General features: G+C 68.9%; 103 protein-coding genes and 1 tRNA gene (1 of these 104 only partly in view). 44 read left to right on the forward strand and 60 right to left on the reverse strand.

The window, feature by feature from the left end; translation table 11 throughout:
- Positions 1–196 carry the 3' portion of an ATP-binding protein gene (locus DFR50_RS05895; RefSeq protein WP_113888266.1) on the forward strand. It extends 2,603 nt beyond the left edge of the window, so the window shows 196 of its 2,799 coding nt (coding positions 2,604–2,799); the start codon falls outside the window, past its left edge; it ends in the stop codon at positions 194–196.
- 40 nt (positions 197–236) lie between these two features.
- On the opposite strand, the gene betA is transcribed toward DFR50_RS05895, so the two are convergent.
- The 4 genes from betA to DFR50_RS05915 all read right to left on the reverse strand — a co-directional run bounded on the left by betA (position 237) and on the right by DFR50_RS05915 (position 5,351).
- Complete coding sequence (betA, locus tag DFR50_RS05900; RefSeq protein WP_113888267.1) at positions 237–1,976, reverse strand: choline dehydrogenase; 1,740 nt, start codon at positions 1,974–1,976, stop codon at positions 237–239.
- Positions 1,977–2,101: 125 nt separating this feature from the next.
- The gene (choV, locus tag DFR50_RS05905; RefSeq protein WP_113888268.1) at positions 2,102–3,301 is read right to left on the reverse strand and encodes a choline ABC transporter ATP-binding protein; all 1,200 of its coding nucleotides are present in this window, start codon (positions 3,299–3,301) and stop codon (positions 2,102–2,104) included.
- The gene (gene choW / locus DFR50_RS05910; RefSeq protein WP_113888368.1) at positions 3,301–4,146 is read right to left on the reverse strand and encodes a choline ABC transporter permease subunit; all 846 of its coding nucleotides are present in this window, start codon (positions 4,144–4,146) and stop codon (positions 3,301–3,303) included. The genes choV and choW overlap by 1 nt, the downstream gene beginning before the upstream one ends.
- Before the next feature lie 254 nt (positions 4,147–4,400).
- On the reverse strand, positions 4,401–5,351 hold the full coding sequence (locus DFR50_RS05915) for a choline ABC transporter substrate-binding protein (RefSeq protein WP_113888269.1): 951 nt from the start codon (positions 5,349–5,351) through the stop codon (positions 4,401–4,403).
- Between the two features lie 257 nt (positions 5,352–5,608).
- On the opposite strand from DFR50_RS05915, the gene DFR50_RS05920 reads away from it, so the two are divergent.
- Positions 5,609–8,170: a GcvT family protein gene (locus tag DFR50_RS05920; RefSeq protein ID WP_113888369.1), complete on the forward strand. Its 2,562-nt coding sequence runs from the start codon at positions 5,609–5,611 to the stop codon at positions 8,168–8,170.
- Between the two features lie 282 nt (positions 8,171–8,452).
- On the opposite strand, the gene DFR50_RS05925 is transcribed toward DFR50_RS05920, so the two are convergent.
- The 3 genes from DFR50_RS05925 to DFR50_RS05935 form a co-directional block, all read right to left on the reverse strand.
- Positions 8,453–8,758: a HigA family addiction module antitoxin gene (locus tag DFR50_RS05925; protein WP_113888270.1), complete on the reverse strand. Its 306-nt coding sequence runs from the start codon at positions 8,756–8,758 to the stop codon at positions 8,453–8,455.
- Positions 8,759–8,766: 8 nt separating this feature from the next.
- Complete coding sequence (locus DFR50_RS05930) at positions 8,767–9,051, reverse strand: type II toxin-antitoxin system RelE/ParE family toxin (RefSeq protein ID WP_113888370.1); 285 nt, start codon at positions 9,049–9,051, stop codon at positions 8,767–8,769.
- A gap of 127 nt (positions 9,052–9,178) precedes the next feature.
- Positions 9,179–10,756, reverse strand: coding sequence for a trimethylamine methyltransferase family protein (locus tag DFR50_RS05935; RefSeq protein WP_425376066.1), 1,578 nt, complete (start codon positions 10,754–10,756; stop codon positions 9,179–9,181).
- A 240-nt stretch (positions 10,757–10,996) separates the two neighbouring features.
- Here DFR50_RS05935 and gndA point away from each other — a divergent pair, with 240 nt between their 5' ends.
- The 3 genes from gndA (at position 10,997) to DFR50_RS05950 (ending at position 17,240) form a co-directional block, all read left to right on the forward strand.
- Entirely contained in the window at positions 10,997–12,433 is a 1,437-nt protein-coding gene (gene gndA / locus DFR50_RS05940; RefSeq protein ID WP_113888272.1) for an NADP-dependent phosphogluconate dehydrogenase, read from the forward strand.
- 105 nt (positions 12,434–12,538) lie between these two features.
- On the forward strand, positions 12,539–16,930 hold the full coding sequence (locus tag DFR50_RS05945; RefSeq protein ID WP_113888371.1) for a DEAD/DEAH box helicase: 4,392 nt from the start codon (positions 12,539–12,541) through the stop codon (positions 16,928–16,930).
- A 106-nt stretch (positions 16,931–17,036) separates the two neighbouring features.
- Entirely contained in the window at positions 17,037–17,240 is a 204-nt protein-coding gene (locus DFR50_RS05950; protein ID WP_113888273.1) for a YqaE/Pmp3 family membrane protein, read from the forward strand.
- 9 nt (positions 17,241–17,249) lie between these two features.
- Here DFR50_RS05950 and obgE read toward each other — a convergent pair whose 3' ends face one another.
- The 4 genes from obgE to rplU form a co-directional block, all read right to left on the reverse strand.
- Positions 17,250–18,326: a GTPase ObgE gene (obgE, locus tag DFR50_RS05955; RefSeq protein WP_113888274.1), complete on the reverse strand. Its 1,077-nt coding sequence runs from the start codon at positions 18,324–18,326 to the stop codon at positions 17,250–17,252.
- Entirely contained in the window at positions 18,323–18,946 is a 624-nt protein-coding gene (locus tag DFR50_RS05960; RefSeq protein ID WP_170153068.1) for a GNAT family N-acetyltransferase, read from the reverse strand. The genes obgE and DFR50_RS05960 overlap by 4 nt, the downstream gene beginning before the upstream one ends.
- A gap of 207 nt (positions 18,947–19,153) precedes the next feature.
- Entirely contained in the window at positions 19,154–19,423 is a 270-nt protein-coding gene (gene rpmA / locus DFR50_RS05965) for a 50S ribosomal protein L27 (protein ID WP_113888276.1), read from the reverse strand.
- 99 nt (positions 19,424–19,522) lie between these two features.
- Positions 19,523–19,840 (reverse strand): 50S ribosomal protein L21, encoded by a 318-nt coding sequence (gene rplU, locus DFR50_RS05970; RefSeq protein WP_113888277.1) that lies wholly within the window; start codon positions 19,838–19,840, stop codon positions 19,523–19,525.
- A 580-nt stretch (positions 19,841–20,420) separates the two neighbouring features.
- Here rplU and DFR50_RS05975 point away from each other — a divergent pair.
- The gene (locus DFR50_RS05975; RefSeq protein WP_245427361.1) at positions 20,421–23,477 is read left to right on the forward strand and encodes an autotransporter family protein; all 3,057 of its coding nucleotides are present in this window, start codon (positions 20,421–20,423) and stop codon (positions 23,475–23,477) included.
- Between the two features lie 453 nt (positions 23,478–23,930).
- Here the strand turns inward: DFR50_RS05975 and DFR50_RS33535 are convergent, their stop codons facing one another.
- Entirely contained in the window at positions 23,931–24,968 is a 1,038-nt protein-coding gene (locus DFR50_RS33535; RefSeq protein ID WP_425376067.1) for a glycosyltransferase family protein, read from the reverse strand.
- Positions 24,969–25,765: 797 nt separating this feature from the next.
- Here DFR50_RS33535 and DFR50_RS05985 point away from each other — a divergent pair.
- Positions 25,766–26,116: an FkbM family methyltransferase gene (locus DFR50_RS05985; protein WP_281015944.1), complete on the forward strand. Its 351-nt coding sequence runs from the start codon at positions 25,766–25,768 to the stop codon at positions 26,114–26,116.
- Positions 26,117–26,314: 198 nt separating this feature from the next.
- On the opposite strand, the gene DFR50_RS05990 is transcribed toward DFR50_RS05985, so the two are convergent.
- The 3 genes from DFR50_RS05990 to DFR50_RS06000 all read right to left on the reverse strand — a co-directional run bounded on the left by DFR50_RS05990 (position 26,315) and on the right by DFR50_RS06000 (position 29,527).
- Positions 26,315–27,256 carry a DMT family transporter gene (locus tag DFR50_RS05990; RefSeq protein WP_113888281.1) on the reverse strand — a complete coding sequence of 314 codons (942 nt, stop codon included), beginning with the start codon at positions 27,254–27,256 and terminating at the stop codon, positions 26,315–26,317.
- 323 nt (positions 27,257–27,579) lie between these two features.
- Positions 27,580–28,476: an outer membrane protein gene (locus DFR50_RS05995; RefSeq protein ID WP_170153071.1), complete on the reverse strand. Its 897-nt coding sequence runs from the start codon at positions 28,474–28,476 to the stop codon at positions 27,580–27,582.
- Between the two features lie 187 nt (positions 28,477–28,663).
- Positions 28,664–29,527 (reverse strand): LysR family transcriptional regulator, encoded by an 864-nt coding sequence (locus DFR50_RS06000; RefSeq protein WP_245427364.1) that lies wholly within the window; start codon positions 29,525–29,527, stop codon positions 28,664–28,666.
- 161 nt (positions 29,528–29,688) lie between these two features.
- Between DFR50_RS06000 and DFR50_RS06005 the strand changes: the two genes are divergently transcribed.
- From DFR50_RS06005 to aceB, 3 genes are all read left to right on the forward strand, one after another.
- Positions 29,689–29,901, forward strand: a complete 213-nt coding sequence (locus DFR50_RS06005) for a YjiS-like domain-containing protein (protein ID WP_113888283.1) — start codon at positions 29,689–29,691, stop codon at positions 29,899–29,901.
- Positions 29,902–30,243: 342 nt separating this feature from the next.
- A complete protein-coding gene (locus DFR50_RS06010) occupies positions 30,244–30,516 on the forward strand; it encodes a YjiS-like domain-containing protein (RefSeq protein ID WP_113888284.1) in 273 nt (90 codons plus the stop codon).
- Between the two features lie 83 nt (positions 30,517–30,599).
- On the forward strand, positions 30,600–32,195 hold the full coding sequence (aceB, locus tag DFR50_RS06015; RefSeq protein WP_113888285.1) for a malate synthase A: 1,596 nt from the start codon (positions 30,600–30,602) through the stop codon (positions 32,193–32,195).
- A gap of 158 nt (positions 32,196–32,353) precedes the next feature.
- Here aceB and DFR50_RS06020 read toward each other — a convergent pair whose 3' ends face one another.
- The 5 genes from DFR50_RS06020 to DFR50_RS06040 form a co-directional block, all read right to left on the reverse strand.
- Entirely contained in the window at positions 32,354–32,761 is a 408-nt protein-coding gene (locus DFR50_RS06020) for a type II toxin-antitoxin system VapC family toxin (protein ID WP_113888286.1), read from the reverse strand.
- A complete protein-coding gene (locus DFR50_RS06025; protein WP_113888287.1) occupies positions 32,762–33,016 on the reverse strand; it encodes a type II toxin-antitoxin system Phd/YefM family antitoxin in 255 nt (84 codons plus the stop codon).
- A gap of 95 nt (positions 33,017–33,111) precedes the next feature.
- Positions 33,112–33,747 (reverse strand): NAD(P)-dependent oxidoreductase, encoded by a 636-nt coding sequence (locus DFR50_RS06030; protein WP_113888288.1) that lies wholly within the window; start codon positions 33,745–33,747, stop codon positions 33,112–33,114.
- A 104-nt stretch (positions 33,748–33,851) separates the two neighbouring features.
- A complete protein-coding gene (gene metF, locus DFR50_RS06035) occupies positions 33,852–34,760 on the reverse strand; it encodes a methylenetetrahydrofolate reductase [NAD(P)H] (RefSeq protein WP_113888289.1) in 909 nt (302 codons plus the stop codon).
- Positions 34,760–35,779, reverse strand: a complete 1,020-nt coding sequence (locus DFR50_RS06040) for an ArsR/SmtB family transcription factor (protein ID WP_113888290.1) — start codon at positions 35,777–35,779, stop codon at positions 34,760–34,762. The genes metF and DFR50_RS06040 overlap by 1 nt, the downstream gene beginning before the upstream one ends.
- A gap of 197 nt (positions 35,780–35,976) precedes the next feature.
- Between DFR50_RS06040 and DFR50_RS06045 the strand changes: the two genes are divergently transcribed.
- Positions 35,977–36,249 (forward strand): hypothetical protein, encoded by a 273-nt coding sequence (locus DFR50_RS06045; protein WP_113888291.1) that lies wholly within the window; start codon positions 35,977–35,979, stop codon positions 36,247–36,249.
- A 24-nt stretch (positions 36,250–36,273) separates the two neighbouring features.
- Positions 36,274–36,699 (forward strand): DUF2721 domain-containing protein, encoded by a 426-nt coding sequence (locus tag DFR50_RS06050; RefSeq protein WP_113888292.1) that lies wholly within the window; start codon positions 36,274–36,276, stop codon positions 36,697–36,699.
- A 405-nt stretch (positions 36,700–37,104) separates the two neighbouring features.
- On the opposite strand, the gene DFR50_RS06055 is transcribed toward DFR50_RS06050, so the two are convergent.
- From DFR50_RS06055 to DFR50_RS06070, 4 genes are all read right to left on the reverse strand, one after another.
- Positions 37,105–37,989, reverse strand: a complete 885-nt coding sequence (locus DFR50_RS06055; RefSeq protein ID WP_113888373.1) for a bifunctional helix-turn-helix domain-containing protein/methylated-DNA--[protein]-cysteine S-methyltransferase — start codon at positions 37,987–37,989, stop codon at positions 37,105–37,107.
- A gap of 67 nt (positions 37,990–38,056) precedes the next feature.
- On the reverse strand, positions 38,057–38,614 hold the full coding sequence (locus DFR50_RS06060) for a pyridoxamine 5'-phosphate oxidase family protein (protein WP_113888293.1): 558 nt from the start codon (positions 38,612–38,614) through the stop codon (positions 38,057–38,059).
- Positions 38,615–38,623: 9 nt separating this feature from the next.
- Positions 38,624–39,304 carry a TIGR02453 family protein gene (locus DFR50_RS06065; RefSeq protein WP_113888294.1) on the reverse strand — a complete coding sequence of 227 codons (681 nt, stop codon included), beginning with the start codon at positions 39,302–39,304 and terminating at the stop codon, positions 38,624–38,626.
- Between the two features lie 7 nt (positions 39,305–39,311).
- Positions 39,312–40,625, reverse strand: a complete 1,314-nt coding sequence (locus tag DFR50_RS06070; protein ID WP_113888295.1) for a nicotinate phosphoribosyltransferase — start codon at positions 40,623–40,625, stop codon at positions 39,312–39,314.
- Between the two features lie 77 nt (positions 40,626–40,702).
- On the opposite strand from DFR50_RS06070, the gene DFR50_RS06075 reads away from it, so the two are divergent.
- From DFR50_RS06075 to DFR50_RS06095, 5 genes are all read left to right on the forward strand, one after another.
- Entirely contained in the window at positions 40,703–41,497 is a 795-nt protein-coding gene (locus tag DFR50_RS06075; RefSeq protein ID WP_113888296.1) for a (Fe-S)-binding protein, read from the forward strand.
- A complete protein-coding gene (locus tag DFR50_RS06080; protein ID WP_113888297.1) occupies positions 41,494–42,921 on the forward strand; it encodes a LutB/LldF family L-lactate oxidation iron-sulfur protein in 1,428 nt (475 codons plus the stop codon). The genes DFR50_RS06075 and DFR50_RS06080 overlap by 4 nt, the downstream gene beginning before the upstream one ends.
- Positions 42,922–42,941: 20 nt before the next feature.
- Positions 42,942–43,610, forward strand: coding sequence for a LutC/YkgG family protein (locus DFR50_RS06085; RefSeq protein WP_113888298.1), 669 nt, complete (start codon positions 42,942–42,944; stop codon positions 43,608–43,610).
- Positions 43,611–43,789: 179 nt separating this feature from the next.
- The gene (locus DFR50_RS06090; protein ID WP_113888374.1) at positions 43,790–45,373 is read left to right on the forward strand and encodes a L,D-transpeptidase family protein; all 1,584 of its coding nucleotides are present in this window, start codon (positions 43,790–43,792) and stop codon (positions 45,371–45,373) included.
- Between the two features lie 203 nt (positions 45,374–45,576).
- Complete coding sequence (locus DFR50_RS06095; RefSeq protein WP_113888299.1) at positions 45,577–46,203, forward strand: hypothetical protein; 627 nt, start codon at positions 45,577–45,579, stop codon at positions 46,201–46,203.
- Positions 46,204–46,548: 345 nt separating this feature from the next.
- Here DFR50_RS06095 and DFR50_RS06100 read toward each other — a convergent pair whose 3' ends face one another.
- Positions 46,549–47,628, reverse strand: coding sequence for a Gfo/Idh/MocA family protein (locus DFR50_RS06100; RefSeq protein WP_113888300.1), 1,080 nt, complete (start codon positions 47,626–47,628; stop codon positions 46,549–46,551).
- 255 nt (positions 47,629–47,883) lie between these two features.
- Here DFR50_RS06100 and DFR50_RS06105 point away from each other — a divergent pair, with 255 nt between their 5' ends.
- From DFR50_RS06105 to phoB, 9 genes are all read left to right on the forward strand, one after another.
- Positions 47,884–49,242, forward strand: coding sequence for a dicarboxylate/amino acid:cation symporter (locus DFR50_RS06105; protein ID WP_113888301.1), 1,359 nt, complete (start codon positions 47,884–47,886; stop codon positions 49,240–49,242).
- 90 nt (positions 49,243–49,332) lie between these two features.
- Positions 49,333–50,400, forward strand: coding sequence for a putative bifunctional lysylphosphatidylglycerol flippase/synthetase (locus DFR50_RS06110; protein ID WP_113888302.1), 1,068 nt, complete (start codon positions 49,333–49,335; stop codon positions 50,398–50,400).
- Positions 50,401–50,412: 12 nt separating this feature from the next.
- Positions 50,413–51,492, forward strand: a complete 1,080-nt coding sequence (locus DFR50_RS06115) for an ATP-binding protein (RefSeq protein WP_113888303.1) — start codon at positions 50,413–50,415, stop codon at positions 51,490–51,492.
- Positions 51,493–51,710: 218 nt separating this feature from the next.
- The gene (gene pstS, locus DFR50_RS06120) at positions 51,711–52,724 is read left to right on the forward strand and encodes a phosphate ABC transporter substrate-binding protein PstS (protein WP_113888304.1); all 1,014 of its coding nucleotides are present in this window, start codon (positions 51,711–51,713) and stop codon (positions 52,722–52,724) included.
- A gap of 81 nt (positions 52,725–52,805) precedes the next feature.
- Entirely contained in the window at positions 52,806–53,795 is a 990-nt protein-coding gene (gene pstC / locus DFR50_RS06125) for a phosphate ABC transporter permease subunit PstC (protein WP_113888305.1), read from the forward strand.
- Positions 53,792–54,643: a phosphate ABC transporter permease PstA gene (gene pstA / locus DFR50_RS06130; protein ID WP_113888306.1), complete on the forward strand. Its 852-nt coding sequence runs from the start codon at positions 53,792–53,794 to the stop codon at positions 54,641–54,643. Before pstC ends, pstA begins: the two co-directional genes overlap by 4 nt.
- A gap of 14 nt (positions 54,644–54,657) precedes the next feature.
- Positions 54,658–55,461: a phosphate ABC transporter ATP-binding protein PstB gene (gene pstB, locus DFR50_RS06135; protein WP_245427383.1), complete on the forward strand. Its 804-nt coding sequence runs from the start codon at positions 54,658–54,660 to the stop codon at positions 55,459–55,461.
- A 13-nt stretch (positions 55,462–55,474) separates the two neighbouring features.
- Positions 55,475–56,197, forward strand: coding sequence for a phosphate signaling complex protein PhoU (phoU, locus tag DFR50_RS06140; RefSeq protein WP_113888308.1), 723 nt, complete (start codon positions 55,475–55,477; stop codon positions 56,195–56,197).
- Positions 56,194–56,934 (forward strand): phosphate regulon transcriptional regulator PhoB, encoded by a 741-nt coding sequence (gene phoB, locus DFR50_RS06145; protein ID WP_113888309.1) that lies wholly within the window; start codon positions 56,194–56,196, stop codon positions 56,932–56,934. Before phoU ends, phoB begins: the two co-directional genes overlap by 4 nt.
- Positions 56,935–57,012: 78 nt before the next feature.
- Here the strand turns inward: phoB and DFR50_RS06150 are convergent, their stop codons facing one another.
- The 3 genes from DFR50_RS06150 to DFR50_RS06160 form a co-directional block, all read right to left on the reverse strand.
- Complete coding sequence (locus DFR50_RS06150) at positions 57,013–57,459, reverse strand: cupin domain-containing protein (protein WP_113888375.1); 447 nt, start codon at positions 57,457–57,459, stop codon at positions 57,013–57,015.
- Between the two features lie 195 nt (positions 57,460–57,654).
- Positions 57,655–58,656 carry an ATP phosphoribosyltransferase gene (gene hisG, locus DFR50_RS06155; RefSeq protein ID WP_113888310.1) on the reverse strand — a complete coding sequence of 334 codons (1,002 nt, stop codon included), beginning with the start codon at positions 58,654–58,656 and terminating at the stop codon, positions 57,655–57,657.
- Positions 58,656–59,792 carry an ATP phosphoribosyltransferase regulatory subunit gene (locus DFR50_RS06160; RefSeq protein WP_245427366.1) on the reverse strand — a complete coding sequence of 379 codons (1,137 nt, stop codon included), beginning with the start codon at positions 59,790–59,792 and terminating at the stop codon, positions 58,656–58,658. The genes hisG and DFR50_RS06160 overlap by 1 nt, the downstream gene beginning before the upstream one ends.
- Positions 59,793–60,028: 236 nt before the next feature.
- On the opposite strand from DFR50_RS06160, the gene DFR50_RS06165 reads away from it, so the two are divergent.
- Entirely contained in the window at positions 60,029–62,338 is a 2,310-nt protein-coding gene (locus DFR50_RS06165) for a DUF3772 domain-containing protein (RefSeq protein WP_170153072.1), read from the forward strand.
- Positions 62,339–62,347: 9 nt separating this feature from the next.
- On the opposite strand, the gene petA is transcribed toward DFR50_RS06165, so the two are convergent.
- The 6 genes from petA to DFR50_RS31925 all read right to left on the reverse strand — a co-directional run bounded on the left by petA (position 62,348) and on the right by DFR50_RS31925 (position 66,702).
- A complete protein-coding gene (gene petA / locus DFR50_RS06170) occupies positions 62,348–62,992 on the reverse strand; it encodes a ubiquinol-cytochrome c reductase iron-sulfur subunit (protein ID WP_113888312.1) in 645 nt (214 codons plus the stop codon).
- A gap of 160 nt (positions 62,993–63,152) precedes the next feature.
- The gene (gene rimM, locus DFR50_RS06175; RefSeq protein ID WP_113888313.1) at positions 63,153–63,662 is read right to left on the reverse strand and encodes a ribosome maturation factor RimM; all 510 of its coding nucleotides are present in this window, start codon (positions 63,660–63,662) and stop codon (positions 63,153–63,155) included.
- A gap of 18 nt (positions 63,663–63,680) precedes the next feature.
- Positions 63,681–64,034, reverse strand: a complete 354-nt coding sequence (gene rpsP, locus DFR50_RS06180) for a 30S ribosomal protein S16 (protein WP_113888314.1) — start codon at positions 64,032–64,034, stop codon at positions 63,681–63,683.
- Positions 64,035–64,066: 32 nt separating this feature from the next.
- Positions 64,067–64,585, reverse strand: coding sequence for a GNAT family N-acetyltransferase (locus tag DFR50_RS06185; protein ID WP_113888315.1), 519 nt, complete (start codon positions 64,583–64,585; stop codon positions 64,067–64,069).
- Entirely contained in the window at positions 64,582–66,150 is a 1,569-nt protein-coding gene (gene ffh, locus DFR50_RS06190) for a signal recognition particle protein (protein WP_113888316.1), read from the reverse strand. The genes DFR50_RS06185 and ffh overlap by 4 nt, the downstream gene beginning before the upstream one ends.
- Before the next feature lie 390 nt (positions 66,151–66,540).
- Positions 66,541–66,702, reverse strand: coding sequence for a hypothetical protein (locus DFR50_RS31925; protein WP_170153073.1), 162 nt, complete (start codon positions 66,700–66,702; stop codon positions 66,541–66,543).
- A 404-nt stretch (positions 66,703–67,106) separates the two neighbouring features.
- On the opposite strand from DFR50_RS31925, the gene DFR50_RS06195 reads away from it, so the two are divergent.
- Together DFR50_RS06195 and hyi are read left to right on the forward strand one after the other, a co-directional pair.
- Positions 67,107–68,471, forward strand: a complete 1,365-nt coding sequence (locus DFR50_RS06195; protein ID WP_245427368.1) for an RsmB/NOP family class I SAM-dependent RNA methyltransferase — start codon at positions 67,107–67,109, stop codon at positions 68,469–68,471.
- Positions 68,472–68,491: 20 nt separating this feature from the next.
- Positions 68,492–69,271 (forward strand): hydroxypyruvate isomerase, encoded by a 780-nt coding sequence (hyi, locus tag DFR50_RS06200; protein ID WP_113888318.1) that lies wholly within the window; start codon positions 68,492–68,494, stop codon positions 69,269–69,271.
- Between the two features lie 277 nt (positions 69,272–69,548).
- Here hyi and DFR50_RS06205 read toward each other — a convergent pair whose 3' ends face one another.
- From DFR50_RS06205 to DFR50_RS06240, 8 genes are all read right to left on the reverse strand, one after another.
- Positions 69,549–70,433, reverse strand: coding sequence for a S1C family serine protease (locus DFR50_RS06205; RefSeq protein WP_245427385.1), 885 nt, complete (start codon positions 70,431–70,433; stop codon positions 69,549–69,551).
- 179 nt (positions 70,434–70,612) lie between these two features.
- Positions 70,613–71,566, reverse strand: a complete 954-nt coding sequence (locus DFR50_RS06210; RefSeq protein ID WP_113888319.1) for an LOG family protein — start codon at positions 71,564–71,566, stop codon at positions 70,613–70,615.
- Positions 71,567–71,630: 64 nt separating this feature from the next.
- Positions 71,631–72,518, reverse strand: coding sequence for a glucose-1-phosphate thymidylyltransferase RfbA (rfbA, locus tag DFR50_RS06215; RefSeq protein ID WP_113888320.1), 888 nt, complete (start codon positions 72,516–72,518; stop codon positions 71,631–71,633).
- A complete protein-coding gene (gene rfbB / locus DFR50_RS06220) occupies positions 72,515–73,597 on the reverse strand; it encodes a dTDP-glucose 4,6-dehydratase (protein ID WP_113888378.1) in 1,083 nt (360 codons plus the stop codon). Before rfbB ends, rfbA begins: the two co-directional genes overlap by 4 nt.
- A gap of 17 nt (positions 73,598–73,614) precedes the next feature.
- Positions 73,615–74,490: a dTDP-4-dehydrorhamnose reductase gene (gene rfbD, locus DFR50_RS06225; RefSeq protein ID WP_113888321.1), complete on the reverse strand. Its 876-nt coding sequence runs from the start codon at positions 74,488–74,490 to the stop codon at positions 73,615–73,617.
- The gene (gene rfbC / locus DFR50_RS06230) at positions 74,490–75,044 is read right to left on the reverse strand and encodes a dTDP-4-dehydrorhamnose 3,5-epimerase (protein WP_113888322.1); all 555 of its coding nucleotides are present in this window, start codon (positions 75,042–75,044) and stop codon (positions 74,490–74,492) included. The genes rfbD and rfbC overlap by 1 nt, the downstream gene beginning before the upstream one ends.
- Positions 75,045–75,221: 177 nt before the next feature.
- Positions 75,222–75,740: a peptide-methionine (S)-S-oxide reductase MsrA gene (gene msrA / locus DFR50_RS06235; RefSeq protein ID WP_113888323.1), complete on the reverse strand. Its 519-nt coding sequence runs from the start codon at positions 75,738–75,740 to the stop codon at positions 75,222–75,224.
- Positions 75,741–75,849: 109 nt separating this feature from the next.
- A complete protein-coding gene (locus DFR50_RS06240; protein ID WP_113888324.1) occupies positions 75,850–76,068 on the reverse strand; it encodes a hypothetical protein in 219 nt (72 codons plus the stop codon).
- Between the two features lie 275 nt (positions 76,069–76,343).
- On the opposite strand from DFR50_RS06240, the gene DFR50_RS31930 reads away from it, so the two are divergent.
- Entirely contained in the window at positions 76,344–76,598 is a 255-nt protein-coding gene (locus DFR50_RS31930) for a hypothetical protein (RefSeq protein ID WP_170153074.1), read from the forward strand.
- Between the two features lie 45 nt (positions 76,599–76,643).
- On the opposite strand, the gene DFR50_RS06250 is transcribed toward DFR50_RS31930, so the two are convergent.
- The 4 genes from DFR50_RS06250 to DFR50_RS31235 form a co-directional block, all read right to left on the reverse strand.
- A complete protein-coding gene (locus DFR50_RS06250; RefSeq protein WP_113888325.1) occupies positions 76,644–77,168 on the reverse strand; it encodes a cupin domain-containing protein in 525 nt (174 codons plus the stop codon).
- A gap of 757 nt (positions 77,169–77,925) precedes the next feature.
- Entirely contained in the window at positions 77,926–79,551 is a 1,626-nt protein-coding gene (locus DFR50_RS31230; RefSeq protein WP_147262663.1) for a hypothetical protein, read from the reverse strand.
- A 47-nt stretch (positions 79,552–79,598) separates the two neighbouring features.
- Positions 79,599–82,094, reverse strand: coding sequence for an excinuclease ABC subunit UvrB (gene uvrB / locus DFR50_RS06255; protein ID WP_113888326.1), 2,496 nt, complete (start codon positions 82,092–82,094; stop codon positions 79,599–79,601).
- A 72-nt stretch (positions 82,095–82,166) separates the two neighbouring features.
- Positions 82,167–82,517, reverse strand: coding sequence for a hypothetical protein (locus DFR50_RS31235; RefSeq protein WP_147262664.1), 351 nt, complete (start codon positions 82,515–82,517; stop codon positions 82,167–82,169).
- On the opposite strand from DFR50_RS31235, the gene DFR50_RS06260 reads away from it, so the two are divergent.
- A complete protein-coding gene (locus DFR50_RS06260) occupies positions 82,507–83,028 on the forward strand; it encodes a PEP-CTERM sorting domain-containing protein (RefSeq protein ID WP_147262665.1) in 522 nt (173 codons plus the stop codon). The two genes, DFR50_RS31235 and DFR50_RS06260, sit on opposite strands and share 11 nt — an antisense overlap.
- 317 nt (positions 83,029–83,345) lie before the next feature.
- Here the strand turns inward: DFR50_RS06260 and gorA are convergent, their stop codons facing one another.
- The 4 genes from gorA to ccrA form a co-directional block, all read right to left on the reverse strand.
- Positions 83,346–84,731, reverse strand: a complete 1,386-nt coding sequence (gene gorA, locus DFR50_RS06265) for a glutathione-disulfide reductase (RefSeq protein WP_113888328.1) — start codon at positions 84,729–84,731, stop codon at positions 83,346–83,348.
- 13 nt (positions 84,732–84,744) lie between these two features.
- The gene (locus tag DFR50_RS06270) at positions 84,745–85,275 is read right to left on the reverse strand and encodes a DUF2059 domain-containing protein (RefSeq protein WP_147262666.1); all 531 of its coding nucleotides are present in this window, start codon (positions 85,273–85,275) and stop codon (positions 84,745–84,747) included.
- A gap of 23 nt (positions 85,276–85,298) precedes the next feature.
- Positions 85,299–86,003 carry a ribose-5-phosphate isomerase RpiA gene (gene rpiA, locus DFR50_RS06275; RefSeq protein ID WP_113888330.1) on the reverse strand — a complete coding sequence of 235 codons (705 nt, stop codon included), beginning with the start codon at positions 86,001–86,003 and terminating at the stop codon, positions 85,299–85,301.
- 157 nt (positions 86,004–86,160) lie between these two features.
- Positions 86,161–87,438 (reverse strand): crotonyl-CoA carboxylase/reductase, encoded by a 1,278-nt coding sequence (ccrA, locus tag DFR50_RS06280; RefSeq protein ID WP_113888331.1) that lies wholly within the window; start codon positions 87,436–87,438, stop codon positions 86,161–86,163.
- A gap of 281 nt (positions 87,439–87,719) precedes the next feature.
- Between ccrA and DFR50_RS06285 the strand changes: the two genes are divergently transcribed.
- Positions 87,720–89,726: a methylmalonyl-CoA mutase family protein gene (locus DFR50_RS06285; protein ID WP_113888332.1), complete on the forward strand. Its 2,007-nt coding sequence runs from the start codon at positions 87,720–87,722 to the stop codon at positions 89,724–89,726.
- Positions 89,727–89,741: 15 nt separating this feature from the next.
- On the opposite strand, the gene DFR50_RS06290 is transcribed toward DFR50_RS06285, so the two are convergent.
- The 6 genes from DFR50_RS06290 to DFR50_RS06315 all read right to left on the reverse strand — a co-directional run bounded on the left by DFR50_RS06290 (position 89,742) and on the right by DFR50_RS06315 (position 94,124).
- Entirely contained in the window at positions 89,742–90,188 is a 447-nt protein-coding gene (locus DFR50_RS06290) for a Pycsar system effector family protein (protein WP_113888333.1), read from the reverse strand.
- A gap of 21 nt (positions 90,189–90,209) precedes the next feature.
- Positions 90,210–90,668, reverse strand: coding sequence for a Pycsar system effector family protein (locus DFR50_RS06295; RefSeq protein WP_113888334.1), 459 nt, complete (start codon positions 90,666–90,668; stop codon positions 90,210–90,212).
- 102 nt (positions 90,669–90,770) lie between these two features.
- On the reverse strand, positions 90,771–92,075 hold the full coding sequence (locus tag DFR50_RS06300; protein WP_210208818.1) for an MFS transporter: 1,305 nt from the start codon (positions 92,073–92,075) through the stop codon (positions 90,771–90,773).
- Positions 92,076–92,161: 86 nt separating this feature from the next.
- Entirely contained in the window at positions 92,162–92,758 is a 597-nt protein-coding gene (locus DFR50_RS06305; RefSeq protein WP_113888336.1) for an isochorismatase family protein, read from the reverse strand.
- 1 nt (position 92,759) lies between these two features.
- Positions 92,760–93,830 (reverse strand): MaoC family dehydratase, encoded by a 1,071-nt coding sequence (locus DFR50_RS06310; RefSeq protein WP_113888337.1) that lies wholly within the window; start codon positions 93,828–93,830, stop codon positions 92,760–92,762.
- 3 nt (positions 93,831–93,833) lie between these two features.
- A complete protein-coding gene (locus DFR50_RS06315; RefSeq protein WP_113888338.1) occupies positions 93,834–94,124 on the reverse strand; it encodes a YggT family protein in 291 nt (96 codons plus the stop codon).
- 104 nt (positions 94,125–94,228) lie between these two features.
- Here DFR50_RS06315 and DFR50_RS06320 point away from each other — a divergent pair.
- The 9 genes from DFR50_RS06320 to DFR50_RS06360 all read left to right on the forward strand — a co-directional run bounded on the left by DFR50_RS06320 (position 94,229) and on the right by DFR50_RS06360 (position 102,212).
- Positions 94,229–94,304 (forward strand) — tRNA-Ala (locus DFR50_RS06320).
- A 108-nt stretch (positions 94,305–94,412) separates the two neighbouring features.
- Complete coding sequence (locus DFR50_RS06325) at positions 94,413–95,501, forward strand: tetratricopeptide repeat protein (RefSeq protein ID WP_245427371.1); 1,089 nt, start codon at positions 94,413–94,415, stop codon at positions 95,499–95,501.
- A 94-nt stretch (positions 95,502–95,595) separates the two neighbouring features.
- Positions 95,596–96,594 carry an NAD(P)H-quinone oxidoreductase gene (locus tag DFR50_RS06330; RefSeq protein WP_113888340.1) on the forward strand — a complete coding sequence of 333 codons (999 nt, stop codon included), beginning with the start codon at positions 95,596–95,598 and terminating at the stop codon, positions 96,592–96,594.
- 156 nt (positions 96,595–96,750) lie between these two features.
- The gene (rsfS, locus tag DFR50_RS06335) at positions 96,751–97,095 is read left to right on the forward strand and encodes a ribosome silencing factor (protein WP_245427373.1); all 345 of its coding nucleotides are present in this window, start codon (positions 96,751–96,753) and stop codon (positions 97,093–97,095) included.
- Positions 97,096–97,114: 19 nt separating this feature from the next.
- Positions 97,115–97,597 carry a 23S rRNA (pseudouridine(1915)-N(3))-methyltransferase RlmH gene (rlmH, locus tag DFR50_RS06340; RefSeq protein WP_113888342.1) on the forward strand — a complete coding sequence of 161 codons (483 nt, stop codon included), beginning with the start codon at positions 97,115–97,117 and terminating at the stop codon, positions 97,595–97,597.
- Positions 97,598–97,638: 41 nt separating this feature from the next.
- Entirely contained in the window at positions 97,639–98,970 is a 1,332-nt protein-coding gene (locus DFR50_RS06345; RefSeq protein ID WP_170153075.1) for a murein hydrolase activator EnvC family protein, read from the forward strand.
- A complete protein-coding gene (locus DFR50_RS06350; RefSeq protein ID WP_113888344.1) occupies positions 98,967–100,361 on the forward strand; it encodes a S41 family peptidase in 1,395 nt (464 codons plus the stop codon). Before DFR50_RS06345 ends, DFR50_RS06350 begins: the two co-directional genes overlap by 4 nt.
- Positions 100,362–100,395: 34 nt before the next feature.
- Positions 100,396–101,706, forward strand: coding sequence for a S41 family peptidase (locus DFR50_RS06355; protein ID WP_113888345.1), 1,311 nt, complete (start codon positions 100,396–100,398; stop codon positions 101,704–101,706).
- Positions 101,703–102,212 (forward strand): hypothetical protein, encoded by a 510-nt coding sequence (locus DFR50_RS06360; protein WP_113888346.1) that lies wholly within the window; start codon positions 101,703–101,705, stop codon positions 102,210–102,212. Before DFR50_RS06355 ends, DFR50_RS06360 begins: the two co-directional genes overlap by 4 nt.
- 15 nt (positions 102,213–102,227) lie before the next feature.
- Here DFR50_RS06360 and DFR50_RS06365 read toward each other — a convergent pair whose 3' ends face one another.
- Positions 102,228–105,482 carry an SEL1-like repeat protein gene (locus DFR50_RS06365; protein ID WP_147262667.1) on the reverse strand — a complete coding sequence of 1,085 codons (3,255 nt, stop codon included), beginning with the start codon at positions 105,480–105,482 and terminating at the stop codon, positions 102,228–102,230.
- 264 nt (positions 105,483–105,746) lie between these two features.
- Between DFR50_RS06365 and DFR50_RS06370 the strand changes: the two genes are divergently transcribed.
- Positions 105,747–106,205 (forward strand): MerR family transcriptional regulator, encoded by a 459-nt coding sequence (locus tag DFR50_RS06370; RefSeq protein ID WP_245427375.1) that lies wholly within the window; start codon positions 105,747–105,749, stop codon positions 106,203–106,205.
- Positions 106,206–106,447: 242 nt separating this feature from the next.
- Here DFR50_RS06370 and cmk read toward each other — a convergent pair whose 3' ends face one another.
- Positions 106,448–107,077, reverse strand: coding sequence for a (d)CMP kinase (gene cmk / locus DFR50_RS06375; RefSeq protein ID WP_113888380.1), 630 nt, complete (start codon positions 107,075–107,077; stop codon positions 106,448–106,450).
- Between the two features lie 284 nt (positions 107,078–107,361).
- On the opposite strand from cmk, the gene DFR50_RS06380 reads away from it, so the two are divergent.
- Positions 107,362–108,576 carry an MFS transporter gene (locus tag DFR50_RS06380; RefSeq protein WP_113888348.1) on the forward strand — a complete coding sequence of 405 codons (1,215 nt, stop codon included), beginning with the start codon at positions 107,362–107,364 and terminating at the stop codon, positions 108,574–108,576.
- A gap of 60 nt (positions 108,577–108,636) precedes the next feature.
- Here DFR50_RS06380 and DFR50_RS06385 read toward each other — a convergent pair whose 3' ends face one another.
- Positions 108,637–109,482: a class I SAM-dependent methyltransferase gene (locus DFR50_RS06385; RefSeq protein WP_113888349.1), complete on the reverse strand. Its 846-nt coding sequence runs from the start codon at positions 109,480–109,482 to the stop codon at positions 108,637–108,639.
- Between the two features lie 148 nt (positions 109,483–109,630).
- Between DFR50_RS06385 and trmD the strand changes: the two genes are divergently transcribed.
- Positions 109,631–110,326, forward strand: a complete 696-nt coding sequence (trmD, locus tag DFR50_RS06390) for a tRNA (guanosine(37)-N1)-methyltransferase TrmD (protein WP_113888350.1) — start codon at positions 109,631–109,633, stop codon at positions 110,324–110,326.
- A gap of 176 nt (positions 110,327–110,502) precedes the next feature.
- On the opposite strand, the gene DFR50_RS06395 is transcribed toward trmD, so the two are convergent.
- Positions 110,503–110,673, reverse strand: coding sequence for a DUF3563 family protein (locus DFR50_RS06395; protein ID WP_113888351.1), 171 nt, complete (start codon positions 110,671–110,673; stop codon positions 110,503–110,505).
- Between the last annotated feature and the right edge of the window lie 506 nt (positions 110,674–111,179).

Here is a 111,179-nt window from a genome sequence, read left to right on the forward strand (position 1 = left end):
CGAGAGCGAGGTCGGCGTGGCGCTCGAGCCGTTCGGCCAGGTGGGCCGCGGGGCGCGCAAGGGCGGCGTCGGCCTGGGCCTGCCGCTGACCAAGGCGCTGGTCGAGGCCAACAAGGCCGAGTTCTCGATCAAGAGCCGGCGCGACCACGGCACCCTGGTCGAAATCTGCTTCCCGCTCGTGCAGGCGGCCCAGTAAGCGGTCGCGGCGACGAAACCGGGCGCCGCTCAGGGAACGCTCATCGGGCCTCGCGCCCCTCGGGTAGCCAGCCGCCGCTCGCCATCGCGGCCTCCGGGTCGCGCCTCGGCTTCCGGCGCGGCGGTTCGCCCGCGGCGACGTAGGCGGGCGCATCGCTGCGCGGCAACGGCGCGCGGCCGCGAATCCGGTCGGCGATCTTCTCCGCCATCATGATGGTCGGCGCGTTGAGGTTGCCGGTCACGACCCGAGGCATGATCGAGGCGTCGACCACCCGCAGGCCTTCGAGCCCGCGCACGCGTCCCTGGCCGTCCACCACGGCCATCGCGTCCTCGCCCATCGCGCAGGAGCCGGCCGGATGGAAGGCGGTTTCGGCATGGGCGCGCACGAAGGCGTCGAGGTCCCGGTCGGTCCGCGCCGCTGCGCCCGGACTGATCTCCCGGCCGCGATAGCGGTCGAGCGCCGGCTGGGCGAAAATCTCCCGGGTGATGCGGATGGCGTCGCGAAACTCCCGCCAGTCCTGGTCGGTCGCCATGTAGTTGAACAGGATGCTCGGGTGGACGCGCGGATCCCGCGACGTCAGCCGGACCCGGCCGCGGCTCGGCGAGCGCATCGAGCCGACATGGGCCTGGAAGCCGTGCGCCTTCACCGCCCGCGCGCCGTTGTAGCTGATCGCCAGCGGCAGGAAGTGATATTGCAGGTTCGGCCAGGCGAAGTCCGGGCTCGAGCGGATGAAGCCGCCCGCCTCGAACTGGTTGCTCGCGCCGACCCCCGTCCCGGTGAACAGCCACTGCGCGCCGATCCAGGCCTGGCGCCACGGCGCGAGCGCGTAAGCCAGCGACACCGGCTCGCGGCACTCGCACTGCATGTAGATCTCGAGATGATCCTGCAGGTTTTCTCCCACCCCGGGCAGGTCGAGGACCACGGGAACGCCGAGCCCGGCGAGCGCGTCGGCCGGACCGACGCCCGAGCGCTGGAGGAGCTGGGGCGAGGCGATGGCGCCGGACGAGACCAGCACCTCGCGCGTCGCGCGGACGATCACGGCCTCGCGGCCGCCGCGCGCGTGGTAGGCGACGCCAGCAGCGCGCCCGCCCTCGAACAGGATGCGGTCGGTCAGGGCATGGGTGGCGATGGTCAGGTTCGGCCGGTCTCGGGCCTGGTCGAGGTAGCCGCGCGCGGTGCTGGATCGCCGCCCGCGCGGAGTCACGGTCCGGTCCATCGGGCCGAAACCCTCCTGCTGGTAGCCGTTGAGGTCGGAGGTGCGCGGATAGCCGGCCTCCACGCCCGCTTCGACCAGCGCCTCGTACAGGACGTTGCGGCCGGGCTTTGCCGTCGTGACGCGAACCGGCCCGTCGCCGCCGTGGTAGGGGTCGGGCCCGACGTCGCGCCGCTCGGCCTTGCGGAAATAGGGCAGGCAGCTGGCGTAGTTCCAGTCCGAAAGCCCCGGCAGCTGCGCCCAGCCGTCGTAGTCGAGCGCGTTGCCCCGGATGTAGCACATGCCGTTGATCAGCGAGGACCCTCCGAGGCCCTTGCCTCGTCCGCACTCCATGCGGCGATCGTTCATGTGCGGCTCGGGATCGGTGAGGTAGGCCCAGTTGTAGCGCCGTCCCCGCAGCGGCCAGGCCAGCGCCGCCGGCATCTGGGTGCGGAAGTCGAAACGATAGTCGGGCCCGCCGGCCTCGAGCAGCAGGACGCGCGCGTCGGCGTCCTCGGTCAGGCGCGCGGCCAGCACGTTCCCGGCGGAACCCGCTCCTACGATGATGAAGTCATAGTCCCGCGTCATGCTCGGCGTTCCGGACCGCCTGCGAACCGCCGTCTTCGCGTCCGACGTGGATCGGCTTCACGCGTGTACAGCGCTCCTCGCCTCGACGCCACCCGCAGGCCCGGCGCCGCTCTCTTCGACCTCGCTCACACCGACGGCCGCCGCTGCTGCAACAGGGCGCGGTAGATTTCGTCGTCGCCGCACAGCCCCGCCATCCGTCCGAGATCGTCGACCAGCACGATCGGGTTGCCGGAAAAGCTCCTGAGCGCGATCGCCGACCGCATTCTCAGGTCGATGGGCGCCACCACGATGTCGACGTCGTCCGGATTGGTCGCCGCGATCTGGCCGGTGGCGCGATCGGCCACCGCCATCGCGCCGGCGCGTCCGTCGAGGGTCACGCCGGACGGCCGGCCGTCGCCGTCGAGCCTGAGGCGGATGCGCCCGCCGCGGTCGAGCAGCATCTCGTCGTCGGCGCGCACGAGCGCGGCGGCCGGCGTCATCAGGGCGCCGCCGCGGAGCACGTTGAGCGGGTTCATGTGCTTGACGAACTCGGCGACGTAGGCGTTCGCCGGCCGCAGCAGGATGTCCTCCGCCCGGCCGCACTGGACGATGCGTCCGCCCTCGAGGATGGCGATCTTGTTGCCGATCTTCAGCGCTTCGTCGAGGTCGTGGCTGACGAAGATGATCGTCTTCCTCAACTCCGACTGCAGCGCGAGCAGTTCGTCCTGCAACTTGTCCCGGATCAGCGGATCGAGCGCGGAAAAGGGCTCGTCCATCAGCAGGATGTCGGCGTCGGTGGCGAAGGCGCGCGCCAGCCCGACGCGCTGCTGCATGCCCCCCGAGAGTTCGTGGGCGTACTTGCCCGCCCATTGCGTGAGCCCCACCATGGCGAGCTTCTCCGCCACGACCTTGTCGATCTGCGGTTTCGGCGTGCGGCGCAATTCGAGGCCGAAGGCGATGTTTTCCGCCACCGTGCGCCACGGCAGCAGGGCGAATTGCTGGAACACCATCGCAACGCGCCCGGTGCGCAGCGCCCGAAGCTCGCCCGCCGAACAATGCGCGACGTCGATCGCGCCGCCCTCGTGCTTCACCAGCACGCGGCCGCGGGCGACCTTGTTCAGTCCGTTGACGGCGCGCAGAATCGTCGACTTGCCCGAGCCGGACAGGCCCATGAGGACGCAGATCTCTCCCGGCTCGACCGCGAGGTCGACGCCGGCCGCGCCGAGCACCACGTTGGTCGCCTTCAGGATCTCGTCGCGCGTGGCGCCCTTGTCGATCAGCGCGATGGCCTCCGCCTGCCGATCGCCGAAAAGGATGTCGACGTGGTCGAAGATGACGGCGGACATCAGGCGCGCTTTCGTTCGGGGCTGCGGAACACGCGATCGAGAACGATGGCGAGCAGCACGATCGACATGCCGGCCTCGATGCCCATCGGGATGTTGACGGTTCCGAGCGCCCGCACCACCGGCGTGCCGAGGCCGGTTGCGCCGACCAGCGCCGCGATCACCACCATCGACAGGCTCAGCATGATGCATTGCGTGATCCCGGCCATGATCGTCGGCAGCGCGTGCGGCAGTTCGACCTTCCACAGCAGTTGACGTTTCGTCGCGCCGAAGGCTTCGCCGGCCTCCTTCAGCGACGCCGGCACGGAGACGATGCCGAGATGGGTCAGCCGGATCGGCGCCGGGATCGCGAAGATCACCGTCGAGATCAGGCCCGGGGCGGAGCCGAGGTGGAACAGCACCAGCGTCGGGATCAGGTAGACGAAGGTCGGCAGCGTCTGCATCAGGTCGAGCAGCGGCCGCATCGCCGAATAGAGCCACGGCCGGTGCGCCGAGGCGATGCCGAGCGGAACCCCGATGACGACGCTGGCGAGGGTGGCGAATCCCACCAGCGAGATGGTCTCGACCGTCGCTTCCCAGTAGCCGAGATTGGCGATGATCAGGAAGGCTGCGACGACGAACAGCGAAAGCTTCCAGGATCGGTGCAGCCACCAGGCGAGCGCCGCGATCGCGAAGACGACGATCAGGAACGGGATGTGCAGCAGAACGGCGGTGAAACCGTCCACCAGGAAGTCGATGATCGCGGTGACGGCGTCGAAGAAGCCGGCGGCGTGGTCCTGAAGCCAGTTGATGCCGATCTTGGCCCACCGCCCCAACGGAATCCTCGGCTCGGTGAACCACTGTTCCAAGGCGCCGCTCCCGTTCCGCCTGCCCCAGGACCGTATCGCGAACGGGATCAGATTCAGCGCGGAATCTTCCAGCCCGGTTCGCAATGCAGAATAGGCATGCGGTCGCGTTTCGTCATGCAAAATTCATCGCGACAAGCCGCGGTCCGGCGGGCGCCTCGTCCACCGCGTTCCGCTGGCCCGACGGCGGCGCGAACGCGCCGCCGTCGCGAGCGGCCGTCGGCGCGCGATCGCGCCGACGCCTCCCCTTGCGCCGGTCAGTTCAGCCCGAAATGCTTCTTCACCGCCGGCAGTCCGGGCTGGCCGTCGAAGGTCGTCACGCCGTCCAGCCACGCCGTCAGCGGCTTCGGATTGGCCACGATCCATTCCTTCGCCGCGACCGGACCGTCCTTGCCGTCGGTCAAGATCTTGTTCATCACCTCGTTCTCGATGTCGACGGTGAACACGAGATTCTTGATCAGCTTCGCGGCGTTCGGGCATTCCTCCGCCCAGCCGGCGCGCTCGTTGGTGTAGACGACGGCGCCGCCGAAGTTCGGGCCGAAGACGTCGTCGCCGCCGGCGAGATAGTCGATCTTGTAATTGACGTTCATCGGGTGCGGCGCCCAGCCGAGGAACACCACGTCCTCGTGGCGGCGGGTGGCGTTCTCGACCTGGGAGAGCATGCCCTGCTCGCTCGATTCGACCAGCTGGAAATCCTTGAGGCCGAACTTGCCGTCCTTGATCATGTCCAGGACGAGGCGGTTGCCGTCGTTGCCGGGCTCGATGCCGTAGATCTTGCCGTGCAGCGAGTCCTTGAACTTGGCGACGTCGGCGAAGGTCTTGAGCCCCTTGTCGAAGGTGTAGGTCGGCACCGCGAGCGTGTATTTCGCGCCCTCGGGCAGGTTGGCGCCGACGACGACGACCGACTTGTCCTCGACATAGGGCTTGCGATCGTTTTCCATCGACGGCTGCCAGTTGCCGAGGAACACGTCGATGTCCTTGTTCTTCATCGACGTGTAGGTCACCGGAACGGACAGCACCGTCACTTTGGGCGTGTAGCCGAGCGCGGTCAGGATTTGCGACGCGATCGCCGTCGTCGAGGTGATGTCCGTCCAGCCGACATCCGAGAATTTCACGGTCTTGCAGGTTTCCGGATCGCCCGCGAACGCGCCGGACGTCGCAACCGCAGCCGCCGCGGCGAGCGCCGCGATCCCCATCAGTTTTTTCATGATTTTCCTCCGCGTCCGGGCGCCTGTGGCGGCCCCGTCGAAGCGGCATGCAACCACAGGCGCTCCACGCTGTCACGCCCGAAGTTCCCTCGCGCCCCGCCCGGAATTCGGCGTCACGCTCGCCTTGCGCGCGCCGGATTCCTCTCCTCTTGCCGCTCGCGCCGTCGCTCCCGGCATTGGATTTGAGCAGCGTGTTGAATATAGATTCGGGCCCGCGTCCCGCAGCGGCGCGCGAGACGCTGATCGAGGAGGGCCTGTTGGCTCAGTTGCCGGACAAAGCGAAGGTCGTCGTCATCGGCGTCGGCGGCATCGTCGGCGCTTCCGTCGCGCATCACCTCGTCGAGCGGGGCTGGGACGACATCGTCGGCATCGACACGTCGGGCGTGCCGACCGACATCGGCTCGACCGGCCACGCCTCCGATTTCTGCTACACGACGGCCCACGACTTCCTGTCCACCTGGACGACGCTCTACTCCATCGACTTCTATGAGAAGCTCGGCCATTACGACCGCATCGGCGGCCTCGAGGTCGCCCGCGTCGGCGACGACGCGCGCATGGACGAGATCCGGCGCAAGGTCGCCTCGGGCAAGGCTTTCGGCGCCCGCGCCCGCCTCGTCGGGCCGGCGGAAATCAAGGAGAGATTTCCGCTGATCGAGCAGGACAAGGTCCAGGGCGGCCTGTGGGACCCGGACGCCGGGCTGGTCGTTCCGCGCTCGCAAGCCGTCGCCGGCGAACTGGTCGATCGCGCCGTCGCCGCCGGCAAGCTCGCGGCGTTCGCCAACACGCCCGCGACCGCGCTCGTGATCGAGGGCGGGCGCATCCGGGGCGTCGTGACGCCGCGCGGGACGATCGCCGCCGACCATGTCGTCGTCTGCGCCGGCCTGTGGGGCCGTCTGATCGCCGAGATGGCGGGCGAGGACCTGCCGGTCATGCCGATCGACCATCCGCTCACCTTCTTCGGCCCCTATGACGCGTTCGCGGGGACGGGCAAGGAGATCGGCTGGCCGCTGCTGCGCGACCAGGGCAACTCGGCCTACATGCGCGACACCGGGGATCCAACAACCTCGGAAGGCGGCATGATCGAGTGGGGCTATTACGAGGAGACCCATCCGCGCCTCTGCCACCCGCGCGAGATCCTGGAAAAACATCAGGCGCGGCTGTCGCCCTCGCAGCGCGACCTCGACATGGAGCAGATTCTGGCGCCGCTCGAACGCGCGATCGAGCTGACGCCGATTTTGGGGGAGCTCGGCTACGACGCGCGTCGCTCCTTCAACGGCCTCTTGCAGGTGACGGCCGACGGCGGCCCCTCGATCGGCGAGAGCCGCAAGGCGCGGGGCCTGTGGTACGCGGTCGCCGTCTGGGTCAAGGACGCGCCGGGGACGGGCAAGCTCGTCGCCGACTGGATGACCGACGGCCGGACCGGGATCGACCACGCCCGGATCGACGTCGCCCGCTTCTATCCTCACCAACTCGAGGAGGCGTTCATCGAAGGCCGCTGCCGCGAGGCGGCGCAAAAAGTCTACAATCCCGCCGTCCACCCGCGCGAGCCCTACGCCACCGGCCGCAACATCCGCCGCTCGCCCTTCTACGCGCGGGAGGTCGAACTCGGCGGCCACTTCATGGAGCTCGCCGGCTGGGAGCGCGCGCACGGCTACGCCGCCAACGCGCATCTTCTGGAGACATACGGCGACCGCGTTCCGGTGCGCGCGAACGAATGGGACAACCGGCACTTCTGGCGCGTCTCCAACGCTGAGCAGCTCGCCATGAGCGACGACTGTGGGATCATCAACCTGTCGCACTTCGCCGTCCTCGACGTCGAGGGGCCCGACGCGGTCGCGCTGATGGAATGGGCGTGCGCCGCCAGGATCGGCGGCGACGCCAATCTCGGCAAGGGCATCTACACCCACTTCCTCGACGACGAGGGGAACGTCCGCGCCGACCTGACCGTGTTTCGCCTGGAAGACCGCTGCCGGGTGGTCGACGGCGCAGACGCCGGCATGCGCGATTTCGCCTACCTGCGCCGCGTGGCGGCGGACAAGGGTTTTGACGTCACGGTGACCGACCTGACCGAAAAAATCATCACCATCGGCGTCTGGGGCCCGAACGCGCGCGCCACGCTGCAGAAGGTGGTCGCCGACCCGGCGGCGCTCGCGCCGGAGAATTTTCCATTCGCGGCGCTCCGTCCGATCACGATCGCCGGCAAACCCGTTCTCGCCTTCCGCATCTCCTATGTCGGCGAGCAGGGTTTTGAGCTGCACATGGCCTACGACGACGGCCTCGCGGTTTGGGACGCCATCCGCGCGCAGGGCGTCGTCGCGGTCGGGATCGAGACCTACGCCAACAGCCGGCGCATGGAAAAGAGCCTGCGCCTGCAGAACGCCGACCTCACCACCGAATACAACCTGTTCGAGGCGGACCTCGCCCGGCCCAAGGTCAAGGACGCCGATTTTCGCGGCAAGGCGAAACACCTCGAATACCGCGCGCGCGACAAGCAGCCGGCGATCCTGTGCACGCTGGTGATGACGGACAACGACGATGCGAAGGGGGTCGCGCGCTATCCGGTCGGGACGCTGCCGGTGATCGACCCGGCGACCGGCGAGACGCTGGTCGACGCGCTCGGCCGCCGCTCCTACACCACCTCGATCGCCTACGGGCCGTCGATCGGCAAAAACATCGCCCTCGCCTACCTGCCGTGGGACCATGCGCAGACGGGGCGAAAGCTCGCCGTGCAGTATTTCGCCGACGTCTATCCGGTCGAGGTGGCGGCGGTTGGTTACAAGGCGCTCTACGACCCGGAGAATTCTAGGCCGCGAAGCTGAGCGGCGGGGGTCCCTCCGGCGCCGCGTGAGGGTCAGCCTGTTGAGGTCACCGCCGCGTCTTGACTCGCGTGACCCTCGCCGCTCAGTTCGTCGCGTCCGGCATCGGCGGCGCCTTGCGTTCCTCGATGAAGGCTCGGATCGCCTCGTCCTTCGCCGGATCGAGCGTGAGCGCTGCGCAATCGCGGGGCATCGCCTTCCAGAGCGCGCTGGCGTCCTCGCGTCCTTCGTGGCGCTAGACGATCTTGTGCGCGGCGATGGGTTCGTGTGAGCGCGTCGCCCGCCTCAGGCTGAGGACTCGGCCGCCGCGACGGGCCGCGTCGGCAGCTTTGCAACCGCCGCGCCAACCTGAGCGGCGGCTTTGTCGAGATCGTATGCTGTCTGGAGGTTCAGCCAGAACTGAGCGCTGGTCCGAAACCAATGTCCAAGCCGCAGGGCGGTGTCCCCGGTGATGGCGCGCTTGCCGGCGATGATCTGGCTTATGCGGTTTGACGGCACGTCGATCTGCCGGGACAACTCGGTCGGCAGGACGTTCAGCTCTCTCAGCTCATCGGCGAGAATTTCACCGGGATGGATGGGCGTGCGGGCCATGATTGCACCTAATGGTAGTCTACGATTTCGACGTTTGACGGGCCGCTCGCGTCTGGCGGCCACTCGAAGCAAATTCGCCACTGCTGGTTGACCCGGATCGAGTACTGCCCCGCACGGTCGCCTTTGAGGGCTTCCATGCGGTTGCTGGGCAGCGCAGCCAGGTCGGCAAGCGTGACCGCAGCGTCGAGAATACGAAGCCGCTTCTCGGCCTGCTCTTTGAAGCCATGAAACGCGGGGACGAGTTCGCCTTCGGCGAACTGCTTCGTCCGCTTGTCCCCGTAGCTCGAGATCATGACCATCAGGGTATTGAGTTTGACGATGTACGTCAAACGTCAATCAGGCCATTTCGCTTTCCGGTCGGCGCGCGCGTGAGCCGTCGAACAGGCTGCGGGTTTTGCTCAACAGGGGGGCCGCAGCCCCTCAGTACGTCGCGTCCGGCATCGACGCCTTGCGTTCCTCGATGAAGGCGCGGATCGCCTCGTCCTTGGCCGGATCGAGCGAAGGCGCCTCGTAGTCCGCGAGCATGCCCTTCCACAGCGCGTTGGCGCGGGTCGCCGCGTCCTTCGCGCCTTCCTCCTGCCATTGCTCGACCGAATTGTTGTCGGCGACGTTCGAGCGGTAGAAGGCGGTCTCGAAATTCGCCTGGGTGTGCGGGCAGCCGAGGAAATGGCCGCCGGGCTCGACCTGGCGGAAGGCTTCCATCCCCTGGCCGTTGTCGCTGAGGTCGACGCCCTTCGCCAGCACGTGCATGGCGCCCAGCTGGTCGAAATCGAGCGCGAATTTCTCGTAGGAAGCCGTCAGGCCGCCTTCCATCCAGCCGGCTGCGTGGAGCACGAAATTGGTCCCGGCGAGCACCGTCGGCAGCAGCGTCTGCGCGCTCTCGTAGGCCGCCTGCGCGTCGGGAATCTTCGAAGCGCAGAGCGAGCCGCCGGTGCGGAACGGCATGTTCATCCGCCGCGCGAGCTGCGCCGCGCCGAAAATCGCGAGCGACGCCTCGGGCGTGCCGAAGGTCGGAGCGCCCGACTGCATCGAGATCGTCGAGACGAAGGTCCCGAACACCACCGGCGCGCCGGGCCGGACGAGCTGACAGAAGGCGGTCCCCGCCATTACCTCGGCGAGCACCTGCGTCAGCGTGCCGGCGACCGTCACCGGGCTCATCGCCCCCGACAGGATGAAGGGGGTGATGATGCAGGCCTGGTTCGCCCGCGCATAGACTTCCGCCGCGCCGAGCATAGTCGAATCCCACACCAGCGGCGAATTGGCGTTGATCAGGCTCGTCAGCACCGTGTTGTCGCGCACGAACGCCGCGCCGAACAAGAGTTCGCAGATGCGCACGCTGTCCTCGGCCCGCTCGGGCTTCGTCACCGAGCCCATGAACGGCTTGTCGGAATATTTCACATGCGCATAGACCATCTCGAGGTGGCGCTTGTTCACCGGCAGGTCGACCGGCTCGCACAGCGTCCCCCCCGAATGGTGGATGAACGGGCTCATGTAGGCGAGCCTGACGAAATTCTGGAAGTCCTCGATCGTCCCGTAGCGGCGGCCGCGGTCGAGGTCGTGCACGAACGGCGAGCCGTAGTTCGGCGCGAACACCGTCGCGTCGCCGCCGATGACGACGTTGCGCTCGGGGTTGCGCGCGTGCTGCACGTAGCGCGAAGGCGCGGTCGCGCACAGGGCTCGCGCGAGGCCGCGGGGAAAGCGGACGCGGACGCCCTGCACGTCGCAGCCGGCGGCGCGAAAGAGGTCGAGCGCGCGCGGGAAATCGCGGAATTCGATGCCGACCTCCTGCAGCAGGGTGTCGGCGTTGCGCTCGATGATCTCGAGCCCCTCGGCGCTGAGGACCTCGGTGAGCGGGATGTTCCGTCTGATGTAGGGAATGGATAGGGACGCCGCCTTGGCGCGCGCGCTGCGTCTGGCTTCGCGTCCCCGGCGAGGTTCGCGGGCGGCGGTGGGCTCTGACATGGGCTGCGATCCTCCGGCTGGCGGGACGTCCGACATCGCGGCGCGCGCCCGAGCCGCTCGCAGGCTCTTCCAGGCGGCGCGCGCCGCGCGAATGTCGCGGCTTTCTCCTTCGCATTGAAGGCGCCGGTCCGCCAAGAGGGCAGGCGACAGCGGCGGATGCGCGCGCGGGCGGGGCGGCGCATTCCCGTCTCGGGATTGACGGAATCGGCGCTCACGCTGGGGAGACTGGGGGGCCGCGACCGGCGGCCACCCCGCGACCTTCGAGGGAGAGCACGCATGCCTGAACTGGCCGACATCGGCGTCCTGGGCCTGGCCGTCATGGGAGCGAATCTGGCGCGCAACGCCGCGCGCAAGGGGTTCGGCGTCGCGCTCTACAACCGGCATCCGGAACGAACCGACGAACTCGTCCGCGAGCATGGGGGAGAGGGACGTTTCCTTCCCTCGAAAACGCTGGAGGACTTCGTGGCGAGTCTGGCGAGGCCGCGCGCGATCCTCGTCATGGTGCAGGCGGGGAAGGCGGTCGACGACGTGATCGCCGAGCTGTCGCCGCTGCTCGAGGCGGACGACATTGTCATCGACGGCGGAAACTCGCTGTTCACCGACACCGCGCGCCGATGCAAGGCCTGCGCCGACAAGGGGATCCGCTTCCTCGGCATGGGCGTCTCGGGCGGCGAGGTCGGCGCGCTCGAAGGCCCGAGCATGATGCCGGGCGGCGACCGCTCGGCCTACGACCGGCTGGCGCCGATCCTCGACCGCATGGCCGCCTCGGTCGATGGAACCCCGTGCTGCGTCTATGTCGGCCCCGGGGGCGCCGGCCACTACGTGAAAATGGTCCACAACGGCATCGAATACGCCGACATGCAGCTGATCGCGGAAGCCTACGACCTGATGAAGAGCTTGTACGGCCTCGACGCGCCGGCGCTCGCCGGGATCTTTTCCGAGTGGAAGCAGGGCGATCTCGACAGCTATCTGATCGAGATCACCGCGACGGTGCTGCGCAAGACCGACGCCGGCGGCCAGCCGCTCGTCGACGTCATTCTCGACGAGGCCGAGCAGAAGGGAACCGGCCGCTGGACCGCGCAATCGGCCCTCGACCTCGGCGTGCCGCTGACGGCGATCACGGAAGCGGTGTACGCCCGCGCCCTGTCGGCGCAACGCGCACGGCGGGCCGAGGTGGAGCGGAAGATCGGCCGCTCGCCGCCGCCGGCGCGCAAGGCCGGCGCCGCCGCGATCGCCGCCGTCCGCGACGCGCTCTACGCCTCGAAGGTCGTCGCCTACGCGCAGGGGTTCGAGCAGATGGCGGCAGCCTCGGCCGAGTTCGGCTGGGACCTGAAGCTCGCCGATATGGCGACCATCTGGCGCGGCGGCTGCATCATCCGCGCCCGCCTGCTCGACCGGATCAGGGCCGCCTACGATCGCGACCCGAAACTCGGGACCTTGCTCCTCGACGACGATTTCCTGTCGGCGGTGACGATGGCGAGCGACGCCTGGCGCGCGGTGGTCGGGCTCGCGGTCGCCAACGGCGTCCCGGCGCCGGCCTTTTCGTCGGCGCTCGCCTATTTCGACGGCCTCGGCCGCGCCCGCGGGCCGGCCAACCTGCTGCAGGGCCTGCGCGACTATTTCGGCGCCCATACCTATCGCCGCCTCGACAAGCCCGGCCGCTTCCACACATTGTGGAGCGAGGGCGGCGCGGAGGTGCAGGTGGACCGCTGACGGCGCGTTCGATCGGCCTGTCCCCGATCGCGGTCGAGCCCTCGCATTCCCGCGCCGAAGCGCCATATCGGGGGCGTCATGATCGAAGGCGACCGAGCCGAAGCGATGCGATCCTCATTCGGCGCCGACGATCGCGCCGCGCAGACGGGCGACCGGGGACATAGGGCTTTCTCCGACCCCGCGGCCGTCTTCCATCCCGCCGTCGCGGCGTGGTTTTCGGGCGCGTTCCCGGCCGCGAGCCCCGCCCAGGCCGGCGCCTGGCCGGCCATCAAGGCCGGACGTCCGACGCTGATCGCCGCGCCGACCGGCTCCGGCAAGACGCTCGCCGCCTTCCTCGCCGCCATCGACGACCTCGTCCGCCGGGGCCTGGACGGCACGCTCACGGAGGCCGTGCAGGTCGTCTACGTCTCGCCGCTCAAGGCGCTGTCGAACGACATTCACCGCAATCTCGAGGCCCCGCTCGAGGGCATCCGGCGGGCGCTCGCGTCCGGCGGCTGGCCCGACGTGGCCTTGCGCACCCTGGTGCGCACCGGCGACACCGCCGCCAGCGAGCGCGCCCGCATGCGGCGCAAGCCGCCGCACATCCTGGTGACGACGCCCGAGTCGCTCTACGTGCTGCTCGGCTCCGAATCCGGGCGGCGGATGCTGGCGTCGACGCGGACCGTCATTGTCGACGAGATCCACGCCGTCGCGCCGAACAAGCGCGGCGCGCATCTGGCGCTGTCGCTCGAACGTCTGTCGGCGCTGTGCGGCGACCGCCTTCAGCGCATCGGGCTGTCGGCGACGCAAAACCCGATCGGCGAAATCGCGAATTGGCTGGTCGGCGCGAGCGGGAGCGGCGATCCGGCGGCGGAGGTCGCCATCGTCGATTCCGGCTTCCAGCGGCGGCGCGATCTCGCCATCGAGACGCCCGGCTCGCCGCTCGAAGCGGTGATGTCCAACGAGGTCTGGAGCCAGGTCTACGACCGCCTCGCCGACCTCATCGGCCGGCACAAGACCACGCTCGTCTTCGTCAACACCCGCCGCATGAGCGAACGCGTCGCGCGGGAGCTCTCCGACCGGCTCGGCGAGGGCGCCGTCGCCACCCATCACGGCAGCATGGCCAAGGAGAAACGACTCGCCGCCGAACAGCGGCTCAAACGCGGCGAGCTGCGGGCGATGGTCGCGACCGCCTCGCTCGAGCTCGGCATCGACATCGGCGACGTCGAGCTCGTCTGCCAGCTCGGCTCGCCGCGCTCGGTCGCGACCTTTCTGCAGCGGGTCGGGCGCTCCGGCCACGCGATCGACGGCACGCCGAAAGGTCGCCTGTTTCCCCTCTCGCGCGACGACCTCGTCGAATGCGCGGCGCTGCTCGATTGCGTTCGGCGCGGCGAGCTCGACCGGCTCGCCATCCCCGATCGGCCGCTCGACGTGCTCGCGCAACAGATCGTCGCCGAAGTCGCGGCAAAGGACTGGGGGGAGACCGAGCTGTTCGACCGGCTCCGGCGCGCCTGGCCCTATCGCGCGCTCGCGCGCGAGGACTTCGACGCGGTCGTGCGGACGCTCGCCGAGGGCTTCGCCACCCGTGTCGGCCGGCGCGGCGCGCTGCTGCATCGCGACGCGATCCACGGGGTCCTGCGCGGCCGGCGCGGCGCCCGGACGACGGCGCTGACCTCCGGCGGCGCCATTCCCGACACCGCCGACTATTCCGTGCTGCTCGAGCCGGAGAACCACGTCGTCGGCAGCGTCAACGAGGACTTCGCCGTCGAGAGCCTGACGGGCGACGTGTTCCAGCTCGGCAACGCGTCCTACCGCATTCTCCGGGTGGAGCGTGGAACCGTGCGGGTCGAGGACGCCCGGGGCCAGCCGCCGAATCTGCCGTTCTGGCTCGGCGAGGCGCCGGGGCGGGCGGACGCGCTGTCGGCCTCGGTGTCGCGGCTGCGCGCCGGGGCGGAGGCCCGCCTGCGCGCCGATCCGTCCGGCGGCGCGCTCCGCGGCTGGCTCGAGGCCGAGATCGGCACGGGCGCGGCGGCGGCGCAGGAGATCGCCGAATACCTCTCCGCCGCCCTCGCCGCGCTCGGGGTCCTGCCGACCCGGGAGGTGGTGGCGCTCGAGCGGTTCTTCGACGAATCGGGGGGCATGCAGCTCGTCGTCCATTCCCCCAACGGCAGCCGACTCAACCGCGCGTGGGGGCTGGCGCTGCGCAAGCGCTTCTGCCGAAAATTCAATTTCGAGCTGCAGGCGGCGGCGACCGAGGACGCGATCGTGCTCTCGCTCACCTCGGCGCACAGTTTTCCGCTGGAAGAAGTGACCCGCTACCTGAACGCGAAAACCGTCCGGCCGCTGCTGGTGCAGGCGATGCTGGACGCGCCGATGTTCGCCGCGCGCTGGCGCTGGGCGGCGGGCGTGTCGCTGGCGCTGCCGCGCTTCCGTGCGGGCAAGCGGGTTCCGCCGCAGATCCTGCGGATGCAGGCCGAGGATCTGATCGCGGCGGTTTTTCCGGATCAGATCGCCTGCGCCGAGAACCTCGCCGGCGACCGCGAGGTCCCCGACCACCCGCTCGTCAACCAGGCGGTCGCCGACTGCCTGCACGAGGCGATGGACATCGAGGGCCTGGAGCGGCTGCTGCGCGGCGTCGAGACGGGGGAGATCCGAACGGTCTGCCGCGACGTCACGCAGCCCTCCCCGCTCGCCCTCGAAGCTTTGTGCGCAAAACCCTACGCCTTCCTCGACGACGCGCCGCTCGAGGAGCGCCGGACGCAGGCGGTGATGGCGCGGCGCTGGCAGGGCCCGGACGGCGCTTCCGATCTCGCCCGGCTCGACCCGCAGGCGGTCGAGGCGGTCAGCGCCGAGGCCTGGCCGGACCCGGCCGACGCCGAGGAGTTGCACGACGCCCTCCTGTGGCTGGGCTTCCTCACGGAAGCCGAAGCGCGTTCGTCGCCGGACTGGGGCGGCTGGCTGAACGCGCTCGCGGCGCAGGGCCGGGCGACCCGAATCGCCGCGCCGCACGCGTTGCTGTGGGCGCCGGCCGAGCGGGCGAACGAATTCCGCGCCCTCTGGCCGGGCGCGCGGCTGGGTCCCGTAAACGCTCCGCCGGCCGAACACGCTCAGGCGCCGGCGCCGGCCGCCGAGGACGCGCTGATCGCCCTGCTGCGCGGCCGGCTCGAAGGGTCGGGCCCGGTCACCGCGACCGCGCTCGCAGCCATGCTCGGGCTCGAGCCGACGGTGATCGCCCAGGCGCTCGCCGCGCTCGAGGCGGAGGGCGCAATCCTGCGCGGGCGCTTCGACGCGCGCGTCAACGACGAGCAATGGTGCGACCGGCGCCTCGTCGCCCGCATCCACCGGCGCACGGTGAACCGTCTGCGCGCCGAGATCGAGCCGGTGGCGGCGCGCGACTTCCTGCGCTTCCTGTTCGACTGGAGCCATGTCGACGACGAGGCGCGCCTGGAGGGGCCGGACGCGCTGCCGCAGGCGCTGGCGATGCTCGAAGGTTTCGAGGCGCCGGCGCGCGCCTGGGAGACGGAAATTCTTTCGGCGCGGCTCGACGGCTATCAGCCGTCCTGGCTCGACGCCGCGTGCCAGGCCGGCCGAATCGCGTGGACGAGACTCACGCCGACGACGGGCGAAGCGGGCGCGCGCACGCCCGTGCCGGCGACGCCGATTGCCCTCGTCGACCGGCGACGCATGGGCCTTTGGACGTCGCTCGCGCCGCCGGCCGGCGCGCCCGCCCTCGGCGGCCGGGCCGCGGCCGCGCTGGAGGCGCTCGAGACGCACGGCGCGCTGTTCTTCGACGAGCTGGTCGACGCGACCCGGATGCTGCGCGCGGAAGTCGAGGCGGCGCTCGGCGAATTGGTCGCGCAGGGCCTCGTCGCCTCCGACGGCTTTGCGGGCCTGCGCGCCCTGCTGACGCCGTCGAGCAAGCGCCAACCGCGTTTCGGCCTGAAGCGCCGCGGCAAGATCCTGCCGTTCGCCATCGAAAGCGGCGGACGGTGGGCGGTGGTGCGCCGCGTCAGGGCCGGGGGCGACGACGCGCGCGCCGCGGCGGTCGAATCCGTCGCGCGCGTGCTGCTCGCGCGCTACGGCGTGATGTTCTGGCGGCTGATGGCGCGCGAGCCGGCGTGGCTGCCGCCGTGGCGGGAACTGGCGCGCGTCTACCGCCGGCTCGAAGCGCGGGGCGAGATTCGCGGCGGCCGCTTCGTCGCCGGGGTCACGGGAGAGCAGTTCGCCTTGCCCGAGGCGGTGGCCGCGATGCGGGAAGTCCGCCGTCGCCCGAGCGACGGCCGCTGGGTCTCGCTCTCAGGCGCCGACCCGCTGAACCTCGTCGGCATCCTGACGCCCGGCGCCCGGCTCGCGGGCGTGACCGCCAACCGCGTCGTCTATCGCGACGGGCTGCCGGTCGCGTCGCTGTCCGGCGGCGCGGTCCAGATCGACTCCGGGCTCGCGGGTTCGGACCGGTGGGAAGCGGAGCGCCGACTCGCGCGCTCGTCCGCGTCGGGCTTGATCGCGGGGCTGGCGTAGGGTAGCCGCGCTCCATCGCCCGTCGGAAGACGGGCGTCCCGACGGACCCGCCGGGGGGAGCGCGGCGACGCGGTCCAACGACCGTGTCTACATTTCGAGGTCTGCAATGCGTCTCATCATCGCGCTGATCCTGCCGTGGCTGGCGTTCTTCACCATCGGCCGGCCGCTGGCGGGAATCGTCTGTCTGATCCTGCAGGTCACGCTGATCGGCTGGATCCCGGCCGCCATCTGGGCCGTCTACGCCCTCAGCCAGTACACGACCGACCGCAAGATCGCGGACGCGCTGCGACAACGGCGCGACGCGGCCTGACCGGCCCGGTCACAGCGGGCTCCACGGCTCCGGCGCCACGAGCGTCGCCGCCGCTTCGGCCCTGCCCGACTCGATCTCGGCCATGGCGGCGCGCAGCGTCTCGGTCACGCCGCTGCGGGTGGCGGTCGACAGCATGAGGGGCCGGGCGCGCTTCGCGCTCGCCTCGAGCGGCGGCCCGTAGCCGCGCATCGCCCGCTTCAGCCTGTCGACCTGTTTGACCCGCGTCGCCTCGTCGACCGCGTCGACCTTGGACAGCGCCACGATTTCCGGCTTCTCGTCGATCCCCTCGCCGTAGGCCGCGAGCTCGCGCCGGATGGTGCGATAGTCGGCGCCGGCGTTCGCCCCGGTGGCGTCGACGAGGTGCAGGAGCACGCCGCAGCGCTCGACATGGCCGAGGAAGCGGTCGCCGAGGCCGTGGCCTTCGTGGGCGCCCTCGATCAGGCCGGGAATGTCGGCGAGCACGAAATCGCGACCGTCGATCTTCACCACGCCGAGCCCGGGATGAAGGGTGGTGAAGGGGTAGTCGGCGATCTTCGGCTTGGCGGCGGAGACGGCGGCGAGGAAGGTCGACTTGCCGGCGTTCGGCAGGCCGACGAGGCCGGCGTCGGCGATCAGCTTCAGGCGCAGGATCAGCGTGCGCTCGATTCCCTCGAGGCCCGGATTGGCGTGGCGCGGGGCGCGGTTGGTCGAGGTGGTGAAATGCAGGTTGCCGAAGCCGCCGTTGCCGCCTTGCGCGACCACCACGCGCTGACCCTCCTCGGTGAGGTCGGCGAGCAGCGCGCCGGTCTCCTCGTCGAACACCTGCGTGCCGACCGGAACCTTCAGCACGGCGTCCGCGCCGCGCCCGCCGGCGCGGTTTCGGCCCATGCCGTGGGTTCCGGTCTTGGCCTTGAAATGCTGCTGGTAGCGGAAGTCGATCAGCGTGTTGAGGCCGGCCGCGCATTCGACCACGACGTCGCCGCCGCGCCCGCCGTCGCCGCCGTCGGGGCCGCCGAACTCGATGAATTTCTCGCGCCGGAACGAGACGCAGCCGGCGCCGCCGTCGCCGGAGCGGACATAGACGCGAGCCTGATCGAGAAATTTCATGCGAGCGGGCCTGTTCCGAGCGGCGCGGTTTCGAAAGTCGACCGCCAGGGCTCGAGCGCCTCCGCCCAGGCGGCGCGCGTCAGGCGGTAGGTATGGCACTCGACCAGGCCGCCGCGCGCCGGAGCGCCCTTGAGGCCGGTGGCGGCGATGGTGAAGCCGCAGGCCTCGAGGACATGGCGCGACGCATCGTTGTCGACGCTGACGTTGGCCAGAATCTCGACCGCCGGGGTCAGCTCCAGGCCCGCTCTGACGATGGCCCAGGTCGCTTCGGTGGTCAGGCCCTTGCCCCAGTGCTCCGGCGCGAGGACGAAGCCGAGGGTGAGCCTGTCGCCGCCGCGGGCCTCGAGGCTGATCGAGCCGATCGCCTCGCGCTGCCCCTTCTTCGGCGTCATGACCAGCGTCAGCTCGCGCCCCGAGGCGTTGCCCTCGCGCGCTCCGTAGATGAATCGTTCGGCGGAGCCGGGCGGATAGGGATGGGGAATCCGCGCAGTATAGCGCGCCACCTCCCATAGCGAGCAGAATCGGTGGATGGCCCCGGCGTCGGACGCTCTCGGCCAGCGCAGCCACAGCCGCGCTGTCTCCAAACGGAAAACATCGTCTCTGGCCAGATCAGGAAACATGGTCGCTCCGGACTGCCTGCCTCGAAAAGAGGCGCTTAAACGACGAAGGAGACGCGGCGACCGCATCCCCTTCGTAAGCTTAGGCTTACCGGACGAATGAAAGGTCTGTTTGGCCTTTCATCTTCATCTCGAAGCTTCTTTTGAGGAGTTTCGAGAACGTCCGCGGGGCTGGTCGCCGAAGCGGGGTTCTCGTCCTGGACCCCGCTTTTATTCTGCTGCTACTTGTTGAATCTTGATCGTTACATATTGCCGACCGTCGCCTTTGAGCTCGAAACACACCTCTCCGGCGGCTTTGGCGAAGAGGGTATGGTCCGTGCCCATGCCGACATTGCGGCCGGCGTGGAATTTGGTGCCGCGCTGACGCACGATGATATTGCCGGCGAGCGCCTGCTCGCCGCCGAACTTCTTCACGCCGAGACGGCGGCCGTCGGAGTCGCGACCATTGCGCGACGAGCCGCCTGCCTTCTTGTGAGCCATTGTCCTGCTCCGAAACTTGCCGATGGGCCGCGATCGAGCGCGGCCGAGTTGAAAACCTTATATCGCAAAAGCGTGAACGAGGGAAACCTCTCGTTCGCGTCACGCGCCCGGCTGGATGGCGGTGATCTTGACGATCGTCAGATCCTGCCGATGGCCGCGCTTGCGCTTGGAATTCTTGCGCCGCCGCTTCTTGAAGGCGTAGACCTTCGGGCCCCGCGCCTGCTCGACGATCTCAGCCGTCACGCTCGCGCCGGCCACGTGCGGGGCGCCGATGGTGCTTGTCTCGCCGTCGAAGAGGGCCAGGACCTCGTTGAAAACGACCTGCGAGCCGGCTTCTCCGGCCAAGGTCATGACGGTAATTTCTTTGTCGGCGGCGACCGTGTACTGCTTGCCGCCGGTCTTGATGACTGCGAACATCGTTTTTCTCCGTGTTCCGCCCGGCTCATTACGCGAACAACTGCGCGCGGCCGGCTTCTTTGCAGTGGACCGAATCGCGGCCCCCCAAGGGAGAGCCGCGGGCGAATGCCCGGATTTGAGGTTTTGGGGCGTCCGGCGGCGGGAGAGCCGGCCGGGGGCAAAAAACCAAAAGCGCGGCCCTGAGGCCACGCTGGAGCGGGGCCGTCTATAAGGGGCCGCACGCATGAAGTCAATCCGCTCGCCGCGGCGCGAACGGAGGCGCCAGAACCCCGGCCGGCGGCGAGTTCGATCCGACCGCGGCTCGCAAATCGGCGCAACGGCGCGGCGGGATATTGTCATCATCCGGTCAGGAATACGGCAAATCCTTGGCACGACTGAACAACGCCCGTCGCACGGCCTTCCACCGTCTGTCACGCGCCGGCGCTAGTCATCTCGTCAAAATCAAGAGGGGCTTGTTGTCATGTCGGTATGTTGCGCTCGGGGTCGAAAGTCGGGACTCCTTCTGTCGACCGCGATCGTTCTCGTCGCTTGCGCCGGCGCGCGAGCGCAAACGGCCAATGTCACGCCCGCAAACGTCAACGTGCTCAATCTCCTGTCGCCCTTCCTGAGCCTCAACGGCTCGACCGTGGGGCAGACGACGCTCTCGGACAACCTGGCGCAGGCCATCAGCGTCAACACCAGCGCCGCGCTGGCGGCGCAGGAGCTGTCCTACAGCGACAAGAACCTGCTCGGCTCGGCCGTGAATACGGTGACCGGCGTGGCGGGCGCGTTCGGCGTCGCGGCCAACCTCGGCGGCGGCCTGCCGAACCAGCCGGCGCCGGCCGGAGGGACGGTTCCGGGCGTCCAGCCGGTCGGCGGTCTCGGAACCCAGCTCGGCGCCATCTACGCCAGCGGCGTCAACGCCTACGCGGCCGGCGACCATTCGTCGCTCGCCAGCACGGTCGGCCTGCTCACCAGCGCCTACAGCTTCACCAGTTCCGACCTCGGCGTGGCGAAGAACTATTTCGCCAACGGCAACAAGTCGAACAACGCCGTCGCGCCCTACGGCGGCGTCGTCGCGGTGGCGCCCTCGGGCTATACGCTGCCGACCTATGCGCTGGACGCGGACGGATATCCGGTCACCACGCTGCCGAACACGACCTACAGCGTCTACGACCTCGCCTATGGCGTGTCGAACACCCAGTCCGGCCAGAACGTCTACGGCAGCTCGCGGCCGGCGCAGGTCGCGCCGAGCCAGTTCAACCTGTTCGACCCGACGGCGCTGAACGGCATCAACACCAATCCGGCCTTCCCGAGCGGCCACACCACCTACGCCTTCACCGATTCGATCCTGATCGGGATGATGGTCCCGCAGGAATTTCAGAGCATGCTGTCGCGTGCGGCCGAATACGCCAACAGCCGCATCGTGCTCGGCGTCCACTATCCGCTCGACATCATCGCCAGCCGGTCGTTCGTCCAGTACGACCTGGCGCAGGCCTTCACCAACCCGGCCTACATCAACAACGCGACCACCACCGGGACGGCGATCAACCTGCCGAGCCTGTTCACCGCGGCGCAATCCGAGCTCACCGGCTACCTGTCGGCGCAATGCGGCGCCTCGGTCGCGACCTGCGCGTCGAGCTCGGCCAACACGACCAACGACCCGTATGTCCCGAGCGCGGCGAACGCCGCGACCTATGCGGCGAACCTGACCTACGGCCTGCCCACCCTGACCTACACCCAGGCGCCGCGCGAGCAGGCGCCGTCCGGCGGTCCGGACGCCTCGATCCTGCTCGCGTCCCTCTACGGCGGCAGCACGTCGGCCGCGCAGGCGATCGCGCCCAACGGCGGCATCGACGCCAGCCTCCAGACGAGCACGATCAACCAGATCGTCGTCAACACCGAAGGCCAGGCGCTCGCCGCCTTCTACGGCACGGCGCTGAGCTACTGGAGCCGCGTCAACCTCTACGCCGCCGCCGGCTACTTCTCCGGCGTCACCGGCGTCCTGACCATGGCCTCGAGCGACGTGGTCAACATGCCGGTGACGATCGCCGGCACGGGCGTGCTGGTCGACAACGGCAGGATCAACGGCGCGACCAACGTTCAGAGCGGCGGCGCGCTCGGCGGCGTCGGCTCGGTCGCCGGCAATGTCGCAGTGCAGAGCGGGGGCTCCCTCTCGCCCGGCGGCTTCACCCCGGCGGGCGTGCAGGCGAGCCCTGGCGCGCTGAGCGTCGCTGGCAATCTCGTGCTGAGCGCCGGCGCGGGCTATGGCGTCGTGGTCGCCGGATCGACCGCCTCGAAGACCGCCGTCACCGGATCGGCCTCGCTCGGCGGCGCGGTCAACGCGACGTTCGCGCTCGGATCGACCTTCTCGCGCACCTACACCATCCTCACCGCCGGCTCGGTGAGCGGGACCTTCGCCGGCGTCGCCAACAGCGGCCTGCCGGCCGGGCTGACCGACACGCTGAGCTACGACGGATCCGACGCCTACCTGACGCTGCAGGTCGGATCGTCGATCCCGGGCGGCCTGAACCGCAACCAGCAGGCGGTCGCCAACGCCCTCAACGCGTCCCTGATCCAGGCGGGCAGCTTGCCGACCGTTTACGCCCTGACCGCCGCCGGGCTGACCCAGGCGAGCGGCGAGATCGCCACCGCGCCGCGCCTGGCGGTGTCGCAGGCGGGCGGCGGCTTTGTCCAGTCGTTCTTCGACGGCGGATTGTCCGATCCGGACGCGCGCTATCGCACCGGGGCGGACATCGCCATGTTCTACGCGCCGCTGCCGACGAAAAAGAGCCCGGCGCTGTCGGCGATTCCCGCGCCCTTCAGCCCCTACTGGACGGTCTGGTCGACGACCTTCGCCGGTCATGCGTCGGTCGACGGCCAGGCGGGCGTCGGATCGAACACGGCGAGCGGAACGAACTGGACCGAGGTCGTCGGAGTCGAGTACCGCATGGCGCGCGACACCGCGGTCGGCTTCGGCTTCGGCGGCGGATCGACCAATTTCAGCGTCGCGGGCGGCGGCGGTTCCGGCAGCTACAGCTTCGGCGAGATCGCGGCCTACGCGACACACGAGTTCAACGCGGTCTATCTCACCGGCGCGCTCGGCGGCGGCGCCGGCTCGATCAAGACCAACCGCACCGATCCGCTGGCAGAGCAATTGCAAGGGAGTTTCAACGCCAGCAACTTCGCGGGACGAGTGGAACTCGGCGACAAGCTTGCGGTCGCGCCCGGCGCTGTGCTGTCGCCTTACGCTGCGGTGCAGGTGAATTACGCCTCGCTGCCCTCCTACAACGAGGGCTCGTGGAGCCAGTTCTCGCTCGCCTACGCGTCGCAGAACGCGACCGACACCTCGACCGAGCTCGGCTTCCGCGTGAAGCAGGACTTCGCCGCGGACGGCGCGCTGTTCACGGTCGGCGGCCGGCTCGCATGGGGCTACAATTTCAACACCACGGAGCAGGCCAGCGCCGCCTTCCTCGACCTGCCGGGGTCGAACTTCACGGTCTATGGCGCATCGCCCGCGCGCAACGCGGCGCTGGCGAACGTAGGCGGCAAGGTCGCGTTCGGCAATGGAATCGCCATCGAGGCGCGCTTCGACGGCCAGTTCGGCTCGGGAACGCAAGTCTACGGCGGCCGCGGAACGGTCAGCTACAGCTTCTGACCGCGGCTACGGCGGGGCGCGGGCGACCTGTCCCGCCGCATAAGGCCGGCGCCCGCGGCGCGCCGGTCACGCAGGACAACCCCGCCGGCCGGCTTCTCGCGGAGGCCCGATTGGCTGGCCGGAATGGGAGTCCCCGCCGGCCAACCCCCGGATCGCCAGGCGTCGGGAGGTCCGGCGGCTGGACAGGCGCGCCGGGGGCAAAAAACCTCAGCGCAACTCTGGAGGGGGCGGTCGATACGGGCGTCCAAGAGCCGTGTCGATCAATTATCCGGATGTTGCCAGGGGACGGGCATCCGGAATACGGCTGGAATACGGCGCATACGACGAGCCGGATTTGCCTTGGGTGAGACGGATTCTACCGGGCGGCGGATGATTGGCGGCTTGCGTTGAGTTCGCAATCCGACCCGACCGGAGATCCGACGATGACCACCGCCCCGCTCGCTCGCTACGGCGCTATGGGGAGCGCGCTTCGCGGGCGGCTTGCTCGGGCCGGGCGGCGCCGCCAGCAGCGACACGACCTCGCGCCGCCGTCGGGGTCGAAGGGCGGGAGCCGTCGACCCAACTCACGCGTCGCCCCGCGGGGCGCGGTTGTTCCTGCACGAGTTCGCTCAGGGCGACGTCCGGAAGAGGGATGTCGATCTCGACATTGCGCTCCAAGCGATCGTAAATCTGCTCCGCTCTGCGGCGCAACGAATGGTGGCGGTGAACCAATGCGCAAGCCAATTTGACGATCGTCTGGTTCTCTGAATTTTCTCGATCCTCGTCCAGCCGCTGGGCGAGGTCGGAACCATCCGGCGCAACCTGACAAATTGCGTTGAGCGGCAGCATTCGCTCATACTCGCCGCTCTTCGGCAAGACGCCCAACAGCCGCGCGCCGGCTGCTAGCCCCTCGAAATAGCGCATCACGATAGGGCTATATCCGCCTGATCGCTCTGGTTGAGGAGGCGTCACAACGAAATATCGCGCACTCGACGCAAGACATCCAAGGCTATCCCGAGAATAGCGACCTTCATTAGAATAAACATACTCCAAATTACGCTCAGAACAGTACCTCAACAGCGCTCGATGAAGAGGCTCATCACGTCTTCCCATCCAAAATGCGAAAATTGACTTGTCCTCTGATCGGGGAAAAAAGGTACTCGTGTCGGCTGCGTATGGCATATATGAAAAACGCGCACTCGAAAACGCCCTCTTAAGGTCCAAAAAAGCCTCGGAATATGGAATAAAGCAGGGATCAAATCTGTGTATCAGGCTTGAATATCCGACACGTGACACGCTATATTTCCAGGGATCAATCACAAACGCGCTTCGACGGGCGGACGGCTTAGACAAAGCGGCCAGATGAATGGGCGGGCTGGGTCGCGTGCTTTTCTGCATCCACAACAGCGTGTCGCATTCGGAGACCTGCGAGCGGACCGCAAGCCACTCGCGAAACCGATGCCGGACGAACGCCGGCGGACGAATGGTGCGAACGTTCGCCCGCTCGCTCATATTGTCGAACAGGGGGTCCTCCAACGTCGTCAGATTCGATCCGCGATCGAGCAGCGACCCTGAAAGAAGCCCCAGCTGCCTCACAACCCATTCTCCGGACAATGCGTGGGTAAGACTGAAATCAGCATCCTTGACCCATCTTTACAACGCGTGGTTCACAATGTAAATGCGGTAGCAGGGGCGCAGCGACCAAGTCGTGAGAGAGAAGATTCAGAAGACGTCGTCCAAATATTTCCATGATAGAGATTTTTTGCCCTCCCGCTAAGACGCGGGTACATCGAGCGATGAGCGATCCGCTGACGCATCGTAATCTGTCTTTCTCAAATCCGTTCAAGGCGCCACGCGACTTCGTTGGCGGCATTTTTTGTTTTCTGTTCCCTCAGGTTTGGCCTAGGCGGAGGTTAGCGAATAAGCATTGGGATGAAACTGAGTGTAATTTGATCGGCTTGATGGCGGATCGCCCAAAGGGGCCTTCGATGTCGGCGCCAACGCGGGGATATACGCATATCGCCTGTCAGCGTTGACGCCGAAAGTCTATGCTTTGGAACCAGACTCACGCCTGGCGGCGAGGATCGCAAATGCGCTGCCCGCAATGTCGACGTCCATGCGGCGGCCGTTTCAAATCAGAAGGGCGTCGCTCGTCTCGCGTTTCCAGTTGTCCAGGGAAAGCCTAGCACGGCGCTGTCCTCGATCGAACCCGGAGCGCTGGGCGCGGAGACCAAGACGGCGTCTATCGAAGCGCCGACCCTGCGCCTCGACGAATTCGCCTGCGGATCGGTCGGCTTTATCAAATCGACATCGAGGGCCATGAACTTAGCGTGCTGGAGGGCGCCGCGGCGCTGATCGACCGGGAGCGACCCGTCGTTTTGGTCGAAGCCGAGGACCGGCACAGGACACGCGCGGTCGCCTCCGTCCGCACGTTCATGGAATCCCGCGGCTATGACGGGTTCTTCATTTTGCGCGGCGCGCTCAGGACAATCGACGAACTGACGGACGACATGCAGTCCGTGGCCAATCTGAATTCGACGATGCTCCGCACGAAAATGTGCTATGTCGGATTTCTTTTCGTCTCGAGAAAGAAGGCGTCGGGATTCGCCCGGAACATGGAGGACGCGCTCGGCAAACAGACGAACTCGGACTCCGTTTGATGCCGGGATGGGACGACATATGATCGGTCACCGCGCGGTTATCGGCGTTGACCCCGAAAAATCGCCTCAATGACGACGATCCCGCCGCGCGGTTGGCCGGAAGGGTCGGCGCGCCAGGCGGCGATCGCGCCTGCGCCCTCGGGCTTCAATTCGATTCAGTGTCCCATTGAATTCTCCTGATTGCCGACCCGCCGCGCCTCAGCGACGCGAGGGGGAAATCTTGCCGGCGCCCTTCTGCGCGACGGCGATGCCGCCAACGACGAGGATCAGCGCCACGACTTGATAGGCTGCGAACGGCTCGCCGAGGATGGCGACCGCCATGATCGCGCCGAATACCGGCACGAGATTGACGAACACGCCCGCTCGCCCCGGCCCGATCAACTCGACGCCGCGCATGAAGAAGAGTTGTGACGCGAACGCGGGCCCGAGCGCGACATAGACGAGCGTCATCAGCCCCGCGGCGGTCGGCCAGATGAAGCCGCCCGAGGCGATCTCCCAGACCATCAGCGGCACGGAGGTGAGGAAGGCGGCGACCGCCATGCCGGCGAGCAGGCTGAGCGCCGAAACGGGCGGACGCTCGCGCAAGCCCACCGTGTAGCCGGCATAGAGAAAGACCGCGACCAGCATCATCGCGTCGCCGCTGTTGAAGGCGAGCTTCAGCAACCGCGCCGCGTCGCCCTGCGCGGCGATCGCCGCGACGCCGGCCATGGTGACGGCGGCGCCGAGCGCCTGAAGCGCGGTGAAACGGACGCCCAGGAACGCCCGCGCGCCCAGAAGGACAAACGCCGGAATGCCGCCCTGGAGGATCGACAGGTTGAGCGCGCTGGTGCGATGGGCGGCCAGATAGAACAGCGCGTTGAAGCCGGTGTAGCCGAGCGCGCCCATCGCCAGGATGTAAAGCCAGTTGGTCTTCAGCGCCGGCCAGTCGCGACGCAGCGATGGGCGCGCGGCGACGAGAATCGGCGCGAGCGCCATGAGCCAGCGCAGGCAGGTCAGCGTCATCGGCCCGATCTGCCCGACCGCGAGACGGCCGACGATCGAGTGGCCGGCCCAGATCAGGGTGGTCAGCACGAGCAGCAGGATCGGGTTCGCCCAGGCGGAGCGGAAAAATCCCGCCCGAGGCGCGGTCGCATCGGTCATGGAGACTCAGGGGCTGGCGCGGCGGCGCGGCCGCCGCTTCGGGCGTCATGGCTACAAGCGGCCGACTCCGTTGGCAACGGGCGCCCCGGGTCTCGCCCGGGTCGGCGTCTCTTGAATTCGTCGAAAATTCTGGTTGCAATTTCATCCAGTTTTCATTCTGGGCGAAACCGCCATGATCACCGTCGCCGCTTTCGAGGCCAAAACGCGCCCCCTCCCGCCACACGATCGAAGCGAGGCGGGGGAGAAGTCGTGATCACCAAGCCCGGCCGGCCCGCCGCGCGCCTCGCCGGCGCCGGGCGTCCTTCAGCGCCCGCTTCCGGCGCTCAATACCGCGCGACGAGCGGCGCGGCGGGCTCGAGCCCGCCGATCAGGTAGACGAGGCCGATGCGGATGTCGTTCGAAGCGAGCGCGCCGCGCGCCGTCGCGGCGACGCCCGCTACGCAGGCGGGCGCGCCCGGGAAGCAGTGCGTCCCGCCCAGCGCGATCGAGCCCAGGTTGAGATAGCGGTAACTCACTTCCAGCTTCAGGTTCGGGGCGATGTCGACGTCGAACCCCGCCGTCAGCGCCCAGGCGAAATGTGTCCGCGCGGCGTTGGAGAATAAACCCCCGATGGGGACGAACGCCCCGGCGGGGGTGCGCGCGAACCCTTGATCGGAGACGCCGGAGAGCGCGGTGTCGGCGACGCCGAGGCCGGCGCCGACGAACGGCCGCACGCCCTGCCAGGCGCCGAGGTCGACGTAGCCGTTGATGAGCGCGACCAGCGAGGAGACGCGCGCGCTCAGCCGATCGGCTGCGATCGGCCCCGGACTTGCGATGGCGAAGCTCGACTGAAAGCGGCCGCCGAAGCGGTACTCCAGCGTCGCGTCGGTCCGCAGCCAGGAATTGAAGACATAACCGAGACCGGCGTCGAGAGACGCCGACGGCGACAGCGTGGCGTGACCGAACGAGGACGTCGCGAAGGGCGACACGAGTCCTCCGGGAGCCGCGATCCCGGCCGGCGCGGCGCTCGCGAGCGAGGGCGGCGTCTCGAAGCCGGCGCCGACGTCTCCGCGCAGATACCAGCCGCTGAACTCGTCCCCGGCCTCCGGGCCGCCCGCCGCCGGCGGCAGCGTCGGCGCGGGGGGAAGATCGACGGCGATCGCGGCCCCGCCGGAGGCCAGGCCGAGAGCCGCGGCGAGGACGAGCGCTCGCCAATTGGGCGCGAGAGTCCAATTGGCCATGATCGCCGTCCCTTCGTCAGACATGGGCGACGACCATCCGCGCCCTCGAGAGATCGCGGCGAACCTGTCACGGGGGCGCTTAACAGCGTGTTAAGCTTAACCGTTAACTGTAAGCATAGCGATGTCGCTTCTCCCGCCTGCGGAAGAAGGGGTCGCCGAAGGGCGCAGGCGGGCGAGGGAGTCGCCCTCACGCCGCCCGGCGCATGGCGAGGCTGATGGTCTCGCGGATCGCGTTGGCGAGCGCCTTGGTCTCCTCGGACGGATGACCCGCCGCGTGAATCAGTCCCATCCGGGTCGGCGGCAGCGGCGGCAGACCCTCCTCCGGGCCGAGCATGCGCAGGCCCTCGCCCACCATCGACTCCGGAAGGGTCGTCGCCGCGAGTCCCGCGCGCACCACCGCGCCGATCGCGGAGAAATTCTTGGAGAACACCAGGCCGCGGGTCTGGCGCTCCGCCTCGGCGAGCGCGTCGTCGGCCTCGCGCCGCCACAGGCACGAGACGGCGCCGAGGGCGAGCGGGATCGGCGCTCCGGCGTCGACGTGAAAGCGCTCGGACGCCGCCCACACCAGCGGCTGCTCGTGCAGCAGCTCGAAGCCGTGCAGGCCCGGATGGTCGGTGACCAGCGCCAGCTCGAGCGCGCCGACCGACACCTGCTGGGCGAGCTCGGGCGAGCCCTCGCAGGCCACCGACACTTCGACCATCGGATGTTTGCGGGTGAACCGGCCGAGGATCGCGGCGAGATAGGTCTCGGCGTAGTCGTCCGGGATGCCGAGCCGCACCGCGCCGCGCAGGCCCTTGCGCGACAAAGCGGCGACCGCTCCGGCCTCGATGTGAACGATGCGGCGGGCGAAATCGATCAGGCTTTCGCCTTCCGCGGTGAGCCGCGTCCCGCGCCCCTGTTTCACGAACAGGGCGCAGCCGAGCTGCTCCTCCAGCCGGCGGACATGCATCGAGACCGCCGACTGGGTCTTGTGGACTCGGTCCGCCGCCTTGGTGAACGAGCCGGTGTCGACGATGGCGAGGAAAGACCGAAGCTGGTCGGTGTCGAGCATGCGCCTGATCCATTCGAGTTTCTTATTACATAGCTTAGTAACATTCGTTAGACCGATCAATCGGCAAAGCGTAGACGTCGTGTCGTTCAGCAATCCGCAGAACCTGCCGACCGTGGCCCCTCGGGCCGCGCAGCCGAGACTCGTCCCAACGGAGGCAAACCATGATTCTTCTGTCCCGCCATGCCGTATCCCGGGTCGCCGAAGCCGTTCGGCGGGCGCTCGAATGGCCGGCGCGGGTGAGCGCAGCCCAGGGGGCGATGAGCGAACTCGCGCAGATGTCGGACGAGCGACTGCGCGACATCGGCCTCACCCGGCAAGAGATGTACGACGTCACCGGCCTGCGGTGTCGACGATGCGGCGGCCGGCATCGATGAAATGCTCGCCTTCGCGGCCAACCGCGTCCGCGTCCCGCGCTCGTGTTTCACGAACGCGGCGCAGCCGAGCGGCTGCGCCGCGAGCTTGCGGATAGGCGTCGAGGCCGCGGACGGGGTCTTGTGGACCCGCTCCGCCGCCTTGGGGAACGAGCGAGAGACCGACGCGCATCGGCGTCGAGCATGGCTTGATCCATTCGAGTTTGCTATTAAATCTCTTACAAACATTCGTTGGACCGATCAATCGGCAAGGCGTAGTGATCGTGGCGTTCAGCAATTCAGAGAACGCGCCGACCGTGGCCCTCGGGCCGCGCAGCCGAGACTCGTCCCTAACGGAGGGAAACCATGATTCGTTTGTCCCGTCACGCCGTATCCCGGGCCGCCGGCGCCGTTCGGCGGGTGCTGGAATGGCCCGCGCGGGTGAGCGCAGCCCGGCGGGCGATGAGCGATCTGGCGCGCATGTCGGACTACGAGCTGCGCGACATCGGCCTCACCCGGCAGGACGTGTTCGACGTCAGCGCGCTGCCGCTGGATCAGGACCCGACCGCCCTGCTCGCCCGGCGCCGGAACGCGGTGCGCGACCATCACGAGGCGCCGCGGCTCGATCGCGCGGCGTGAAGGCGTCGGGGCCCTTCCCCAAGGGCGGCGAAACGGTCTAGGACAGGCGCCCAAAGACCGCGTCGCCCCATCGGAGGAGCTCCATGACCGCCCAACCGGCCGCAGGAATTCAGGTCCAAGCCGGGGAGCGTCCCCGGCAGGCCGAAATCCTCACTCCCGCAGCGCTCGAATTCGTCGCCGACCTGCATCGCCGTTTCGATTCGCGTCGGCGCGAGTTGCTGGCGCGCCGGATGGAGCGGCAGAAGCTGTTCGACGCCGGTCAGACGCCGCACTTCCTGACCGAGACGAAGAGCGTTCGCGACGGCGACTGGACGGTCGCAGCTGTCCCGCCCGATCTGCTCGACCGGCGGGTCGAGATCACTGGCCCGGTCGACCGCAAGATGATCGTCAACGCGCTGAACTCCGGCGCGAAGGTGTTCATGGCGGACTTCGAGGACGCCACGTCGCCGTCATTCGCCAACATGATCGAGGGTCAGGCCAACCTCAAGGACCGCTGGGAAGGGCGGATCGACTTCACCGATCCGGCGACCGGCAAGGCCTATGCCGTCAAGGCCGACCCGGCCGTGCTGATGGTGCGGCCGCGCGGCTGGCACCTGCCCGAGCGCCATGTCACGGTCGACGGCCGCGAGGTGTCCGGCTCGCTGTTCGACTTCGGCCTCTACGTCTTCCACAACGCCAAAGCCCAGATGGCTCGCGGCGCCACGGTCGCGTTCTATCTGCCCAAGATGGAGAGCCACCTCGAGGCGCGCCTGTGGGACGAGGTCTTTTCGCACGCGGAAAGCGCCCTCGGCGTCCCGCACGGTTCGTTCAAGGCGACCGTGCTGATCGAGACGCTGCCGGCGGCGTTCGAGATGGACGAGATCCTGTACGAACTGCGCGACCATATCGTCGGCCTCAATTGCGGCCGCTGGGACTACATATTCTCGTTCATCAAGCGGCTCGGCAAGAATCCGGCGTTCCTGACGCCCGACCGGTCGGTGATGACCATGGGCCAGGCCTTTCTCAACGCCTATTCGCTGCTGCTGATCAAGACCTGCCACCGCCGCGGCGCCTTCGCCATGGGCGGCATGGCGGCGCAGATCCCGGTCAAGGGCGACGCGCACGCCAACGACGCCGCCTTCGCCAAGGTGCGCGCCGACAAGGAGCGCGAGGCGTCGAACGGCCACGACGGCACCTGGGTCGCCCATCCCGACCTCGTGCCGATCGCCATGGAGGTGTTCGACCGGCTGATGCCGGGACCCAACCAGCTGTCGGTGACCCGCGACGACGTCGACGTGACGGCGAGCGACCTGGTCGAGATGCACCGCGGCGAGCGGACCGAGACGGGCCTGCGCGAAAACATCCGCGTCGGCGTGCAATATATCGAGGCGTGGCTGCGCGGCCGCGGCGCGGTGCCGATCTACAATTTGATGGAAGACGCCGCGACCGCCGAAATCTCGCGCGCTCAGGTGTGGCAGTGGATCAACCTGAAGGCGAAACTCGCCGACGGCCGCGAGGTCGCGCCGGACATGTTCCGCGCCGCGCTCGAAGGCGAGATGGAGCGGGTGAAGGGCGAGGTCGGCGCCGCGGCCTACGAGGGCGGCCGTTTCCCGGAGGCGATCGAGCTGTTTTCCGACATGTCGCTCGCGCCCACCTTCGAGGAGTTCTTGACCCTGCCGGCCTACCGGCTGATCGACTAGGGCATGCTGAATTGAGGTTCATGTCCTCCGTCATTGCGAGCGAAGCGAAGCAATCCCTGCACAGAACGCTGCGCTCCTCGCAATGACGGGGTTGGTTCGACCTGATTTCATCTCGCTCCAGGGCGAGCGCGTCCCGTCGGGAGGGCGCCGCCCGCAACTCAGGTCACCGCGTTCCAGGGATTGATCACCCGGACGCCGGCGTCGTCGAAATCGGCGACGTTGCGGGTCACGACGATCAGGTCGTGCACGACTGCGGTCGCTGCGATCAGGCCATCGATCTCGCCGCGAGACCTCGAAGCGGCGATGCGGCCCCATTCGAGGGCGACCGCGTCCGTGACCGGCAGGATGCGGTCCGCATAGTCCGACCTCAGGCGGCGAAGCCATTCCTCGAGACGGGCCACGCCGTGCGGGTTCGACCGCCGCTTCATCACCACGCCGCGCATGATCTCGCCGAGCGTCAGGGTACTGAGATAGATCGAATCGGATTTGACGGAGCGCAGCCACGCCATGACTTGAGGGGTTCCGCGTCGGGCTTCCGAGATGACGTTGGTGTCGACGAGATACATCTAGATATCCACTTCCCGGCTCGGCGCTTTCGAGCGGGAGTCGACAGTCGCGGCAAATTCGTCGTCCCACGGCGTGCCGGACAGAAGGTGGTCGACCAGCGACGGACGCTGGCTGACGAGGGTGTCGTAGTCGTCGGCGGACATCACGACGGCGGCGCGTTTGCCGCGAACGGTCACGGTCTGGGGCCCTTCGCGCCCGGCGCGCTGGACCAGTTCGCTAAATCGATTCTTGGCGTCCTGCAAAGCCCAGTCCATCGAGCGCCTCCACTGTCTAGACTGGCTAGATAGGGCTTCCCGGAGCCGCAGTCAAACGTTCGCTCGCGCGTTGGGGAACGGCCCCAGGAGTCGCGCTACCGCGACACCAGGACCGGGGCCTTGCGCAGGTATTGCGTCGACGTCACCTGCTTGACGACGAAATCGGCCACGTCGGCGCGCGAGACGAGGCCGTTGCGCCACTGCGAGGGCTCGGTCAGCGCCTTGCAGCGGCCGGAGGGCGGACCGGGCACGAGAACGCCCGGCCGGACGATTGTCCAGTCGAGCCCGCTCTCCTTGATGATGCGTTCCTGGACGCCCTTGTCGTCGTAGGCGCGCCCGAGAAACAGCCGGAACGGCGCCATCTGCAGCCAGTTGATCGCGACGCGGCTGTCGCCGGCGCCGAAGCCGGTCACGGCGATCAGCCGCTTCACCCCCTGCCGCTCCATCGCCGGCACGAGCACGCGGGTGGCCTCGGAAAACAGGGTGACCGGCGCCATCAGGTCGCGAACCGGCACGCCGAGCGTCTCGATCACCGCATCGATCCCGTCGAGCGCGCCCTCGACGTCGGCCGGGTCGAGCGCGTTGCCGCGCCGCTTCTCCAGATTGGCGTGGGTGAGCGCGATGGCGTCGGCCGAGCGCGCGAACGCCCGCACCCGATGGCCCGCCCTCAGCGCCACCGATACGGCCTCCAGTCCGATTCCCTTGCTCGCGCCGACCACCAGGACATGCATGCGGTCATTCCCTTGCACCGGCCTTCTACGACCGGGAAATGCGATCGGATCGCCGATTGCGCCCGCGCACTCCGAAGGGCTGGCGGGGCCGGCGCCCGCGTCCCTCACGCCGCCGCTGCTTCGACCTTCGGCCCGGGCTTCAGCCCGATCAGATGGCAGATCGCGAACACGAGGTCGGCGCGGTTCATGGTGTAGAAGTGCAGCTCGCCGACGCCGTGGTCGACGAGATCGAGCACCTGCTCGGCGCAGACCGCGGCGGCGACCAGCCGGCGGGTCGCCGGGTCGTCCTCGAGGCCCTCGAACCGGTCGGCGAGCCATTGTGGCACGCTCGCTCCCGAGCGGCGGGCGAAGTTCGCCGTCTGCTTGAAGTTCTGCACCGGAAAGATCCCCGGCACGATCGGGATCGAGATCCCGGCGGCGGCTGCGACGTCGAGGAAGCGGAAATAAGCTGAATTGTCGAAGATCAGGTTGGTGATCGCCCGCGTCGCCCCGGCGTCGATCTTGCGCTTCAGCAGTTCGATGTCGTGCAGAAGCGTGGGGCTCTGGGGATGCTTTTCCGGATAGGTCCCGACCGAGACCTCGAAGTCGCCGACGCGACGGGCCTCGGCGACGAGTTCTTCCGTCGTCTGGAACCCGTCGGGGGGCGCCTCGTAGGGCGCGTCGATGCCGGTCGGCGGGTCGCCGCGCAGCGCCACGATGTGGCGCACGCCGGCGGCGTGGTAAGCCGCGAGCACGTCGCGGATCTCGGCCTTCGAGGCGCCGACGCAGGTGAGGTGGGCGGCGGGCTTCATCGTCGTCTCACGCGCGAGACGGGCGACGGTGGCGTGGGTGCGCTCGCGCGTGGTGCCGCCGGCGCCGTAGGTGACCGAGACGAAATGCGGGTCGAGCGGCTCGAGCCGTCGCGCCGCCTCCCACAAATTCGCCTCCATCTCCGGCGTCTTCGGCGGAAAGAACTCGAACGAGACGCGCACGGGCGCGCGCGACCGGCTGAGAGGGACGGGCTTTACAGGCATCAGGCGAACTCCGTGTCGGCTCTCTGAAATCCGTCCGAGATGACCCGCGGGTCCTCGGCCAGCCACAACGCGACCGTCAGCTTGCCGGAATCGCCCGGGGCCGGCGGGACGCGGTTCGACCGGACCGCGACGAGTCCGGCCTCGGTCAAAAAACCCTCGATCTCGGCGAGCGGGAAGCCGAGCCGGCGATGGGCGAAATCGGCGCGCAGGAATTCCTGGGTGTGGGCGTCGAAGTCGACGACGACCAGCCGGCCGGAGGGCCCGAGCGCGCGCGCGGCTTCCTTCAGCGCCCGCGCCGGATCGTCGAGGAAGTGCAGCACCTGGTGGACGACGATGAGATCGTAGCCGTTGCGTTCGACCGGCGGCGCGTAGACGTCGCCCTGGCGCAGCTGCACGTTGCGCAGGCCCGTTTGCTCCATGCGGCTGCGCGCCAGCGCCAGCATTGCGGCGCTCTGGTCGACGCCGACGGCGCGCGCCGCGCGCGGCGCAAGCAGCTCCAGCATCCGGCCCGTGCCGGTCCCGAGATCGAGCAGGGTGCGGAACGGCCGGTCGCCGATCAGGTCGATCAGCGCCGCCTCCACCCGCTCTTCGGAAGCGTGCAGGGCGCGGATGCGGTCCCAGTCGCCCGCCTGCTCGGCGAAATAGGCGGCGGCCTGCCTGCGGCGCGCCTCGCGGGCGACGTCGAGCCGGGCGCGGTCGGCGGCGAGGACCGGGTCGGCGGGATCGAGCCGGCGAACGAGGTCGCGGGCGAACTCGCCGCCGGCCTCGGCGAGGCGGAAGAACGCCCACGCGCCCTCGCGCTGGCGCACCGCGAGCCCCGCTTCCGTCAGGAGTTTCAGGTGGCGGGACACCCGCGGCTGCGACTGGCCGAGAATGGCGACGAGCTCGCTGACCGTCAGCTCTGCTTCGTCCAGCAGGCAGAGAATGCGCAGGCGCGTCTCCTCGCCCGCCGCCTCGAGCCCGGCGAGGAGGGAGGAGAAGGAGACGGCGCCGTCGCTCGGGGATCGGACGTGAGACATAAAGATATGTTTATGTCTAAAACAGCGCGGACGCAAGGGGCGCGAACCGCCGGAAAACCCAGCCGATCAAGTTTCTGGATTTGTCGCCTGCGCCGTGCCATTGGCACGAGGCTGCGAAAGCGGCTGATCACCGAATTTCGCGCTCGGCGTCGCTGGGCGCGACCAACCGGTCCGCCGCGGCGGCGCAAAGGCCATTGATGAAATTCCTCGGTTTCCTGGCGATCCCATTCCTGTTTCCCGCCGCCGCGTTCGCCGATCAAAAGGCCGCCGACGGTTGCGCCGCCAAACTGGGACGGGCTTCGGCGGCGATCTACGCCGCGTCCGCGGCCCAACTCTCGCCGGGAGCGAATCTCCGCGACGTCGTCACCAGCGTCACACGCGGCATGGTGATGTCCGGCGATCTCGGCCGCGCGGAGGCCAGGCCCGCGGCGGAAGCGGCCGGCGCGTGCCTGAGCCTGCTCGACAAATAGCCAAAGCGATCGCGCGATACGGCGATGAACTTCATTCCGAGCCCGGAAGGTCTTTCGCACATCTTTGCGGAAGCATCGGCGCCGGCCTTCCTGCTGGCCGGCGTCGCCGCTTTCATTTCGGTGTTGATGTCGCGGCTGGGCGACACCATCGATCGTTTGCGCAGCCTGAAACGGATTGGGGCGGACCAGGACTCGACGGAGCGCGACAGCGAGATTCTGCACTTGAAGCAGCGCGCGCTTCTTTTGCACAAGGCGACCTATCTGGCGCTCATCGCCGGCATCGTGACGACATTCCTCCTCATGGTGATGGTCGCGAGCGCATTTCTCGGACTTCAGCACGCCTTTGGCGCGCCCCTGCTGTTTGCGATCGCGAGCGTGTTGCTGAGCTTGTCGCTCTACCGATTCTCACAGGAAATCCGGATCGCGCTGCACGAAATCGATCAATTCTGACGGGGCGGCGCTGGGACTCGACGCGCGCCGAGCAGGAAGACATCGGCGCGCCGGCGCAGGAGCCGTCGGCGCGGCTCCTCGCGCGGCGCCAGTCGCTTCGACAGGAGCGAGGCCCGTCCGTCCTGATGGGAACGCGCACCTAGGCACGCGGGGCGAAAGCGCGGGTCCCAATTCCCGAGCAAAGGTCATTCCAAGAAGGGCTCGCGGAGCGTCGGCGCGGGGAGCCGCGCCGCCGAGATGCTCTAGCTAGGTCAAGCCGCGACGCCTTGGACTTCCGCGTACGGCCCGGGTTATCGCCGGCGCGGCTGGAAATATGGGGCGATTCGGCAGGCGGGGGAAGGGCGCGCGACCCCCTTCAAGCGGCGGCCAGCGCGACCGACGCCGCGCCCGCCGCCGCGGCGCGGGTCACGCGGTCCCTGCCCCGGCCCCGTCGGCGCGCGCCACCCGGCCCGCCTCCCAGCCGATGATCGCCTGCTTGCGCGCCAGGCCCCAGTGGTAGCCGGTCAGCGCGCCCGAGCGCCCGAGGACGCGATGACAGGGGACGACGAACGAGATCGGATTCTTGCCGACCGCCGCGCCGACCGCGCGCGCCGCCGTCGGCTTGCCGAGCCGGACGGCTATGTCGGAATAGGTCGTGGCGCACCCCATCGGCACCGAGAGCAGCGTCTCCCACACCCGCACCTCGAAGTCCGAGCCGATCATCACGATGCGCAGCGGCGCGTCCGGCCGCCACTGCCGGGAATCGAAGGCGCGCGCGGCGTAGGGCGCGGTCGCCTCGCCGTCTTCGACGAATTGCGCGCGCGGCCAGCGGGCGCGCATGTCGGCGAGCGCCGAGGCGCGGTCGCCCTCGTCGACGAAGCCCAGCCCGGCCATGCCGCGCGGCGCGGCGACGACGATCGCCTCGCCGAACGGCGAGTCGTGGAAACCGTAGCGCAGCGTGAGGTCGTCGCGGCGGTAGTCGCCCGGCGTCAGCGCCTCGTGCGCGACGAACAGGTCGTGCAGCCGGCTCGGCCCGGACAGGCCGACGTCATAGGCCGCGTCGAGCACGCTGGTCGAATTGCGCAACAGCTCGCGCGCCCGTTCGATGGTGATCGCCTGCAGAAACGCCTTGGGCGTCAGCCCCGCCCAGCGCCGAAACACGTGCTGGAAGTGGGACGGCGACAGCCCGACCTCGGCCGCGACCTCTTCGACCGACGGCTGGTCGCGCCAGCGGGTCGAGAGGAATTCGATCGCGCGCCGGACAATGGCGTAGTCGGCGCTTTCGGGGGGTGCGGACGGCATGTCGAGCATGGGGGCGACCTCGGCTTCGCCGCCACCGTCGCGCAATCCTTCCGCCGGCGCCACCCGAAAACGCCGGTCAGCCGGGTTCGCCGAGCCCCGTCGGCAAGCCGTCGATGCTGACGGCGTTCTTCTCGCGCCGATAGGCCGCGAGCCCGTCCTCGCCCTTGGCGCGCGCCCAGTTGTCGAGCGACGGCCGCTCGCCGCGATAGTCGAACAGCGGCGCGCCGTAGCCGCACGAGGTCTGAACCCGATCGACGTGGAGCCGGACGATCTGGCGGGCGCCGGCCGGCTCCGCGCCGCCGAAGGCGCTTTCCAGCACATCGCGATAGGCGTCGGCGCCGCGTCGGAGAATTTCGCCGCGGCCATAGAGGCGCAAGATGTTCGGCGGGCCGTCGAAGGCGCAGAACATCAGGGTCAGCCGCCCGTCGGCCTTGAGATGCGCCGCCGTCTCGGCGCCGCTGCCGGTCTTGTCGAGATAGGCGACCGTCCGGTCGTCGAGGACGGCGAACAGGTCGGTCCCGCGCGGCGAGACGTTGACGCGCGCGCCGGGCGCGGCGGAGGCGGCGAAGAAGATGCGCTGGCGGCCGATGAAGGCGCGGCAGGTCGCGTCGATCGAGGGAATCACCTTTGCCATGGGCCGACCCTAGCGCGAATCGGTCAGCGCGTCCCAGCCCCATGCGAGCAGCGGCAGCGCGTCGCGGGCGAAGGCGCCCAGCGAGGGGGCCAGCGCCGGCTCGCTGATTTCCGGTTCCGAGACTGGCCTCACAACGATGAAATGCCGCTGCCGCACGGCGGCGAGGATGGCGGGATCGTCCACCGTCTCGAAGCCGCGCGGGGTGCGTTTCAACGCGTCCTCGTCCGACAGCGCGAGTCCCGCCTTCGCAAGTTTTCCGATCATCGCCTTGTACGCCTCGGGCGCGCGCGCCGCGGCGTCGCGCAGCCGGCCGAGCGGCGCCGGGTCGAGCCGGTAGAACCCGGCGGCGAAAAAGCACTCCTCCGGCGACAAGTGGAAATAGAGCACGCCCGGATCGGTCTTCGACCCCGTGCGGGTCATGGCGAGGCCGCCGTTGGTCTTGTAGGGGTCCTTGATCTTCGAGAAGCGCGCGTCGCGATGGATGCGGAACAGCGACGTCTTGCGGTCGCCCCGGATCGGGATCTTCGCCTCGGCCAGCAGCACGGCGACGTCCTCGACGAGGTCGCCCATCGGGCCCCTGACGGCGGTTTCGTATGTCGCCCGGTTCTCCTCGAACCAGGCCTTCGTCTGGTGGAACGCGAGCGCCCTGAAGAACGGCAGCGCGTCCCGGCCGAAACCCTGAAACGCCATGTCCGCCTCACACCTCGACCGGATGCCTGGCCATCCCGTTGGCGCCGAAGACGCGCCGATAGCGCTCGACGACGTCCAGCGCACCGAGCGCCTTGTCGGGATTGTCCGACAGCTTGACCGCCGGCCGGCCGTCGGCCTCGACCACCTTGCAGACGAGCGAGATCGCTTTGAGCTGGCCGTCGGCCCCCGCCGGCGCGCAGCCGACGAAGTCGTTGGTCAGGTGCGTGCCCCAGCCGAACGACAGCTTCACCTGGCCGCGCAGCGCCCGCGCGGCCTCCTCGATCGACTCGACGTCCATCGCGTCCGAGAGCACGACCAGCTTCTCCTGTGGATCGCGGCCGCGCGCCTTCCACCAGGCGATCAGCTCGCGCGACGCCTCGAGCGCCGGTTTGGAATCGGGGCGGGCGCCTTTCCAGTCGGCGACCCAGTCGGGGGCGTCGCGCAAGAAGGCGGTGGTGCCGAAACAGTCCGGCAGGACGACGAGCAGGTTGCCGCCGTACATGGTCGCCCAGTCGCGCAGCACCGCATAGGGCGCCTGGCGCAGTTCGGCGTCGTCGCGGGCGAGGGCGGCGTAGACCATCGGCAGCTCGTGGGCGTTGGTGCCCACCGCCTCGAGGCCGGTGTCCATGGCGTGCTTGACGTTCGAAGTGCCGATGAAATTGTCGCCGAGCCCCTCCTGCAGGGCCTCCACGCACCAGCGCTGCCATAGGAACCCGTGCCGGCGGCGGGTGCCGAAGTCCGACACTTTCAGCGGACCCTCCTCGGCCAGCCGGCGCAGCCGCTCGACCTTCGACCACAGCTTCGCCTTGGCGCGGGCGTAGAGCACGTCGAGGTCGAACCGGCTCATGGTGCGCACCGCCGCGCGGGCGCGCAATTCGTTGATGATGGCGAGCGCCGGGATTTCCCACATCGTGGTCCCGGTCCACGGCCCCGAGAACGTCAGCTCGTACTGGCCGTCGCGCTGGGTCAGCTCGTAGTCGGGCAGGCGGAACTGGGCGAGCCATTCCATGAAGCCGGGCTCGAATATCTGCCGGGTGCCGTAGAAAGTGTTGCCGGCGAGCCAGATCAGCTCGTTCTTGGCGAATCTCAGGGTGCGGGCGTGGTCGAGCTGATCGATCAGCTCGCGCTCGTCGACGATCTCGGCGAGCCGAACCGACGTCGTCCGGTTGATCAGCTGGAAGGTCACCTGGCGTTCGCGGTGCATTTTCCAGATCATCTGGAGCATCAGCAGCTTGTAGAAGTCCGTGTCGAGCAGCGTGCGGATCGCGGGATCGATCCGGAACGTGTGATTGTAGACACGGGTTGCGATGTCGGTGGCCATCGTGCGACCTTATGAGGCCGTTTTGAAAGCGACAAGGGCGCTCCCACGCCCGCCCGCGAGGAGGACATTCGGTCACAATGAACGCCATCGCTTCCGAGGCTTCCTCACATCCGCCGCGTGTCGGGCTGTTCGTCACCTGCCTCATCGACGTCATGCGTCCGACCGTCGGCTTCGCCGCGGTCAAGCTGCTGGAGGACGCCGGCTGCAGGGTCGTGGTCCCGGCGCAGACCTGCTGCGGGCAGCCGGCCTTCAACGCGGGCGACCGGGCCGCGGCGAAGGCGCTGGCGCGCCGGACGATCGAGGCGTTCGAGGCTTGCGACGCCGTCGTCACGCCGAGCGGCTCCTGCGGCGGCATGCTGATCCGCCACTATCCCGAGCTGTTCGCCGGCGAGCCGGAGATGGCGGCGAAGGCCGAGCGCTTCGCCGCCAAGACGCACGAACTGGTGAGCTTCCTCACCGACGTGCTCGGCGTCGAGCGGGTGACGGCGCGTTTCGACGGGACCGTCGCCTATCACGACGGCTGCTCGGGCCTGCGCGAGCTCGGCGTCAAGGCGCAGCCGCGCCGGCTGCTCGCCAGCGTCGAGGGCCTGACCCTCGCCGAACTCGCCGAGCCGGAGACCTGCTGCGGCTTCGGCGGCCTGTTCGCGGCGAAATACGGCGAGCTTTCCAACACCATCGTGTCGCACAAGGCGGACGACATCCGCGCGAGCGCGGCCGGAACGGTGCTCGCCGGCGACCTCGGCTGCCTTCTCAACATCGCCGGCAAGCTGCAGCGCGCCGGCTCCGCGGTCCGGGCGCGGCACGTCGCCGAGGTGCTGGCCGGCATGGCCGACGGTCCGGCGATCGGCGAGCCGAACAAGGAGCGTTCATGACCGTCGTCCCGACTTCGGCCCGCTTCCAGGAGAACGCCCACGAAGCGCTGAACGACGCCCGCCTTCAGGGCGCGATGGTGTTCGCGCGCAATTTCGCCGGGCGGCGCGCCCTGGCCGCCGCGCGGCTGCCCGAGTTCGACCGCCTGCGCGACAGCGCCAGCGCGATCAAGGATCACACGCTCGCGCATCTCGATCTCTATCTCGAGGCCTACGAGCGCAAGGTGGTGGAGAGCGGCGGCTGCGTGCATTACGCCGAGGACGCCGAAGCCGCGCGCCGAATCGTCGTCGACCTCTGCCGCAGTCTCGGCGCCAAAAGCGTCACCAAGGGCAAGTCGATGATCTCGGAGGAGATCGGGCTCAACGCCGCGATCGAGGCGGCGGGGATCGAAGCGGTCGAGACGGATCTCGGCGAGTACATCATCCAGCTTCGCCACGAAACGCCGTCGCACATCATCGCGCCGGCGATTCATCTCACCAAGCGCGACTTCGAGCACGACTTTCGCGCCCGGCACACCAACCTTCCGCCGGAGCGCGATCTGTCGAAGCCCGAACAGCTGCTGGCCGAGGCGCGCGCCGTGCTCAGGGAGAAATTCCTCGCAGCCGACGTCGGCATCACCGGCGCGAATTTCCTGATCGCCGAAACCGGCGGGTCGGTGATCGTCACCAACGAGGGCAACGGCGACCTGACCCAGACCCTGCCCAGAGCCCACATCGTGATCGCCTCGATCGAGAAGATCGTGCCGACGCTCGAGGACGCGGCGCAGCTTCTGCGCGTGCTCGCCCGCTCCGCCACCGGCCAGGACGCCTCGGTCTACACCACCTTTTCCACCGGCCCCCGCCGCCCCGGCGATCCCGACGGCCCTTCCGCCTATCATGTCGTCATCCTCGACAACGGCCGCTCGGCGATGCTCGGCGGCGAGTTCCAGGACATGCTGCGCTGCATCCGCTGCGGCGCCTGCATGAACCACTGCCCGGTCTATCAGGCGGTCGGAGGACACGCCTACGGCTGGGTCTATCCGGGGCCGATGGGGGCGGTGCTGACGCCGTCGCTGATCGGCGTCGCCGAGGGCGGGCAATTGCCCAACGCCTCCACCTTCTGCGGACGCTGCGAGGAAGTCTGCCCGGTGCGGATTCCCCTGCCCAAGATGATGCGGCACTGGCGCGAGCGCGAGTTCGAGCGGGCGCTTTCGCCGGCGGCGGCGCGCTACGGGCTTGGGCTTTGGGCCTTTTTCGCTGCAAGGCCGGCCCTCTACCGCGTCGCTGCCGGCCTCGTGGCCAGAAGTCTGCGCCTCCTCGGGCGGCGCAAGGGCCGGTTCGCCTCGCTGCCGTTCGCCGGCGGGTGGACGCGATACCGCGATCTCGCCGCGCCGGAGGGTTCGACCTTCCAGAGCCGGTGGCGCGCCAAAAGCGGAGCGGTGAAGTGAAAGACGGGCGGAGCGGGGAAGTGAGCGCGCGCGAAACCGTTCTCGCCGGCATCCGGCGCTCGCTCGGCGTCACCGGCGGCGAGGCGCCGCGCCGGTTCGAGGTCGAGCGGCGGCTCGCCGAGGCGCCGGCGGGAATCGTGCCGCAGCGCGGGCAGGGCGATCTTCCGGCCCGCGTGGCGACCTTCAGGGCGGAAGCCGAACGGGCGCAGGCGACCGTCGCCGAGGCGGCGGCGCTGAACGACGTCCCGGCGGAGGTCGCGCGCTTTCTGCGCGAGGCCAATTGCCCGGCGACGGTGCGGATGGGGACGGATCCGCGCCTCGCCGCGCTGCCGTGGCCGGCGACGGCGCTCGACGTGTCGATCGGCCCGTCGGACGGCCGCGACCTCAACGCCGTCTCGATGGCGCTGGTCGGGATCGCCGAAACGGGCACGCTGGCGCTCGTTTCCGGGGCCGACAATCCGACCACTCTCAATTTTTTGCCGGACAACGCCATCGTCGTGGTGCGCAGGGAGGACGTGGTCGCCGACTACGAAGCCGCCTTCGCCCGGCTGCGCGCCGTCTACGGCAAGGGCGGCGCGCCGCGCGCGCTCAATTTCATCACCGGACCGTCGCGCTCGGCCGACATCGAGCAAACGCTGCTCTTGGGCGCGCACGGGCCGCGGCGGCTGCACATCGTGATCGCGGGCTGAGGCGGGATTTGCCCGTCGGCGTGGCTGGCGCCGCCCGCTGTTGACAAAGTGATGTCTGTTGACTCCGCCGCCCAAAACTCGCCTTTGTGTGAAATTAGTTAACCATTCGACAGGTAATGTCGAGGCGGCGGCGGCGCCTCGACGAAGGGGCGTGCGGGACGCGCGCAGAGTTCGGATCGATGAGACTTCGTGTTTTGCTGGCCGGCGTGGCTTGCGCGCCGCTGTTGACGAGTGCGGCGCTGGCCGAGACCCCGGCCGCGGCCAAGGCCGCTCCGGCCGTCGCCGCGCCCCAACCCGCTGGGACCGCGCAGAGCGCGGCCCCCGCTTCGACGCCCGCTTCCGGCGCATCGACTCCGGCCGCGACCGCGACTCCGGTCACGCCGGCGCAGACGACGCCGACGCCTGAAAATCCGGCCGCCGCCACGACGGGCGCGACGCCCGCCGCCAGCCCTGCCCCCGGCGCGCCTGCGACCGCAGCCGCCGCTCCGCCGAAGCCGAAAAAGGTCGCCCCGCCGCCCCCGCCGCTCGAAACCGCGCTGTCGACCGACCCCGACCCGACGCTGCAGCCCAACACCTTCTTCGCCACCGCCAAGGCGTCCGAACGCTATGGCGCGATCGTCGACGCCGGCGGCTGGCCGACCGACGTCGTCGCGCTGCATCCCGGCGACAAGGGGCCGCAGGTGGCGAAGCTGCGCAAGCGGCTGGCGATCGAGGGCGACCTCGACGCGGCCCACGCCAGCGGCCAGAGTTTCGACCCGGCGCTGACCGAGGCCGTGAAACGCTTCCAGGCGCGCATGGGCCTGAAGCAGACCGGCGTCGTCGCCGGCGCGACGCTGAAGGACATGAATGTGTCGGCGAAGGTGCGGTTCCGGGAGCTCGCCTCCTCGGCCGACCGGCTCGCCGGGGCGAATTTCGAGTTCGGTCCGCGCTACGTCGTGGTCAACCTGCCCTCGACGGCGGTCGAAGCGGTCGAGAACGGCAAGGTCGCGCATCGCTATGTCGCGATCGTCGGCGGTCCCGACCACCCGTCGCCGGAAATCTCGGCGCACATCCAGTCCGTCAATCTCAACCCGACCTGGACCGTGCCGACCTCGATCATCAAGAAGGAAATCATCCCGCACATGCAGCGGGATCCCGGCTACCTGTCGCGCGCCAAGATCCGCATCCTCGACGGCTCGGGGCAGGAGATCAACCCGAAGACGATCAACTGGAACAGCGAGCGCGCGGTCAACTACACGCTCAGGCAGGATTCCGGCGCCGGCAACTCGCTCGGCTCGATCCGCATCAACATGCCCAACAAGCTCGCCGTCTACATGCACGACACGCCGTCGAAGCGGCTGTTCGGCGCCGACTACCGCTTCCTGAGCCACGGCTGCGTGCGCGTCCAGGGCGTCTACGACTACGCCCAGTGGCTGCTCGAAGGGACGCCGGGCGGACCCGCGGGCCAATGGGACAAGGCGGCGATGCAGGACAAGGTGAAGCAGGCCTCGCCCTACGAAATCCACCTCGCCCACTCGGTGCCGGTGATCTGGGTCTATCTCACCGGCTGGTCGAACGGCGACGGGGCGGCGAATTTCCGCGACGACGTCTACGGCATGGACACGGTGGGCGGCGAGGAGGTGGCGAGCGCCGCGCCGGCGGCGCCGGCGGCGCTGGTGTCGACCGCGCCGCGGCCGTCGCCGCGCCCGACGGCGGCCGCCTCGCGCGCCCTCGTTGCGGCCCCCGCGCCGGTGACCGCGACGCCGTTGCCGCCGGCGCAATAGGCGGCGGTGCAGTCGGCGGCAGGTCGGCGGGCAGTCGGGCGCTCGCCGCCAAAACCGTCATGGCGAGCCGTAGGCGAAGCAATCCACGCCGCCACGGCGCCTTTCGGTCGAGGATCCCGGCCCCCGCCTCGGGATTCGGCTCGCAAGGACGGCGCTCCGCGAGCCCGCCCTGGAAGGACGCGCCGCCGAGCGAGGGAACCGCCATGGACCCCGTGGGCAAGCCGCCGCTCCGACCGCTTCAGAACCGCGTCGACCCCTTCGGCGAATTCCACGCGGTCGCGGACCGCGGCGCGTTGATGGGCAATCGCGGCGGGCGGCTGCATGACGGCGAGCGGCGGCTCGGCGCCCGCCGCTGGACTTCGCGGCGCTGGATCGTCTGCGTCTGCGAATTCCGCGGCCGGCGGCGAAAAGTCTGGGGCGAGGGCTATACCGAACTCTTCTTCCTCGACGAGCCGACGGCGCTCGCGGCCGGCCACCGTCCCTGCTTCGAGTGCCGCAGGTCGGCGGCCGAGGCCTTCCTCGCCGCCTTTCCCGGGCGCCCGCGCGGCGCCGACGCGATGGACGAGGTCCTGCACCGCGAACGGCTCGACGGGCGGGCGCAGCGGCTCTGGCGCGCGCCGCTCGCCGCGTTGCCCGACGGCGCCGTCGTCGCCATCGACGGCCGGGCGTACGCCCTGCGCGACGGCGCGCTCCTGCCGTGGAGTTTTGAAGGCTACGGCCCGGCGGCCGCCTTCGACGGCGTGACGGAGGTCGTCGTGCTGACCCCGCCCTCGACGGTCGCGGCGCTCAAAGCGGGCTATGCTCCGCTCTGGACGGCCGCGGGAGCGTGAGACGGCCCGCGGCCCGGCCCCGCTTCAGGCGCGGCTGCCGGCCACCCCTTCCCCGGCTTCGCCGGGGAAGGTGGCCCGCAGGGCCGGATGGGGTGTGGAAAGCAGGACGCCGCCGGTGAAGGTTCGCGCCGGCGATCGTGCAATGCAGATCGCGCCAGAGGACGACGGCAGGCACGGAGGGGCCCCCCTGCGGCGCCGCCGATGCAACCGCGTCGAGATCGACGCGTCGGCCCACACCCCATCCGGCGCTTCGCGCCTCCTTCCCCGGCTTCGCCGGGGAAGGTGTCGGCCGCCGGCCGCGGTCTCGATCTGTGCACGCCAGGAATCAGCGCGAAAGAAAGCCGCTCACAGCCGCACCACGTCCCCCGTCCGCATGCTCTCGTCAGCGGCGAACACGATGCGCAGCGAGGCGATCGCGTCGGCCCAGTGGCCGGTCAGATCCACTTCCCCCCGGATCGCCCTGAGAAAGAGCCGTTGCTCGCGTTCGCACAGCTCCTGATGGCCGGGCTCGTCCTCGGTCGTCTCGATCGTGTCGGGCCGGACGAACCGCCCGTCCGCGTCGAGCGCGGCACGGTGGATGCGCAAAGCGTTGGTGCGGGTGTGGGAATCGTGGTCGGTGGACTTCGCCTCCCCTCCGGCCTCCCCGGCGACGATCGAGACGGAACCGTTCGGCCCGATCATGTCCTTCACGAAGAACGCGGTTTCGCTCATCATCGGGCCCCAGCCGGCCTCGTACCAGCCGACCGAGCCGTCGTCGAAGGCGATGTGGAGGTGGCCGTAGTTGACCATCGTCTCGGCGATCTCGCCGGTCAGCCGCGCCCCGACCGCGTGCACCAGCACCGGTTTCGCCCGCGTGACCTGGCACATCACGTCGACGTAATGGACGCCGCAGTCGACGATCGGCGAGGTCGAGGTCATCAAATTCTTGTGCACCGCCCAGAACGACCCCGACGACTGCTGGTTGAGGTTCATCCGCATGACCAGCGGCTTGCCGAGCGTCTTGCCGATCTCGACGAAGCGCGTCCACGACGGGTGGACGCGCAGAATGTAGCCGACGAGCAGCGCCTTTCCGCCCGCGCGCGCCGCGGCGACCACCGCCTCCGCCGCCGCCAGCGTGTCGGCGAGCGGCTTCTCGCAAAACACGTGCGCGCCGGCGGCGAGCGCCTTCAGCGCCATCGGGGCGTGAGCCTCGGTGTAGGCGGCGATCGCGACCGCGTCGGGCGTGAGCGCCGCGAGCGCCCGGTCGAGGTCGTCGAACCGGGGAACGCCGGAAAATTCCTCATCGAGGTCGCGCCGGGCTTCGGCGTTGCGGGTGCACAGGCCCACCAGCTCGAAGCCGTCGATCGACCGATAGGCCCGGGCGTGGCTCGTCCCCATCGTGCCCAATCCGACCACCAGAACGCGTTGCGGCCTGCCTTCGCCCATCCGGCCCCTCCTTTTCCGATTCGGGCCGACGCTAGCGCTTCGCGGCCGCGGCGGCCATGTCCGCGGACGCTTTCCCCCGGCCCGAGCCGCCGGCGTGGACTCTCCGGTCGATTTTTCCGCGGCGCATTGTGTTGGGAAAGCCATACGACCAAAGGCGCGTGGCCTCCGCGCTTGACAGTGTGCGGATCCCGGATGTGCAATGATCGCGCCGAACCGAAACGCTCAGCCAAGAGCGACCGTCGGCGGGAGGAAGCGATGACCGCTCGACTCGACATGTCCATCGGCCTGGACGGCGCATCCGAGCGCAAACCGGCGAAGCCCTGGCACCGCGTGCTCTACGTCCAGGTCCTGATCGCGATCGCGCTCGGGGCGGCGGTCGGGATCCTGATCCCCGACTTCGCCACCACGGCCGGCGTCAAGGCGCTCGGCGACGGCTTCATCAAGCTGATCAAGATGGTGATCGCGCCGGTGATCTTCTGCACCGTCTCGACCGGCATCGCCCATATCCAGGACGCGAAAAAGGTCGGCCGGGTCGGCGTCAAGGCGCTCCTCTATTTCGAGGTCGTCTCCACGATCGCGCTGGTCATCGGCCTCGTGATCGGCAACGTCGTCCAGCCCGGCGCCGGCTTCGGCGCGCATCCCGACGCAGCCGCCGTCGCCAAATACGCCGACCCGGGCGCGCACAAGTCGACCGTCGACTTCCTGCTCGACATCATCCCCGACTCGGTCGTCGGCGCCTTCGCCAGGGGCGACATTCTCCAGGTCCTGCTGTTCTCGATCCTGATGGGCTTCGCCATGATGGCGATGGGCGAGCGCAGCGCGCCGCTGCGCCGGCTGATCGACGACGTCGCCGGCGCGGTGTTCGGGGTCATCGGCATCGTCATGCGCGCCGCGCCGTTCGGCGCCTTCGGGGCCATGGCCTATACGGTCGGGAAATACGGGCCGACGGTGCTCGGCAGCCTGTTCGGCCTGATCGCGACCTTCTATTTCGCCTCGGCCTTCTTCATCGTCGTGGTGCTCGGAACCATCGCCTGGCGCACCGGCTTCAACATCTTCCGGTTCCTCGCCTACATCAAGGACGAGCTCTTGATCGTGCTCGGCACCTCGTCGTCGGAGAGCGCGCTGCCGCAGCTGATGGCGAAGCTGGAAAAGCTCGGCTGTTCGCGCTCGGTGGTCGGCCTCGTCGTGCCGACGGGCTATTCGTTCAACCTCGACGGCACCAACATCTACATGACGCTCGCCATCCTGTTCATCGCGCAGGCGCTCGGCGTCCACCTCGACCTGACGCAGCAGCTCGTCATCGTCGGCGTCGCCATGCTGACCTCGAAAGGCGCGTCCGGCGTCACCGGCGCGGGCTTCATCACCCTCGCCGCGACGCTCGCGGCCGTCGATCCGCGGCTCGTGCCGGGGATGGCGATCGTGTTCTCGATCGACAAGTTCATGAGCGAGAACCGGGCGCTGACCAACATCATCGGCAACGGCGTCGCGACGGTGGTGATCTCCGCCTGGGAGGGCGAGCTCGACCGCGAGAAGCTGCGGGCCGGCCTTTCCGGTCCGTCGGACGACGCGGTCGTCCTGCGGCAGGCGCAGTTGGAGGAACTGCCCGCCGACTGACCGCGAAGCGCCCTTTCGCCCGTATTTGTGCGCGCTTGCGCGGCGGCGACCGAGGTCCTATAGGCGGCTCCGGGTCCAAGGGAACAGGGCATGGCTCAGGTGCAGCAACGACGCCCGGCCTCGAACGGGGCGGCGAGCGGCGCCCCGCCTCCCCGGGAGCCGCCCGGTTTCGTTGCGCGCCTCGTGGTCACGATCCGGCGCCGGCGCAAGATCGTCAGGCGCGTCGGCCTCGCCGCGAGCGCGCTGATCATCCTCATTTCGCTGACGATCTTCGCGCGCACGCTGATGCGCATCGATCCCGGCAAGTTCGGCGCGGCGTTCGCGGCGACCAGCCGCGACCAGATCCTCATGTCGTTCGCCTTCACCGCGACGAGCTACCTGGCCTTGACCGGCTACGACGGGCTGGCGCTCCGCCATCTCAATGTCCGGGTGCCCTACTGGCTGACGGCGCTGGCGTCGTTCGCCAGCTACGCGGTCTCGTTCACCCTCGGCTTCCCCCTGGTGACCGGGGGCGCGGTCCGCTACTGGGTCTATTCTCCGGCGGGCTTGACCGCCGGCAACATCGCCGGCCTCACCGTCGTCGCCGGCGTCACCTTCTGGCTCGGCATGGGCCTGATCGTCGGCGTGGGGTTCATCTTCACCTCCGACGCCGTCGCCGAGATCAACCATTTCAACGCCCTGGCGAACCAGTTGATCGGGCTCTCGGCGATCGGCCTGCTCGTCTTGTATCTCGCCTGGGTCGGACTCCTGCGCTGGCGCGGCGCGCCGGCGATCGGCAATTTCAGGCTGCCGGGGCCCTTCCTCACGCTCGGGCAGATGGCGCTCGGCGTCATCGACGTCTGTTCCGCCTCGGCGGCGCTCTATGTTCTTCTGCCGAAGGACGCAATGATCGGTTTTCCGACCTTCGCGACCCTCTATTCGTTCGCCGCGATGCTCGGCATCGCCAGCCATTCGCCGGGGGGGCTCGGCGTGTTCGAGGCGACCATCCTGCAGGCCGTCGGCGGGGACGTCGACGCCCTGCTGGCGGCGCTGCTGCTGTTTCGCGCAATCTACTACATTGCGCCCTTCATCTGTGCGATGGCGCTGCTCGGCGCCGTCGAGGCGGCGCGGCGCTGGCGCTCGATCCGCGAGGCCATGGCGGCGGCGTCAGAGGACTGAAGGAAGCCGACGATGTCCGACGCCTTCGCCAGTCGCATCGCCGACCTGATCCGGTCGCCGTTCGCGGTCCAGCTCGTGGCGGCGATCCCGGACGCCGCGTTGATCGTGGGCGTCGACGGCCGCGTCGCCGCGGCCAACGAGCCGGCGCTCGGCCTGCTGCCGGTGCTCAAGCTCGGCGATCCGCTGGTGCTGGCGTTGCGGGCGCCCGACGTCGTCGACGCCTACCGCAGGGTGATCGCCAGCGGCGAGGCCGAGACCGTGCAATGGAGCGAGCGCGTGCCGGTCGAGCGCCTGTTCGACGTCTGCGTCGCGCCGCTCGCCATGCCCGACGGCCAGGTCGAGGCGGCGCTGGTCACGCTGCGGGATCTGACCGAAATTCGTCGCGTCGAGCGGCTGCGGGTCGACTTCATCGCCAACGCCAGCCACGAGCTGCGCACCCCGCTCGCCTCGCTGCTCGGCTTCATCGAGACCCTGCAGGGATCGGCGCGCGACGACCCCAAGGCGCGCGACCGCTTCCTGGTGATCATGCGCGATCAGGGGCGGCGGATGGCGCGGCTGATCGAGGACCTCCTGTCGCTGTCGCGGATCGAGCAGAAGCAGCATGTCCGGCCGGAGACGGTGGTCGATCTCGCCCAGACGGTTCGCAGCGTCGTCGATTCGCTGTCGCCGATGGCGGAGGAGCTGGGAGCGGAAATCCGGCTCTCCGTCGCCGAACCGGCGCTGGTCAAGGGCGATCGGGACGAGCTTCTGCGGGTCGCCGAGAACCTGATCGAGAACGCCATCAAGTACGGCGTGCGGCCCGACGCCGCCTCGGCCCTCGTCGAAGTCTCGGTCGACACGACCGAGAAGGAGGCGGTGCTGACGGTGCGCGACTACGGGCGCGGCATCGCGCCCGAGCACCTGCCCCGTCTGACCGAACGCTTCTATCGCGTCGACGCTACCCAGAGCCGGGCGCGCAACGGCACCGGGCTCGGCCTCGCCATCGTCAAGCACATTCTGACCCGCCACCGCGGCAAGCTGAGCATCTCGAGCCGGCTGAACCACGGCTCGACCTTCGTCGCATCGGTGCCCCTGCACGCCAGGGGAAAATAGCCGCTTCATGTCGCCGGGCCGCCGCCGGGCGGTGTACGGTCGTTCCCGCGCTCTTGGAAGAGTCGATAATTCAATCGGTTATCATGTCATAAAACGATAGTGGGACCGTCATACAACACGGATGTCGGCGGCGTAAGGAAGGCCGCGGCGTCGATCGCGCGCCGCCAACCCGCGGGTCTGCCCGTGGTCTGACCGATCCGGTCTGTCGGAGAGCCAATATGTTCATGAAATCGATCATCACGGCGGCCGCGCTCGCCGTCACTGTCGGCGCGGCTTCGGCCGCCGACATCTCGGGCGCCGGCGCGACCTTCCCCTTCCCGATCTACGCCAAGTGGGCGGACGCCTACAAGAAAGACACCGGCAACGGCTTGAACTATCAGTCGATCGGCTCGGGCGCCGGCATCAAGCAGATCCGCGCCAAGACGGTCACTTTCGGCGCCACCGACGCGCCGCTGAAGCCCGAAGAACTCGACAAGGACGGTCTCGCCCAGTTTCCGATGGTGATGGGCGGCATTGTCGCCGTCATCAATCTCGACGGGGTGAAGCCGGGCGACTTCCACATCGATGGCCCGACGCTCGCCGACATCTATCTCGGCAAGATCACCAAGTGGAACGATCCGAAGCTCAAGGCGCTCAATCCGAAACTGAACCTGCCCGATCTGGCGATCGTGCCGATCCATCGCGCCGACGGCTCGGGCACGACCTTCAACTTCACCTACTATCTGGGCGAAGTGTCGCCGGACTGGAAGGAGAAGGTCGGCGTCGCCACCACGGTCGACTGGCCGGGCGGCATCGGCGCCAAGGGCAACGACGGCGTCGCCAACAACGTCGCCACCACCAAGGGCGCGATCGGCTACGTCGAATACGCCTACGCCAAGCAGAACAAGCTGACCCACGCGTCGATGCTCAACAAGGCCGGCAAGACGGTCGAGCCGACGCTGGAAGCCTTCCAGGCCGCCGCCGCCAACGCCGATTGGACCAAGAACGCCGGTTTCTATCAGATCCTCGCCAATCAGCCCGGCGAGAAGTCGTGGCCGATGACCGCCGCGACCTTCATCCTGATGTACAAGAAACCGGTCAACGTCGCGGCTTCCAACGACGCGCTGTCGTTCTTCAAGTGGTCCTACGAGAAGGGCGGCCAGATGGCGGCCGATCTCGACTACATCCCGATGCCCGACAACGTCGTCAAGCTCGTCGAGACGATGTGGGCCAAGGACATCGCGCAGAAGTAAGCCGATCCGGAAGGGGCGAACCGCAGTTCGCCCCTTCCCCGCTTCTGTATTTCCAACTCAACCGAGAATGTTGAAGCGACAATGACCGCAAGCGCAATTCCAACTCCCAGCGGCGTGCAGTCTTCGGCGATGGACCGCGCGCGCGCGCTCGGGCGGCTGAAATTCTCCGACAGCGGCTTCCGCGTGATGACGCTGGCCTCGGCGCTGATCGTCCTCGTCCTTCTCGCCGGGGTTGCGATCTCCTTGTTTCTCGGCGCCTGGCCCGCTTTTCGCGAGTTCGGCGTCGGCTTCCTGTTCTCGGACGCCTGGAGCCCGCCGCGCGAAAAATTCGGCGCCGCGACCGCGATCTACGGCACCCTGGTCACCTCGCTGATCGCCATGCTGATCGCCGTCCCGGTCGGGCTCGGCATCTCCGTCTTCCTGACCGAGCTGTGCTGGCTGCCGCTGCGCCGCCCGATCGGCGTCGCCATCGAGCTGCTCGCCGGCATTCCCTCGATCATCTACGGCATCTGGGGCGTCTACTACTTCCGCCCGGTGATGCAGTCCTACATTCAGCCGTTCCTGATCGGCACGCTCGGCAATATCCCGGGAATTGGCTTCCTGTTCCAGGGCCCGCCCTTCGGCTACGGCGTCCTGACCGCGGGCCTCGTGCTCGCGCTGATGATCCTGCCGTTCATCACCGCGGTGTCGCGCGACGTGTTCGACACGGTTCCTCCGGTGTTGAAGGAGGCCGCCTACGGGGTCGGCGCGACCACCTTCGAGGTGGTCGGCAACATCGTCATTCCCTACACCCGCGTCGGCGTGATCGGCGGCGTGATGCTGGCCCTCGGCCGCGCGCTCGGCGAGACGATGGCGGTCACCTTCGTCATCGGCAACGCGACCAAGATCCAGAGCTCGATCCTCGCCCAGGGCACGACCATTTCGGCAATGATCGCCAATCAGTTCGCCGACGCCGACCCGGGCCTGTTCACCTCGTCGCTGCTGGCGCTCGGCTTCATCCTGTTCGTCATCACGTTCATCGTTCTCGCGGCCGCTCGCTGGCTGCTGGCCAGTCTCGAAGTGAAGGCATGAAGTCGATGGCCGACCTCTATTCCGGGCGCAAACGGCGCAACATCATCTGGACGACGCTGGCCTATGCGGCGACGGCGCTCGGCCTCAGCATGCTGGTCATCATCCTGGCGACCCTGCTGTGGAACGGCTTCGGCGGCCTCTCGCTCGACGTCTTCACCAAGAGCACCGCGCCTCCCGGGGTGGTCGGCGGCCTGTTGAACTCGATGGTCGGCAGCGTCGTCACGACGCTGCTCGGCCTCGTGATCGGCGCGCCGCTCGGCATTCTCGCGGGAACCTATCTCGCCGAATACGGCCGCAACGACCGGCTGGCGGTGGTGGTGCGGTTCATCAACGACATTCTGCTCAGCGCCCCCTCGATCGTGGTCGGCCTGTTCATCTACGAACTGCTGGTGGTGCCTTTCGGGCACTTCTCGGCGCTGGCCGGCGGCGTCGCGCTGGCGGTGCTCGGCGCGCCGATCATGGTGCGCACCACCGAAGACATGCTCAATCTGGTCCCCAACCAGCTGCGCGAGGCGGCCTCGGCGCTCGGCATGCCGCGATCGCTGGTCATCCGCCATGTCGCCTACAAGGCGGTGCGGTCCGGCATCATCACCGGCGTGCTGCTGGCGATCGCGCGCATGACCGGCGAAACGGCGCCCTTGATCTTCACCGCGCTCGGCAATTCGTTGTTCACCCTCGATCCCCGCGGGCCGATGTCGAGCCTTCCGCTCATCATCTACGAATTCGCGCGCAGCCCCTACGCCGAGCAGCAGAAGCTCGCCTGGACGGGCGCGCTCATCCTCACCTTCGCGGTCCTCGCCCTGAGCATTTTGGCCAGGGTCTTGTCCGCGCAGACCCAGCAGAAGTGACAGAGGCTATGGCTATGACCAACGAGGCCGCGGCGCCGAGGCCCGCGAAAGCGCCGAACGCAAACAAGGACAAGGTCGTGATCCGCGGCCTCAACTTCTACTACGGCAAGGCGCACGCGTTGAAGGAAGTCAATCTGTCCCTGCACGAGGGCCAGGTGACGTCGTTCATCGGCCCATCCGGCTGCGGCAAGTCGACGCTGCTGCGGGTCCTCAACCGCATGTACGACCTCTACCCCGGCCAGCGCGCCGAAGGGGAAGTGCTGCTCGACGGCGAGAACGTCCTGTCGAAGGACCTCGACCTCAACCTGCTGCGCTCGCGCGTCGGCATGGTGTTCCAGAAGCCGACGCCGTTCCCGATGACGATCTACGACAACATCGCCTTCGGCGTGCGCCTCTATGAAAAACTTCCGAAATCCGAGATGGACGCGCGCGTCGAATCCTCGCTCAGGCGGTCGGCGCTGTGGAACGAGGTCAAGGACAAGCTGCACGCGAGCGGACTCAGCCTGTCGGGAGGCCAGCAGCAGCGCCTGTGCATCGCCCGCACGGTGGCGATCGCCCCCGAAGTGATCCTGTTCGACGAGCCCTGCTCGGCCCTCGACCCGATCTCGACGGCCAAGATCGAGGAACTGATCGACGAACTGGCCGGCGAGTACACGATCGCGATCGTCACCCACAACATGCAGCAGGCCGCGCGCGTCTCCCACTACACGGCCTTCATGTATCTGGGCGAACTTGTCGAATTCAACGAGACGAACGACATCTTCACCGCCCCGCGCGACAAGCGCACACAGGATTACGTCACCGGCCGATTCGGCTGAGGGAGCACTTGCCGTGGTCAATCACACCGTCAAAGCCTACGACCGGGAGCTCGACACGCTCGAGCGGCTGATCGCCGAAATGGGCGGCATCGCCGAGAAGATGGTGGTCGACGCGGTCGACGCGCTCGCCGCCGCCGACACCGTCCTCGCCCATCAGGTCGTCGCGACCGACCCCCGCCTCGACGCGCTGCAACGCGAGGTCGAGGATCTCGCGGTCATGACCATCGCCAAGCGCCAGCCGGTGGCGGTCGATCTGCGCGAGCTGATCGGCGCCATTCGCGTCGCCGGCGACCTCGAACGGGTCGGCGATCTGGCCAAGAACATCGCCAAGCGCACGATCAAGATCGGCGCGGAATCGCGGGTTCCGCGCGCCATCGTCGGCCTGAGGCACATGAACGAGGTCGCCACCGAGCTGATGAAGGACGTGCTCGACGCCTATGCGCAGCGCGACGTCGAGCGGGCGCGCGAGGTCTGGGAGCGCGACGTCGACCTCGACGCGCTCGAGGATTCGGTGTTCCGCGACCTCCTGACCCACATGATGGAGGATCCGCGCAACATCTCGTTCTGCGCCCATCTGCTGTTCTGCTCCAAGAACATCGAGCGCATCGGCGACCACGCCACCAACATCGCCGAGACGGTCGTCTACCTCGTCACCGGCCAGCCGATGCCGACCGAGCGTCCGCGCGGGCCGCAGGAGACCGACGTCGACGTCGAGGCCGCCGGGGGCGACGCGTGAACCAGGCGCGCAGGGAGACCGTCCGCACCAACGCGGCCTCGGCTCCCCGCATACTCGTGGTCGAGGACGAGCAGGACCTCGCGGTCCTGCTGACCTACAACCTCGAGGCCGAGGGCTATGTGGTGGAGAGCGTCGAGCGCGGCGACGAGGCCGAGCTGCGGCTCGCGGAAAACCCGCCCGACCTCGTCATCCTCGACTGGATGCTGCCGGGAGTCTCGGGGCTCGAAATCTGCCGCCGCTTACGCGCCCGCGAGACGACGCGCACGCTGCCGGTGATCATGGTCACCGCGCGGGGCGAGGAGGCCGAGCGTGTCCGCGGCCTCTCGGTCGGCGCGGACGACTACGTGGTCAAGCCGTTCTCGGTGCCGGAACTGATGGCGCGGGTGCGCGCGCTGTTGAGGCGGAGCCGTCCCGAGCGGATCGCCGATCGACTCGCCGCCGGCGACCTCGACCTCGACCGCGAGACCCGGCGGGTGCGCAGGGGAAACCGCGACATCCACCTCGGCCCCACCGAGTTCCGGCTGCTCGAATACCTGCTGGAGAAGCCGGGCCGGGTGTTCACCCGGGCGCAACTGCTCGATGGCGTCTGGGGTCAGGCCGCCGAGATCGACGAGCGGACGGTCGACGTGCATGTCGGCCGGCTGCGCAAGGCGCTGTCGCGCGGCCGCGAGCGCGACCCGATCCGGACCGTGCGCGGCACCGGCTACGCCTTCGACGAGACGTTCGGCAAGGCCTGAGGCGGGCGTGGGCGAGGCGGCGCCTCGTCAGCCGGACTCAAAGGTCGGCTTCCGCGACCGCAGTCCGTCTCCGCCTCCTCACAGCCTGATGAACGCCTTCACCGCCGGGTCGGCGCACAGCGCTTCGAGGTCCGCCGCGCTCGGCAGCTGCGGCCGGTCGCGCTCGCTCGCAACCACGCAGAAAAAGCCGAGCGGCTCGGTTCCGTCGGCGCGGAACTGGTGCCACGCGAGCGGGGGGACGATGACGGCGTCGAGCGCCTTGACGGCGTCGATCTCGGCCCCCACCAGGCAACGGCCAGCGCCCCGCCCGATCAGCACGAAGTGCCCGTGCTCGTGTCGCTCCAGCGTCGAATGGCCGCCCGGCGCCACCTCGAAGTAGCGCAACTCCGCGAACAGGTCGGGCGACCCCGGCGACAGGACCTGCCGCGTCACCTGTCTGAAATGGGTTCCCGGCTCCTCCTTGTAGGCGAGGAGCTCGACGCCGTCCCACCGGTAATCGCCACGATGGCGGACCACTCCCGTCATGCCGTCAGCTCCTTCGAGATTGGCCCTTTTGGGAAACGACGTCGCGCCCGCGACGGTTCCCACCCCCGTTGGCGCAGTATCGTCTGGCCGCTGTGAAACGACAAGACCCTCCGGACTGCGCTGTAGCTCCCGGCGCGCGCCCTTAACCGGCGAAACGCGCCGCCCGCCGGAGCCGCGAGGCGCCGCCGAACGCCGCTACAGCGGCCCGATCCGCCGCTCCAGCGCCTCGTACAGCGGGTTCTTCGCGTCGAAGACGTGCTCGAGCGCCACCACGCTGACGCGCTCGGCGCCGCGGCCGAGCAGGAAACTCGCGAGGTCGGCCGCGGCGCTCTTGGCGCAATGGAGCGCCACGAAGCCGCGCGGGTCGGGCTCCTCGCCGAAGGCCGGAATCGCGCCGAACCGCTCGCGCGCCTCGGCGATGAGACCGTTGGCGGGACGCGACAGGCGGGCGCGCACCTCGCGCGACTTGCGCGCCTCCTCGGCGGCCGCGATCCGGTCGAGGATGACGCGCGCGGCGCGGCGCGCGGCCGCTCCCCAGGGCGCCGACAGCGAGGCGACCAGCATCGCCTGCGAGCGCAGGATCGGCCCGTCCTCGAGGGGCTTGAGCGCATTCGCCGCCAGCGTCGCGCCGGTCGTGGTGATGTCGACGATCAGTTCCGCCGCGCCCGCCGCCGGGGCGCCCTCGGTCGCGCCGAGGCTTTCCACGATGCGATAGTCGCCGACGCCGTGCTCGGCAAAGTAGCGGCGCGTGAGGTTGACGTATTTGGTCGCGACCCGCATCCGCTCGCCCCGCCTTGCGCGGTAGGCGGCCGCGACGTCCTCGAGGTCGGCCATGGTGCGCACGTCGATCCAGGCCTGCGGCGCGGCGACCACCACGTCCGCCTTGCCGAAGCCGAGCGGCGCGATCAGCTCCAGCCGCGCGTCGGCGTCGGGAACCTTTTCGCGCACGAGGTCCTCGCCGGTGACGCCGAAATGCGCCCCGCCCGCGGCGAGCTGGCCCACGATTTCCGACGCCGACAGGAACGCCACTTCGACGCCCGGCAGCCCGGCGACCGCGCCGCGATAGTCGCGCTCCCCGCGCCCCTGGGTGAGCTCGAGACCCGCTCTGGCGAAGAAGGCGGAGGCGTTTTCCTGCAGCCGCCCCTTGGACGGGACGGCGATGACGAAGGGCGCATCGGCGGCGGCGTCGAGGGCCATCAGCGCGCTCCCATGGGCAGCCGGTCGAGCGTGATCGCGGCCCCGACGGCGGGAATGTCGCCGCGCGCGCCGAGCTTTCGCGCCAGTCCGTCGTAGCGGCCGCCCGCGAGCGCGGGCTTCGCGCCCGGCCGCGACGGATCGTGCGCTTCGAACACGAAGCCGGTGTAATAATCGAAGTCGCGCACGAAGGCGGCGGAAAAGCGCGTCTCCTCGATCGCGACGCCGCGCGCGGCGATGAAGCCGTTGCGCCGCTCGAAGGCGTCGAGGGCCGCCCCGAGGTCGAGGCCGGCCGCTTTCGCGAGCTCGCGCAGCTTCGCCGCCGCGACGTCCGGATCGCCGGAGACGGCGAGATAGGCTTCGAGCGCCCGGCGCTTCTCGCCGCCGATCTCGTCCTGCGAGCGGAGCGCCGCCTGTTCGAGGAACCGGTCGGCGATCTCGCTCGCCGAGCGCCCGCCGACCGGCTCGATCCCGGCGATCGCGAGCAGATCCTCGACCAGCGCCCGGGCGCCGTCGTGATCGGCGCTCTCCAGCGCGGCGAGCACGCCGGCCTGAGCGAGCGGGCTGCGGAAACGGGCGTCGAGAATCGCGTCGAGATCGCGCCCCTGGGCGAGGCCGCGCCTCAGCCGCCGCCGCCAGATTTCCGGCAGCGCCAGCGCCGCGAGCAGGGCGTCGAACAGGGCGGCGTCGCCGACGCGGGCCGAGAGCCTGCCGCCCGCCGCGGCGGCCGCCTCCATCGCCAGCGAAAAAATCTCGGCGTCGGCGGCTTCCGCATCCTTGCGGCCGAAGCTTTCCAGGCCGGTCTGGGCGCGCTCGCCGCCCTCCTCGCCCTGCGCCCGGAAGACCGGGCCGAGATAGGCGTATTCCGCGACCGCTCCGGCCTTGTCGGAGGCGAGATAGGCGCGGCAGACGGGAATCGTGTATTCCGGCCGGAGGCAGAGCTCCTCGCCGGTGGTCGGGCTCACGGTCTGGAACAGCCGCCCGCGGATCTCTTCGCCCGACAGTTCGAGAAAGATCGCGGCTGGATGCAGCACGCCCGGCTCGATGCGCCGGAAACCCGAGGCCAGGAAACGCTCGAGCGCCCGCTCGCCTGCGCCGTGCGCGATGGAATTCATGGCGTCGAGCAGGGTGACGTTCACCGGTTGGGTCCTCGATCAGGGCGGGCTCCCTTAACAGAGGCGCGCGGCGGGCGCAGCGTTTTTTCACGCGCAGGGTGAATGCGGGCGCGACGAGGCGGCGCGGTTTGCGGTCACGCCGCGGCCATGCTCGGATGCGACGGGGGCGTGGCTTCCCCCGAATCATCCGAATCGAGTTGCCCCCCTTGTCTGCGACCACGCCTCATCCGGTTTTGCGGTATCTCCGGCGGATAGCGCTCGTGCTTCTCGTGTCCTGGGCCTCGGCCGCCGCCGCGGACGACCCGGCCCCGTTCAGTCTCGACGCCACCCGCGCCGCGCTGATCGGCATCGAGACCGTGCTGAAGCAGCCGAACCTCGCCGACGCGGAGCTTCTGCGGCTCCGCGCCGAGGCTGATCCGCTCAGCGTCGCGCTGCAGGCGGCGATCGCCGACATGACCCCCCGCCTCGCCGCCTCGGTGAAGCGTCTCGCCGAGCTGAAGCCGAAGACGAAGGACACGGACGAGGCGCCGGCGACCGACGCCGCGACCGCGGAGCTCGAAACCGAGAAGCAGAAGCACGACGGGCTCGACGCCAACCTGCGCGCCGCCCGCGCGATGCTGCTCGAGGTCGACGATCTCACGACCCGGATCGGGGCGAGACGGCGCCAGCTGTTCGCGCGCGAGACGTTCGCCCGCAGCTCCTCGGTGTTCAATCCGCAATTGTGGCTGAGCGTCTCGCGCGAGCTCCCAGCCGACATGAGGACGCTGGCGAACGCCGCCGTCGACTGGGCCTCCGGCGTACGCAGCCGCGTGACGGCGGCGCAAGGCGCAGGCCTCGCCGGCGTCGTCCTCCTGCTGGCGCTGATCGCGGTCCCGATCCACTGGATCGCCCGCCGGGTCATCTTTCGCGACCCCGACGCCGGATCGTCGACTCCGCTCGGGCGCGCGCTGGCGGCGGCCTGGACCATGCTGGTCCTGGCGGTGCTGCCGCTGCTCGGCCTCTGGGCGCTCGCGATCGCGCTCGACGCCTTCGACCTCAGCGATCCGCGCATGCAAGGGGCGGAGGACGCGATCCTCGACGCCGTGCGGCTGTTCGTCCTGCTCAACGCCGTGGGACGCGGGATGCTCGCGCCGCACGCCGCGGCCTGGCGCGTGATCCCGGTCAGCGACGCGTCGGCCCGCGCGCTGTTCCGCGGGATCATGGCGATCGGGGCCGTCTGGGCGGTGGAGCGGCTGGTCGAGCCGGCGGCCGACGCGGTCGGCTCGCTCAACATCGCCGTCGCCGGCCGTGCGCTGGCGACGACCCTCGTCGCGCTCGCGCTGGCCAACACGCTGCGGCGGCTCGCGCCCGGCCACCCCGCCCGGCAGACCGCCATGGCGGCGGCCAAAGCCGATCGGTGGGCCCCGGCGCGGGCGTTCGGCTGGTTCGTCGCACTGGTCGTGTTCGCGGCCACCGCCGCAGGCTACATCGCCTTCGCGACCTTCCTGGTCAATCAGGCGATCTTCCTGACGATTCTGGGGTGCCTGCTGGTCGTGATCGACATCGTCGTGCGCGACGGGACCGAGGCCGTGCTGGATCCGGAGGCCGTCGTCGGCGCGCGTCTGCAGATCCTGTTCGGCCTGCGCCGCAACATGCTGGCGCAGATCGTGGTCGTCGTGCAGGGCCTCGCCCGGGTCGTGCTGGTCTTCATCGCCGCCGCGGCGCTGCTCGAACCCTGGGGCGTGCAGTCGCGGGACTGGTTCAGCTCGCTGCGCGCGGCCTATTTCGGCTTCGCCGTCGGCGGCGTCACCCTGTCGCTGTCGTCGATGCTGTCGGCCGTCGCCGTGTTCGGCGTCGCCCTGTTCGTCACGCGGCTGATCCAGACCTGGCTCGCCGAGCGCCTGCTTCCCCAGACGCGCCTCGACGCCGGCGTCAGCAACTCGATCAGCACGATCTTCGGCTACGTCGGCGGCGCGGTCGCGGTGCTCCTCGGCGCGGCCCAGGTGGGCCTCGACGTGCAGAAGCTCGCCATCGTCGCCGGCGCGCTGTCGGTCGGCATCGGCTTCGGCCTGCAATCGATCGCCAACAATTTCGTCTCCGGCCTCATCCTCCTCTGGGAGCGGGGGGTCCGGGTCGGCGACTGGGTGATGGTCGGAACCGACCAGGGATTCGTGCGCCGGATCAACGCCCGCGCCACCGAGATCGAGACCTTCGATCGGGCGACGGTGATCGTGCCGAACTCGAACCTCGTCACCGGCGTCGTCAAGAACTGGGTGAACCCAGACCGGGTCGGGCGGATCCTGATCGCCATCAACGTGGATTACGACAGCGACATCGAGACGGTCAGCGCGATCCTGATCGACGCCGCGCGGGCTCAGGATCTCGTGCTGAAGATCCCCGCGCCGTCGGTGCAGCTCGTCGACTTCGGCGACTGGGCGTTCCGGTTCAACCTCGTCTGCTTCGTCGACGACGTCGAGATGGCCGCGCGGACGCAGAGCGAGATCAATTTCGACATCGTGCGCCGCCTGCGCGAGGCCGGTCTGCGCATCCCGGCGCCGCCGTCCGGGCCGCCGCGTCCGGCGGCGCCGTAGCGCCGCCTGTCACACCTGCAGGATCGAATTGAAGTCGAAGGCCTCTCCCGGCGGGTTCTCGCCGATCCGCAGCGTCTTGTCGTCGGGGAAGACGTTGGGCGGAACCGGCAGGTTGTAGGGCGCGGGCACGCCCTGGAAGACGCGGGCGGCGAGATCGTACTTCGAGCCGTGGCAGGGGCAGAAGAAGCCGCCCGGCCAGTCGGGCGCCGGCGTGGACGCGTCCGGGCTCGGAAGGAACAGCGGCACGCAGCCGAGATGGGTGCAGATGCCGACGACGACGAGGAACTCCTCCTTGATCGAGCGATGCCAGTTCCGGGCGTAGTCCGGCTGCTGCAGGGTTTGAGAATCGGGATCGCGCAGCATCGACGTGAGCTTCGGCTCCCTCAGCCCCTTCAGCGCTTCCGGCGTGCGGCGGACGACGAAGACCGGCCGCGACGCCCACAGGATCACGATCCGCTGGCCGGGCTGGATCTGGGTGACGTCGACATCGACCGGCCCCGCGGCGGCGATTGTCGCCGCGTCGGGATTCATCTGGTCGATGAACGGCCACGCCACCGCGGCGACCCCGACCGCGGCCACCGACCCGGTCATCAGATAGAGGAAATCGCGCCGCGGCGGATGCGCGGGCGCGTCTGCGGCTCCAGTGTCGCTCATCGGATGCGCCTCCCCGAGTCTAAGGATCGAACGCCCATAGCGACGCCGTCGAGCGAATGTGTGGCGCGACGGAACCAAGCTCGCGGGCGCCCGCCCGCGGCGGGATGGCGCGCGGAAGGAGAAGCCGCGGGCGGGGCGGGCGACGCCGGCGTTGGCCGTTTCACGTGTCCGCAGGCGGCGCGACGACCATCCGGCCGGCCGCGAAGTCGATCTCCGGGACGACGGCCCTGGTGAACGGCACGAGCAGCGATTCGCCGCCGCCCCCGGGCGCGATCTCGAGAATGTCGCCGGCGCCGTAGTTCGACACCGCGACGACGCGGCCGAGCGCGCGCCCGTCGGCCGTCACGGCCGCGAGGCCAATCAGGTCGTCGTGGTAGAACTCGTCCTCGCTCGGCGCGGGCAGCCGGTCGCGGCTGGCGAACAGCTCGACCCCCGTGAGCGCGGCGGCCGCCTCGCGGGTCTCGACGCCCTTCACCTTCGCCGCCAGCATGGCGTCTTTCAGCGGCCGCAGCCGCTCGAAGGAAAAGTCTCGCGTGCGCGCGGCGTCGGTCAGCGGCCCGTAGGCGCCGATCGCCTTCGGGTCGACGGTGAAGGACTGCACGCGCACCTCGCCGCGCACGCCCTGCGGCGCGCCGAACCGGCCGACGAGGACGAACCGGTCCGCGCCCATGGCGCCGCGGCCGAAGGCTTACGCCGCAGCGGCTGCGGCCGCGGCCTTTTCGGCGGCGGCGAGACGCTCCTGCGCCTTCTTCTTCGGCTTGGCCTTCTCGGGATTGTTGCGCTGGTCGCGCTTGGCGAGGCCGAGGCTGTCGAGCAGGCGCAGCACGCGATCGGTCGGCTGGGCGCCCTTGGCCAGCCATTCCTTCGCCTTGTCCTGATCGAGCACCAGGCGGTCGGCGGCGTCCTTGGCCTTCATCGGGTCGAAGGTGCCGATCTTCTCGACGAAGCGGCCGTCCCGCGGCGAGCGCGCGTCGGCGATGACGATGCGGTAGAACGGACGCTTCTTGGCGCCGGCGCGGGACAGACGGATTTTCAGGGACATCTCGATTTTCCTTTTTTCAATCTTCGAATTTTTCAGTTGAGACGAAGGGCGGCGCGGGAGGGATGGCGGAAAATCGCGCAATCCGCCCCGCGAAACGGAACCACGCGTTCGAAGGTCGCTCCCAGTCGTTCCGCGACGCGGATCGAGGGCCTGTTTTCGACATCGATCAGACTGATGACGGTCTCCCAACCGAGCGTTTCGTAAGCGAACGCCCGGGCCCGCCGGCCGGCTTCCTGCGCGAGGCCGCGGCCGCGCATCGGCGGCAGAATCGTCCAGGCGACCTCTCGGCCCGGAAATCCTTCCGGCGACCAAAGCCCTGCCCAGCCGACGAATTCCGCGGTCGCTTTGTCCGCCAGAACCCAGTGGCCAAAGCCTCTCAGGACCCAATGCCCAAGGTAGCTGGCCATACGGCGCCAGGCGTCGTCGCGCGAATGGACGCCGCCAATGAAGCGCGCGTCCCGAGGGTCGGCGTAGACTGCGGCGAACGGCTCGAAGTCGTCTTCGCGCCATTCCCGCAAGACCAGCCGCTCGGTCTCGAGAACGGGAATCACTTCTTCTTGCCGAACGGGTTCAAGGCGCCGCCGCCGAGGCCGGGAAGCTTGGGGCCGCTTGAGCCGACGCCGGGAAACCGCGGCGGCAGGCTGAAGGCGCCGGGAGGCGGCGCCGAGGGCAGGACGGGCGGCGAGGGCGGCAGGCCGGGCGCGCCGGCGCCGCCCATCTGCTTCTGGAACGCCTCGAGCTGCTCCGGCGTCGGCGTCGGCATATTGCCGAGCCCCATCATCTGCCCGAGCTTGCCCATCATGCCGCGCTTGGCGTTCGGGCCGCCCATCATCTTCATCATGTCCGCCATCTGGCGATGCTGCTTGAGCAGACGGTTGACGGCCTCAACGGTGACGCCGGCGCCGGCGGCGATGCGCTTCTTGCGCGAGGCCTTGAGGATGTCGGGGTTGCGCCGCTCCTGCATGGTCATGGAGGAGATGACGGCGCGCTGGCGCTTGATGACCTTGTCGTCGAGGTTGGCCGAGGCGAGCTGGTCCTTCATCTTGGCGACGCCGGGCAGCATGCCGAGGATGCCGCCCATGCCGCCCATCTTCTCGACCTGGGCGAGCTGCTCGTACAGGTCGTTGAGGTCGAAGACGCCCTTGCGCATCTTCTCGGCCATCCTGGCCGCCTGCTGGGCGTCGATCGTCTGCGCCGCCTTCTCGACCAGGCTGACGATGTCGCCCATGCCGAGGATTCGGTCGGCGAGGCGCGAGGGGTGGAAGTCCTCGACGGCGTCCATCTTCTCGCCGACGCCGAGGAGCTTGATCGGCTTGCCGGTGACGGCGCGCATCGAGAGCGCGGCGCCGCCGCGCCCGTCGCCGTCCATCCGGGTGAGCACGATGCCGGTGAGGCCGACGCGCTCGTTGAAGCTCTTGGCGAGATTGACCGCGTCCTGGCCGGTGAGGGCGTCGGCGACCAGCAGCACCTCATGGGGATGCGCGGCGTCGCGGATCTGCGCCATCTCCTCCATCAGCGGCTCGTCGACATGGGTGCGGCCCGCGGTGTCGAGCAGCACGACGTCGTAGCCCTGGAGGCGGGCGGCGGCTTCGGCGCGCCGGGCGATCTCGACCGGGTCCTGGCCGGGGATGATCGGCAGCGTGTCGACGCCGACCTGGCGCCCGAGGATCGCGAGCTGCTCCTGCGCCGCCGGGCGCTTCACGTCGAGCGAGGCCATCAGCACCTTGCGCCGGTCGCGCTCGGCCAGACGCTTGGCGATCTTGGCCGCGGTGGTCGTCTTGCCAGCGCCCTGGAGGCCGACCAGCATGATGGCGACGGGAGCGGGGGCGTTGAGGTCGATCGCCTGCGACTCGCGGCCGAGCGTCTCGACCAGAGAATCGTGGACGATCTTGACCACCATCTGTCCGGGCTTGACCGACTTGATGACGGCGGCGCCGATGGCCCGGGTCCGGGTCCGGTCGACGAAGGAACGCACGACCTCGAGCGCCACGTCCGCCTCGAGCAGGGCGCGGCGCACCTCGCGCATGGCGGCGTTGACGTCCTCTTCCGAGAGGGCGCCGCGGCCGGTCAGCTTGTCCAATATGCCGGAGAGCTTTTCGGAGAGGCTCTCGAACATGTGCGCTCCTTTGAGGCGAATCGCGAAGGGTGAAGAGCGAAAGGTCAGGCCGAGACGCCCTCTCCTCGCTACTCGCCATTCGCCATTCGCGCGTTCATCCAACGCCAATCGCGCCCGGGAGCGCGACGCGCAGCCGGACGGGGACCGCCGATCGCGAGGAACGGACGGCTTGATCGACGAGGCGGAAACCTGACGAAGGGCCGGTCTTTAGGCGCGCGCGGCGGCGATGTCAATTGCGCGGACTGCGCCTAACTGCGCCTGCAAGGGCCGGGCGCGGGGCGGGGACGAGCCCCGGGGGTCCTTGGGTCCGACCCGTCGACCCCTGCGCGTCCTCGACAACGGATCCGCGCAAGACCTCGCGCCCATTCTTTCGGTCGGACCTCGCGCCTGTCAGTCCTCGATGCCGATCGGCGTCTTCGAACGCCGCGAGAGGTATTCGCTGCCGGCGACCCCCGCCAGAACGATCGCCCAACTCGCCGGATCGGCGACCGAGCCGTCGATGATCGCGGCAAGACCTGCGCTGACCACGGCGAACACTGCGATCCGTGTCATGGGAAGACTCCAAATCCGGTCTTGTGACCGCTTCGAACCACCTTCGCTTCGGTCGAAGTCGTGACTAGCATATCTCTTGCGATGCAGCAATAACGTTTCAAGAGTCGCCGCGAGATTGCGGCAATAAATAATCTTTAGCAACCGTCTCGGCCTGTCCCGGACGGCTCCGGGGCGATTGAGCGGGCGATATTGTGTCAAAAGCCGTCATGTAATCTGACATGATCTCGGTTAATCGGGTGAATCTGCCAGTTAACACTATTGTCGTCTCACCCGGAGGCGGGCATGGCGGTGGCCATTGGCGTCGCCTTTTCGCGCCGGGGCGGCCGTCTGACTCAAGTCAGCCCCAAAAATCCCGTATAGACTGGCGACGAAAGCGGCCGGAACGATTCGAGAAAGAGGCGCGGGTGATCAGACAGCAGCGCGGATTTTCCGGACCCCGGGCTCGAACGCCCGAGCCGCCGCAGCCCGGGCTCACCGCCCGGATCGCCGCGGCGCGGGCGGTCGTCGAGGCCGTGACGATGGCGAGGCCGGTCGACGAGCGGCTCGCCGCCGACCTGTCTCTTCGCGATCCTCGCCTCGACCCGCGCGACCGGGCGCTCGCGCGCTCGATTGCGACGGTTGCGCTGCGACGCCTCGGCACGATCCGCAAGGCCCTCGCCCAGAGAATGGAAAAGGGCCTGCCGCGCCGCTGCGGGGCGCTGGAATGGACGCTGGTCGCGGGCGCGGCCCAGCTTCTCTTCATGGAGACGCCCGATCACGCGGCGGTCGACCTCGCCGTGCGGGCGGCGCGGGCGGACGCAGCCAGCGCGCCGTTCGCGGGGCTCGCCAATGCGGTGCTGAGGGCGGTGGCGCGCGATCGCGACGCCATTCTCGCCGCCTCCGATCCGCTCGACGACGACACGCCGCCCTGGCTCGCGGCGCGCTGGCGCGCGACCTGGGGCGAAGAAGCCGCGCGCGCGATCGCCGCCGCGAACCGCTGCGAGCCGACCCTCGACCTCAGCGTGAAGAGCGACCCGCAGCAATGGGCGGATCGCCTCGGCGGCGTCGTGCTGCCGACCGGGTCCGTCCGCCTCGATTCCCACCGTCCGATCGCCGAGCTCGAAGGCTATGGCGACGGTGAGTGGTGGGTGCAGGACGCGGCCGCGGCGCTGCCGGCGCGGCTTCTGGGCCCGCGCGCCGGACTGCGCGTGGTCGATCTGTGCGCGGCGCCGGGCGGAAAGAGCGCCGAACTGGCCGCGGCCGGCGCCTCGGTGGTGACGGTGGACCGGTCCGCGGAACGGCTGAAGGTCCTCGCCGCCAATTTCGAACGGCTGAAGCTGCACGCCGACATCGTCGTGGCCGACGCCCTCGCCTTCGACGCGCCGCTGTTCGACGCGGCGTTGCTCGATGCGCCATGCACCGCCACGGGCACGATCCGCCGCCACCCCGACGTCGCCTGGCTCAAGCGCCCCGCCGATCTCGCCGTCCTGGTCAAGCTGCAGGCGCAGTTGCTCGACAAGGCGGTCGCGCTGACCCGCCCCGGCGGACCGATCGTCTACTGCACCTGCTCGCTCGAGCCCGAGGAGGGCGAGGCCCAGATCACCGCCCTGCTTCGGCGCAACCCCGACGTCGCGAGGTCGCCGATCTCGGTCGGGGAGATCGGCGGCCTGTCCCAATGTCTCACGCCGGCCGGCGAACTGCGGACGCTGCCGTTTCATCTCTGGGGCGATAATCCCCGCCGCTCTGGGCTCGACGGGTTTTTCGCCGCCCGGCTCGTCAAGACCGGCTGAAGCGGGAAGGGGCGATCGTCGTGCCGAAATTTTCCGCCAATCTCAGCTTCCTGTTCACCGAGCTGCCGTTTCTCGACCGTTTCGCCGCCGCCGCCGCGGCGGGGTTCGAGGCGGTGGAGTACATGTCGCCCTATGGCCATGATCCGCGCGCCATCGCCGCGCGCCTCGCCGACCACGGCCTGACCCAGGCGCTGTTCAACCTGCCCGCGGGCGACTGGGACGCGGGGGAGCGGGGACTCGCGATTCGTCCGGACCGCGTCGCGGCGTTCCGCGACGGGCTGGCCGTCGCGCTCGACACCGCCGATGCGCTCGGCTGCCTGCGGCTGAACTGCCTCGCCGGGATCGTTCCCGCCGGCGCCGACCGGCGGGCGCTTGAAGCGACCCTGGTCGACAATCTCGCCTTCGCCGCGGACGCCGCCGCGCGGCGGGGCGTGCGGCTCCTGATCGAGCCGATCAACGACCGCGACATGCCCGGTTTCTTTCTCACCCGGAGCGACGACGCGCTGAAGCTGATCGAGCGCGTCGGGTCGCCGAACCTCTGGCTTCAGGCGGACATCTATCACATGCAGGTGATGGAGGGCGATCTCGCCCGGCGGCTCGAGGCGGCGGCGGCGCGCGTCGCGCACATCCAGATCGCCGACAATCCTGGGCGGCGCGAACCGGGCACGGGCGAAATCAACTACGGCTTTCTCATCCCCTTCATCGATCGGCTCGGCTACGACGGCTGGATCGGATGCGAGTATCGCCCGACGACGACCGCGGAAGCGGGCCTCGGCTGGATGCGCGCCTATCGGACCTGAGGACGCGATCGTCGCGCCTGCCCATCCGGCCTCACATTCGCATTCCACGTGTCAAAAATGTGTCCAGAGTGTGACGGTCGTCACAGCCGAGCCCGGCGATCTATGGTGAATATAATCATGCGGCGTCGGGGGAGTTGGCGTCGAGAGTGGGTTTTCGCAATCAAGGATGCGTCATAGGGCGAGGCAGTCGCGGCTCTTGCGCGCGGCTGCTGGCGCACCGCCGTGTGCGGCGACCCTTTTCGGGTTGTCCTTGATTCCGAAAGCCCGCACGACGCCGCTATTGCAGCCGCGGCCGTTTCAGGAACGCGGCGCGATCGGCGGAACGGATTTTCACGCCGAGCGCGCGCCCGTCGCGAATGATCTCGATCGGCACCTCGACGCCGGCCTCTCCCAGATCCCAGACCTTGCGGTAGAAGTCGCCGAGATCGGTCACCTCGTCCCCGCAGACCGAGGCCAGAATATCGCCGCGACGAAGCCCCGCATTCGCCGCCGGACCGGGTTCCGACACGGCCGCCACGACGATCTCGCCTTCGTTCTGCGCCGAATAGACGCCGAGCCAGGGCCTGGCCGGCTTGTTCACCCGGCCGTAGGTCAGAAGGTCGTCGAGGATCGGCGGCAGCAGGCCGATCGGCACGATCATGTTGACGTCCCGCGGCCCGCCGCGCTCCGGAGACTGCTCGACGTGGAGGGAGCCGATTCCGATCAGCCGGCCGTCGGCCCCGATGGCGCCGGCGCCGCCCCAGAAGGGGTGCGCCGGCGCGGTGAAGATCGCCTCGTCGAGATAATATTCCCAGTAGCCGGCGAACTCCTGCTTGCCGACGATTTCCGCCTGCACGGGCTTCGTCCCGCCGCCGGCGGCGACGAGAATGGAATCGCCGAGCCGAGCCAGGTCCGAGCGCCCGAGTTCCAGCGCCGGACAGTCGAGAGGCTCGAGCGCCTGAACCAGGCCGAAGCCCGATTCCGAGTCGATGCCGAGCGCGTGGGCGTGAATGACGCGCCCGTCCGCCCGCGCGAGCCAGACGGTTTCGGCTTCCGTGACGAGGTAGCCGATCGTCAGAACCAGACCGTTCTCGCCGATCACCACGCCGCTGCCGGTCCGCTGCTCGCCGAGCGTCTTGGCGGTGAACGCGTCCTCCGGAATCGACGACTGAACCGTCACGATCGACCGGAGCGCCCGCGCCGTATCGAAGCCCGGCCTGGTCGCCTTCCATTCGTCCCGACGCGGCTTTTCCGTCACCGTTCCTCCCCTCCGAATGAGAGCTGGCGGACTCTACGTCCTTGAGGCCGAAGCCGCAATTCCGGCTTTCCGGTTCCGTCCCCGCGTCCCGCCGGAAGCCGGCGTCACGCCTCCGGGTCGAAGCGCTCGGCCCTTTCCCGCTCCCACTTCTCGATGCCGGCCCAGATGTCGTCCGCGGTCTCGGCGTACCAGAACAGGTCCCGGTCCTCGGGATCGACGACCCCCTCGTCGACGAGGAAGTCGAAATCGACCGTCTTGCGCCAGTGCTGCTCGCCCACGAGCACGATCGGCATCGGCCGGATCTTTCGCGTCTGGCTGAGGGTCAGGACCTCGAACAACTCGTCGAGCGTGCCGTAGCCGCCCGGAAACGCCACCAGCGCCATCGCGCGCTGCAGGAAATGCAGCTTGCGCAGCGCAAAATAATGGAAGTTGAAGCACAGCTCCGGCGAGACGTAGGGGTTGGGAAACTGCTCGCGCGGCAGGCTGATGTTGAGGCCGATGGACTCGGCCCCGGCTTCGAACGCGCCGCGGTTGGCCGCCTCCATGACGCCCGGGCCGCCGCCCGTCACGATCAACGTCCGCCCGTCGCCGGCGGCGGCGTTCGCCTCGGCGACGATCCGGCCGAACGCGCGGGCGATCTCGTAATAGCGGCTGTTGGCCAGCAGGCGCTCGGCGATCGCGAGGCTTCTCTCGTAGTCCGGCGCGTCGCCCGAAGGACGCTTTGCCCGCAAGGCTTCGACGCGCCGAAGCGCCTCTCCCGGCTCGCAGATGCGCGAGCTGCCGAACACCACGATCGTGCGTTCGACCTTGGCGGCGCGAAGCCCGAACTCGGGCTTCAGGTAGTCCATCTGCAGGCGCAAGCCCCGCACGGCGTCGCTTGAGAGGAAGTCGATGTCCTCGCTGGCGAGGCGATAGGACGGAGACTCGAGGATGGCGAGCACGCGCGCCGCCGCCTCCGGATCGTCGCTGGCCAGCGACGACAGCGGCGACGGCAGGGGCCTTACCCTGTCGAAAGGCTCCGGCGGATGCGGAACCGGACTCCTCGGGCGGCTTTTCATCGTCTGGTTCCGTTTTGCCGGGCCGTTGGCCTCGAGCCCCCCGGCCCGTCGACGGGCGTTGTCGTCACCGCATCCTTGTCTCGCGCCGCTCAGACAGGATCGAGCGCAGGTACTGGCCGTAGGCGCTCTTGCCGAACCGGTCGGCGAGCGCCCCGAGTTCGGCGGCGCCGATGAAGCCTTGATCGTAGGCGATCTCCTCCGGGCAGCAGATCTTCACCCCCTGACGCACTTCCAGCGTACGCACGAAAGCCGCGGCGTCCACCAGCGAATCCGGGGTTCCGGTGTCGAGCCAGGCGTAGCCGCGGCCCATGCGCTCGACGCTGAGCGAGCCGGCCTCGAGATAGACCCGGTTGACGTCGGTGATCTCGTATTCGCCGCGCGCCGACGGCTTCAGCGCCTTGGCGATCTCGACCACCTGCGCATCGTAGAAGTAGAGGCCGGTCACCGCCCAGTTCGACCGCGGCTTCGAGGGCTTCTCCTCGATGGAGAGGGCGCGGAACGACGAGTCGAACTCCACCACGCCGTAGCGCTCCGGGTCCGGCACGTGATAGGCGAACACCGTCGCGCCTTTGGCGCGGGAAGCTGCGCGTCGCAACTGCTCGCTCAGCCCCGCCCCGTAGAAGATGTTGTCGCCGAGGACCAGCATCGCCGGGTCGCCGCCGACGAACGCCTCGCCGATGACGAAGGCCTGGGCCAGCCCGTTCGGGGTCGGCTGCTCGGCGTATTCGAAGCGCATGCCCCACTGGCCGCCGTCCCCGAGCAGGCGGCGGAACATCGGCATGTCGTGCGGCGTCGAAATGATCAGAACCTCGCGGATTCCGGCCAGCATCGCCACCGACAGCGGATAGTAGATCATCGGCTTGTCGTAGACCGGCACGAGCTGCTTCGAGACGGCCAGCGTGATCGGATGCAGACGGGTGCCCGAGCCCCCGGCCAGAATGACGCCCTTCATGAGTCGACTCCGATCGCGACCGGCGGGTCCTCGGCCAGCACGCCGAGTCGCTCGCCGGCGTAGACCTTTTCGCGCAGCGGCCGCCACCACCATTCGTTGTCGAGGTACCAGCGCACCGTCTTCTCGATCCCGGTGTCGAACGTCTCCTGCGCCCGCCAGCCGAGCTCGCGCTCGAGCTTGGTCGCGTCGATGGCGTAGCGCAGATCGTGCCCGGGACGGTCGGCCACGAACGTGATCAGATCGGCGTAAGGCCGGACTGCGGGCTTCAGCCGGTCGAGAATGGCGCAAATCGTGCGCACGACGTCGATGTTGCGCCGCTCGTTGCGGCCGCCGACGTTGTATTTCTCGCCGATCCGGCCACGGCTCACGATGACGTCGAGGGCGCGGGCGTGGTCCTCGACATAGAGCCAGTCGCGCACGTTGGTCCCGGCGCCGTAGACCGGCAGCGGCTTGCCGTGCATGGCGTTGAGGATGACGAGCGGAATCAGCTTCTCGGGGAAGTGATAGGGCCCGTAGTTGTTGGAGCAGTTGGAGATGACGGCCGGGAACTTGTACGTGTGCGCCCAGGCGGAGACGAGGTGGTCCGACGCCGCCTTGGAGGCGGAATAGGGCGAGCTGGGGTCGTAGGGCGTGGTCTCGACGAACAGGCCGTCGGGCCCGAGCGAGCCGTAGACCTCGTCGGTCGACACGTGCAGGAAGCGGAAGGTTTCGCGCCCGTCGCCGGAAAGGCCGAGCCAGTGGGCGCGCGCCGCCTCGAGCAGCGAGAACGTGCCCAGAATGTTGGTCTGGATGAAGGCGTCGCTGCCGGTGATCGAGCGGTCGACGTGGCTCTCGGCGGCGAGGTGGATGACGTGATCCGGCCGGAACCCCGCCAGCGCCTCCGCGATTCCCGCCCGGTCGCAGATGTCGATCTTGGCGAAGCGGTAGTTCGGCGCGTTGCCGATGGTCGCGAGCGACGCCAGGTTGCCGGCATAGGTGAGATTGTCGACGTTGAGCACGTCGACGCCGGCGCCGACCAGGTGACGGCACAGCGCCGACCCGATGAATCCCGCGCCGCCCGTCACCAGGACCTTACGCATGTCGTTCATCTCCACGGTCAGGTCAGCAGCCGGGCGCAGCAAGCCGCGACCGACTCCCGCCACGGCGGCAGCGCGAGCCCGTAGACCCGGGCGAGCTTCGCATTGTCGAGCCGCGAGTTGGCGGGACGGCGCGCCGGCGTCGGATAGTCCGACGTCGAGATGCGCCTGACCCGCGTCAGGCGGCGGCCGCGGGCGTGGGCCTCGGCGAACACCGCCTCGGCGAGGTCCGCCCAGGTCGCTTCGCCTCCGCCGGTCATGTGAAACACGCCGCGCAGCGCGGGCGTCGCGTCGTCGCGGAGGCGCCGGGCGATCGCGATCAGCGCGTCGGCGATGTCGAGCGCCGAGGTCGGATTGCCGCGCTGGTCGGCGACCACGCCGACCTCGTCGCGGGTCTCGTTCAGGCGCAGCATGGTGCGGACGAAATTGCCGCCGAACGGGCTGTAGACCCAGGCGGTGCGCAACACGGCGCTGTTTGCCCAGCGCTCCGAAACGAGCCGTTCGCCCGCGAGCTTGGAGCGCCCGTAGGCGCCGGTCGGGCCGGTCGGATCGTCCTCGCGATAGGGGCGGTCGAGCGCGCCGTCGAACACGTAGTCGGTCGACAGGTGCAGGAGCGGCGCGCCGGCGCGGGCCGCGGCCTCGGCGACGTGGCCGGCGCCGTCGGCGTTGGCCCTCGTCGCGACGGCCTCCTCGCTTTCGGCCTTGTCGACCGCGGTGTAGGCGGCCGCGTTGATCACCACGTCGGGGCGCGCCGCGGCGATCCCGGCGAGAACGCCGTCCCGGTCCTCGAGCGCGAAGTCCGGCCGGCTGAGCGTGACGATCTCGACCTCCGGCCCCGCCCGCTCGCGCAGCGACGTCGCGACCTGTCCCCTCGACCCCGTGACCGCGATGCGCATCAGCCGAACAGCTCCGCAGCGTCCTTCAGCCGCGGCCAGCGCCTGTCCTTGTCCGACAGCGTCGGACCGCCCGGCGGCAGCGGCCAGGCGATCCCGATGTCCGGGTCATCCCAGGCGACGCCGCGGTCGTTGGCCGGCGAATAGACCGCCGTGGTCTTGTACAGGACCTCGGTGTCCGGCTCGAGCGTGACGAATCCGTGGGCGAAGCCGATCGGCACCAGCAACTGGCGCCAGTTTTCCGCCGACAGCTCCACCGCGACATATTTGCCGAACGTCGGCGACGCGCGGCGAATATCGACCGCGACGTCGAGAATTCGGCCCCGGGCGACGCGCAGCAGCTTGTCCTGGGCGAACGGCGCGGTCTGGAAATGCAACCCGCGCAGCGTCCCGGCCGGCGCGGAATACGAATGATTGTCCTGAACGAAGGTCAAGTCCAGGCCGGCGGCCTCGAAGGCGTCCCTGTTGTAGGTTTCCGAGAAGAAGCCGCGGGCGTCGCCGTGCTTCTTCGGCGTCACGATCTTCACAGCAGGGATGGCCGTGTCTTCGACTTGCACCGTCGGGCTCTCCGAATACTGGCGGCCACGCGGCCCGGGCCTCCTTGCCAGAAATTGGCAGGCCCCGCCAGTCGAAAACGCCTCCGCGCTGGCGCGCGAAAACGCCGCGGGCCCTCCCTTAGCGGGCGAACCGATCGGGGGCAATCGCCCGCGCCGAAGCGGCGCGGGCGCCGGCCGCTATTCGGCGGCGGCCCGCTTCGGCAGGACCCAGCCGGCGCGCGGGAAGTGGCAGGTGTAGCCGTTGGGATAGCGCTCGAGATAGTCCTGATGCTCGGGCTCGGCCTGCCAGAACGGCCCGGCCGGCACGACCTCGGTCACCACCTTGCCCGGCCACAGGCCGGAGGCCTCAACGTCGGCGATGGTGTCGAGCGCCACGCGCTTCTGCTCGTCGGTGACGAAGAAGATCGCCGAGCGGTAGCTGCGGCCGCGGTCGTTGCCCTGCCGGTCGCGGGTCGACGGGTCGTGGATCTGGAAGAAGAACTCCAACAGCGCCCGGTAGCTCGTCTTCGTGGGGTCGAACGCGATCTCGATCGCCTCGGCGTGGTCGCCGTGGTTGCGATAAGTGGCGTTCGGCGTCCTGTCGTCGCCGGTGTAGCCGACCCGGGTCGCGATCACCCCCGGCAGACGGCGGATCAGATCCTGCATGCCCCAGAAACACCCGCCGGCAAGCACCGCGCGCTCGATCGTATCGGCCATGGACCCGCTCCCTTCGCATCGAAAGACTGTCGCTGTTCGCGACGAATCTGGCGTTCGTTACCGCCGCTTTCAAGGCGCCCGCCGCGCGAGGGCTCGGGACGAGGCGCGACTACGCCGCCTTCGACTCGCGCGAGAACCAGGCGAGGCCGAGCAGGACGAGCCCGAAGACCAGCGCGCCGATCCCATGGGTGACGTGGATGTGCGTGCCGCCCGGCTCGAACCCCGGCAGGAACGACGGCAGGCCGCCGGCCGGCACGAGGAAATAGACGGCGGCGAGCACGAGGTCGACGAGGCCGAGCAAGCCGGCGGCGATCGAGATGAGGTTCATGGTTTTCACCCGCAGGGACGAGGAGGGCGCCGGCGTCCCGCCGAAGACCCGCGCCCTCGGGGGCGCCGCCCGATTCCGGGCGGCGGCGCGGTCCCCCTATAGAAGGACGAGCGCGGCGTGGCGATCCGGAAATTGGTAGGGCGCCTGGCGTTCAGGACGCCACCGGCGCGCCTCTTCCCGGGGTCGTCCCGCGCCGCGCGGAACTCGGTCGCGGTTGACGCGTTCACCTCGCAGCGACGGGCGCGCCAGAGCGTCCTTCCAGAGCGGAGGTTATGATGGTTTCCAGGATTCTCGTCGCGGCTTCGGCGGCCGCGCTGACGCTCGCCGCCTCGCACACGGCGCTTGCGAACGAGACCGGCGCGGTCACCGGCGGCGTCGCGGGGGCGGTCGGCGGCGCAGTCGTGGGCGGCCCGGTCGGGGCTGTGGTCGGCGGGGTCGGCGGCGCGGCGATCGGCAATTCGATGACCAACCACCGGCATTACTACCATCGGTATGGGTATTACCATCACCCGTACCACCACTATTACTAAACGAGCAGAGGCGCTCCGCCGGAGTCCCCGCCTCCGCGGGGCCGACTACCGGCGCAGCAGTTCGGTGCGATAGTTGGGAGCGAGCGCGGCGATTCGCCGGCTCCGCTCGCTCCTCTGCTCGGCGTCCAGCTCGGGGTGCGGAGACGTGCGGCTATCCAGCGGGTCGCCGACTTCGACAAAGAACGCGTCGAGTCCGGCCGGAACGCACAGGCACAGCATACGCGCCGGCGCGCCGGACACGTTCTTGAAGACATGCGGAGCGTTGGCCGGGATGTTCACGGTCGAACCGGCGTGGACGGTCGTGGCCCGGCCGCGAAAGGTGAACAGAAGTTCGCCTTCGAGCAGGGTAAAACTCTCCTCGAAGTCGTGACGATGCGGAGGCGGCCCGCCGCCGTCGGGCACGAGCATGTCGATCAGGCAATACGCTCCCGCAGTGTCTTCGCCGGAAACGAGGATGCTGTAGGTGTCGCCGACCAACGCCACGTGCCGGACGCCGGGACTGTCCCGGTCGGCCACGGTCAGCGCGCGGGTCGGGTCGTCGGGAGGGATGGCGCTGGAATCGACGCTCATGGGTCTGTCTCCTCGTCAGGCAGACAGTCGCCGGGCGCATCGTGGCGTTCGTATGGCCGGGCCCGAAGCCGCCCGCCCGAGACTCGGGGTCGGCGACGATCCGCTAAGCGCCGCGAGCGACGATCGCGCTCGGTCGGGGCAGGACGCGGCGTCCAGGTCTACCCGTTCGAGGCTCATCGCCTCGGCGGCGGGACGGCTCGACGGAGCGATACACGGAGCCGGGCAAGCGCCAGGTGGATCTGGCCGACGCGACGCCGGACTGGCTCGCGGCGGAGACGGGCGTCAGGGATATTCTGACCGCCGACGTCAGGGATTTTCGCCGCTATCGGCTTCCCGACGGCCAGCCGGCAATTGGTTGTGAGGATGGCGTCGGTCCTTCCTTCCCCGGCTTCGCCGGGGAAGGTGTCGCGAAGCGACGGATGGGGTATGGAAAGCAGGGCTCGGTGTGCCCCTGGGGCTGCGACGGTCGTGCAATGCTCCCAGCGTGGAGGGGTCGGCCCACACCCCATCCGTCGCTTCGCGACACCTTCCCCAACTTTCGTTGGGGAAGGGGGCCGCCGTCCCGGGCGCCCGGCGATCACGGCGCCGCCGGCGTCACCTCCGCCGCGATCCGCTCTCCCATCTCCACCTCCGCCGTCGCCAGTTCATAGCTCGTCTGGAGGTTGAGCTAGAACCGCGCGCTGGCGCCGAAGTAACGGCCGAGACGCATCGCGGATTCCGGGGAGGCGCGGCGCCCGCCGTTGAGAATGCCCTTCATTCACACCGGGGGCGAAGGCGATTGCAGGCCCTCAGCGGGTTCAGCATCCGATGAAGATTTTCTTTTGGAAATGATCGATTCTTCTATTACCGATTTGATTCCGCTTATTGAAATTAGTCTTTCTCTAAAGTTCAGATACTCGCTTCGCAGATCCCCCGATAATTCATCAGTATCAAGTAACGTAAGCTGTGAGCAAACCCAATTTACACGATCACACTCCGCTTTCGGTTCAATTCGGGACCGAAATGCACACCCGTAGAATGAACTACCGACTGCGAAGCGCACGATATACAGTGCGTCCGAAGGCAGCAAATGTAGACTCTGGACAGGTAAATCGGTTTGAAAACTCATATTAATATCTGTAGAACCAGTGAGAAGTTTGTATATGCTGGTTATATGAAATCTCTGTTCAATCAAATCGCCTATGAGAATTGGTTTGTCGGAGGCTTTAGCACGTTTACGTAGCTCCATTGCCGCCTCAAGAACAGGAATCATGGCAGCAAAAAAAGTCATATCAGAGGCACTTTCCGTTCTGTCGACATTAAATACTATGTCCGACATTCCTTTAATACTAAAGATAACGTTAAATGGCTCTTCAGCGACCATACAGAGACAATCGTAAGCCCTCAAAAATGTTTCGAGAGGATGCGGCTCTCGATGTCGATCCTCAGATAAAAACACACGGACTCCCTCATTTCCAACCATCCACTCGATTAACGTTGTCTTCACTCGAAATCTGAATACGCCTTCAGTGATGAACCGGTCTGGAAGAAAAAGCTCTCCATCAAGAAATATTGACTTGCCGCTATTTCGACCGGTAACTGACAGTTTCACTGTCGCGCAGGCACTTGGCTCAAATTTAAGTATAGACCGCCCACCGATTGATTCGGCTTCATTTAATATGGAAATACCAAAGCGACGGTCAAAATGATCAACTCTGATGGCCGGAAGGTCTGTAAGTCCTAGAATACCATCATAAAAGTCATCGATAGATAATTTGTCGAACTCGAGACTTACGCGATATCGACCTTGCTCGTACCCACAGGAGGCCACAAACTCGCGCTTGATATCGATATATTTAAAAATATCATTGCCAATACACGATAATAAATATTTCTTAAGCTCTAATGGATCCTGACCCACCGGGTAGGACTTTTTAATACCAAACGAGACAGTCTTCTTATTTAATTCAGTTGACCCTTGAAGGTGTTCTTCTCGCAGTCGCTTCAATATTGTCTCAATAATACCGTTATGAATGTGAATTAGAGATATCTCGACGTCCGGAATCGCCTGATCTTCGCGTGCTCCGTGCGGGAGCCGGACGATCACAAGAAAGGTTGGCGTCGGGTTCCGTACCAGGCGTTCTGCAACCCTCAGATCAAGACTGACCCGCCTTGAAGAGTGTCCGATGGTTTTAACCTGCGCAATAAACTCAAGTGCCGAAGGCCTCGTATCAAGTGTAAGAGATCGAATCGGTTCAACAAAGTCAAACTCGACGCTGAAATCTTTGCCTGTCATATCCGGAAAGGGCTTGCTGATCGCCAGCCCTGCCAACTCGCAAAGCTCTCTAAAACGCCCTTCGCCAATGCTGCCGATGCGATCTGGCCGGATACGCTTGTTATTCATGCCGTGTTCACCAACATTGGAACAGCCCATCGCATGAGTCGCGGTATTTACCCCTGTCTTTTCCGCCTCGCCCCCGCTCCCCCCTTCGGCCGCGCCTCGCCGCCGCCAAAATTGTGCGGCCCCATGTCCTCGTCGGCCGGCTTGTGCGGCCGGTGCGCCGGCATGTTGGCCGCGCGGCCGTACTTGCGCTCTCCCGCGTAGGCGCCCGCGCTCGCCTCGACGTCGGCTTGCCGCGCCAGCGGGTCGTCGCCGACCGCCAGTTCCACCGCCTGCAGGCGCTTGATCTCGTCGCGCAGCCGCGCCGCCTCCTCGAATTCGAGGTTGCCGGCCGCCTCCTTCATCCGCTTTTCCAGGTCCGCGATGGCGCCGTGCAGGTTGTGACCAACAAGCGCCCCGTCGGCGAGGCCGATGTCGACGGTGACGTGGTCGGCTTCCGCGACCGAGCCCAGAATGTCCTGGATGCCGCGCTTGATCGTCGCCGGCGTGATGCCGTTGGCTTCGTTGAACGCGGTCTGCTTCTCGCGCCGCCGCCGCGTCTCCTCCATCGCCCGCTCCATCGAGCCGGTGATGTGATCGGCGTAGAGAATCACTCGGCCGTCGACGTTGCGCGCCGCCCGGCCGATGGTCTGCACCAGCGACGTCTCCGAGCGCAAAAACCCTTCCTTGTCGGCGTCGAGAATGGCGACCAGCGCGCATTCCGGGATGTCGAGCCCCTCGCGCAAGAGATTGATGCCGACGAGCGCGTCGAACGCGCCGAGGCGCAGGTCGCGGATGATCTCGATCCGCTCGATGGTGTCGATGTCGGAGTGCATGTAGCGCACCCGGACGCCGTTCTCGTGCAGATATTCGGTCAGGTCCTCGGCCATGCGCTTGGTCAGGACCGTGACCAGCGAGCGGTAGCCGCGCTGCGCCACCGCCTTGACCTCGTCGAGCAGGTCGTCGACCTGGGCGCGGGCGGGGCGGATCTCGACCGGCGGGTCGATCAGGCCGGTCGGGCGGATCACCTGTTCGACGAACGCGCCTGCCGTCTGCTCCATTTCCCAATGGCCCGGCGTCGCTGACACGCTGACGGTCTGCGGCCGCATCGCGTCCCATTCCTCGAAGCGCAGGGGACGATTGTCCATGCACGAGGGCAGGCGAAAACCGTATTCGGCCAGCGTCGCCTTGCGCCGATAGTCGCCGCGGTACATGCCGCCGATCTGCGGGATGGTGACGTGGCTCTCGTCGCAAAAAATCAGCGCGTTGTCGGGCAGGTACTCGAACAGGGTCGGCGGCGGCTCGCCGGGGCGGCGGCCGGTGAGGTAGCGGGAATAGTTCTCGATGCCGGCGCAGGAGCCGGTCGCCTCGAGCATCTCGAGGTCGAACACGGTGCGCTGCTCGAGCCGCTGCGCCTCGAGATAGCGCCCCTGGGCGTTCAACTCGTCGAGCCGGATCTTCATCTCGTGCTTGATGCCGGCGAGCGACTGCAGCAGCGTCGGGCGCGGCGTGACGTAGTGGGAATTGGCGTAGATCTTTACGAATTCAAGGTCGGCGGTCTTGTGCCCGGTCAGCGGGTCGAATTCGGCGATCGCCTCGATCTCGTCGCCGAAGAAGCCGACCCGCCAGGCGCGATCCTCGTAGTGGGCGGGAAAGATCTCGATCGTGTCGCCGCGCACGCGAAAGATTCCGCGGGAAAAATCGCCGAGCGAGCGCTTGTATTGTAGCGCCACCAGGTCGGCGATCAGCTGGCGCTGGTCGATCTTGTCGCCGAGCTTCAGCGAGAAGGTCATCGCGGTGTAGGTCTCGACCGAGCCGATGCCGTAAATGCACGACACCGAGGCGACGATGATCACGTCGTCGCGCTCCAGCACGGCGCGGGTGGCGGCGTGGCGCATCCGGTCGATCTGCTCGTTGATGTCGGATTCCTTCTCGATGTAGGTGTCGGTGCGCGGGACATAGGCTTCCGGCTGGTAATAGTCGTAGTAGGAGACGAAATATTCGACCGCGTTGTCGGGAAAGAAGCTCTTGAACTCGCCATAGAGCTGGGCGGCGAGGGTTTTGTTGGGAGCGAGGATCAGCGCCGGGCGCTGCGTCGCCTCGATCACCTTGGCCATGGTGAAGGTTTTGCCCGAGCCGGTGACGCCGAGCAGCACCTGGTCGCGCTCGTTGGCCTCGATCCCCTTGACCAGCTCGACGATCGCCTGCGGCTGGTCGCCGCGCGGCTCGTATTCCGACACGATGCGGAAGGCGCGCCCCCCCTCCGACTTGTCCGGCCGCGCCGGCCGGTGCGGCGTCCAGGCGGGGCGGTCGCGGATGTTGGGGTCGCCCTGTTCGAGCAGCGCCTTCAGCGATTCGATGGTGGCGGTGGCGCCGCTGAGGCCGCGCGGATGGCTGTCGGGCGCGGCGGATTCGAATTTCGGCTGTGGCGTTTCGCCGAAGCCGTCGGGCCTGGGCTCGACCAGCGCGGGGTTGAGCAGCGCCGCGAGATGATCGCCGAGCGGCTGCAGGTCGGGCCGCGACGCCTTGGACTTGGGCGTTCGGCCGGGTTTCTTGGGGGCGGGCATGGGCGGAATATGGGGCGAATCGGCGGGCGGGGGAAGGGCGTGGCGCGTCGGCGCCGTCCCGGAGCACGATCGTCACGCTCCAGTCGATTCGGCCAAGACTTGAACGCACAGATCGGCGTTCGGCGCGAAGACCGAGCCAGATCGGGTAGAAAATCCAAAGTAAAGGCCACTTCTTCTCGGTAGCTCGCGCAGGCGATCCCGCTCCTGTTCGAAAGAAGTTCTGGCCGGCTCGCGACCGCTGCATCGCGGTTTCTTAGAGAAGCCGTCACAAATCTTTCTTCGATACAGTGTTAACCAGTGATCGCGGGAGATTTGCTCCACTGAGAAGAAGGGGAATATCATGCGGAAAATATGGAGAGACGGTCGCGTTTCCGTCGCGGCCATCGCGACGATCGCGTCGGCCAGCTCGGCGATGGCGACCACGATCAACTTCGACGATGTCGTGGTTAGCAGCGGAAATTACGTGACGTTGAGCACGTATGATGGATTTACCTGGAGCAACGCAGCCGTTGAAAACCACATACCAGTTGGTGGTTACATCACCGGTATCGTCTCTCAGTCGAACGCCTTGTTCGATATAACGGGCAATAAGGCGACCTTTACATCGAACTCCGGGACGTTCACGTTCGACAGCGCCTACTTCGCTTCCGCGCCGAGTTCGTCGTCCGTTGTTGTTTCCGACAATCTCGGCGACTCGAAGACTCTCGCAATCACGTCGTCGCCGGTCCTGTTCACCTTCGACTGGAGCGGGGTCAGCTCCGTGTCGTTCAAGGGCGGGGTTGCCGTGGTCGACAACATCACGTTCGAGCCGACCGTGGCCGGAGGGACCGCCGCGCCCGAGGCTTCCACGTGGGCGATGATGCTGTTCGGCTTCCTGGGGGTCGGGTTCCTGGCCCAGCGCAGAACGCGCGCGCCCTTCGTCCCGGCGGCCTGACGCCATTTCCGGGTGATCAGCTCGGATTGGCGATGGGCGGCCAGCCGTGGGATCCGGCTCTCCCTTTCAGGGATTGTCGGTCGTTGGCGAGTTGGGCGCATTGTCGCGAGACGATGGCCTCGAGGGTTTCGAGGTCAGGGATGCGCCTGTTGACGATGGGCTCGTCGACGATGGGCTCGTCGACGACACCGCGCCGACCTCTTGCCAGCCCGAAGGCCGGTGAACGGACGGGGTCAAGGCCGGAGGCGCGAAGCGCCAGCCTTGAGCCCGGCCGAGCACGGGCTACGCGGACCTTCACAGTTGCTCGCGTCAGACCCTCACGCCATCCATTCGCCGCCGTCGAAGCGGCGCGAGGGCGTGCGCATCGTCACCAGTTCCTCGGCGGCCGTCGGATGCACCGCCATGGTGGCGTCGAAGTCCTCTTTCGTCGCGCCGAGCGTCATCGCCACCGCGACCAGCTGGATCATCTCGCCGGCGTCGGGGGCGAGGATGTGGGCGCCCATGACCTTGCGGGTCGCGCCGTCGACGATCAGCTTCATGATCGCCCGCTCGCCGCTGCCCGACAGCGTCGCCTTCATCGGCCGGAAATTGGCCTCGTAGACCTCGAATTGTCCGAGCCGCGCCACCGCCTCGGCTTCCGTCATGCCGACCGCGCCCAGTTCCGGCGTGCAGAACACCACGCTCGCCGTCGTGTCGTAACGGATCGGCCGCGGGCCCTTGCCGAACAGACGGTCGGCGAGCGCGTGGCCCTCGCGGATCGCCACCGGGGTCAGGTTGATGTGGTCGGTCACGTCGCCGACGGCGTGCAGCCAGGGCAGGTTGCTGGTCAGGGTCTCGTCGACCAGGATCGCGCCGTGCGGGCTGAGCTTCACGCCGACCGCTTCGAGCCCGAGATTGGCGGTGTAGGGGTGACGGCCGGTCGCGAGCAGGACCTGATCGACGTCGAGCGCCTGCCCGTCCGTGAGCGCGACGCGCAGCGTCCCGTCGCCGAGTTTGACGATCCGCTTCGGCAGGCAGCCGAATTCGAACCGCACGCCGGCGCGGATCATGCCGTCGCGCACGCCGGCGCGCATGTCGTCGTCGAAGCCGCGCAGCACGTTGGGCGCGCGCATGACCTCGGTCACCTGCGATCCCAGTCGCTGCATCAGCGAGGCGAACTCGACCGCGATGTAGCCGCCGCCAACGACCAGCAGCCGCTTGGGAAAGACGGGAAGGTCGAAGATCTCGTTCGAGCTGATCGCATGCCCGATCCCATCGACCTCCGGAACGAGCGTCGGCCGCGAGCCGGTCGCGATCAGGATGTGGCGCGCCGACAGCTCGCGGCCGCCCGCGAGCCGCACCCGCTGCGGGCCGACGATCGTCGCCCGCTCCTCGACCAGTTCGGCGCCGGAGGCGGCGAGATTGGACCGATAGGCGGCCGAGAGCCGGGAAATCTCCTTCTCCTTGGCCGCGACGAGGCTCGGCCAGTCGAATGACGTCTCCCCGACCGTCCAGCCGAATCCGGCCGCGTCGGAAAATTCGTCGGCGAAGCGGCTGGCGTAGACGTAGAGTTTTTTCGGCACGCAGCCACGGATGACGCAGGTGCCGCCGATCCGGCTCTCCTCCGCAACCACCGTCCGCGCGCCGTGCCCGGCGGCGATCCGCGCCGCCCGCACCCCGCCGGAGCCGGCGCCGATGACGAAGAAGTCGACGTCGAACGCCATGGCCCCGCGCTCCCTAGAAGTCGACGCCCTTCTTTTTCATGTCCTCGCGCGCCTTGGCCACGATGTCGCCGGACAGCTCCTGGCGCCAGGGTCCGACCACGTCCTGCAGCTTGCCGAAGAAAATCGGCTCGAGGGCGAGGTATTTCTGGCCGAGCGGGCTCGTGAAGAAGGCGGCGACGTCAACGAGATCCTTCTCGGACAAGGAGAGCGCGAGCAGCGCCTCGGCTTTGCCGTAGGTCTGTTGGGCCGACTTGTCGAATTCGGGCTTGATGGCGAGCAGGGACGCCTCCAGGCTCTGCTTGAGCTCCGGACGCGTCGTCAGGACGTTGCGCTCGAGCTCGCTCATCATGGTCGGCACGGTCTTGGCGATGCTTTCCTTGACGCCCATTGCGATCAGAAGCTGGTCGGCGGCATGCACGGCCGCCGGCGACGGCGGCGGAACCGTGGGAGAAGCGGGCGCCCCGGCGTCGGCCGCCAGAGCCGCCGCGCCCCCGAGGAGCGCGCACGCGAGGATCGAGGCGGATAGGGTTCGCGTCGCGAACATGAACAAACTCCCAGATGTTGAATTCAGAGTCGGCCGAGGGTCCTGACCGCGTCGGCCCCGGCGATGAAGGCCACGCGCGCATAGCCGATGAACAGGCCGTGCTCGACGACGCCCGGGATGACGGACAGGGCCGCGGCGAGCCGCTCCGGGTCCGCGATCGCGCCGAGGCGGCAATCGAGGATGAAGTGGCCGCCGTCGGTGACGAAAGGCTTGGGCCCGCCGCGCAGGACGAGTTCGCCCGGCGCGCCGAGGCCTTCGAGCGCCTTTTCGATATGGCGGCGCGTCGAAACGAGGCCGAACGGCACGACCTCGACCGGCAGCGGGAAGGCGCCGAGGCGCGCCACGGCCTTGGACGCGTCGGCGATCACCGCCATGCTGAGCGACGCGGCCGCGACGATCTTCTCGCGCAGCAGGGCCCCGCCGCCGCCCTTGATCAGCCGGAGTTCGGGGTCGACCTCGTCGGCGCCGTCGACGGTCAGGTCGAGCTCGGGCATGTCGTCGAGCGTCGTCATCGGAATGTTCAGGCCCTTCGCCTGGGCGAGCGTCGCCTCCGAGGTCGCGACGCAGCGGACCTTCAGTCCTTGGGCGACCTTCTCGCCCAGCAGGTCGACGAAATGGCGCGCCGTCGTGCCGGTCCCGAGCCCGAGCCGCATGCCCGGCTCGACCAGATCGAGCGCCCGCCGGGCGGCCTCGCGCTTCAGGCGTTCGCTGTCTTGGTTGGCGGCCATGCTTCCTTCCCGTCGGTCGGCCTCGCGGGGCCCGCGCTCCTCGCGGCGGGGACGGCGAAGCCATGAGATGAGACGCCGCGCGCCCGTCGAGGACGCGCGAGCCGCTTTAGCGGCTCGGGGAGTCGATGGCAATCGGGGCGGCGCCGAGCCGCCCTCGTCACGTCCTGCCGGCCTCGAGCACGTCCTCGAGCGTGCGCAGGCCCGTGATCGGGGCGTTCACCAGCACCGCCATGTTGCCGGGCGCGTGCAGGTTCTTCCACATCTTGGTGTGGGCGAGGGGAATCTCTTTCCACGGAAAGACTTCCGACATGCAGGGGTCGATGCGCCGATCGAGGACGAACTTGTTGGCCGCGGAGGCCTGCTTGAGGTTGGCGAAATGCGAGCCCTGGATCCGCTTCTGCCGCATCCAGACGAAGCGCGCGTCGAAGGTGATGTTGAACCCGCTCGTTCCGGCGCAGAACACCACCATGCCGCCGCGCTTGACCACGAAGCACGAGGTCGGAAAGGTCGCCTCGCCCGGGTGCTCGAACACCACGTCGACGTCCTTCTTGCCGGTGATGTCCCAGATCGCCTTGCCGAACTTGCGCGCCTCCGCCATGTAGGCGCTGTATTCGGGCGTGTTCACCTTGGGCAGCTGGCCCCAGCAGTTGAAATTCTTGCGATTGATCACGCCCTTGGCGCCGAGCGACATCACGTAGTCGCGCTTGCTCTCGTCCGAGATGACGCCGATGGCGTTGGCACCGGCGGCGGCGCAGAGCTGGACGCCGAACACGCCGAGGCCGCCGGACGCGCCCCAGACGAGCACGTTGTCGCTCGGACGAAGCCGGTGCGGTTCGTGGCCGAACAGCATCCGGTACGCGGTCGCGAGCGTCAACGTGTACGAAGCCGCCTCCTCCCAGGTGAGATGCTTCGGCCGCTCCATCAACTGCCGGTCCTGAACGCGGCAGAACTGGGCGAACGAGCCGTCCGGCGTCTCGTATCCCCAGATCCGCTGCGAAGCGGAGAACATCGGATCGCCGCCGTTGCATTCCTCGTCGTCGCCGTCGTCCTGGTTGCAGTGGACGACGACTTCGTCGCCGACCTTCCACCGCTTCACCTTCGACCCGACCGCCCAGACGATGCCGGAGGCGTCGGAGCCCGCGATGTGATACGGGTTCTTGTGCACGTCGAGCACGGAAACCGGCTCGCCCAGCGCCGCCCAAACGCCGTTGTAGTTGACGCCGGCCGCCATCACCAGGACGAGCACGTCGTGGCTGTCGAGCGGCCAGGTCGGCACGACCTCGATCTGCATCGACTCCTCCGGCGGTCCGTGCCGCTCCTTGCGCACGGCCCAGGCGTACATGGATTTCGGCACGTGGCCGAGCGGGGGGATTTCGCCGATCTCGTACAGGTCCTTGACCGGTGCTTCGGCCGTTTCGGCGGGACGGGTGTTCATGGGCTTCCTCGAAGGGCGGCGTTTTGGCGGCCGGGCGCATACCGGCCGGCCCCGATATTGCGTCGCACAAACCAGCATTGCCGTTCAAGCCGGGAAAATCAACCCGGCTTTTGGTCGCGTCCGGGCTGCGGAGGCCAAAACACCCATACGACGATTTGACGACGGCCGCCGGGTCGCGCCGGGGCGCCGGAATCTGGCGCGCGCCGGTTTTTTCTGCGATTGTGCTGCGCACAAAAGCGCGCGCGAGGGGCTCTGGAGCCGGCGCGCAAAGGGTGGCGACGATGGCGGAAACCGAACAGGCTCGGGCGGCGCGGCGGGACAAGCCCTGGATCTTCCGCACCTACGCCGGGCATTCGACCGCGCGCGAGTCGAACAAGCTCTATCGCCAGAACCTCGCCAAGGGCCAGACCGGCCTGTCAATCGCCTTCGACCTGCCGACCCAGACCGGCTACGACAGCGATCACGTGCTGGCGCGCGGCGAGGTCGGCAAGGTCGGCGTGGCGATCTCGCACATCGGCGACATGCGGGCCTTGTTTGCGGACATTCCCGTAGCCTCGATGAACACCTCGATGACGATCAACGCCACCGCGCCGTGGCTGCTCGCCCTCTACATCGCCGTCGCCGACGAGCAGGGCGCGCCGCGGGCGCAGCTTCAGGGCACGACACAGAACGACATCATCAAGGAATATCTGGCGCGCGGCTCCTATGTCTTCCCGCCCGACCCCTCGCTCAGGCTGACAACGGACATGATCCTGTTCTGCGCCCGCGAGGCGCCGAAATGGAATCCGATGAACGTCTGCTCCTACCATCTGCAGGAAGCGGGCGCGACGCCGGTGCAGGAGCTCAGCTACGCGCTCGCCACCGCCATCGCCGTGCTCGACCGGGTTCGCCGGTCGGGCGAGGTCGACGAGCAGGGCTTCGCCAACGTGGTCGGCAGTATCTCGTTCTTCGTCAACGCCGGCATGCGGTTCGTCACCGAGCTCGCCAAGATGCGGGCGTTCGTCGACCTGTGGGACGAGATCACGCGTGATCGGTTCGGGGTCGCCGATCCCTCCAAGCGCCGCTTCCGCTACGGCGTCCAGGTCAACTCGCTCGGACTCACCGAGCAGCAGCCCGAGAACAACGCCTACCGCATCCTCATCGAGATGCTGTCGGTGGTGCTGTCGAAGACCGCGCGCGCCCGCGCGGTCCAGCTTCCGGCGTGGAACGAGGCGCTCGGCCTGCCGCGCCCGTTCGACCAGCAGTGGTCGCTGCGGCTGCAGCAGATCATGGCCTACGAGACCGACCTGCTGGAATTCGGCGACATCTTCGACGGCAGCACGGAAGTCGCGGCGCTGGTCGAGACGCTCAAGCGCGAGGCGCTCGCCGAGATCGCCGCCATCGACGCGATGGGCGGGGCGGTCAAGGCGATCGAGACCGGCGCGCTGAAAGCCAAGCTGGTCGAATCCAACACCCGCCGGCTCGAGGCGATCGAGCGCGGCGAGCAGATCGTCGTCGGCGTCAACGCCTTCACCAATTCCGAGCCGTCGCCGCTGACGGCGGGCGAGAATTCGATCATGGTCCCCTCGGCCAAGGCCGAGGCGGAGCAGGTCGCGCGGCTGGTCGCGTGGCGGGCGGAGCGGGACGAGCGGCGAGTGCGCGAGGCGCTGCGGGCGCTCCGGGCCGCCGCCGCCAGCGGCGCCAACATCATGCCCGCCTCGATCGAAGCGGCCAAGGCCGGCGCCACCACGGGCGAATGGGGCGACGCGCTCCGGGCGGAGTTCGGCGAGTTCCGCGCTCCGACCGGCGTCTCGCCGCGCGCGCGGCAGGCCGCCGCCGGCCTCGACGCGCTGCGCGGCGAAGTCGAGCGCGTCTCGCTCAAGCTCGGCCGCCGGGTCCGGTTCCTGCTCGGCAAGCCGGGGCTCGACGGCCACTCCAACGGCGCCGAGCAGATCGCCGCGCGCGCCACCGACGCCGGCATGGACGTGGTCTACGACGGCATCCGCCTGACGCCCGCCGACATCGTCGAACGCGCCAAGTCCGGCGTCCATTGCGTCGGGCTGTCGATCTTGTCCGGCTCGCACGTCGTGCTCACCGAGGAGGTGCTGGCGCTGATGCGCGCGGCGGGCCTCGAGCGCGTGCCGGTGATCGTCGGCGGCATCATTCCGCCCGCCGACGCCGATCGCCTGCGCGCGGCGGGCGTCGCGGCGGTCTATACGCCCAAGGACTTCGAGATCAACGCCATGCTCGGCGCGATCGTCGCGGAGATCGAGGCGCGGCACGATCGGGGCGAGGCGAAGGCGGGCTGAGCCCACCGCCGACTCTCAGCGGGCGAAGAACAGCAGCAGGCCCGCGGCGACGATCGAGCCCATCGAGGCGATGTAGGCCAGCTGCAGCGTGATGTTCTTCCACCACAGGATGCGCGAGAACATCGCGCAGGTCTCGGGGAGCGACTGCTCGCTCATCGCCGGATCCATCAGGAAGTCGAAGTCCTCGGGGTTCGTCCGGCGCTGGATCGGGAACCGGCCCCGGCCCGTGCGCGGAAAGCGCGGATAGACCGAGACCAGAAGGTTCACGAAGATGAACATGAACGGCAGGAGCAGGATCGGCAGCGTCAGGTAGGAAGGATACGCGTCCCTGTACTGGACGACCGTACCCATCATGATCGCGACGAACAGCACGCCGATGTTCGCCTTGGCGTCGCTCAGGCGGATCGAATCGCTGTAGCCGGCGAGCAGGTTGCGGAGCTTGGCGTTTCGGTCGCCGGCCATGCGCGCCCTCGAGTCTCGGTTTCAACGGTACCAGACATAAAACAACAGGCCGACCGTGATGAAAATGCACACGATCGACAGCATGAAGCTGATGTTGATGTACAGCGTCTTCCACCACAGGAGTTCGGACAGGACCGCGCAGCGTAGCCGCAGTTGCTCCAGCTCGTCCTCGCTCTCGACGTCCTGAACGAAATCCCCGGGCGCCGCCTTGCGCGACACGATGAAGTGCTTCGAGCCGCGCTTGGGGTAGCGCGGGATCAGGACCATGAACAGGCAGAAGTAGACGATCAGGAACGGCAGCAGGACGAACGGGATCGGCAGATAGGGCGGGAACTTCGGATAATTGTAGAGGATCGGGCCCATCATGAAGGCGACGAACAGGATCGCGATGTTCGCCTTGAAGTCCTGGGCGCGGATCGCCTCGGTGTAGGCGGAGACCAGTCCGCGGTAGGTTTGCGCGGGATCGGCGGGCGTCGACATGAGGGGGCAGGTTCGGTCCGGGACGGGAGACGCGCGCGGGGAAGGCCCTCGCGTATACCCGGACAATTCGCGTGATCGCGGACGCGCTGTCAAGTCGGGCGCTCACACCTCTCTGTCGACCGGCGGCGGCCAGGCCTCCGATCCATAGTCGACGTTGCGGATCGCCAGCGCCGCGAGCAGCATGGCGACGCTCGCGGCCATCACGTACCAGGTCGAGGCGAGCGGGTCGCCGGTCGCGCCGACGAGCCAGGTGACGACCCAGGTCGCGGTTCCGCCGAAGATCGCGACGCCGAGGGAATAGCTGACCGCGAGGCCGGTCGAGCGCACGGCGGGCGGGAAGATCAGAGGGATCAGCATGATTCCGACGGCGATGCTCGCCGCATGGAGCCCGCCGAGCACGACCACGACCGCGACCAGCATCGCTCCGCTCGGGCTGGCGACGAGCCCATTCATCAGCGGAAACAGCAGGATCATGAACAGGAGGCGCGGCGCGACGGTGATCGTGCGGATGCCGAAGCGGTCGGCGAGCCAGCCGCCGGCGAGCGCGCCCGAGGCCCCCGACACGCCGAGCGCGGCCGTGCCGAGCAGCGCCGTCTGCTCCGGCAGATGCAGGGTGCGGATGGCGTAAGGCGTCATGGTGATGAGGAAATACTGGGTGATCGTGCCGCCGCTGATCAGGGCGAGGCCGAGCAGGACGCCGCGCCAGTTCTCGCGCACGACCCGCGCCGCGATCGCGCCCGCGCCGGCGCGCCGCTCGCGCGCCGGGGTCGGGAGCGTCTCGACCAGCCGGCTGCGGATGTAGACGCCGACCGGCGCGATCAGGACCCCGAGCGCGAAGGGCGCGCGCCAGCCCCAGTCGTTGAAACTCGCCTTCGACAGCGCCAGCCCGAGCGCGAGGCCGATCAGGCCGCTGGCGAGGCTGCCGAGGTTCTGACTGGCGATCTGCCAGCTTGCGAACGCCATGCGCCGCTCGGGCGGCGCCGCCTCCAGCATGTACATCGTCGACGGCCCGATCTCGCCGCCGACGGCGAAGCCCTGCATCAGCCGGGCGGCGATGAGCAGGATCGGCGCAAGGACGCCAATCGTGGCGTAGCCCGGGGTCACGGCGATGATCGCGCTGCCGATCGCCATCAGGCCGATCGACAGCGTCATGGCGGGCTTGCGCCCCGCCCGGTCGCCATAGGCGCCGATCAGCGCGCCGCCGAGCGGGCGGGCGACGAAGCCGACGCCGAAGGTCGCGGCCGAGGCGAGATCGCTGACGAACACATTGTCGGAGGGAAAGAACGCCTGGCCGATCAGGCCGAGATAGGTGGCGTAGACGGTGAAGTCGAAGAACTCGAAACCGTTGCCGAGCACGACGGCGAACACGCCGCTCGCGCCGAGCGCGGGGCGCGGAACCGCGGACACGCGCGCCGATCGGGACAATCGCGATGCTCCTTCTTCATGAACGGCCAGCGTCTCAGCAGCCGGCCGCCCTTGTCAACGCAAACAGGCTAACGCGGAGCCCCACGCCGCCTGCGCGCCATGGCGAGCGCGGCGGCGTCGAGGGTCGAAGCCGTATCGACCACGGTCGCGTATTCGCCGTGAAGGCGGGCGAGCGCGAGCGCGTGCGCCTCCTCGGCGGTCCAGCGCCCGCCCGCGAGGTCGACTGTGTCGACCGACCAGCAGGCGTCCGCGACGACGAAGGCGCGGTAGCCGAGGCCGCCGGCGTGGCGCGCAGCCGCTTCGACGCCGTCCGCCGTCAGCGCGCCGCAGATCGCCAGCGTCGTCGCGCCGATCGCGTCGAGGGCGGTCTCGAAATCGGGACCGATGAAGGCGCTGGCGGCGGACTTGGCCACCACGTTTTCGCCCTCGCGCGGGGCGGCGCACGGCTTGAACCGGTGTCCGGGCGCGCCTGGCGCATAGGGCGAACCGGACTCGACCGAATCGTGACGGACGTGGACCAGCGGCAGCCCCTCGGCGCGCCAGCGCGCGATCAGCCGGGCGATGTTCGCCTCGGCGCCGGCGTTGTTGCGCGCGCCCTGGCGCGGATCGTCGACCGCCTCCTGGACGGCGACGACGATCAGCGTGGCGTCCGCCGGCAGGCGCATGTCACCCGCGGCGCGGCGCGAGCGCCCAATAATCGAGATCGAGGATGACGTTCGGCTCGTAGCCCTCGCCCTCGCGCAAGGGGAAGTCGACGCAGGGACGGTTCTTGGTCGCGACCGTCCGGACCCGCAGCGCGCCGAGGTCGTCGCGGCCGGGCAAGGGCGCGGTTTCGAGAATCTCGCTCCAGGCGAACACCGTGTCGCCGGCGAACAGGGGCGCGACGTGCCGCCCGCCGTTGATCGCGGCGATGTGGAAGGCGTTGGCGAGGCCGTTGAAGCTGAGCGCGCGGGCGAGCGAGATGACATGGCCGCCGTAGATCAGCCGTCGCCCGAACCGGCCCTGCCCCTCGCTGTGCTGGTTGAAATGCACCTTGGCGGTGTTCTGGTAGAGGCGGGTGGCGATCATGTGCTCGGCCTCCTCGACGGTCACCCCGTCGACGTGGTCGATTTTTTCGCCGGCGGCATAATCCTCGAACAGATGGCGCGAGCCGCCGAGCGCGACGTCGTAGGCCGCCTTGTCGATCCTCGGCGCGGCGCCGCCGAGGTCGGCGACCTCGACCGCCTCGGGCAGCGTCGGCAGGACCGCCGCGGGCGCGGGGGCGTGGTGGTCGCGCTTGCGCACCATCACCCAGCGGACATAGTCGAGCACCGTTCGCCCATGCTGGTTGAAGCCGCGCGAACGCACGTAGACGACGCCGCTCTGCCGGTTCGAGTTCTCCTTGAGGCCGATCACCTCGGAGGTCGCGCTCAGCGTGTCGCCGGGATAGACCGCCTCGAGGAACAGGCAGGCGGCGTAGCCGAGGTTGGCGACGGCGTTGAGCGAGACGTCCGGCACGGTCTTGCCGAACACCACGTGGAAGGCGAGCAGGTCGTCGATCGGGCTTTTCGGGTAGCCGAGGCCTTGCGCGAAGGTGTCGGCGCTCTGGACCGCGAAGCGCGTGCCGTAGAGCGCAGAGTACAGAGAGGCGTCGCCGTCGCGCAGCGTCCGCGGCGTGGCGTGGCGGATGGTGTCGCCGATCCGGAAATCCTCGAAGAAGCGGCCGGCGGCGGTTTTGGATGCGGGAGTCTGGGTCATGGGTCAGAACACGTAGGGATAGATGTAATAGACGATGATCCGTTCGACCAGCATCACGGCGAGCAGCAGGACGATCGGCGACAGGTCGATGCCGCCGGTGTTGGGCAGCATGTTGCGGATCGGCCGCAGGAACGGCTCGGTCAGCGCCAGGAACACGTTCCACGCCGAGCGCACGAAGTCGTTGCGCATGTTGACGACGCCGAAGGCGATCAGCCACGACAGAATGGCGCCCAGGATGACGACCCAGGTGTAGAGGTTCAGGGCGATGAGAATGATGTCGAGAATGGCGCGCATGGGTCCCTCGGGGCGATCGGCGGCCCGCCGCCCGGCATGAACGCCGAACACGGGGCGCCCACCCGTTGACACGGGCGGGGCGCGCAAGTAAAGAGCCGCGCACCGGGGCTGTAGCTCAGTTGGGAGAGCGCTGCAATCGCACTGCAGAGGTCAGGGGTTCGAATCCCCTCAGCTCCACCAGACCGCCGCGTTTCCGCCAACAGGATTGAAGAGCCCAGCCGCGAAAACCAGCCGGCGGCGGCGGTTCGGGCGTTCCCCTGTTACCCCCGACGGGGCCTTCAGCGACGCTTGGCAGGTCCAGCGGCAATTCGTAAACTGACCCCTCCGAGGCGTCGTGCCGGCGTGGAGAGGGGCGTGAATCAGACGCTTGCGCTGGAAATTACCGAGGACGGCGGCGTTTTCCATCATGGCGACGGCTATGACGAAATCGGCGACCAGTTCGATGGGGCGCTCGACCAGCGCGAGGCCGGAGCGATCACGGCCGCCAAATACATCAAGATCCTGAAAGCGCTGGTTGAACGCCACCCGCATTTTATCGACGGTCATGCCCATCTCGGCAATGCCCTGATGGAGGAAGGCAAACCGAAGCTCGCGCTTCAGGCGTGGCTACGCGGCTTCGATCTGGGTGAGCGCGCCCTTCCTGCGGGGTTCGCCGGGCTGATCGAATGGGGCTTTCTGGAGAACCGCCCCTTTCTGCGCGCAGCCCACGGCGCCGCGCTCGGTCATTCCCGGCTTCGCCAACACCGCGAGGCGCTGGCGATCCTGGAAAGGATGCTGGCCTGGAATCCGAACGACAACCAAGGCGTCCGGTATCTGATCGGATCGGAATATCTGCGCGCCGGCGAGACGGAGAAAGCCGAGCGCATCCTCGCCGACGAGGCGGCAGGCTATCCGCCCCTTCATTACGAGCTGGCCTTGCTGCATCTGCGCGCGGGCGGCTTCGTCGCCGCAGCGACCAGCCTTCGCCGGGGTTTCGTCGCCAATGGCTATATCGCCGAGATGCTGTGCGGCAATCCCGATCCGGCCCCGCTCGCGATCTGGCACGGCTCGAATTTCGCCGAGCCAGAGACGGCCCGCGACTATCTGGAACTCGGCGGCGACCTGTGGCGGCGCACGCCGGGCGCCATCGCCTTCCTGCGCTGGCTGCATACCCATCCGAAGGTTCTGGTCGAGCGCGCCGGCATCCTCGAATGGCAGGAGGCCTTGCTGTGGGAGCACGAGGTCGCTCGTCGCAGGGAGATCATGGACCGCGAGGACGCCGCCCGACGCCGGATCGACGCTCGATTGTCAGAGGAGATCGTCCGGAGCCGTAGCGATCGAAATGGCCGGCAGATTTCGCCGTGGGCCTATCAGGCGGCCAGGTTCCCCATCCTCTGACGTCTCCGCTGGCGCAGGCCCCCGTTTCGCGCGCGGTTGACGCACCGCCGCCCATCGCCGACAACACGCGCCTTCCGAGCCGGAGACCCGCGCCATGACAACCCTGCCCGAAACGATGCGCGCCGTCGTCGCGGTCCGTCCCGGCGGCCCCGAGGTGCTGGCGATCGAGACCCGGCCGCTCCCTTCGCCCAAGGCCGGCGAAATCCTGATCCGGGTCGAGGCGGCCGGCGTCAACCGCCCCGACGTCCTGCAACGCATGGGCATGTACGCGCCGCCGCCGGGCGCGAGCGACGTGCTCGGCCTCGAGGCGGCGGGCGTTGTCGTGGCGCGCGGCGACGGCGCGTCGCGCTGGGACATCGGCGCGCAGGTGACGGCGCTCGTGCCCGGCGGCGGCTACGCCGACTATTGCGTCGTCCACGAATCGAACGCGCTGCCCATCCCCGCCGGGCTCGGAACGGTCGAGGCGGGCGCCATTCCGGAAACCTTCTTCACCGTCTGGACCAACGTCTTTGATCGCGGCGCGCTGAAGGCGGGAGAAACCTTCCTCGTCCACGGCGGAACCTCGGGCATCGGCACCACGGCGATCCAGCTCGCCAAGGCGTTTGGCGCGACCGTGATCGCGACCGCGGGCTCGGCCGAAAAAGTCGGCGAATGCCTGCGCCTCGGCGCCGACGTCGGGATCAACTACCGCAGCGAGGATTTTGTCGCGCGCACGCTCGCCGCGACCGGAGGCAAGGGCGCGAACGTCATTCTCGACATGGTCGGCGGCGATTACGTGGCGCGCAACTACGCCGCCGCGGCGGTCGACGGCCGCATCGTCCAGATCGCCTTCCTGCGCGGGCCCAAGGCCCAGATCGACCTCATGCCGCTCATGATGAAGCGCCTCGTCCACACCGGCTCGACGCTGCGCCCGCGGCCGCCGTCGGAGAAGGCGACGATCGCCGAGGCCCTGCTGACGAAAGTCTGGCCGCTGATCGAGGCCGGCCGCTGCAAGCCGGTGATCGATTCGGTGTTTTCGCTCGCCGACGCGGGCCTGGCGCACGCCCGGATGGACGGCGGCGCGCATGTCGGCAAGATCGTTTTGACGCCGTGAGCCCGGTCGAGGCTTGAAAGCCGCTCGCTTTCGCTTAAATCTGGGGCTTGGCGAAGGTCCGGCGCCACCCGGCCCGAGAGGAACGCGACGCTGACACTGACGCCTCAATCGACACGTGCGCCCCATTCGAACGCGACGCGCCGGGCGCACACGCCCGTGGAGCCGGATCCGCTTTCTCAGCTCATCCTCGCCTGTCTCGACGACGCCAAGGCGGACAACGTCGTCTCGATCGACCTGATCGGCAAGACGACGATCGCCGACCGCATGTTCATTGCGTCCGGCCGGTCGAGCACGCATGTCGGCGCGATCGCCGACCGGGTGCTCAGGGCCTGTCGCGACGCCGGCTTCCCGACGCCGAAGGTCGAGGGTATGCCGCTGTGCGACTGGGTGCTGCTGGACGCGCGCGACGCGATCGTCCACATTTTCCGCCCCGACGTCCGCCAGTTCTACAATCTGGAAAAGATCTGGAGCGCCGACCGGCCCGGCGAGGCGAAGGGTTGAGGCGGGGACTGGCGGTCCCATGCGAATCACGCTCCTTTGCGTCGGGCGGCTGAAGGCCGGCCCGGAACGCGAGCTGTTCGATCGCTATTTCACCCGGCTCAAGGGCATGGCCAGGTCGGTCGGCGTGACCGACGTCGATCTGCGGGAGATCGACGAATCACGCGCCCGCCGGCCCGAGGACCGGCGCGAGGAGGAAGCCGCGGCCATCGCGGCGGCCGTAGGGCCGCGCGACGCGCTGGTTCTCCTTGACGAGCGCGGGGCGTCGCCGACGAGCCCGGACTGGGCCGCCGACATCGCGCGCGAGCGCGACGCCGCCCGGAGCGCCTATGTCGTGGTCGTCGGCGGTCCGGACGGTCTGTCGCCCGGCTTACGGGCGCGGGCTCACAAGGTCGTGAGTTTCGGGGCGATGACCTGGCCGCACCAGCTCGTGCGGGTGATGGCGGGCGAGCAGCTCTACCGGGCGCTGTCGATTCTCGCCGGCCATCCCTATCATCGCGCATGATCGCCGCGATTCCGGCCAGATTTGATGATTGTGGACGCGCCATGCGGGTGATGGGAACGAGAGCGTCGCGATACGCGCTGCGCGCCGCGGCGTTCGGGGCGGCGGTCGCGTTCGCCGCGCCCGCGCTCGCCGATTCGGCCGACCCCGCGGCCGCGGAGCGGCAGCGAACGGACAAGGAGACGGAGCTTCGCGGAGTCGAGGACACCATCCGGGCGTCCGAGGAGCAGCGGCGCGGCATCCAGTCTGAAATCGATTCGATACGGACCGATCAGGCGCGCCTGATGGAGGCGCTGATCGCGACCACCGCGCGCGTGCAGGACGCCGAACGCGGGGTCGCCTCGGCCGACCAGCGCCTGTCCGCGCTCAACGGCCGCGCCGCCGCGCTTGTCCGCTCGCTGCAATCCCGGCGCGGCGCGATCGTGGAAATCCTGGCCGCCGTCCAGCGCATGGGCGCGAACCCGCCGCCGGCGATCCTGGTGCGATCGGGCGACATGGCGGAGGCGGTGCGCGCCGCGACCCTCCTCAGCGCCATGACGGTCGATCTGAAGGCCGAGACGGAGCGGCTCGCCCGCGACATCGACGAACTCGCCTCGACCCGCGCCGCGATCGCCGGGGAGCGCGACGCCCACGCGCAGGCGGTCGCCTCGCTGACGACCGAAAAGACCCGGCTCGCGGCGCTGGTCGCGGCGCGCAAGGAGTCCATGTCCTCGGCGGAAGCGGCCCTCGGCTCGCAGCAGAAACGCGCTCAGGACCTCGCCAACCAGGCAGCCACCCTCAAGGACCTGATTGCGCGGATCGACGCCGAGGAGACTCAGCGCAAGAGCCGGGAGCGGGCGGCGCTCGACGCCGAACAGCATGCGGCGCAGGACATCGAGGCGCGGGCGGAAAAGGCGCGCGACATCCAGCCGGTCCGGCTGCGTCCCGAGGTCGCCTTCTCCGGCGTCAAGGGCCGCCTGCCGATGCCGGTGGCCGGAACCATTCTCAAGGACTTCGGCGCGTCCGACGGACTCGGCGGCACGGAACACGGCGTTCTGGTGTCGACGCTGGCCGGAGCGGTGGTCTCGGCGCCGGCGGACGGCTCGGTTCTCTATTCGGGACCCTACAGGAACTATGGCCGACTCTTGATAATCGACGCCGGCGAAGGATATTATGTTCTATTGGCGGGGATGGAGCGCACCTACGTGTCGCGTGGGGAAGCCGTTCTCTCGGGCGAGCCTGTCGGCGTGGTCGGCGACGGGTCGTCGAAGATGGCGGCCGCCGCTGCAGTCGGCGCGGTCAAGCCCGTCCTCTATATAGAGCTGCGAAAAGACGGAACGGCGATCGATCCGGGGCCGTGGTGGGCGAAGACAGACATCGAAAAGGCGCGCGGATGAATCGAAATGCTGGTTTCTTGAGTTTCGGCGTCGTGCTCGGCGCCGCTGTGACGCTGGCCGCGCCGCAGACGCTCGCCTATCTCAGCCCCGCCGCTCAGGCGGCGGCCTCCGACACCTACCGCCAGTTGAATCTGTTCGGCGACGTGTTCGACAAGATCCGCAACGATTATGTCGAGAAGCCCGACGAGTCGAAGCTGATCGAGGCCGCGATCAACGGCATGCTCTCATCCCTCGATCCGCACTCGAGCTATATGGACGCCAAGTCCTACAAGGACATGCAGGTCCAGACGAAGGGCGAGTTCGGCGGCCTCGGCATCGAGGTGACCCAGGAGGACGGCCTGATCAAGGTCGTCACCCCGATCGACGACACGCCCGCGGCCAAGGCCGGGATCCTGTCCGGCGACATCATCACCGCGATCGACGACACGCCGACCCAGGGAATGACCCTCGACCAGGCGGTCGAGAAGATGCGCGGCGCGATCAACTCGCCCGTCAAGCTCAAGATCGTCCGCGGACCGAAGAAGGACGTCAAGGACGTCACCGTCGTTCGCGACCTGATCCGGGTGCAGTCCGTCCGCTCGCACGTCGAGGGCGGCGACGTCGGCTACATCCGCATCACCCAGTTCACCGAACAGACCGGCGACGGCCTGAAGGAGGCGATGGACAAGCTCAAGACCGAGATCCCGGCCGACAAGTTCAAGGGCTACGTCCTCGATCTGCGCAACAATCCCGGCGGGCTGCTCGACCAGTCGATCGCGGTCGTCAATTCCTTCATCGACCGGGGCGAGATCGTCTCGACCCGCGGCAGGACGCCCGACGAGACGCAGAGGTTCGACGCCCGCCCGGGCGGCGACCTCAGCGGCGGCAAGCCGCTGGTGGTGCTGATCAACGGCGGATCGGCGTCGGCGTCCGAGATCGTGTCGGGCGCGCTGCAGGACCACAAGCGCGCGACGCTGATCGGCACGCGCTCGTTCGGCAAGGGTTCGGTGCAGACCATCATGCCGCTCGGGCAGGACGGCGCGCTGCGGCTGACGACGGCGCGCTACTACACGCCGTCGGGCCGCTCGATCCAGGCCAAGGGCATCGAGCCGGACTACAAGGTGCTCGAAGACGTTCCCGCCGACCTCAAGGGCAAGGACGACATGAAGGGCGAGGCGTCCCTCAAGGGCCACCTGGCCAACGGCGAGGAGGACACGTCGGCGTCGCAGGCGTACGTTCCGCCGGAGGAAAAGGACGACAAGCAGTTGAAGGCGGCCATCGGCCTGCTGCACGGCGAGAAGCCGGCCCAGGCCGCGGCGGCCGACACCGGCGCGGCGAAGCCCGCCGTCCAGACCGGCAAGGCCGACGGTTCGCAGGCGCCCGCGCCCGCCGACTCGTCCAAGCCCAACTGACGCCGCCCGTTGCGGACAGGGAGAGAGTGAGCACATGGCGCGAGGGATCTCGTATCTGGTCGTGGGGATCCTCGCCGGCGCTGCGCTGACGGGAATCTCGCACGGCGTCGTCCAGGTGGCGACGGCGAACGGCGCCAGCGGCGTGCCGCTGTTCACCGAGGTGTTCAACAAGGTCCGCACCAATTACGCGGAAAAGCCGGACGACGACAAACTGGTGCGGGGCGCCATCGACGGGATGCTCGCCTCGCTCGACCCGCATTCGACGTATTTCGACCCCAAGGCGCTGCAGGACTTCCAGACCAGCATGAAGGGGGAGGAGTTCGGCGGCCTCGGGCTCGAGGTCATGATGGACGACGGCCTCGTCAAGGTGGTCAGCCCGATCGACGACACGCCGGCCGCCCGCGCCGGCCTGCTCACCGGCGACATGATCACCCGGATCGACGATACGCCGGTCAAGGGGCTGACGTTGAAGGAGGCCGTCGACAGGATGCGCGGCCCGGCGAAATCGAGCGTCCGGCTTCTCGTCCAGCGCGGCTCCGGCAAGGACGCCAGGGAATTCACGATCGTCCGCGAGATCATTCACGTGCAGTCGGTGCGCTCGCATCTCGAGGGCGGCGACATCGGCTATATCCGCATCACCCAGTTCAACCAGGAGGCCTACGACGGCGTGCGCAAGGCCTTCGACCACTTCCGCAGCGATCCGGGCGAGGCGAAGCTGAAGGGCTACATCCTCGATCTGCGCAACAACCCCGGCGGGCTCCTCAACCAAGCGGTGGAAATCACCAACGCCTTCGTCGACGGCGGCGAGATCGTCTCCACCCGCGGCCGCGACGCCGACAACCGGCAGACCTACAGCGCCCGCTCGGGCGTGAACCTGTCGCAGGGCAAGCCGGTCGTGGTGCTGATCAACGGGGGATCGGCGTCGGCCTCGGAAATCGTGTCGGGCGCGCTTCAGGATCTCAAGCGCGCGACGCTGATCGGCTCGCGCTCGTTCGGCAAGGGATCGGTGCAGACCATCCTCCCGCTGGGCGAAGAGGGCGCGCTGAAGCTGACCACCGCCCGCTATTTTACGCCGTCGGGCCGTTCCATTCAGGCCAAGGGCATCGAGCCGGACATTCCGGTGGCCGAGAACATCCCGGACGATCTCAAGGGCAAGGTGTCGAGCCTCGGCGAAGCCTCGCTGGTCGGCCATCTGAAGAACGGCACGGAAGAAGCCAAGGGATCGGACGCTTACGTGCCGCCGGACAAGACCAAGGACACGCAGCTGCAGGCGGCGATCAACCTTCTGCACGGGGCGAAGCCCGAGGCGCTGAAGACGGCGCCGGCCACGGTCACCTCGCAATGAAGCTCGGGCGTCTCGTTCTGGCCGCGGCGCTGGCCCTGGCGGCGCCGGGCGTCGCCGGGGCGGACGAGCCGCACGGCTGCGCCGCGTTCCGCTGGCCGCTCGACCGGGAGCGGGCGGCGCTCGGCGCCGCCGAGAAACCCGTGGTCGCCAATGGCGGCGCCCTCCGCTACGAGGCGGCGTCGACGCTGAAGCTCGCGCCGTTCGCGGACGCGGCGCTGCCTCACCCGCCCGAGCGCGCGCCGAAGGCGCCGGGGTCGTACGCTGGCCACTTCACCCTCGCCGCCCCGGCGAAGCCCGGCCTGTACAAGGTGACCATCGCCGCCAACGGCTGGATCGACGTCGTCGACAACGGCGCGTTCCTGCATCCGAAGGCCTTTTCCGGCGTGCTGGACTGCGAGGGCGCGCGCAAGAGCGTGAAGTTCGACCTGCCCGGCCGCGCGCTCGACCTGCAGCTCAGCGGCGTGACGGCTCCCGACATTGCAGTGATCGTCACCGCGGCGGAGTGACCGCCCCGCTCTGCGCTACGGGGCGGCCGGCGCCGCGCCCGAGGCCTGCGCCGGCGCCGGGTCGCCGCCGGAGCCGGAGATCGGGGCGACGTCGTTCGCCGCCGGATCGGGCGCGGCGACCTTGAACCGCGACAGGGCGTCGGCCGCCGCGGCGCGCCCGGCCGGATCCATTTTCGCCGCCACCTCGTCGCGCTTGCGCGCCGCTTCCGCGTCGCCCTGGGACGCCGCGAGCGAGAACCACACCCACGCCTGACCCAGATCGCGCTCGACGCCGAGGCCGCGGGCGTAGAGCACCGCGAGATTGTACTGGCTGTCGCGCACGCCCATCTGCCCGGCCTTGCGGAACCACTGGGCGGCCTCGGCGTAGTCGGCCTTTTCGTCCGCCGGCTCCGCCTCCATCACGCCGAGATTGTGGGCCGCCCGGGCGTTGCCGGCGCGCGCGGCGGCGGTGTACCAGCGCTTGGCGGCGGCCGGGTCGCGCTGGACCCCCACGCCCTTCTGGTACAACGCGCCGAGCCTGAACGCGGCGGGGGCGAAGCCCGCCGACGCCGCCCGCTCGAACCATGAGGCGGCGGCGGCCTGGTCCTGGCCAAGGCCGCGGCCGTCGAACAGGCGCTGGGCGAGATCGTACTCGGCGGCGGGGGAGCCGGCGAGGACCGCGTCGCGCAACGGCGGCGTGACGCCGGCGGGAAGCGCCGCGGACAGGTCCGGGATCGGCGGGCCGCTGTCGCGTCTGCTCTCGAGGCTCGGGCGGTCGCGACCGATCGAGCCGGTCGGCGCCGTGTCGATGGCGGCAGGCGGCGTCCGCGGCCCTGGCGCGGCCGGTGGAGTGGGCCGCGAGAGCGCGTCGGCCGCCGGCGCTGGCGGCGCGTCCTTGCCGTACCATTGCGGGAGTAACGGGTGGCCGCTCATCATCCGCGCGGCCGCGGCGATCGCCATCGCCAGCGCCGCGGCCAGCAGCAGCGACCGCTTGTGTTCGGCGCAGAAACGCCCGGCGTGGCGCACGTTCCGTTCGACGTTCGGCCAGGACGCGGCGGACTTGGCGTCGGGATGGGCGACGGCCGATTGCGCCGCGCGGCGCGCCGCGGCGATATGCGCCGAAATGGCGGCGTTGGCGCGCCCGCCCGAGGCTTGCCCCTGCACTCCGTCTCCGGCGGCGCTCGCGCGCTCGGGCGCCGCGCCCGGCTCGAGCAGGCGATCCCCGTCGAGACGGGCGGAGGCGGCGTTCGCGACCCGATCCGAGGCGAGGTCGCGCCGGACCGGCGGCCGCGGCGGATCGAACAGGTCGAGCGCGTCGAGCGCCGACGGATCGACGATGCGAATGGTCGGGGTTCGCGCCGGCTCCCGGGGGCGGTCCCGGGCGATCGGCGGCCGATCGGCGGCGGCGCCGGAAAGGCGGTCGACGAGGCGGTCGATGACCTCCTGCACGCCTTGGAGCAGCGTCTCGGCGCGCTGGTCGGCGGCCGCCCGTTCGCGCCGCAAGGCCGCGATCTGGTCGGCGAGGTCCGACGCCGGCGGCTCGTCGCCGCGGCGGAGTTTGTCGAGCACGTCCCTCGCGGCGCGTTCGAGCGCGTCGACTTCGTCGAGACGAACGGACACGAGGTCGAGCCGGCCGTCGATCTCGGCGAGGCGGCCGCCGCCGCCGGCGGCGCCGGCGAATAGGCCTTCGAGTCGCCGGGCGATGGCCTCGGCCAGTTGGTCGGCGGTTTCATCGGCGATCGGCGCGGTCGCGCCGAGGCGGTCGACACCCGCCTGAATCGCCCTCAACTCCTGTTCGATCGCGGCAAGCGAAGCCGCCGGGATTCGGTCGAGTCTTTCGATCACCTGCGACAGCAGCGGAGCGATGTCCGGGCGCTCCCGCTCCCGGCTTTCCGCCGCGTCCGCCCGGGCTGCGAGGTCGCGGACGAGCGCCGGTACGGATTCCCGCTCAGCCGCCGCCAGACTCGCCTCGATCGCCGTCAGCGACGCCTGCAAGCCGGCGAAGCGATCCTCGGGGAGGCTGCCCGCGATGGCTTCGAGCCGCGCGTCGATCGAGGCCAGCGCCGGCTCGACCTCCGCGGTCGCGGCCGGGCGGCGCATGAGCGCGAGCAGCTCCTCCGTCTGCGCGGGGTCGAAGGCGGGAGGCTTCGCCGCCAGACGTTCCACCTGATCGACGAGTCGCGAAATCTGGTCGTCGAGACGGTCCAGCGGAAGGCTGCGCCGCGCGGCGGCGATGAGGAGGTCGTGCACCTCTTCCATCTGGCGCCGGATCGCCTCGACGACCTCCCCGCTCGGGACCGCGCCGGCGAGGGCGTCGATTCTGGCGCCGAGCGATTCGATCCGCCGATCGAGATCGGCCGCGGCCTCCGGCCGGCGGCTGTCGAGGGCGTCCCGCAATTCGAGGGCGATTCTGTTCACCGCCGCGAGCAGCCACTCGTCGCGATCGTCGCGACGCGGGGGCGCGCCGGCGCGCGTGGGCCAGCCCGGCGATTGCGCGAGCCCGTGGCCGGGCGCCGCCGGCGCAAGGCCGGCGAGGCTCCGCCGAACCGCGGCCAGTTCCTCCTCGAGCGCCGCGACGTCGTGGTCGCGCGCCCGCGCCCCGCGCCATTCGCGCCGCAGCGCGTCCAGCTTTCCCGAGAGGTCGCGAAGCCCGAGGCGCAGGTCGCCGGAGGAGGCGGATGCGGCCGCGCCCGTCGGGCCGTCGTCGCCCGCCGGCCCGGCGCCCGCGGGCGGGCGCTGCCCGAGGCCATCGTGCGCGAGATGGGCGTCGAGCGCCCGCCGCCGCGAGGCGATCTCGGAGAGGGCCGACTGAAGGTCGAAGGCCGGGGGCTTGCGACCGTCCCGCGCCGGATCGGGTGGGCTCGCCGCTGCGGTCGGGGCGAGGGTCGGGGTCACGCGCAGAGGCGGCGGGAGCGGCCGATCGGCCTGCGCCGGACCGGGGGCTGTCGCCACGCCGGCTGCGACCTCGCTCACGCCCTGTTCGGGGCTCGGCGCGCGCCGCGTGAGCGGGCCCGCCGTCGCCCGCAGTCGTTCCTGGAGGTCGCGCGCCGACTCTGCGCCGTAAGACGGCGGCTGAACGGCTCGAGCAGGGGTCTCGTCGGTCGCGACGGGCCGCTCGGCCATGGCGGGGCCGACGCGCGCCGGCGGCGCGTCCGGGTCCGCGGCGTGGACGACGATCGCCTGATCGAGCCATTGTTCGATCGACACGCCGGCCCGACTCGCCGCCCGTTCGGCAAGACTTCGCGCGCCGGGGCTGACGCTTGCGATATCCCACGCCGTGCTTCTGCTCATGCCCTCGACCGCCGCAGGCGTTCTTAAACGAGTCCGCGCCGAGCGCGACGTCTCCGGAGTCAATCCTTCGTTTGTTAGGGTGAAGAAACGGTTAAGCGCCCCGGTCTGACGCCGCGGCGGCGCACCGCGGCGGCGGCGACGGCGGTTGCGTGACGCAACTAGGAGTTGCAATTCTCGCGCAGCTGCGTAATGTGGAGTCGTGTCGCGACCTTGCGCGGCATGCGGAAGGCGCGAACGCAGCGGCGCCGACGAAAGGACAGAGTCATGAGCCGTTTGTCGTCCCTCGGTCATTCCCCGATCGCCCTGGCGCGCGCGACGGAAAGGAAGCCGCCCGTCAAGCCCGCCGCGGAACAGGACGAAATGACCATCAGCCAGATGTCCAGGGCCTACGGCGTCAGCCTGCGCACGCTGCGTTTCTACGAGGACCGCGGGCTGATCGCGCCGCGTCGCGAAGGCAACGCGCGTTTCTATCGCCCGGCCGACCGGACCCGGGTGGAGATGATCCTGCGTGGCAAGAAACTCGGTTTCACGCTCGCCGAGATCGGCGACCTGATCGGCGGCGGCAGGGGCGCGACCGACACGCCCGATTTCGAGCAGCGCTTGCAGCCGCAGCAGATCGCCAATCAGATCGGCCACCTCGAGCGGCAGCGCGAAGAGATCGAAAACGCGATCGCGCGCCTGAAGGCGACGCACATGCGCAGGGTCCAGGAGGCCGCCGCCTGACGGGGCGGGCGACCCGGCCCGCCCGCGCCCGCCCGCGAGAAGCCTGTTCGCCGCCGGCCCTGTCATTGCGCGGAGCAACCGCCGGATCGAAGAGCGCGGGAGACCGAAGGCATCCGCGCCGCGGCTCAAGTCCTGCGGCGCGGAATGCTTCCCCCCGGGCTCTGCGAGCCGGAGGTTCGGCTGGCAACGACCGCGCCACGCGAGCCCCGGGGCGTCCCTATCCCATGGGATCGCCGGTCGCGCTACGCCCTGACCCGCGCCGATTCGACGATCCGCGCCGCCTCGGCGACCGCGGCTTCGACGCCGAGCGGCGTCGTGTCGAGCCGCACGGCGTCCTCCGCCGGCCGCAACGGCGCGGCGGTCCGCTCCGAATCGCGGGCGTCGCGCTTCTGGATGTCGGCGAGGATCGCGGCGTAATCGGCCCGCTCGCCGCGCTGCGCCAGTTCCAGCGCCCTGCGCTGCGCGCGCGCCGCGGCGCTCGCGGTGACGAAGATTTTGACGTCGGCGCGCGGGCAAACCACGGTGCCGATGTCGCGGCCGTCGAGCACCGCGCCGCCGGGCCGCGCCGCGAAGGCGCGCTGAGCCTCGAGCAGGGCGTGGCGCACGCCCGGCATCGCCGCGACGATCGAGGCCGCTTCGCCCATCTCGCGGCTGCGCAGCACGACCTCGTCGAAATCGGTGAGGCCGAGGCCCCGCGCCGCCGCGACCGCCGCTGATTCGTCGTAAAGGTCGCGGTCCGCGCCGATCAGCGCCGCCGCCGTCGCGCGGTACAAGAGACCCGTGTCGAGATGCGGCAGGCCGTAGAGCGCGGCGAGGCGGCGGGCGATCGTGCCCTTGCCCGACGCCGCCGGGCCGTCGATGGCGATGATCATCGAAGCGCGCTCAATCTCCAGAAGGGGGCCGACCGCCCGTCGCCGGCTCATAAAACGCCGCCGCGCCCGTGTCGAGCGACGGCTGTCGCGCGACGGCTTGGCGCGGGCGTTCGCCAGGCGCTAAGGTGTGACGATCGACGGGGTCCGGTTTCCGCGGGCGGCCTGGAAAAACAAGCGCTCCCGCGGCCCCGCAGGTCCGTGACCGGGGCGGATGTCGGGGCGTCGCTTGCAGCCGCGCTCGGAACGAGCGCGGCTGCAAGCGGCGCGGGGAAGGGAGGGCGCACATGACTCTGACAGGACCGCAGATCCGCACGATCGTCGCCGCCTACCTCGGCTGGACGCTCGACGCCTTCGACTTCTTCGTGCTGACCTTCGTCATCAAGGACATCGCCAAGGAGTTCGGCGTCGAGGTGTCGGCCGTCGCCTACGCGCTGTTCCTGACGCTGGCGATGCGCTTCATCGGCGCCTTCCTGTTCGGCCGGCTCGGCGACCGGTGGGGCCGGAAGCCCGCGCTGATGCTGGACATATTGTGCTATTCGATCATCGGCGCCGCCGCGGCCTTCTCGCCCAACCTGACGGTTTTCCTCGTCCTGCGGGCGCTGTTCGGCGTGGCGATGGGCGGCGAATGGGGGCTCGGCAGCTCGCTCGCGATGGAGTCGATCCCGCCGCAGACGCGCGGCATGGTGTCGGGCGTCCTGCAATGCGGCTATCCGAGCGGGTTTCTGCTCGCGGCCGTCGCCTACGGCCTCCTCTACGGCCGCACGTTCGGCGATTACACATTCGACTGGCGGGCGATGTTCCTGCTGAGCGTCCTGCCGGCCTTCGTCGTGCTGTTCATCCGCGCGGCCGTGCCGGAGTCGCCGGCCTTCGAAGCGTCGCAAACGCGCGCGAAGCCGAAGCTCTGGGCCACGGTCAGGCAAAACGGCAAGCTCGTGGTCTACATGGTCGTGCTGATGATGGCGTTCAACCTGTTCAGCCACGGCACGCAGGACCTCTATCCGACCTTTCTCCAGAAGCAGCGCCACTTCGACCCGGCGACGGTGAGCTTCATCGCCATCGTCGCCAACCTCGGCGCCATCGCCGGCGGACTGAGCTTCGGCTACTTTTCGGAAAAGATCGGGCGGGTGAACGCGATCACGATCGCGGCGCTGCTCGCCCTGCCGGCGTTGCCGTTCTGGGCCTTTTCGACGACGCCGGCGATGCTCGCCGCCGGCGCCTTCGTCATGCAGATCGCGGTGCAAGGCGCCTGGGGGGTGATCCCCGCGCATCTCAACGAGCTCGCTCCCGGCGCGGCGCGCGCCACCATCCCGGCCTTCGTCTATCAGGCCGGCAACTTCCTCGCCTCCTACAACGGCCCGTTCCAGGCGCGGATCGCCGAGGCCAACGGCGGCGACTACGCCTATGCGCTGGCGCTGGTGGCGGGGATCGTCGCGGTCGCCATCGTCGTCGTGATCCGCTTCAGCCCGGAGCGGCGCGGCGAGCCTCTGACGGCGCATTGAGCGCGCCAGCCGTCGGCCGTCGGGTCGCCGGTCGCGGGGAAGCGCGGCCCGGCCTCGCCGTCACGGCGTCGCCATGCGGACGACGTGACCGCCCGGCCCCGAACGCGGCTTGATCGGAACCGCCGGCAGGTAACGCTCGACCAGGGCGGCGCGGTCCAGGTCTTCGATCTCCGAAAACCCCATCGCCCGCGCCCGCTCGTGCAGGGCGGCGGTGTCGAGAAACGAACGGAACGGCTCACCCTGCGCGGCGACGCGGTCGGCCAGCTCGCCATGGAAAGCCCGCGTTCCAGCCTCCTCGATCGCATCCGGCGGATTGGCGTAGTCGAACACCACCTCCGCGCCGCCGGGGAGCTGCGTCAGCGATCGAAGCGTCGCGGCGATCGCGCCCTCGGTCAGGTAGGGGGTTACGCCGAGCCACAGCACAAAGGTCCGGCGGCTGGGGTCGAGCCCGCCGGCGACGAGCGCCTCGGTCATGTCGCCGTGCTCGAAATCATGCGCCACGAATGCGAGATGCGCCGGCGCGTCGATTCCGGCCGCGGCGAGGCGCGCGCGCTTGTCGCGCTGGGTCGCCGGATGATCGAGCTCGAAAACCCGCAAGCCGTCGCTCGGCTCGACCCGGTAGGCGAACGTGTCCAGTCCGGCGCCGAGGACGAGGACCTGCCGGACGCCGGCTCGAATCGCGCGGCGCGCCGAATCCTCGGCGAAGCGGCTGCGCATGGCCACGAACAGGCGCAGGGCGCGTCGTTCCGGCCGCGCTTTGGCGCGCGCAATCTCCTCGTCCGCGTCCCGGCCGAGAATGCGCAGGGCGAGCGGATCGGCGAACACGATCCCGCCGTCGAGCGCCTGATGCGCCGCCCGGTGTCCCGCCGCCCCGAGCGCCGTGCGGCTCGCTTCACCGTGTTTCATGGGCGCCTAAGGTATGGGAGTCGAGGGCGCGTGTCGAGGCGGATGGGCGCGGTCGCCGGCAGGGCCGTTCCCCGCCGGGGCGGCGGCGCGACACGCCGTCCGGCGTTTTCATTGGCGTGCGCCTCGCGCGACCGATTATGACAGGCCCATGTTCCGCGCCACCCTGCTCACCCTGTTCCCGTCGATGTTCCCCGGGCCGCTCGGCCAGTCGCTGGCCGGCGACGGACTGGCGCGCGGGCTCTGGGCGCTGGAGGCGCGCGATATCCGCGAGCAGGGCCTGGGAAAACATCGCGCCGTCGACGACACGCCGGCGGGCGGCGGGCCGGGCATGGTGATGCGCGCCGACGTGCTCGCCGCGAGCCTCGACGCCGCGGCGCAGCCGGACGATCCGCGCCCGCGCCTGATCATGAGCCCGCGCGGAAAACCGTTTTCGCAAGGACTCGCCCGCGCCTGGGCGGCGGGGCCGGGCCTCGTCATCCTGTGCCCGCGCTTCGAGGGGGTGGACGAGCGGGTGATCGCGGGCCGCGGACTGATCGAGGTTTCGATCGGCGACTACGTGCTGTCGGGGGGCGAGGTCGCGGCGCTGGCGATCCTCGACGCCTGCGTGCGGCTGATCCCCGGCGTGATGGGCAAGGAGGCGTCGGGGGCGGAAGAGAGTTTCGAATCAGGCTTGCTCGAATATCCGCAGTACACCCGCCCGCGGGAGTGGGAGGGGCTTTCGATCCCCGACGTGCTGCTGTCCGGGGACCATGCGAAGATCGCGGCGTGGCGGCGGGCCGAGGCGGAGCGGATCACGCGCGAGCGGCGGCCGGACCTGCTGGCGCCGTTCGCCCGAGGGCCTTGACTCGCCGCAGGGGCATTGCCTCCTGTTCCCGCGCCCGGCGAAACGCCGGCGCGCGGTCGGCGACCGCGCCGACAGAGACGGACACGCGCGCGGCCGACCGGTGACGGCCGAGCGCGCGCGCATCGTTCAGAGACGGGAAATCCGGGCGCATGAACGGCGACCAACCCGCGACCGCGTCAGGACGCGCCGCGCATCCGGCCGCGATCGATCTCCCGCACCCGCATTTCGAGGTCGATCAGGTCTCCGGCCTGCTCAAGGTACGCCGCAGCCCGCTCGTCATCGCTCGGAACGCTCAGGTATTTGAAGATCTGGCGCAGGGCCGTCGTGAGGTCTTGAATGGAACGCATGGTCTGTCTCCGTATTCTGGTTCGAGGGCCAGGCTCCGAAGACGTTTCCGTTACACGATCATCAGCTTTGAACGAGCCATTCTGTTGAGCAGGACCGAGGCGTCTGTTGCGACACTCTCGGGACACTCGAAACATCATGGGTAAAGCGGGCGATTTCGTGGCGACCGCAGGCGTCGGGACCGGCGCCTGATATGCGCCAAGCGCATATCTTGCAATCGGGCTCCGCGTCCTGTGCAACGGAGCGAACGCTGTGTCGGTCCGACGACTCATTATTTCGACGGCGCGACCCCGGCTCGCGCCCCCTCGCCGTGCTTCGCATCGGCATCGCCGGGGACGATTACGGCTGGTGGAAGGGGGCAAGCGACAGCCTCGGCAGGCGTGACGGTCGTGTCTCCCGAGGGCGGGGCGCTTCCGCCGTCATGTGTGGATGGCCCCCGACTTGCAAGAGGCAATTTCAAGCGGATGGACGTACGGCCACTTGCGGTCATGTGTACGGCCTCTGGATT

This window comes from Roseiarcus fermentans, assembly GCF_003315135.1.
Classification (GTDB): Bacteria; Pseudomonadota; Alphaproteobacteria; order Rhizobiales; family Beijerinckiaceae; genus Roseiarcus; species Roseiarcus fermentans.

What these genes read in the sequence shown, in the direction of transcription:
- rfbD (WP_113888321.1), bottom strand. Translation starts at nt 74,490, where the DNA reads ATGCGCATCGCGGTCACGGGGTCGAGGGGACAGGTCGCGACGTCGCTG.
- pstB (WP_245427383.1), top strand. Translation starts at nt 54,658, where the DNA reads ATGACCAACGAGGCCGCGGCGCCGAGGCCCGCGAAAGCGCCGAACGCA.
- DFR50_RS06260 (WP_147262665.1), top strand. Translation starts at nt 82,507, where the DNA reads ATGGCGACCACGATCAACTTCGACGATGTCGTGGTTAGCAGCGGAAAT.
- gorA (WP_113888328.1), bottom strand. Translation starts at nt 84,731, where the DNA reads ATGGCGTTCGACGTCGACTTCTTCGTCATCGGCGCCGGCTCCGGCGGG.
- DFR50_RS05915 (WP_113888269.1), bottom strand. Translation starts at nt 5,351, where the DNA reads ATGAAAAAACTGATGGGGATCGCGGCGCTCGCCGCGGCGGCTGCGGTT.
- DFR50_RS06025 (WP_113888287.1), bottom strand. Translation starts at nt 33,016, where the DNA reads ATGGACTGGGCTTTGCAGGACGCCAAGAATCGATTTAGCGAACTGGTC.
- DFR50_RS06095 (WP_113888299.1), top strand. Translation starts at nt 45,577, where the DNA reads ATGGACCCCGTGGGCAAGCCGCCGCTCCGACCGCTTCAGAACCGCGTC.
- DFR50_RS06000 (WP_245427364.1), bottom strand. Translation starts at nt 29,527, where the DNA reads ATGCTCGACACCGACCAGCTTCGGTCTTTCCTCGCCATCGTCGACACC.
- DFR50_RS06055 (WP_113888373.1), bottom strand. Translation starts at nt 37,989, where the DNA reads ATGCTCGACATGCCGTCCGCACCCCCCGAAAGCGCCGACTACGCCATT.
- DFR50_RS31930 (WP_170153074.1), top strand. Translation starts at nt 76,344, where the DNA reads ATGGTTTCCAGGATTCTCGTCGCGGCTTCGGCGGCCGCGCTGACGCTC.
- DFR50_RS06050 (WP_113888292.1), top strand. Translation starts at nt 36,274, where the DNA reads ATGAACTTCATTCCGAGCCCGGAAGGTCTTTCGCACATCTTTGCGGAA.
- DFR50_RS06290 (WP_113888333.1), bottom strand. Translation starts at nt 90,188, where the DNA reads ATGGCCGGCGACCGAAACGCCAAGCTCCGCAACCTGCTCGCCGGCTAC.
- DFR50_RS05935 (WP_425376066.1), bottom strand. Translation starts at nt 10,756, where the DNA reads ATGTCGGACGTCCCGCCAGCCGGAGGATCGCAGCCCATGTCAGAGCCC.
- DFR50_RS06240 (WP_113888324.1), bottom strand. Translation starts at nt 76,068, where the DNA reads ATGAACCTCATCTCGATCGCCGCCGGCTTGCTCGGCCTCGTCGACCTC.
- DFR50_RS06270 (WP_147262666.1), bottom strand. Translation starts at nt 85,275, where the DNA reads ATGTTCGCGACGCGAACCCTATCCGCCTCGATCCTCGCGTGCGCGCTC.
- DFR50_RS06150 (WP_113888375.1), bottom strand. Translation starts at nt 57,459, where the DNA reads ATGACGGGAGTGGTCCGCCATCGTGGCGATTACCGGTGGGACGGCGTC.
- trmD (WP_113888350.1), top strand. Translation starts at nt 109,631, where the DNA reads ATGTTCCGCGCCACCCTGCTCACCCTGTTCCCGTCGATGTTCCCCGGG.
- DFR50_RS06210 (WP_113888319.1), bottom strand. Translation starts at nt 71,566, where the DNA reads ATGAAAAGCCGCCCGAGGAGTCCGGTTCCGCATCCGCCGGAGCCTTTC.
- DFR50_RS06355 (WP_113888345.1), top strand. Translation starts at nt 100,396, where the DNA reads ATGGCGCGAGGGATCTCGTATCTGGTCGTGGGGATCCTCGCCGGCGCT.
- DFR50_RS06365 (WP_147262667.1), bottom strand. Translation starts at nt 105,482, where the DNA reads ATGAGCAGAAGCACGGCGTGGGATATCGCAAGCGTCAGCCCCGGCGCG.
- DFR50_RS06360 (WP_113888346.1), top strand. Translation starts at nt 101,703, where the DNA reads ATGAAGCTCGGGCGTCTCGTTCTGGCCGCGGCGCTGGCCCTGGCGGCG.
- pstS (WP_113888304.1), top strand. Translation starts at nt 51,711, where the DNA reads ATGTTCATGAAATCGATCATCACGGCGGCCGCGCTCGCCGTCACTGTC.
- DFR50_RS06070 (WP_113888295.1), bottom strand. Translation starts at nt 40,625, where the DNA reads ATGGCCACCGACATCGCAACCCGTGTCTACAATCACACGTTCCGGATC.
- DFR50_RS06285 (WP_113888332.1), top strand. Translation starts at nt 87,720, where the DNA reads ATGGCGGAAACCGAACAGGCTCGGGCGGCGCGGCGGGACAAGCCCTGG.
- DFR50_RS06080 (WP_113888297.1), top strand. Translation starts at nt 41,494, where the DNA reads ATGACCGTCGTCCCGACTTCGGCCCGCTTCCAGGAGAACGCCCACGAA.
- obgE (WP_113888274.1), bottom strand. Translation starts at nt 18,326, where the DNA reads ATGAAATTTCTCGATCAGGCTCGCGTCTATGTCCGCTCCGGCGACGGC.
- DFR50_RS05950 (WP_113888273.1), top strand. Translation starts at nt 17,037, where the DNA reads ATGCGTCTCATCATCGCGCTGATCCTGCCGTGGCTGGCGTTCTTCACC.
- DFR50_RS06065 (WP_113888294.1), bottom strand. Translation starts at nt 39,304, where the DNA reads ATGGCGTTTCAGGGTTTCGGCCGGGACGCGCTGCCGTTCTTCAGGGCG.
- DFR50_RS05960 (WP_170153068.1), bottom strand. Translation starts at nt 18,946, where the DNA reads ATGTTTCCTGATCTGGCCAGAGACGATGTTTTCCGTTTGGAGACAGCG.
- DFR50_RS05990 (WP_113888281.1), bottom strand. Translation starts at nt 27,256, where the DNA reads ATGACCGATGCGACCGCGCCTCGGGCGGGATTTTTCCGCTCCGCCTGG.
- petA (WP_113888312.1), bottom strand. Translation starts at nt 62,992, where the DNA reads ATGAGCGACACTGGAGCCGCAGACGCGCCCGCGCATCCGCCGCGGCGC.
- pstA (WP_113888306.1), top strand. Translation starts at nt 53,792, where the DNA reads ATGAAGTCGATGGCCGACCTCTATTCCGGGCGCAAACGGCGCAACATC.
- choV (WP_113888268.1), bottom strand. Translation starts at nt 3,301, where the DNA reads ATGTCCGCCGTCATCTTCGACCACGTCGACATCCTTTTCGGCGATCGG.
- DFR50_RS06005 (WP_113888283.1), top strand. Translation starts at nt 29,689, where the DNA reads ATGATTCTTCTGTCCCGCCATGCCGTATCCCGGGTCGCCGAAGCCGTT.
- DFR50_RS06385 (WP_113888349.1), bottom strand. Translation starts at nt 109,482, where the DNA reads ATGAAACACGGTGAAGCGAGCCGCACGGCGCTCGGGGCGGCGGGACAC.
- DFR50_RS06060 (WP_113888293.1), bottom strand. Translation starts at nt 38,614, where the DNA reads ATGGCAAAGGTGATTCCCTCGATCGACGCGACCTGCCGCGCCTTCATC.
- rpiA (WP_113888330.1), bottom strand. Translation starts at nt 86,003, where the DNA reads ATGGCCGCCAACCAAGACAGCGAACGCCTGAAGCGCGAGGCCGCCCGG.
- rfbA (WP_113888320.1), bottom strand. Translation starts at nt 72,518, where the DNA reads ATGAAGGGCGTCATTCTGGCCGGGGGCTCGGGCACCCGTCTGCATCCG.
- DFR50_RS06345 (WP_170153075.1), top strand. Translation starts at nt 97,639, where the DNA reads ATGCGGGTGATGGGAACGAGAGCGTCGCGATACGCGCTGCGCGCCGCG.
- betA (WP_113888267.1), bottom strand. Translation starts at nt 1,976, where the DNA reads ATGACGCGGGACTATGACTTCATCATCGTAGGAGCGGGTTCCGCCGGG.
- DFR50_RS06105 (WP_113888301.1), top strand. Translation starts at nt 47,884, where the DNA reads ATGACCGCTCGACTCGACATGTCCATCGGCCTGGACGGCGCATCCGAG.
- DFR50_RS06350 (WP_113888344.1), top strand. Translation starts at nt 98,967, where the DNA reads ATGAATCGAAATGCTGGTTTCTTGAGTTTCGGCGTCGTGCTCGGCGCC.
- gndA (WP_113888272.1), top strand. Translation starts at nt 10,997, where the DNA reads ATGCCTGAACTGGCCGACATCGGCGTCCTGGGCCTGGCCGTCATGGGA.
- aceB (WP_113888285.1), top strand. Translation starts at nt 30,600, where the DNA reads ATGACCGCCCAACCGGCCGCAGGAATTCAGGTCCAAGCCGGGGAGCGT.
- DFR50_RS05930 (WP_113888370.1), bottom strand. Translation starts at nt 9,051, where the DNA reads ATGATCTCGAGCTACGGGGACAAGCGGACGAAGCAGTTCGCCGAAGGC.
- DFR50_RS06045 (WP_113888291.1), top strand. Translation starts at nt 35,977, where the DNA reads ATGAAATTCCTCGGTTTCCTGGCGATCCCATTCCTGTTTCCCGCCGCC.
- rpsP (WP_113888314.1), bottom strand. Translation starts at nt 64,034, where the DNA reads ATGTCCCTGAAAATCCGTCTGTCCCGCGCCGGCGCCAAGAAGCGTCCG.
- metF (WP_113888289.1), bottom strand. Translation starts at nt 34,760, where the DNA reads ATGCCTGTAAAGCCCGTCCCTCTCAGCCGGTCGCGCGCGCCCGTGCGC.
- DFR50_RS06110 (WP_113888302.1), top strand. Translation starts at nt 49,333, where the DNA reads ATGGCTCAGGTGCAGCAACGACGCCCGGCCTCGAACGGGGCGGCGAGC.
- DFR50_RS06295 (WP_113888334.1), bottom strand. Translation starts at nt 90,668, where the DNA reads ATGTCGACGCCCGCCGATCCCGCGCAAACCTACCGCGGACTGGTCTCC.
- pstC (WP_113888305.1), top strand. Translation starts at nt 52,806, where the DNA reads ATGACCGCAAGCGCAATTCCAACTCCCAGCGGCGTGCAGTCTTCGGCG.
- msrA (WP_113888323.1), bottom strand. Translation starts at nt 75,740, where the DNA reads ATGGCCGATACGATCGAGCGCGCGGTGCTTGCCGGCGGGTGTTTCTGG.
- DFR50_RS05995 (WP_170153071.1), bottom strand. Translation starts at nt 28,476, where the DNA reads ATGGCCAATTGGACTCTCGCGCCCAATTGGCGAGCGCTCGTCCTCGCC.
- rpmA (WP_113888276.1), bottom strand. Translation starts at nt 19,423, where the DNA reads ATGGCTCACAAGAAGGCAGGCGGCTCGTCGCGCAATGGTCGCGACTCC.
- DFR50_RS06305 (WP_113888336.1), bottom strand. Translation starts at nt 92,758, where the DNA reads ATGCGCCTGCCGGCGGACGCCACGCTGATCGTCGTCGCCGTCCAGGAG.
- DFR50_RS06370 (WP_245427375.1), top strand. Translation starts at nt 105,747, where the DNA reads ATGAGCCGTTTGTCGTCCCTCGGTCATTCCCCGATCGCCCTGGCGCGC.
- DFR50_RS05925 (WP_113888270.1), bottom strand. Translation starts at nt 8,758, where the DNA reads ATGGCCCGCACGCCCATCCATCCCGGTGAAATTCTCGCCGATGAGCTG.
- DFR50_RS06115 (WP_113888303.1), top strand. Translation starts at nt 50,413, where the DNA reads ATGTCCGACGCCTTCGCCAGTCGCATCGCCGACCTGATCCGGTCGCCG.
- DFR50_RS06030 (WP_113888288.1), bottom strand. Translation starts at nt 33,747, where the DNA reads ATGCATGTCCTGGTGGTCGGCGCGAGCAAGGGAATCGGACTGGAGGCC.
- DFR50_RS06315 (WP_113888338.1), bottom strand. Translation starts at nt 94,124, where the DNA reads ATGCGCGCCATTCTCGACATCATTCTCATCGCCCTGAACCTCTACACC.
- DFR50_RS06040 (WP_113888290.1), bottom strand. Translation starts at nt 35,779, where the DNA reads ATGTCTCACGTCCGATCCCCGAGCGACGGCGCCGTCTCCTTCTCCTCC.
- DFR50_RS06100 (WP_113888300.1), bottom strand. Translation starts at nt 47,628, where the DNA reads ATGGGCGAAGGCAGGCCGCAACGCGTTCTGGTGGTCGGATTGGGCACG.
- DFR50_RS31925 (WP_170153073.1), bottom strand. Translation starts at nt 66,702, where the DNA reads ATGACACGGATCGCAGTGTTCGCCGTGGTCAGCGCAGGTCTTGCCGCG.
- DFR50_RS31230 (WP_147262663.1), bottom strand. Translation starts at nt 79,551, where the DNA reads ATGAATAACAAGCGTATCCGGCCAGATCGCATCGGCAGCATTGGCGAA.
- DFR50_RS06250 (WP_113888325.1), bottom strand. Translation starts at nt 77,168, where the DNA reads ATGAGCGTCGATTCCAGCGCCATCCCTCCCGACGACCCGACCCGCGCG.
- DFR50_RS06310 (WP_113888337.1), bottom strand. Translation starts at nt 93,830, where the DNA reads ATGACCCAGACTCCCGCATCCAAAACCGCCGCCGGCCGCTTCTTCGAG.
- DFR50_RS33535 (WP_425376067.1), bottom strand. Translation starts at nt 24,968, where the DNA reads ATGAGCGAGCGGGCGAACGTTCGCACCATTCGTCCGCCGGCGTTCGTC.
- ffh (WP_113888316.1), bottom strand. Translation starts at nt 66,150, where the DNA reads ATGTTCGAGAGCCTCTCCGAAAAGCTCTCCGGCATATTGGACAAGCTG.
- cmk (WP_113888380.1), bottom strand. Translation starts at nt 107,077, where the DNA reads ATGATCATCGCCATCGACGGCCCGGCGGCGTCGGGCAAGGGCACGATC.
- DFR50_RS05945 (WP_113888371.1), top strand. Translation starts at nt 12,539, where the DNA reads ATGCGATCCTCATTCGGCGCCGACGATCGCGCCGCGCAGACGGGCGAC.
- uvrB (WP_113888326.1), bottom strand. Translation starts at nt 82,094, where the DNA reads ATGCCCGCCCCCAAGAAACCCGGCCGAACGCCCAAGTCCAAGGCGTCG.
- DFR50_RS06330 (WP_113888340.1), top strand. Translation starts at nt 95,596, where the DNA reads ATGACAACCCTGCCCGAAACGATGCGCGCCGTCGTCGCGGTCCGTCCC.
- DFR50_RS06010 (WP_113888284.1), top strand. Translation starts at nt 30,244, where the DNA reads ATGATTCGTTTGTCCCGTCACGCCGTATCCCGGGCCGCCGGCGCCGTT.
- hisG (WP_113888310.1), bottom strand. Translation starts at nt 58,656, where the DNA reads ATGGCCCTCGACGCCGCCGCCGATGCGCCCTTCGTCATCGCCGTCCCG.
- ccrA (WP_113888331.1), bottom strand. Translation starts at nt 87,438, where the DNA reads ATGAACACCCGTCCCGCCGAAACGGCCGAAGCACCGGTCAAGGACCTG.
- rlmH (WP_113888342.1), top strand. Translation starts at nt 97,115, where the DNA reads ATGCGAATCACGCTCCTTTGCGTCGGGCGGCTGAAGGCCGGCCCGGAA.
- DFR50_RS06090 (WP_113888374.1), top strand. Translation starts at nt 43,790, where the DNA reads ATGAGACTTCGTGTTTTGCTGGCCGGCGTGGCTTGCGCGCCGCTGTTG.
- DFR50_RS06395 (WP_113888351.1), bottom strand. Translation starts at nt 110,673, where the DNA reads ATGCGTTCCATTCAAGACCTCACGACGGCCCTGCGCCAGATCTTCAAA.
- rplU (WP_113888277.1), bottom strand. Translation starts at nt 19,840, where the DNA reads ATGTTCGCAGTCATCAAGACCGGCGGCAAGCAGTACACGGTCGCCGCC.
- rfbB (WP_113888378.1), bottom strand. Translation starts at nt 73,597, where the DNA reads ATGCGTAAGGTCCTGGTGACGGGCGGCGCGGGATTCATCGGGTCGGCG.
- DFR50_RS06075 (WP_113888296.1), top strand. Translation starts at nt 40,703, where the DNA reads ATGAACGCCATCGCTTCCGAGGCTTCCTCACATCCGCCGCGTGTCGGG.
- rimM (WP_113888313.1), bottom strand. Translation starts at nt 63,662, where the DNA reads ATGGGCGCGGACCGGTTCGTCCTCGTCGGCCGGTTCGGCGCGCCGCAG.
- DFR50_RS06020 (WP_113888286.1), bottom strand. Translation starts at nt 32,761, where the DNA reads ATGTATCTCGTCGACACCAACGTCATCTCGGAAGCCCGACGCGGAACC.
- DFR50_RS06380 (WP_113888348.1), top strand. Translation starts at nt 107,362, where the DNA reads ATGACTCTGACAGGACCGCAGATCCGCACGATCGTCGCCGCCTACCTC.